The 115,343-nt window shown below is 50.9% G+C and carries 103 protein-coding genes and 2 pseudogenes (1 of these 105 running past the window's edge); 55 read left to right on the top strand and 50 right to left on the bottom strand.

Going from position 1 to position 115,343, the window contains the following annotated elements; genetic code table 11:
- The 3 genes from C7433_RS15330 to C7433_RS15315 all read right to left on the bottom strand — a co-directional run.
- Positions 1-668, bottom strand: partial view of a cell wall metabolism sensor histidine kinase WalK gene (locus C7433_RS15330; RefSeq protein WP_110268488.1) — the 5' portion only. The gene continues 520 nt to the left of window position 1, outside the view; only the first 668 of its 1,188 coding nucleotides appear in the window; the start codon lies at positions 666-668; its stop codon lies beyond the left edge, outside the window.
- Positions 665-1,357 carry a response regulator gene (locus C7433_RS15325; RefSeq protein ID WP_006121952.1) on the bottom strand — a complete coding sequence of 231 codons (693 nt, stop codon included), beginning with the start codon at positions 1,355-1,357 and terminating at the stop codon, positions 665-667. Before C7433_RS15325 ends, C7433_RS15330 begins: the two co-directional genes overlap by 4 nt.
- 639 nt (positions 1,358-1,996) lie before the next feature.
- On the bottom strand, positions 1,997-2,281 hold the full coding sequence (locus C7433_RS15315) for a hypothetical protein (protein ID WP_006121951.1): 285 nt from the start codon (positions 2,279-2,281) through the stop codon (positions 1,997-1,999).
- A 175-nt stretch (positions 2,282-2,456) separates the two neighbouring features.
- Between C7433_RS15315 and C7433_RS15310 the strand changes: the two genes are divergently transcribed.
- Positions 2,457-2,768, top strand: a complete 312-nt coding sequence (locus C7433_RS15310) for a hypothetical protein (RefSeq protein ID WP_006121950.1) — start codon at positions 2,457-2,459, stop codon at positions 2,766-2,768.
- Positions 2,769-2,775: 7 nt separating this feature from the next.
- Here the strand turns inward: C7433_RS15310 and C7433_RS15305 are convergent, their stop codons facing one another.
- Entirely contained in the window at positions 2,776-3,162 is a 387-nt protein-coding gene (locus C7433_RS15305; protein WP_039339456.1) for a VOC family protein, read from the bottom strand.
- Between the two features lie 528 nt (positions 3,163-3,690).
- Here C7433_RS15305 and arnB point away from each other — a divergent pair.
- From arnB to arnF, 7 genes are read left to right on the top strand one after another with little or no spacing between them, the layout of a single operon-like run.
- Positions 3,691-4,827 (top strand): UDP-4-amino-4-deoxy-L-arabinose aminotransferase, encoded by a 1,137-nt coding sequence (gene arnB, locus C7433_RS15300; protein WP_110268486.1) that lies wholly within the window; start codon positions 3,691-3,693, stop codon positions 4,825-4,827.
- Positions 4,828-5,808, top strand: a complete 981-nt coding sequence (gene arnC, locus C7433_RS15295) for an undecaprenyl-phosphate 4-deoxy-4-formamido-L-arabinose transferase (protein WP_033742463.1) — start codon at positions 4,828-4,830, stop codon at positions 5,806-5,808.
- On the top strand, positions 5,808-7,790 hold the full coding sequence (gene arnA / locus C7433_RS15290) for a bifunctional UDP-4-amino-4-deoxy-L-arabinose formyltransferase/UDP-glucuronic acid oxidase ArnA (protein WP_033742464.1): 1,983 nt from the start codon (positions 5,808-5,810) through the stop codon (positions 7,788-7,790). Before arnC ends, arnA begins: the two co-directional genes overlap by 1 nt.
- The gene (gene arnD / locus C7433_RS15285; RefSeq protein WP_006121945.1) at positions 7,787-8,680 is read left to right on the top strand and encodes a 4-deoxy-4-formamido-L-arabinose-phosphoundecaprenol deformylase; all 894 of its coding nucleotides are present in this window, start codon (positions 7,787-7,789) and stop codon (positions 8,678-8,680) included. The genes arnA and arnD overlap by 4 nt, the downstream gene beginning before the upstream one ends.
- Before the next feature lie 5 nt (positions 8,681-8,685).
- The gene (arnT, locus tag C7433_RS15280) at positions 8,686-10,344 is read left to right on the top strand and encodes a lipid IV(A) 4-amino-4-deoxy-L-arabinosyltransferase (protein WP_110268485.1); all 1,659 of its coding nucleotides are present in this window, start codon (positions 8,686-8,688) and stop codon (positions 10,342-10,344) included.
- A 2-nt stretch (positions 10,345-10,346) separates the two neighbouring features.
- Entirely contained in the window at positions 10,347-10,670 is a 324-nt protein-coding gene (gene arnE, locus C7433_RS15275; RefSeq protein WP_039339447.1) for a 4-amino-4-deoxy-L-arabinose-phosphoundecaprenol flippase subunit ArnE, read from the top strand.
- Positions 10,667-11,044 (top strand): 4-amino-4-deoxy-L-arabinose-phosphoundecaprenol flippase subunit ArnF, encoded by a 378-nt coding sequence (arnF, locus tag C7433_RS15270; RefSeq protein WP_039339445.1) that lies wholly within the window; start codon positions 10,667-10,669, stop codon positions 11,042-11,044. The genes arnE and arnF overlap by 4 nt, the downstream gene beginning before the upstream one ends.
- 127 nt (positions 11,045-11,171) lie before the next feature.
- Here the strand turns inward: arnF and C7433_RS15265 are convergent, their stop codons facing one another.
- A complete protein-coding gene (locus C7433_RS15265) occupies positions 11,172-13,100 on the bottom strand; it encodes a methyl-accepting chemotaxis protein (protein WP_110268484.1) in 1,929 nt (642 codons plus the stop codon).
- A gap of 587 nt (positions 13,101-13,687) precedes the next feature.
- Between C7433_RS15265 and C7433_RS15260 the strand changes: the two genes are divergently transcribed.
- The 5 genes from C7433_RS15260 to C7433_RS15240 all read left to right on the top strand — a co-directional run bounded on the left by C7433_RS15260 (position 13,688) and on the right by C7433_RS15240 (position 20,395).
- A complete protein-coding gene (locus tag C7433_RS15260) occupies positions 13,688-14,230 on the top strand; it encodes a chorismate mutase (RefSeq protein WP_110268483.1) in 543 nt (180 codons plus the stop codon).
- A gap of 537 nt (positions 14,231-14,767) precedes the next feature.
- Entirely contained in the window at positions 14,768-16,003 is a 1,236-nt protein-coding gene (locus C7433_RS15255; RefSeq protein WP_233255794.1) for a carbohydrate porin, read from the top strand.
- Positions 16,004-16,169: 166 nt separating this feature from the next.
- Positions 16,170-17,003 (top strand): BglG family transcription antiterminator LicT, encoded by an 834-nt coding sequence (gene licT, locus C7433_RS15250; RefSeq protein WP_033742480.1) that lies wholly within the window; start codon positions 16,170-16,172, stop codon positions 17,001-17,003.
- Between the two features lie 131 nt (positions 17,004-17,134).
- Entirely contained in the window at positions 17,135-18,988 is a 1,854-nt protein-coding gene (bglF, locus tag C7433_RS15245; protein WP_110268481.1) for a PTS beta-glucoside transporter subunit IIABC, read from the top strand.
- 12 nt (positions 18,989-19,000) lie between these two features.
- A complete protein-coding gene (locus C7433_RS15240; protein ID WP_110268480.1) occupies positions 19,001-20,395 on the top strand; it encodes a glycoside hydrolase family 1 protein in 1,395 nt (464 codons plus the stop codon).
- Between the two features lie 301 nt (positions 20,396-20,696).
- On the opposite strand, the gene C7433_RS15235 is transcribed toward C7433_RS15240, so the two are convergent.
- The 3 genes from C7433_RS15235 to C7433_RS15225 form a co-directional block, all read right to left on the bottom strand.
- Positions 20,697-21,482, bottom strand: a complete 786-nt coding sequence (locus C7433_RS15235) for an MBL fold metallo-hydrolase (protein WP_006121931.1) — start codon at positions 21,480-21,482, stop codon at positions 20,697-20,699.
- 92 nt (positions 21,483-21,574) lie between these two features.
- Positions 21,575-22,078, bottom strand: a complete 504-nt coding sequence (locus C7433_RS15230; RefSeq protein ID WP_110268479.1) for a GNAT family N-acetyltransferase — start codon at positions 22,076-22,078, stop codon at positions 21,575-21,577.
- Positions 22,079-22,081: 3 nt separating this feature from the next.
- Positions 22,082-22,297, bottom strand: a complete 216-nt coding sequence (locus tag C7433_RS15225) for a DUF333 domain-containing protein (protein ID WP_233255791.1) — start codon at positions 22,295-22,297, stop codon at positions 22,082-22,084.
- A 104-nt stretch (positions 22,298-22,401) separates the two neighbouring features.
- On the opposite strand from C7433_RS15225, the gene C7433_RS15220 reads away from it, so the two are divergent.
- A complete protein-coding gene (locus tag C7433_RS15220; protein ID WP_110268477.1) occupies positions 22,402-22,968 on the top strand; it encodes an NADPH-dependent FMN reductase in 567 nt (188 codons plus the stop codon).
- A 60-nt stretch (positions 22,969-23,028) separates the two neighbouring features.
- On the opposite strand, the gene C7433_RS15215 is transcribed toward C7433_RS15220, so the two are convergent.
- Both C7433_RS15215 and fliD read right to left on the bottom strand, forming a co-directional pair.
- Positions 23,029-23,964 carry a flagellin gene (locus tag C7433_RS15215; RefSeq protein WP_006121927.1) on the bottom strand — a complete coding sequence of 312 codons (936 nt, stop codon included), beginning with the start codon at positions 23,962-23,964 and terminating at the stop codon, positions 23,029-23,031.
- 691 nt (positions 23,965-24,655) lie between these two features.
- Positions 24,656-26,047 (bottom strand): flagellar filament capping protein FliD, encoded by a 1,392-nt coding sequence (gene fliD / locus C7433_RS15210; RefSeq protein WP_033742492.1) that lies wholly within the window; start codon positions 26,045-26,047, stop codon positions 24,656-24,658.
- Positions 26,048-26,881: 834 nt separating this feature from the next.
- Here fliD and C7433_RS15205 point away from each other — a divergent pair.
- Entirely contained in the window at positions 26,882-27,106 is a 225-nt protein-coding gene (locus C7433_RS15205) for a KTSC domain-containing protein (protein WP_006121926.1), read from the top strand.
- A gap of 208 nt (positions 27,107-27,314) precedes the next feature.
- Here the strand turns inward: C7433_RS15205 and C7433_RS15200 are convergent, their stop codons facing one another.
- Genes C7433_RS15200 through C7433_RS15190 form a run of 3 tightly spaced genes read right to left on the bottom strand, consistent with a single transcriptional unit; the run spans position 27,315 to position 30,061 of the window.
- A complete protein-coding gene (locus C7433_RS15200) occupies positions 27,315-28,643 on the bottom strand; it encodes an FAD-binding oxidoreductase (protein ID WP_110268476.1) in 1,329 nt (442 codons plus the stop codon).
- Positions 28,644-28,657: 14 nt separating this feature from the next.
- Positions 28,658-29,263 (bottom strand): cupin domain-containing protein, encoded by a 606-nt coding sequence (locus C7433_RS15195; protein WP_006121924.1) that lies wholly within the window; start codon positions 29,261-29,263, stop codon positions 28,658-28,660.
- Between the two features lie 45 nt (positions 29,264-29,308).
- Entirely contained in the window at positions 29,309-30,061 is a 753-nt protein-coding gene (locus tag C7433_RS15190) for an ABC transporter substrate-binding protein (protein ID WP_006121922.1), read from the bottom strand.
- Between the two features lie 230 nt (positions 30,062-30,291).
- Between C7433_RS15190 and C7433_RS15185 the strand changes: the two genes are divergently transcribed.
- Positions 30,292-30,984 carry an amino acid ABC transporter permease gene (locus tag C7433_RS15185; RefSeq protein WP_369974385.1) on the top strand — a complete coding sequence of 231 codons (693 nt, stop codon included), beginning with the start codon at positions 30,292-30,294 and terminating at the stop codon, positions 30,982-30,984.
- A gap of 1 nt (position 30,985) precedes the next feature.
- The gene (locus C7433_RS15180) at positions 30,986-31,741 is read left to right on the top strand and encodes an amino acid ABC transporter ATP-binding protein (protein ID WP_006121920.1); all 756 of its coding nucleotides are present in this window, start codon (positions 30,986-30,988) and stop codon (positions 31,739-31,741) included.
- Positions 31,742-31,882: 141 nt separating this feature from the next.
- Here the strand turns inward: C7433_RS15180 and rutR are convergent, their stop codons facing one another.
- Entirely contained in the window at positions 31,883-32,572 is a 690-nt protein-coding gene (rutR, locus tag C7433_RS15175; protein WP_058702557.1) for an HTH-type transcriptional regulator RutR, read from the bottom strand.
- Between the two features lie 380 nt (positions 32,573-32,952).
- On the opposite strand from rutR, the gene rutA reads away from it, so the two are divergent.
- The 7 genes from rutA to rutG are packed head-to-tail and all read left to right on the top strand — an operon-like array spanning position 32,953 to position 38,603.
- On the top strand, positions 32,953-34,044 hold the full coding sequence (rutA, locus tag C7433_RS15170; protein WP_110268475.1) for a pyrimidine utilization protein A: 1,092 nt from the start codon (positions 32,953-32,955) through the stop codon (positions 34,042-34,044).
- Complete coding sequence (gene rutB, locus C7433_RS15165) at positions 34,044-34,793, top strand: pyrimidine utilization protein B (RefSeq protein ID WP_006121917.1); 750 nt, start codon at positions 34,044-34,046, stop codon at positions 34,791-34,793. Before rutA ends, rutB begins: the two co-directional genes overlap by 1 nt.
- A 25-nt stretch (positions 34,794-34,818) precedes the next feature.
- Positions 34,819-35,205 carry a pyrimidine utilization protein C gene (gene rutC / locus C7433_RS15160; protein ID WP_006121916.1) on the top strand — a complete coding sequence of 129 codons (387 nt, stop codon included), beginning with the start codon at positions 34,819-34,821 and terminating at the stop codon, positions 35,203-35,205.
- A gap of 42 nt (positions 35,206-35,247) precedes the next feature.
- A complete protein-coding gene (rutD, locus tag C7433_RS15155) occupies positions 35,248-36,087 on the top strand; it encodes a pyrimidine utilization protein D (RefSeq protein ID WP_110268474.1) in 840 nt (279 codons plus the stop codon).
- A complete protein-coding gene (locus C7433_RS15150; protein WP_110268473.1) occupies positions 36,072-36,662 on the top strand; it encodes a malonic semialdehyde reductase in 591 nt (196 codons plus the stop codon). The genes rutD and C7433_RS15150 overlap by 16 nt, the downstream gene beginning before the upstream one ends.
- A gap of 29 nt (positions 36,663-36,691) precedes the next feature.
- The gene (gene rutF / locus C7433_RS15145; RefSeq protein WP_039339420.1) at positions 36,692-37,234 is read left to right on the top strand and encodes an NADH-dependent FMN reductase RutF; all 543 of its coding nucleotides are present in this window, start codon (positions 36,692-36,694) and stop codon (positions 37,232-37,234) included.
- 31 nt (positions 37,235-37,265) lie between these two features.
- On the top strand, positions 37,266-38,603 hold the full coding sequence (rutG, locus tag C7433_RS15140) for a pyrimidine utilization transport protein G (protein ID WP_110268472.1): 1,338 nt from the start codon (positions 37,266-37,268) through the stop codon (positions 38,601-38,603).
- 268 nt (positions 38,604-38,871) lie between these two features.
- Here the strand turns inward: rutG and C7433_RS15135 are convergent, their stop codons facing one another.
- The 7 genes from C7433_RS15135 to C7433_RS15105 are packed head-to-tail and all read right to left on the bottom strand — an operon-like array spanning position 38,872 to position 50,235.
- Entirely contained in the window at positions 38,872-41,067 is a 2,196-nt protein-coding gene (locus C7433_RS15135; RefSeq protein WP_110268471.1) for a glycoside hydrolase family 2 TIM barrel-domain containing protein, read from the bottom strand.
- Complete coding sequence (locus tag C7433_RS15130) at positions 41,057-43,729, bottom strand: response regulator (protein ID WP_110268470.1); 2,673 nt, start codon at positions 43,727-43,729, stop codon at positions 41,057-41,059. Before C7433_RS15130 ends, C7433_RS15135 begins: the two co-directional genes overlap by 11 nt.
- Positions 43,730-43,732: 3 nt before the next feature.
- A complete protein-coding gene (locus C7433_RS15125; protein ID WP_033742509.1) occupies positions 43,733-44,167 on the bottom strand; it encodes a globin in 435 nt (144 codons plus the stop codon).
- Entirely contained in the window at positions 44,164-45,561 is a 1,398-nt protein-coding gene (locus C7433_RS15120; protein ID WP_110268469.1) for a DUF3131 domain-containing protein, read from the bottom strand. The genes C7433_RS15125 and C7433_RS15120 overlap by 4 nt, the downstream gene beginning before the upstream one ends.
- Positions 45,546-47,048: a DUF3131 domain-containing protein gene (locus C7433_RS15115; protein ID WP_044243148.1), complete on the bottom strand. Its 1,503-nt coding sequence runs from the start codon at positions 47,046-47,048 to the stop codon at positions 45,546-45,548. The genes C7433_RS15120 and C7433_RS15115 overlap by 16 nt, the downstream gene beginning before the upstream one ends.
- A 41-nt stretch (positions 47,049-47,089) precedes the next feature.
- Positions 47,090-48,421: a DUF3131 domain-containing protein gene (locus C7433_RS15110; RefSeq protein WP_110268468.1), complete on the bottom strand. Its 1,332-nt coding sequence runs from the start codon at positions 48,419-48,421 to the stop codon at positions 47,090-47,092.
- Positions 48,418-50,235: a glycosyltransferase gene (locus tag C7433_RS15105; protein WP_033742513.1), complete on the bottom strand. Its 1,818-nt coding sequence runs from the start codon at positions 50,233-50,235 to the stop codon at positions 48,418-48,420. Before C7433_RS15105 ends, C7433_RS15110 begins: the two co-directional genes overlap by 4 nt.
- A gap of 281 nt (positions 50,236-50,516) precedes the next feature.
- On the opposite strand from C7433_RS15105, the gene opgC reads away from it, so the two are divergent.
- The 5 genes from opgC to C7433_RS15080 are packed head-to-tail and all read left to right on the top strand — an operon-like array spanning position 50,517 to position 54,623.
- A complete protein-coding gene (gene opgC, locus C7433_RS15100) occupies positions 50,517-51,734 on the top strand; it encodes an OpgC domain-containing protein (RefSeq protein WP_110268467.1) in 1,218 nt (405 codons plus the stop codon).
- 10 nt (positions 51,735-51,744) lie between these two features.
- Positions 51,745-52,644 (top strand): hypothetical protein, encoded by a 900-nt coding sequence (locus C7433_RS15095; RefSeq protein ID WP_033742517.1) that lies wholly within the window; start codon positions 51,745-51,747, stop codon positions 52,642-52,644.
- Between the two features lie 8 nt (positions 52,645-52,652).
- Complete coding sequence (locus C7433_RS15090) at positions 52,653-53,861, top strand: PP2C family protein-serine/threonine phosphatase (RefSeq protein WP_110268466.1); 1,209 nt, start codon at positions 52,653-52,655, stop codon at positions 53,859-53,861.
- On the top strand, positions 53,858-54,196 hold the full coding sequence (locus C7433_RS15085) for an STAS domain-containing protein (protein WP_033742520.1): 339 nt from the start codon (positions 53,858-53,860) through the stop codon (positions 54,194-54,196). Before C7433_RS15090 ends, C7433_RS15085 begins: the two co-directional genes overlap by 4 nt.
- 1 nt (position 54,197) lies before the next feature.
- Positions 54,198-54,623: an ATP-binding protein gene (locus tag C7433_RS15080; protein WP_110268465.1), complete on the top strand. Its 426-nt coding sequence runs from the start codon at positions 54,198-54,200 to the stop codon at positions 54,621-54,623.
- A gap of 203 nt (positions 54,624-54,826) precedes the next feature.
- Here the strand turns inward: C7433_RS15080 and C7433_RS15075 are convergent, their stop codons facing one another.
- Positions 54,827-55,087: a hypothetical protein gene (locus C7433_RS15075; protein ID WP_006121900.1), complete on the bottom strand. Its 261-nt coding sequence runs from the start codon at positions 55,085-55,087 to the stop codon at positions 54,827-54,829.
- 513 nt (positions 55,088-55,600) lie between these two features.
- Here C7433_RS15075 and C7433_RS15070 point away from each other — a divergent pair.
- Both C7433_RS15070 and C7433_RS15065 read left to right on the top strand, forming a co-directional pair.
- Positions 55,601-55,819 (top strand): type II toxin-antitoxin system CcdA family antitoxin, encoded by a 219-nt coding sequence (locus tag C7433_RS15070; protein ID WP_006121899.1) that lies wholly within the window; start codon positions 55,601-55,603, stop codon positions 55,817-55,819.
- Positions 55,820-55,821: 2 nt separating this feature from the next.
- Entirely contained in the window at positions 55,822-56,121 is a 300-nt protein-coding gene (locus C7433_RS15065; RefSeq protein WP_039339392.1) for a CcdB family protein, read from the top strand.
- A gap of 163 nt (positions 56,122-56,284) precedes the next feature.
- On the opposite strand, the gene C7433_RS15060 is transcribed toward C7433_RS15065, so the two are convergent.
- The 18 genes from C7433_RS15060 to sctW all read right to left on the bottom strand — a co-directional run bounded on the left by C7433_RS15060 (position 56,285) and on the right by sctW (position 75,498).
- Positions 56,285-56,980 carry an ROK family protein gene (locus tag C7433_RS15060; protein ID WP_054633989.1) on the bottom strand — a complete coding sequence of 232 codons (696 nt, stop codon included), beginning with the start codon at positions 56,978-56,980 and terminating at the stop codon, positions 56,285-56,287.
- A 17-nt stretch (positions 56,981-56,997) separates the two neighbouring features.
- Positions 56,998-58,368 carry a glucose-6-phosphate dehydrogenase gene (zwf, locus tag C7433_RS15055; protein WP_110268464.1) on the bottom strand — a complete coding sequence of 457 codons (1,371 nt, stop codon included), beginning with the start codon at positions 58,366-58,368 and terminating at the stop codon, positions 56,998-57,000.
- A gap of 17 nt (positions 58,369-58,385) precedes the next feature.
- The gene (gene gnd, locus C7433_RS15050; protein ID WP_039339386.1) at positions 58,386-59,390 is read right to left on the bottom strand and encodes a phosphogluconate dehydrogenase (NAD(+)-dependent, decarboxylating); all 1,005 of its coding nucleotides are present in this window, start codon (positions 59,388-59,390) and stop codon (positions 58,386-58,388) included.
- A gap of 1 nt (position 59,391) precedes the next feature.
- Entirely contained in the window at positions 59,392-61,893 is a 2,502-nt protein-coding gene (locus tag C7433_RS15045; protein WP_110268553.1) for a glucan 1,4-alpha-glucosidase, read from the bottom strand.
- Between the two features lie 1,315 nt (positions 61,894-63,208).
- Positions 63,209-63,487, bottom strand: coding sequence for a hypothetical protein (locus C7433_RS15040; RefSeq protein WP_146212564.1), 279 nt, complete (start codon positions 63,485-63,487; stop codon positions 63,209-63,211).
- 663 nt (positions 63,488-64,150) lie between these two features.
- Positions 64,151-64,633 (bottom strand): VirK family protein, encoded by a 483-nt coding sequence (locus C7433_RS15035; protein ID WP_050505021.1) that lies wholly within the window; start codon positions 64,631-64,633, stop codon positions 64,151-64,153.
- Between the two features lie 48 nt (positions 64,634-64,681).
- Complete coding sequence (locus C7433_RS15030) at positions 64,682-65,107, bottom strand: GNAT family N-acetyltransferase (RefSeq protein WP_039339383.1); 426 nt, start codon at positions 65,105-65,107, stop codon at positions 64,682-64,684.
- Between the two features lie 81 nt (positions 65,108-65,188).
- On the bottom strand, positions 65,189-66,271 hold the full coding sequence (sctU, locus tag C7433_RS15025) for a type III secretion system export apparatus subunit SctU (protein WP_110268462.1): 1,083 nt from the start codon (positions 66,269-66,271) through the stop codon (positions 65,189-65,191).
- A gap of 1 nt (position 66,272) precedes the next feature.
- Positions 66,273-67,070 (bottom strand): type III secretion system export apparatus subunit SctT, encoded by a 798-nt coding sequence (gene sctT / locus C7433_RS15020; RefSeq protein ID WP_033742534.1) that lies wholly within the window; start codon positions 67,068-67,070, stop codon positions 66,273-66,275.
- A gap of 2 nt (positions 67,071-67,072) precedes the next feature.
- Complete coding sequence (gene sctS / locus C7433_RS15015) at positions 67,073-67,333, bottom strand: type III secretion system export apparatus subunit SctS (RefSeq protein ID WP_033742539.1); 261 nt, start codon at positions 67,331-67,333, stop codon at positions 67,073-67,075.
- A gap of 9 nt (positions 67,334-67,342) precedes the next feature.
- Positions 67,343-67,996 carry a type III secretion system export apparatus subunit SctR gene (sctR, locus tag C7433_RS15010; protein ID WP_033742541.1) on the bottom strand — a complete coding sequence of 218 codons (654 nt, stop codon included), beginning with the start codon at positions 67,994-67,996 and terminating at the stop codon, positions 67,343-67,345.
- A gap of 2 nt (positions 67,997-67,998) precedes the next feature.
- Positions 67,999-69,009 carry a FliM/FliN family flagellar motor switch protein gene (locus C7433_RS15005; protein WP_110268461.1) on the bottom strand — a complete coding sequence of 337 codons (1,011 nt, stop codon included), beginning with the start codon at positions 69,007-69,009 and terminating at the stop codon, positions 67,999-68,001.
- Positions 69,009-69,482, bottom strand: a complete 474-nt coding sequence (locus C7433_RS15000; protein WP_110268460.1) for a type III secretion system HrpP C-terminal domain-containing protein — start codon at positions 69,480-69,482, stop codon at positions 69,009-69,011. The genes C7433_RS15005 and C7433_RS15000 overlap by 1 nt, the downstream gene beginning before the upstream one ends.
- Positions 69,479-69,919 carry a hypothetical protein gene (locus C7433_RS14995; protein WP_050505023.1) on the bottom strand — a complete coding sequence of 147 codons (441 nt, stop codon included), beginning with the start codon at positions 69,917-69,919 and terminating at the stop codon, positions 69,479-69,481. The genes C7433_RS15000 and C7433_RS14995 overlap by 4 nt, the downstream gene beginning before the upstream one ends.
- The gene (locus tag C7433_RS14990; protein ID WP_110268459.1) at positions 69,906-71,270 is read right to left on the bottom strand and encodes a FliI/YscN family ATPase; all 1,365 of its coding nucleotides are present in this window, start codon (positions 71,268-71,270) and stop codon (positions 69,906-69,908) included. The genes C7433_RS14995 and C7433_RS14990 overlap by 14 nt, the downstream gene beginning before the upstream one ends.
- A complete protein-coding gene (gene sctD, locus C7433_RS14985; protein ID WP_033742551.1) occupies positions 71,264-72,199 on the bottom strand; it encodes a type III secretion system inner membrane ring subunit SctD in 936 nt (311 codons plus the stop codon). The genes C7433_RS14990 and sctD overlap by 7 nt, the downstream gene beginning before the upstream one ends.
- Positions 72,178-74,331, bottom strand: coding sequence for a type III secretion system export apparatus subunit SctV (sctV, locus tag C7433_RS14980; protein ID WP_110268458.1), 2,154 nt, complete (start codon positions 74,329-74,331; stop codon positions 72,178-72,180). Before sctV ends, sctD begins: the two co-directional genes overlap by 22 nt.
- Positions 74,332-75,498 (bottom strand): type III secretion system gatekeeper subunit SctW, encoded by a 1,167-nt coding sequence (gene sctW, locus C7433_RS14975; RefSeq protein WP_110268457.1) that lies wholly within the window; start codon positions 75,496-75,498, stop codon positions 74,332-74,334.
- Between the two features lie 276 nt (positions 75,499-75,774).
- Here sctW and C7433_RS14970 point away from each other — a divergent pair, with 276 nt between their 5' ends.
- The 17 genes from C7433_RS14970 to C7433_RS14890 all read left to right on the top strand — a co-directional run bounded on the left by C7433_RS14970 (position 75,775) and on the right by C7433_RS14890 (position 93,858).
- Positions 75,775-76,323: an RNA polymerase sigma factor gene (locus C7433_RS14970; RefSeq protein ID WP_052310157.1), complete on the top strand. Its 549-nt coding sequence runs from the start codon at positions 75,775-75,777 to the stop codon at positions 76,321-76,323.
- Positions 76,324-76,466: 143 nt separating this feature from the next.
- Positions 76,467-77,924 (top strand): PAS domain S-box protein, encoded by a 1,458-nt coding sequence (locus C7433_RS14965; RefSeq protein WP_110268456.1) that lies wholly within the window; start codon positions 76,467-76,469, stop codon positions 77,922-77,924.
- A 29-nt stretch (positions 77,925-77,953) separates the two neighbouring features.
- Positions 77,954-78,595: a response regulator transcription factor gene (locus C7433_RS14960; protein WP_033742563.1), complete on the top strand. Its 642-nt coding sequence runs from the start codon at positions 77,954-77,956 to the stop codon at positions 78,593-78,595.
- Between the two features lie 351 nt (positions 78,596-78,946).
- Positions 78,947-79,918, top strand: coding sequence for a sigma 54-interacting transcriptional regulator (locus tag C7433_RS14955; protein ID WP_033742565.1), 972 nt, complete (start codon positions 78,947-78,949; stop codon positions 79,916-79,918).
- 215 nt (positions 79,919-80,133) lie between these two features.
- The gene (locus C7433_RS14950; protein WP_080752824.1) at positions 80,134-80,367 is read left to right on the top strand and encodes a hypothetical protein; all 234 of its coding nucleotides are present in this window, start codon (positions 80,134-80,136) and stop codon (positions 80,365-80,367) included.
- 62 nt (positions 80,368-80,429) lie between these two features.
- Positions 80,430-80,795: an EscI/YscI/HrpB family type III secretion system inner rod protein gene (locus C7433_RS14945; protein ID WP_033742568.1), complete on the top strand. Its 366-nt coding sequence runs from the start codon at positions 80,430-80,432 to the stop codon at positions 80,793-80,795.
- A gap of 5 nt (positions 80,796-80,800) precedes the next feature.
- Positions 80,801-81,580 carry a type III secretion system inner membrane ring lipoprotein SctJ gene (gene sctJ / locus C7433_RS14940; protein WP_033742572.1) on the top strand — a complete coding sequence of 260 codons (780 nt, stop codon included), beginning with the start codon at positions 80,801-80,803 and terminating at the stop codon, positions 81,578-81,580.
- 1 nt (position 81,581) lies between these two features.
- Positions 81,582-82,163: a type III secretion system protein gene (locus C7433_RS14935; RefSeq protein WP_233255790.1), complete on the top strand. Its 582-nt coding sequence runs from the start codon at positions 81,582-81,584 to the stop codon at positions 82,161-82,163.
- Positions 82,157-82,756, top strand: coding sequence for a type III secretion system stator protein SctL (sctL, locus tag C7433_RS14930; RefSeq protein WP_110268454.1), 600 nt, complete (start codon positions 82,157-82,159; stop codon positions 82,754-82,756). The genes C7433_RS14935 and sctL overlap by 7 nt, the downstream gene beginning before the upstream one ends.
- Before the next feature lie 75 nt (positions 82,757-82,831).
- Positions 82,832-83,056 carry a serine kinase gene (locus tag C7433_RS14925; protein ID WP_033742579.1) on the top strand — a complete coding sequence of 75 codons (225 nt, stop codon included), beginning with the start codon at positions 82,832-82,834 and terminating at the stop codon, positions 83,054-83,056.
- Positions 83,057-83,081: 25 nt separating this feature from the next.
- Positions 83,082-83,474 (top strand): type III secretion system chaperone, encoded by a 393-nt coding sequence (locus C7433_RS14920; RefSeq protein WP_226374663.1) that lies wholly within the window; start codon positions 83,082-83,084, stop codon positions 83,472-83,474.
- Positions 83,467-85,500 carry a type III secretion system outer membrane ring subunit SctC gene (gene sctC, locus C7433_RS14915; RefSeq protein ID WP_110268453.1) on the top strand — a complete coding sequence of 678 codons (2,034 nt, stop codon included), beginning with the start codon at positions 83,467-83,469 and terminating at the stop codon, positions 85,498-85,500. The genes C7433_RS14920 and sctC overlap by 8 nt, the downstream gene beginning before the upstream one ends.
- A gap of 10 nt (positions 85,501-85,510) precedes the next feature.
- On the top strand, positions 85,511-85,708 hold the full coding sequence (gene hrpT / locus C7433_RS23925; protein ID WP_071988803.1) for an HrpT family type III secretion system protein: 198 nt from the start codon (positions 85,511-85,513) through the stop codon (positions 85,706-85,708).
- Complete coding sequence (gene hrpV / locus C7433_RS14905) at positions 85,701-86,057, top strand: HrpV family type III secretion system protein (protein ID WP_033742582.1); 357 nt, start codon at positions 85,701-85,703, stop codon at positions 86,055-86,057. Before hrpT ends, hrpV begins: the two co-directional genes overlap by 8 nt.
- Before the next feature lie 288 nt (positions 86,058-86,345).
- Entirely contained in the window at positions 86,346-87,506 is a 1,161-nt protein-coding gene (locus C7433_RS14900) for a harpin HrpZ family protein (protein WP_110268452.1), read from the top strand.
- A 368-nt stretch (positions 87,507-87,874) separates the two neighbouring features.
- Positions 87,875-93,382: an AvrE-family type 3 secretion system effector gene (locus C7433_RS14895; protein ID WP_110268451.1), complete on the top strand. Its 5,508-nt coding sequence runs from the start codon at positions 87,875-87,877 to the stop codon at positions 93,380-93,382.
- Between the two features lie 56 nt (positions 93,383-93,438).
- Complete coding sequence (locus C7433_RS14890) at positions 93,439-93,858, top strand: type III secretion system chaperone (RefSeq protein WP_044243030.1); 420 nt, start codon at positions 93,439-93,441, stop codon at positions 93,856-93,858.
- A gap of 404 nt (positions 93,859-94,262) precedes the next feature.
- Here the strand turns inward: C7433_RS14890 and xopAH are convergent, their stop codons facing one another.
- Positions 94,263-95,249 (bottom strand): XopAH/AvrB family type III secretion system effector, encoded by a 987-nt coding sequence (gene xopAH, locus C7433_RS14885; RefSeq protein WP_033742588.1) that lies wholly within the window; start codon positions 95,247-95,249, stop codon positions 94,263-94,265.
- 408 nt (positions 95,250-95,657) lie between these two features.
- On the opposite strand from xopAH, the gene C7433_RS14880 reads away from it, so the two are divergent.
- Positions 95,658-95,882 carry a hypothetical protein gene (locus tag C7433_RS14880; protein WP_110268450.1) on the top strand — a complete coding sequence of 75 codons (225 nt, stop codon included), beginning with the start codon at positions 95,658-95,660 and terminating at the stop codon, positions 95,880-95,882.
- 378 nt (positions 95,883-96,260) lie between these two features.
- On the opposite strand, the gene C7433_RS14870 is transcribed toward C7433_RS14880, so the two are convergent.
- From C7433_RS14870 to C7433_RS24070, 4 genes and pseudogenes are all read right to left on the bottom strand, one after another.
- Positions 96,261-97,571 (bottom strand): cytosine permease, encoded by a 1,311-nt coding sequence (locus C7433_RS14870; protein ID WP_110268449.1) that lies wholly within the window; start codon positions 97,569-97,571, stop codon positions 96,261-96,263.
- A gap of 11 nt (positions 97,572-97,582) precedes the next feature.
- The gene (locus tag C7433_RS14865) at positions 97,583-98,221 is read right to left on the bottom strand and encodes a LuxR C-terminal-related transcriptional regulator (protein WP_226374662.1); all 639 of its coding nucleotides are present in this window, start codon (positions 98,219-98,221) and stop codon (positions 97,583-97,585) included.
- Between the two features lie 73 nt (positions 98,222-98,294).
- Entirely contained in the window at positions 98,295-98,708 is a 414-nt protein-coding gene (locus C7433_RS14860; RefSeq protein WP_033742594.1) for a GNAT family N-acetyltransferase, read from the bottom strand.
- Between the two features lie 1,353 nt (positions 98,709-100,061).
- A pseudogene (locus C7433_RS24070) lies at positions 100,062-100,345 on the bottom strand (biotin carboxylase N-terminal domain-containing protein); the annotation flags it as partial.
- A gap of 533 nt (positions 100,346-100,878) precedes the next feature.
- Here C7433_RS24070 and C7433_RS14850 point away from each other — a divergent pair.
- The 5 genes from C7433_RS14850 to C7433_RS14830 all read left to right on the top strand — a co-directional run bounded on the left by C7433_RS14850 (position 100,879) and on the right by C7433_RS14830 (position 108,138).
- A complete protein-coding gene (locus C7433_RS14850; RefSeq protein ID WP_110268448.1) occupies positions 100,879-101,568 on the top strand; it encodes a fimbria/pilus periplasmic chaperone in 690 nt (229 codons plus the stop codon).
- A 17-nt stretch (positions 101,569-101,585) separates the two neighbouring features.
- Positions 101,586-104,171: a fimbria/pilus outer membrane usher protein gene (locus tag C7433_RS14845; protein WP_110268447.1), complete on the top strand. Its 2,586-nt coding sequence runs from the start codon at positions 101,586-101,588 to the stop codon at positions 104,169-104,171.
- 62 nt (positions 104,172-104,233) lie between these two features.
- Positions 104,234-104,779, top strand: a complete 546-nt coding sequence (locus tag C7433_RS14840; protein ID WP_110268446.1) for a fimbrial protein — start codon at positions 104,234-104,236, stop codon at positions 104,777-104,779.
- A gap of 278 nt (positions 104,780-105,057) precedes the next feature.
- Complete coding sequence (locus C7433_RS14835) at positions 105,058-105,816, top strand: hypothetical protein (protein WP_110268445.1); 759 nt, start codon at positions 105,058-105,060, stop codon at positions 105,814-105,816.
- A 1,179-nt stretch (positions 105,817-106,995) separates the two neighbouring features.
- Positions 106,996-108,138: a lactonase family protein gene (locus C7433_RS14830; RefSeq protein WP_369974384.1), complete on the top strand. Its 1,143-nt coding sequence runs from the start codon at positions 106,996-106,998 to the stop codon at positions 108,136-108,138.
- Positions 108,139-108,160: 22 nt separating this feature from the next.
- Here C7433_RS14830 and C7433_RS14825 read toward each other — a convergent pair whose 3' ends face one another.
- Positions 108,161-109,063, bottom strand: coding sequence for an AraC family transcriptional regulator (locus tag C7433_RS14825; RefSeq protein ID WP_110268443.1), 903 nt, complete (start codon positions 109,061-109,063; stop codon positions 108,161-108,163).
- Positions 109,064-109,210: 147 nt separating this feature from the next.
- On the opposite strand from C7433_RS14825, the gene C7433_RS14820 reads away from it, so the two are divergent.
- Entirely contained in the window at positions 109,211-109,921 is a 711-nt protein-coding gene (locus tag C7433_RS14820; RefSeq protein WP_233255789.1) for an SDR family oxidoreductase, read from the top strand.
- 197 nt (positions 109,922-110,118) lie between these two features.
- Here C7433_RS14820 and uca read toward each other — a convergent pair whose 3' ends face one another.
- The 4 genes and pseudogenes from uca to C7433_RS14800 all read right to left on the bottom strand — a co-directional run.
- Positions 110,119-113,721: an urea carboxylase gene (uca, locus tag C7433_RS14815; RefSeq protein ID WP_110268441.1), complete on the bottom strand. Its 3,603-nt coding sequence runs from the start codon at positions 113,719-113,721 to the stop codon at positions 110,119-110,121.
- A gap of 111 nt (positions 113,722-113,832) precedes the next feature.
- Entirely contained in the window at positions 113,833-114,468 is a 636-nt protein-coding gene (locus C7433_RS14810; protein ID WP_110268440.1) for an urea amidolyase associated protein UAAP2, read from the bottom strand.
- A 10-nt stretch (positions 114,469-114,478) separates the two neighbouring features.
- The gene (locus C7433_RS14805) at positions 114,479-115,207 is read right to left on the bottom strand and encodes an urea amidolyase associated protein UAAP1 (RefSeq protein ID WP_110268439.1); all 729 of its coding nucleotides are present in this window, start codon (positions 115,205-115,207) and stop codon (positions 114,479-114,481) included.
- Positions 115,204-115,343 (bottom strand): annotated as a pseudogene (locus C7433_RS14800) (ABC transporter ATP-binding protein); the annotation flags it as partial. The gene C7433_RS14805 and the pseudogene C7433_RS14800, both read right to left, overlap by 4 nt.

Raw genomic sequence — 115,343 nt, 5'->3', positions numbered from 1 at the left:
TCATCCGTCAGGCGGCTGAGCTGCGTCAGCTGCTTCATGATCATGGAGAACTGCTGAGGTTCCGGCGCAAATACGCCGTCGACAATGCCTTGTAAGCGGCCAATGGCTGCGGTGAGTGGCGATCGTAGTTCATGAGCAATGGCAACCTGCGAAGCTTTAAGTTCGCGTTCGTAACGGGCTAACTGCTGGGTCATCAGATTAAAGTCTTCCGTAAACCGCACTAATTCCTGTGGCGCGCCGTCGACCTGACCGACCGATGTGCCGAATTTCCCCTGTGCCACATCGCGTGCCGCATTCGCCAGCTGACTAAACTGTTTCGCCAGCGGTCGGGCGAAGCGCAGCCCCATTACAATAAAGAACGGAATCACCACGGCGACCAGCACGGCGACCGTCAGCCAGTCAGCCGAGGCGATTGACGGGTCGGAAAAGCCGACGCCCCACCACTGATCGACAATCTGATGAAAGCGAGCCGGTGCCTGCTCCGGGTGTAACCGTATGCGGGAAAACTCCGCCCAGACGTCCGCAGGCATGCGAGAGTAAACCCAGAGCATTTGCAGCGCGAAACGCAGCCACATGCAAAACGCGATAAGGATGACGCTTCCCAGACCGATTATCAAAATACGGATGCAGATCCAGCGCCACATTGAGTCGTGCGTTTTTAGTTTCATGGTTGTCTGAACCTGTAACCCACACTGCGAACCGCAGGTAAAATATCTGACATGCCTGCGGCTTCCAGTTTGCGTCGCAGGTTATAAACATGGGTATCAACCACGCGCTCAAGCGCATCACTTTCAGGCAGGCAGTGTTCAAGCAAGAATAAGCGACTAAACGGGCGGGTTGGGGCGCGCATCAACGTCACCAGAATCGAAAACTCCGTTGGGGTCAGATCGAGCCGCTGAATGCCCTGTTCATTTTTTACTACCGCTGTCAGCGATTCAGTGTCGACTTCCAGGCCCGCCCAACACAATGTGCTGTCGGGGACGGTACTTTGTTGGGTGCGACGTAAAACGGCCTGAACACGTGCGACGACCTCGCCAGGATGGTAGGGTTTCACCACATAATCATCTGCACCATAGCGTAATGCGCCGATCCTGTCGGGGGCATCTCCCATCGCTGTCACCATAATCACTGGTGTATTTCCCCTGCGTCGAAGGGCCGCCAGAACTTCCGTGCCGTTCATGACGGGCAGCATCACATCAAGCAGAATGAGATCGGGCTGCCAGCGTTGCGCGTGGTCAAGTCCTGTCATTCCATCGCCAGCAATCATCACCGTGTAGCCTTCACGTTTAAGATAGGCTTCAAGTACGCCGGCTGCATCGGCATCATCTTCGATAATCAGTACACGTTTAGACTTCATTGGGGCCACTTTGACTTTTTCTCCCTCATTTCCCGTATGTGCCCGCACCGCTTTATTGGCATGTCAGCCGTGTCGTCTGCATTTAATGTGATTAAGCAAAACGATAATAACCTGAAAAAATCTGCAAGACATGGTCAGTTTAATGTCGGCTGGAGGAAGAGAAGGGAATGCGCAGGATGCCAGAGAGAGGAACAATACGCCTAATGAAAAAACGTGATGAAAAAGGGCTCAATCAGAAATAATGAACGGACATCAGACGCTTTTTCAGGTTGTTACCAAACGGCTGACCAAGCGGAGCCAGACGTTTACGTTTAAGGCATTACGGGGGTTACTCAATGTGGGGAATGTCTGCGATGCCGATGCGTTAGCGCTGGGCAGAAAACATGACACTGTCACTTTTAGGGTGAGCGTTTTGCTCAGGCAAGACTGGCATGGTGCCGGGCAGGAAGTGGTTATGGGCAGGCCAGGTGACGTTCATACAAGGCTGTCCAACTGATACGATGAAAAACCGTCCGGTTTAATAACGCCGCCGCGTAATGTCTGGCGCAAACCTGATCGGTCGCGTGATTTATCGCTTCTGTGCAAGGCCGCCCCACAGCAGCCTTCATCTTCTACGGGGCGGCCAGCATGAATCCGTATTTACCCTTTATGGCACGCGACGCGATCGTAACCGGTAAGTGCGGATTTCGCCGTCGCTTTACGCTTTCTGCTGTTAACTTTGGGCAGCCAGATTTTAAATTGCTCCGCCAGTTGCTTCGCCTGTTGTTCATCCGTGGTACGACAGATAAACAGTTTACTCTTGGTTTGATTGGTCACATCGGTGGCATAAATTTCGTAACTTCCGCCACGGTGATCGTATTCAATATCCGTGAAATGCATGTGTGGCCACAGGCCCGTTCTGACCTCAAACTTGCTCAATTCCATAATTTTTACCGTTTTTGTTTTTTGCTGTGATGAATGTCGTTCCCCTGGTCGGGCCACTAAATGTAGAACAAATTCGGATTTGTGCCAGCCGACAACATTATTTTTCACTGCCAGTCTTAATTTTTTATAAAAACAGCGTGTTACCATGACATTACGTCATTAAAAGGAGAAAACGATGATTGTCAGAACCTGGCATGGTTGTGTCCCTCAGCAGCACGCAGAGGCATTTTTTACGCATCTACAGAAGACGGGCGTGCAGCATGCAGAATCGGTACCCGGTAACACAGGCGCTTTTATTCATCAGGTTGCACAGGGAGAGTGGCAGCATTTCTTTCTGGCCACATATTGGCGGGATCTGGCGGCAGTGAAAGCGTTTGCTGGCGAGGATTACCCGGTGGCAGTTACCTATGCGGATGACGAACAGTTTGGGTTGATCTCCGATCCCTATGTCTTTCACCATCAGGTCAGCGAGGTGGTCGCGCTGTAATGTTTTTTCAGTCTAAGACCTGACAAAAACGCAGCAGGTAGCCATCTGGATCCTGAACCAGTAACGCCTGCTGGCGTTCATATTTCTCACCCGTATAGTAGGCGTTTTCGCTAAGTGGTCGGAACAAGGGCGTGCCCGTTTTCACCAGGCGCGTGTGAAGCTGCTGAATATTGGAGACTTCTATCTGGAAGTTAATACCGCGTCCCAAAGGATACTGCATCTCTGCGGTGTGCCAGCCCGCGTCATGCTGCTGTTCAATCATTAATTGCGCTTCACCATAACAGAGATAAGCGAAGTCTGGGTGAATGCGTCTTATTCTCACAGTAAACCCCAGTTCATCGACATAAAACGCAAAGGATCTGGCAAAATCAGTGACAGTCAGTTCCGGCACCATCGAATTCCAGAAGCGAGAATCAGCAGGTTCAACTGACGATGTAGTGACGCGTAATTCCTTGTTCATAAGAAAAAAATCTAAAAGTTAGAAAAGTGATCACCGTCACTTTATGAGTGCAACGCGTGTATCAAAACTCCGACTTTCCCTTAGAAAATGCTATCTGTCAACAATGTAGATACCGCCTGGCAGCATTTGCAGAATGTGCGGTAATCTCTTCATGAAACTGTCAAACATATCTGTTTATTTAATGTGATTAATCTGGTAAACCTAATAAAGATCGTGTCAATTTGTGAATTGAATGAAGCGTTTAATGTTTGGTTAAGGTTACGAGCGTATCATTTGGCATCGTTATGAAGTGAATATTTTTCTAATATTTGACTTCACGATCAGAGGTCAGTGTACTTTGCCTCTTTTCGCGGATTTTAACGGAAAAAAATGAGCATAAGATTACATTTTGGCTGTTTTCATATTTCAAACTTATCCTCTTTCTTCTGGAAAAAAGGCAAAACAGTTTAAGGACATTACTTAATGGCGTTTCTTCCGTTTTCTCGTCCTTCTTTAGGCGAGACTGAATTGTCTGCAGTGCGTGAGGTCTTTGCGTCTGGCTGGATTACGACCGGGCCGAAGTGTGCTGAACTTGAGCGTGCATTTTGCCAGTTAACCGGCAATCAACACGCTATTGCCGTCACGTCTGCTACTGCCGGTATGCACGTCATGTTAATGGCGTTGGGCATCAAAGCCGGTGATGAAGTCATCACACCTTCCCTGACCTGGGTTTCTACGTTAAATATCATCACGTTACTTGGCGCGACGCCGGTGATGATCGATGTGGATATCGATAATCTGATGGTGGCCCCTGAAGCTATCGAAGCGGCGATTACGCCGAAAACCAGGGCGATTATCCCTGTCCATTATGCGGGTGCGCCTGCGGATATGGACGCGATCTATGCTATCGGCCAACGCCATGGCATTCCGGTCATTGAAGATGCCGCGCATGCGGCCGGTACCCACTACAAAGGTAAACACGTGGGTGGCCAGGGGAATGCTATTTTTTCCTTCCATGCCATCAAAAACATGACCTGCGCAGAAGGTGGCCTGGTCGTCACCGACGACGCGGCTCTGGCCGATCGCATTCGCAGCCTGAAGTTTCATGGTCTGGGCGTCGACGCGTTTGATCGTCAAACACACGGTCGTCAGCCGCAGGCAGAAGTGATTATGCCGGGCTTTAAATACAATCTGCCGGATATCAGCGCGGCCATTGCGCTGGTTCAGCTGGAGAAGCTCCCCGAAATCAATCAGCGTCGCGCGGCGATAGCGCAACGTTACCTCGATGCCCTTAAAGATACGCCGTTTAAGCCTCTTGTTCCGCCCGCCTGGCAGCATCAGCACGCCTGGCATCTCTTCATTATTCGCGTTGATGAGCAGGCGTGCGGTATGACCCGTGATGCACTGATGCAGGCGCTGAAAGAGCAGGACATCGGCACGGGGCTGCATTTCCGTGCAGCGCATACGCACAAATATTACCGTGAGCATTATCCGCATTTATCGCTGCCTGCCACTGAGTGGAACAGCGAGCGTATTTGTTCCATTCCGTTGTTTCCCGACATGACTGACGATGACGTTGAACGCGTTATCAGCGCACTACGTGGACTGGCTGGGGTTTAAATGTTCGACGATAAAAAGATTGAAAAAGTATCGGTAGTCATCCCGGTTTACAATGAGCAGGAAAGCTTACCGGCATTGATTCAGCGTACCGATGATGCCTGTAAGAGCCTGAACCTGGACTATGAAATTCTGCTGGTCGACGACGGCAGCCAGGATGCGTCCGCGACGATGATCGCCGATGCAGCCTCACTGCCCGGCAGTCATATTGTCGCCGTTTTGCTCAACCGTAACTATGGTCAGCACTCCGCGATTATGGCGGGATTCAGCAATGTCAGCGGCGATCTCATCATCACGCTGGATGCCGATTTGCAAAACCCACCCGAAGAAATTCCCCGTCTGGTGGCCGCCGCTCAGGAAGGCTATGACGTTGTCGGTACGGTACGCCAGAATCGTCAGGACAGCTGGTTCCGTCGTCAGGCATCACGCACCATCAACCAGATGATCCAACGCGTGACCGGTAAATCGATGGGAGATTACGGTTGTATGCTGCGGGCTTATCGCCGTCACATTATCGATGCCATGCTTAACTGCCATGAGCGCAGCACGTTTATCCCGATCCTGGCTAACACCTTTGCGCGTCGTACGATTGAACTTCCGGTTACTCACGCAGAACGTGAACACGGCAGTTCGAAGTACAGCTTTATGCGCCTGATTAACCTGATGTACGACCTTGTCACCTGTCTCACAACCACACCACTACGCATGCTGAGTGTACTGGGCAGTCTGATTGCGATTGCAGGTTTTGCGTTCTCCGTGATCCTGATTCTGCTGCGGCTGTTTCTGGGCGCAGCCTGGGCTGGCGATGGTGTTTTTATGTTGTTTGCCGTCCTGTTTATCTTTATCGGCGCGCAATTTATCGGCATGGGACTGCTGGGTGAATACATTGGTCGTATCTACAACGATGTACGTGCCCGTCCACGCTATTTTATTCAACGTGTTATCAATCCTCAGAAAGACCGTTCTGTACAGGAAACCGAGTAATGAAAACTATCGTCTTCGCTTATCACGACATGGGTTGTGCGGGCATCAATGCGCTGTTGAAAGCAGGCTTCACTATCAGCGCCATCTACACCCATGCCGACACGGCGTCAGAAAATCACTTTTTTGGCTCAGTGGCGCGAATTGCGGCTGAAAATTCAATCCCGGTTTATGCTCCGGATGAGGTTAACCATCCGCTGTGGATCGATCGCATTAAATCAGCAGAACCTGATGTTATTTTCTCCTTCTACTACCGCAACCTGTTGTGTGACGACATTCTGAACTGCGCGAAGCAGGGCGCTTTTAACCTGCACGGTTCACTGCTGCCAAAATACCGCGGTCGTGCGCCATTAAACTGGGCGCTGGTGAATGGCGAAACGGAAACCGGTGTGACCTTACACCGCATGGTGAAAAAAGCCGATGCGGGTGAAATCATCGCGCAACAGCGCATCGCCATTGCTGAAGAAGACAACGCGTTAACGCTGCACCGCAAACTGGTTGACTGCGCCAGTAAGCTGCTGGAAAGCACCTTGCCCGCGATGAAACAGGGCAATATCGTCGGCAAGCCGCAAAACGAAGCGGAAGCCACGGTTGTGGGTCGCAGAACACCAGAAGATGGTCGCATCAACTGGAGCCTGCCTGCTAAGCAAATCAATAATCTGGTCCGTGCCGTTACCGATCCATGGCCGGGCGCGTTTGCGTTTGCCGGCACCACAAAGTTTGTGGTCTGGAAAGCCAAAGTTTTAACGACCGCGCACAACGCTCGTCCGGGAACCGTGCTGTCAGCCGATCCGTTTGTCGTGGCTTGTGGTGAAGGCGCGCTGGAAATCCAGACGGGGCAAACCCCGAACAGCGTTTACATGAACGGTGTTCAGCTGGCGCAACATCTGGGCATGGTAAATGGCGCACTGCTGTATTCTCAGGCTGTGGCCGCCGTGAAGCGTCGCACCCGCGTGTTGATCCTGGGTGTTAACGGCTTTATTGGTAACCATCTGACCGAGCGCCTGCTGCAGGACGACAACTTCGAAGTGTTTGGCCTGGATATTGGTTCCGACGCGATCAGCCGCTTTGTTGGTCATCCGCGCTTCCAGTTTGTTGAAGGCGATATCAGCATCCACTCAGAGTGGATCGAATACCACATTAAAAAATGTGACGTCATTCTGCCGTTGGTCGCTATCGCCACGCCGATTGAGTATACCCGCAACCCGCTGCGTGTCTTTGAGCTGGATTTTGAAGAAAACCTCAAAATTGTTCGCGACTGTGTGAAGTACGGCAAACGTATCATTTTCCCGTCAACGTCCGAAGTGTATGGGATGTGTACCGACAGCAACTTTGATGAAGACCACTCGAACCTGGTCGTCGGTCCGATTAACAAACAGCGCTGGATCTACTCGGTTTCCAAGCAGCTGTTAGACCGGGTTATCTGGGCTTACGGTGAAAAAGAAGGGCTGCGCTTCACCCTGTTCCGTCCGTTTAACTGGATGGGTCCGCGCCTGGACAACCTCAATGCCGCGCGCATCGGAAGTTCGCGTGCCATTACCCAGTTGATTTTAAACCTGGTGGAAGGTTCGCCTATCAAGCTGTTTGATGGTGGCCGTCAGAAGCGCTGCTTTACAGATATCAGTGATGGTGTTGAAGCCCTGTTCAGAATTATTGAAAACAAAAACAATAACTGCGACGGGCAGATCATTAACATCGGTAATCCAGACAACGAAGCGAGTATCAAAGAGCTGGCAGAACGTCTGCTGGAGAGCTTTGAGCGTCACCCGCTGCGTGCCAGCTTCCCGCCGTTTGCCGGTTTCCGTGAAGTGGAAAGCAGCAGCTATTATGGCAAGGGCTATCAGGATGTTGAGCACCGTAAGCCTTCGATCCGTAATGCAAAACGCCTGCTGGGCTGGACACCTGAAGTGCAAATGAATACGACCATCGATAACACTCTCGACTTCTTCCTGCGCACCGTTGAGCTTCAGGACGATAAGGCATGAGGAAAGTCGGTCTACGTGTCGATGTCGATACCTGGCGCGGGACAAAACTTGGCGTGCCCGCGCTGATTGAGGTCTTCAAAAAACACGATGTCCAGTCATCCTTTTTCTTCAGTGTCGGGCCTGACAACATGGGACGCCATTTATGGCGTCTGATGAAGCCGCGCTTTCTGTGGAAAATGCTGCGCTCACGCGCAGCATCGCTTTATGGCTGGGATATCCTGTTGGCCGGGACCGCCTGGCCAGGAAAACAGATTGGGGCAGGGATGCGCGATATTATCCGCATGACGGCCGATTACCATGAAGTTGGCCTGCACGCCTGGGATCACTTTGCCTGGCAAACGTGGGCAGGCGTCTGGAATGAAGAACAGCTTATTCAGCAGATTGCGAAAGGACGGGATGCGCTGGAGGCCATTATCGGCAAACCTGTCACCTGTTCCGCCGTGGCGGGCTGGCGCGCGGATGGTCGTGTTATTCAGGCCAAGCAAACATTTGGTTTTGCGTACAACAGCGATTGCCGCGGTACCGCGCCTTTTCGCCCACTGTTGAGAAATGGCGAGCCGGGTACGGTACAGATCCCCGTGACGTTACCCACCTGGGACGAAGTGGTCGGTCCCACGCTGAGTGCTGAACGGTTCAACGATTACATCCTGGAACAGATCCACGCCGATCAGGGCACCCCGGTGTATACCATCCATGCTGAAGTCGAAGGTATCAGTCAACTCAATGCGTTCGATACGTTGTTACAGCGTGCCCGCGAGCAGGGAATACAATTTTGCCCGCTGAGCGACCTCTTGCCTGACGACCTCGATACATTGCCTGTCGGCAAGGTTGTTCGTGGGCACATTGCTGGCCGGGAAGGCTGGTTGGGTTGTGAGAATTTAACAAGGTAAGCACCATGACTGCCACCAAAAAGACGGTACTACTGGTTTCACTTTTCGTTCTTTATTATTTACTTCCTCTGGAGTTCCGCAATCTCTGGCAGCCTGATGAAACGCGTTATGCCGAAATCAGCCGTGAAATGCTGCAAAACGGCAACTGGATTACGCCGCACTTCTTCGGTCTGCGTTATTTCGAAAAACCCATCGCCGGCTACTGGTTCAATACTGTTGGACAGGCCATTTTTGGTCACAATAACTTCGCCGTCAGGATTGGTTCGGTCTTTTCAACCCTGATGAGCGCCATCCTGATTTACTGGCTGGGTTGTCGCTTGTTTGCTCGCCGTAACGTTGCTCTCACGGCCAGCGTTATCTTTATGACCTCACTTCTGGTCTACGGTATTGGTACTTATGCCGTGCTGGATCCGATGCTGACGTTATGGATGGTTGCGGCGATGTGCAGCTACTGGTTCGCCAGCGAAGCGCAAAATGTGCGGCAACGTATCCTCCGTTATCTGATTTTGGGCTTAGCCTGCGGCATGGGCTTTATGACCAAAGGTTTCCTTGCCCTGGCGGTTCCTGTACTGGCGATCCTTCCATGGGCGATCTGGAACCAGCGTTTTCGGGAACTGGTTATTTATGGCCCACTGGCGATTGTCAGTGCGGCAGCCATCAGTGCACCCTGGGCGATTGCCATTCAGCAGCAACAACCTGATTTCTGGCATTACTTTTTCTGGGTTGAGCATATCCAACGTTTTGCCGAAGACAACGCACAGCATAAGGCACCTTTCTGGTACTACCTGCCAGTGCTGATTGCCGGCGCGCTGCCCTGGCTGGCGTTGTTACCGGGCGCACTGCGTTCAGGCTGGACCCAACGCCAGCAGTCCTCAGGTGGTGTTTATCTGTTGAGCTGGGTCGTGATCCCCTTGGTGTTTTTCAGCATTGCGAAAGGGAAACTGCCGACGTATATCCTGCCTTGCTTTGCGCCGCTGGCGCTGCTGATGGCTGACTATGCCTGGCGTAAAGTGGGTGAGAACACGCGCGTCTTTAAAGTCAACGCCTGGATCAATATCCTGTTTGGCGCGATCTGTGTGGTTACGTTGCTGGTCGTGCTGGCACCCTGGGGATTAAGCCATCGTCCGCTCTATGGCGCACATCAGCTGGTTGCACTCATTATGGCCGTGATCGCGTTTGCGGGCTGGGCTGTCGCGGGGGCTTTCAGCCTGAAATCGCCACAACGCAACTGGCTGGCCGCCGCGCTTTGCCCTTTGGCGCTGGCGCTCTGTGTCGGTTCGGCAATTCCGGAAAGCGTTGAGAATACCAAGCAACCCCAGGTCTTCATCCGCAGTATTGAAAACAGCCTGGCGAACAGCCGCTATATCTTAAGTGATAATTCCGGCGTGTCGTCAGCCATCGCCTGGACGCTGAAACGCAGCGATATCATTGCCTACAGTCAAAAGGGCGAGCTGCAGTATGGTCTTAGCTATCCCGATGCCCAGTCTGCCTATGTCAGCAGCGAGGATTTCCCGCAATGGCTTCAGGCGCACCGTAAGCAGGGCAATGTCTCGTTGCTCATGATGCTGGAACGCGGTGAAGCGACACCCACGGATTTACCGCCAGCGGATGCGGTCTATCGCAACGGTCGGATGCTGTTACTGCAATACAATGCGGCTAACTGATCGTGAGTTTATTATTGGTGCTGCTGACCAGTTTACTCACCTGCGCAGGTCAGCTCTGTCAGAAACAGGCGGCACGGCAAACAAACAGGGCTAACCTGGCCGGCTGGCTGCTGGCCAGTCTTATCATGTTAGCGCTGGGGATGGTGGCCTGGTTGCTGGTGCTGCAGCGTTTGCCGGTAAGCCTGGCCTACCCGATGCTGAGTATTAACTTTATTCTGGTTGCCCTGGCCGCACGGTTTATCTGGCGTGAAAAAATGTCGCCTCTGCAATGGGCTGGCACGGTACTGATTGTCGCAGGCGTCGCCCTGATAGGGAGCTACGCATGAAGGGTTATTTGCTGGCCTTATGCAGCGTTTTGCTGGTGACACTCGCTCAGTTAATGCTGCGCTGGGCGATGCTTCAGTTGCCCAGTTTACAGGCCGTGTTGATCCAGCATCCCGTGAACTGGCTGCCGCTGCTGATTCTGTGTGGCGGACTGACTGCTTACGCCTGTTCGATGGTGAGCTGGTTTCTGGCACTGCGCCATCTGCCGCTCAGCCGGGCCTATCCGTTGCTGAGTATCAGCTATGTACTGGTCTGGTTGATGGCAATCAGTCTGCCGCTGTTCGCTGAGCCTTTTCATACAGGCGCGATGGTCGGCGTCATGTTGGTGCTGGCAGGATTACTCTGTATGTGTATTAAGCCGCACAAAACCGACTGAAATGACCAGACCGGAACCGGCGTCGTTATAAGCAGGGCAACAAAATCAGTTCAGGATACGTGTTGCACCGCTCTTTTCAGCCAACCACAGTGACGCCGGCAACTTGCCGGCGTCACTGTTTCCGGTATCAGAACGTTTCCCAGTTGGCTTCAGTTACGCTGGACTGGCGTGCAGACACCACGACTTTAGGTGCCGCGGACGATATAGCCTGACTGGCCACCACACTTTTCTTGTTACTGGGTACCCGGAATACAGCAACCGTTTTTTCCAGCGCTTCTGCCTGCGATTCCAGTGAGCTGGCAGCGGCTGAGGACTCTTCAACCAGCGCGGCGTTTTGTTGCGTCGTGGTGTCCATCTCTGTCATCGCCTGGGCGATCTGCGATATGCCACGATTCTGCTCATCCGAGGCTGCCGCGATTTCGCTCATAATATCTTTAACCTGGGTCACCGACAGCACGATCTCGTCCATTGTCGTTCCCGCCTGATCCACCAGGGTCGAACCTTCATTGACGCGATTCAGTGAATCGCGGATCAGCGTCTCAATTTCCTTAGCCGCAACAGCGCTGCGCTGCGCCAGGTTTCTGACTTCGCCAGCGACAACGGCAAAACCACGCCCTTGTTCGCCGGCACGGGCCGCCTCCACGGCAGCGTTCAGTGCCAGAATATTCGTCTGGAAGGAAATACCGTTAATGACACTGATAATTTCGCCAATCTTACCTGAACTGGTCGTAATGCCTTGCATGGTGGTGACAACGCTTCGGATGATCTCACCGCCGCGTCCGGCATTGGCAGAAGCTTCTGTAGCGAGTTGGCTGGCGTGATGCGCGTTTTCCGCATTCTGTTTCACGGTGGAGGTTAACTCTTCCATGCTGGCCGCAGTTTGCACCACGGCGGCAGACTGTTGCTCGGTCCGGGAAGACAGATCCATATTGCCGGCAGCGATCTCTGAAGAAGCGCGAGCCACGCTGTTCACGCCGTCGCGTACATGGGTAATGATGTTTTGCAGGCTGTCGTTCATCACGCTGACGGCCTGCATCAATTGCCCCAGTTCATCACGACGAGCCGTGGACAGCGAGGCGGTCAAATCGCCTTCCGCTATGCGTTTGGCTACGCTGAGCGTTTCTTTCAACGGAACCGTAATGGAAAGCGTTATTCGCCAGGCGATCAGCAGACTAAGCAGCACACAAATCGCGGCGACAATCGCAATCTGCGTTTCCGCTTTGTGTAATGCATTTGCGGATTCGGACGCCTGGTAGTTAAAAAGCTCCGCAACGGACGTATTCAGTTTTCCGGCGGTGATGTTCAGTTGTTTCGACGCGGTTGTTTCTACCGCCACGGCTGACAGATAGTCAGTAAAGGCCTGCCTGAGCTGCGCCAAATCCGTTTTCTGCGTCGCCAGCACCGCCTGGATATCCGGGACAGACAGCGCGAGCAACTGTGCGCGCAACTGAGTAACGGTGGAAATGTTGTCGCTGATTTCACTTTTACTGGATTCGGTCGGTTTGTCGACAAAACGCTCTACATCACCGGCGATCTCTTTCAGTATCGATGCTAAGCGCAACACCTGAAGCATGGCCTCAGGCTGAGCGGGAATCGTGATACCATCAAGCCGCTGACCGACAGCCAGCAGATCATTGTTTTGAATGAGGGAGGCGGCAGCAAACGTTTTTTGCGAGGCATTATAAAAAACCTCGCGGTGCGTCTTGTAGTTTTCCAGTTCGTTTGCGGCAGTAGTAAGTGTGTTTTCGCCCTGACTGTCCCAGCTAAACGTCTTAAGTCTGTTTACCTGTGCTGTTAAATCGTTCAGCGCTTTTGCGTTAACCTGCGCATAGTGTTCGTCTTTCGTGTACTGATAAAGCAGCCGGCTGGTTCGTGCTTCACCGAGTGTGTTGACAAAATCGACAGTAATGTCCTGTTTTTGCGCATTCTCCTTAATGGTTTCAAAGCCTTTAAACGCTAACAGTGCGATGGTCAGGGTTGCAACTATCAGCACAACAAAACTGAGCCCCAGCTTTTTCCCCATTTTCATATCGGAAAACGTACGCGTAATAAACATAATTCCACCCTGATAGCCGGTAAGGGAAATAATTTGCAGCGAGAAACAGGCTTCTACTGCTTAATAAAACTTATCGACTGTCACGTTGAAAACTTTAAAGACGTTTTGAAATAAATCCTCACAAATAAGGAGATGATGCATTTTCATTGTTTTAAACGGAAAATTTAAACTTTAAGCGTCATTGATAAAGCGCATGATAATTAGCTTGCGAATAATCAGAGGCGAGTTCTGTCTGACGTTTTTTATCTTTAATGGCGATATGAGAATAAAAAGTTTACTGTTTCAAACTTCCATAAATTTATAATTTTATAATTATATTCAATGCTTTAATTAGTGAGTTGATTGATTTTCCACTGATTATCCGCTCAACTTGTTGACTAAATATTAACATTGAAGCGGCGCGGTTAGGGTGGCCATAATGATAGTGTATGTATTCTAATGATTTATGACCTTCAACCCTGAGTATGTTTATAATTTGTATTAGTTAATTACAGAGATTAACTAATGTTTCACAGACACTTCATTATTGAGAGGTGCGTTTAATATGATTAATCTTTTTCAACTATTTGGAAACAGGCTAACCAAACATGCAATATATGACCTTTCTGCTGGCCGCCCTTATTTTTAGCGGCTCCGCTGCTGCTGCGCCTGCAGCATCTCAACCTGTCTCTCTGCTCTCACGCGCACTGCATGAAAGAATGCTGCTGATGAAAGACGTCGCAGCGTTCAAAAAAGTGCATAACAAGCCGGTTGAAGACCTGACCAGGGAAAAGGATGTGCTGGCAGAAGCGCAGGAAAAATCGGCTCAGGCCGGGCTGGATCCCCAATCTGTTACCGTCTTCTTTCAGGCGTTAATGGATGCCAGCAAAGCGATTCAGTATCGCTACATGGCGGACTGGCTGGCCAAACCTCAGTCGGTCCCACCGGCTAAAGATCTGGCTGAGTTGAGAAAGCAAATCAATCAGTTAGATGAACAAATTCTGCAAGCGATTCATCAGCAACTGTCGCAGGGCAGTTTTACGAAAAGCGATTTAACCTCTCTTCATCACCAACTGGATGTGCAACATCTGAGTGGGGATGATATTAATAACGTTTTACAGGGACTTGAGCAAATTAAACTAAAGCGGTAACGTGCCGCAAGCGCACACGCGTTAAATAACGAACGACTTCTCATTATATCTGCATTGCAACATCACGCCCGTCCTGTCAGGCGGGCGATGCTGTTTTCACTTCCTGACTGTTCTGCCGGAAATCCCCTTTTGATACGCGCAGGTAATGCACTCATTCTGCTCGGCGTACGACTGTTTCTTCCGACAAAACTGCTACCTGAATCACATACGTAGCCAATACATGCTTCCTGAAAACCTTACAGATGATAAGGTTTTTGGCGACTTAATTCAGGATTGTTACTGGTCGACAGGCAAAACCTGAACGCGATATGGGATAACCCATTAAGCGTTCAGGTTTTTTTTGGCCTGAGGAACAGGCAACACCCTAACAAACTGAACATTCCCCATTTTCACATATGTATGTTTATCAGGATGTAAAGAAAGATGATAAATGCTCGCTACAAACAGTATGTACTCGCGCTTTTGCTGGTTTCACCGCTATCAGTCGGCCAGGAATGGAATGGCACGGTATTAGGTTTTGACGCTTCTCCCGCTCCCATGCTGGGCGATATGTTGGGTATTCGTAACATCCTTAATGATAACGGTTTTACCTACAATCTGGGTTATCTGAACGAAATCGGCTGGAATGCTGGCGGGGGCTACCATCAAGACCCGCATGTGGCTTATATCGATCAGTTTGCGTTGACCTTCACTCAGGATTTGGCGCGCTGGACAGGTATTCCCGATGCACGAATTGAGGGGAATATCGTCAATCGTAACCACAATGATGACCTCACCACCAGACGCGTACAGGATCCGCGAGTGAATATCAACGACCTGACGCAGGAAAGCTGGGGCGGCCAGTCCATTACCCGTTTGGGCTGGCTGACCTTTGCGCGCAGTTTTGACGATCGCCGCATCACCTGGCGAATCGGGATGATGAATAAAGTCCAGACCTTCGATCAGATCATTCCCTGTGACTTCCAGCTACTTTCCCAGTGCGGCGGCAAGTCGGCTAACGCGCTCACCTGGCATAACTGGAACGTCCACACCTGGGGCACAACGCTGTCGTATAACGTGACGCCGGCCCTCACATTAAAGGGGGGAGTGATGGAGCAGAACCCGGATGCCTCCAGCCGTCATCATGCCTGGAGCGGGTCGACGAAGGGCAGCAAAGGCATATTACTTCCGGTTGAAATTGAAGCGCGCCCGATGATCAATCATCTTCCCGGAGCGTATAACCTGGGCGTGGTATTCACCAATGCGCCACAAACGGATCTTTATCACGGAAGATCGGGTGGGGCAGGGGCAACAGACCCAGAAGGTTATACACAACGCAATCGTACCTGGTTTGTGTACGCCGGAATGAATCAGCAACTCACGCAGCATAAGGACGATTCGAATCGTGGGTTAAGTGCCTCCGCCAGCATGAGCCTTGCCGACCAGCGTACCAATTATATTCATCAGGTTTATGCCGCCTCAGTGCGCTATCGGGGACTGTTTGACGCACGACCGGAAGACTGGATGGGTCTTGGTCTCAGCTGGATTGATATGAGCACTGGCTATGCCCGAAATCAGCGCTATATGAATACACTTAGCGGGCTGAGTGATCATAACAATCCGATGTATCATCCGGTACCGGGCCATTCCCTGAACGGGGAGTTTTACTATCGCTTCCGTCCTCTGTCGTGGCTGGAGCTACAGCCGGGCATACAGTACTGGCACCAACCGGGCGGCGTATCGCGCACGCAGGATGCCTGGGTCACCACGCTGAAAACCGCGGTAACTTTCTGACCCCACAGCAAAAGTACGATATGTGTCACGTTTTTTAAGCATGATACGGATAGGTTGTAATTGAAACTGATAGAGTTCCCTCACTGGATTGTGACTGCTAAAAGCAGGCAAAACCTGATTTTCTGGCTTCTGCCGGATGTCAGGTTTTTTTGTTTCTGGGGTTCCGATGAAAATCGCCAAAATTCTTAATAACAATGTGGTGGTTGCTCTGGATGAGCGTGGGTCCGAACAGGTTGTCATGGGGCGTGGGCTGGCCTTTCAGAAGCGCGCAGGCGACACGCTGGAAACCGCACTGATTGAAAAGGTGTTTGCGCTGCAGAATGACGTGCTGGTGCGTCGGCTAGGGGAACTGCTGAGTCAGATCCCACTTGAGGTGATGACGACCTGTGACCAGATCATCAGGCTGGCAGGACAGCGGCTGGGAAAGCTGCAGGATAGTTTGTATATCACCTTAACCGACCACTGTTACTTTGCGATTGAACGGCAAAAGAAAGGGCTGGCAATTAAAAATGTGTTGCTGTGGGAAATTAAACGTCTCTATCCCAGAGAATTTGGGCTGGGTCAGGAGGCGAGGGCCATTATTGCCCGACGTCTGCATGTCGATTTGGCCGAGGATGAGGCGGGATTTATTGCTCTGCATCTGGTTACGGCCCAGTTGGACAGTGAAATGCCTGAAGTGATGCATGTCACCAGGATCATGCAGGAGATCCTGCAACTGGTGAAGTATCAACTGCACCTGGAGTACGACGAAGAGTCGCTCAGCTATCAGCGTTTCGTTACTCATCTGAAGTTTTTTGCCCAGCGAATGCTGACCCGCACGGTGGTGCAGGATGACGATGTGTCTTTGCATGCGGCGGTGAAAGACAATTACGGCATGGCCTGGAAATGCGCCGGAAAAATCGCTCAGCACCTGAATAAAAACTATCAGCGCGAGCTGACAACCGAAGAAATCATGTTTCTCACCCTCCATATTGAGCGGGTGAGAAAAGAGGGGCGTTAAGCCTCAACACGGGATTGTTACTGCATTACGCAGGCAAAACCTGAGTGCGGCCTTCTGACGAAGGACGCCCTCAGGTTTTTTTTTAATTCAACCAACAGGTGGCTACAGGCACCGGATGTAAGGAAAACGAGATGGAATACCAGGCTTTAGCGAAGGATATTCTCAGCCACGCTGGCGGAAAAGAGAACATCATCAGCCTTGTGCATTGCGCAACCCGGCTTCGTTTTAAACTGAGAGACAAGCAGAAAGCAGATGCCGAGGGGCTGAAGAACAACCCGGATGTGATTATGGTGGTAGAAAGCGGCGGCCAATTTCAGATCGTCATTGGGAACCATGTCCATGACGTCTGGCAGGCGGTGCGCAACGAGGCCGGGCTGACTGATGACGCGCCTGTCGTGGAGGAAAAGGGCGACAAGGGCACCTTATCTGGCCGCCTGATCGACATTGTCTCCGGAATTTTTACGCCATTTATCGGCGTCCTGGCGGCCTCTGGTATCCTCAAAGGGTTACTGGCGCTGGCAGTGGTCTGCGGTTGGCTCACCACGGAAAGCGGCACCTATAAAATATGGTTCGCCGCCAGCGACGCGCTGTTCTTCTTTTTTCCATTAGTGCTGGGCTACACCGCTGGGAAAAAGTTCGGCGGTAATCCTTTTATCACCATGGTCATTGGCGGCGCGCTGACCCATCCGATCATGATCGCTGCGTTCAACGCCAGCCAGCAGCCGGATGCGGTGACCGAGGCGTTTCTCGGCATTCCGGTGACCTGGTTTAACTACAGCTCGTCCGTAATCCCGATTATTCTTGCCGCGTGGGTAAGCTGCTGGCTGGAAAGACAGAGTACGAAGCTGCTGCCATCCTCGATGAAAAATTTCTTCGCGCCGCTCATTTGCCTGGGCGTGACGGTCCCCCTGACTTTCCTGGTGATTGGCCCACTGGCAACCTGGCTCAGCCAGATGCTGGCAAACGGTTATCAATGGATCTATGCACTGGCACCGTGGCTGGCGGGCGCGGCAATGGGCGCGCTCTGGCAGGTCTGCGTCATCTTTGGTCTGCACTGGGGGCTGGTACCGTTGATGATCAACAACGTGGCGGTGCTGGGCCACGACTCTATGTTGCCGATGCTGCTGCCTGCGGTCTTCGGTCAGGTGGGTGCGGCGTTAGGGGTCTTCCTGCGCACCCGCGATGCGCGTCAAAAAATGCTGGCCGGATCGTCCGTGACGGCAGGGATCTTCGGCATTACCGAACCCGCGGTCTATGGTGTCAATCTGCCGCTGCGCCGACCCTTTATCTTTGGCTGCGTGGCGGGAGCTGTCGGTGGAGCTATTGTTGGCTTCAGCGATACCCACGTTTATTCGTTTGGCTTTGCCAATATTTTTACCCTCGCCCAGATGATACCGCCGGGCGGCGTGGATGCCACGTTGTGGGGCGGCCTTTTCGGCACAATGGTGGCACTGGTCCTGAGTTGCGGTCTGACGTTGGTCGCCGGGATGCCAGCGCGCGCAACGCCTAACGGGCACGCATCAGCAGGCAAAAACACGGTGTTATCGCCGATGACCGGCACCGTTCTGGCACTTGACCAGGTGCCGGATACCACCTTCGCCAGCGGCCTGCTGGGCAGCGGTGCCGCTATCATTCCGTCTGATAACAACGTCGTTGCCCCTTTCACCGGCGTTGTTGCCTCGCTTTTTCAGACCAAACATGCCATTGGCCTGCTCAGCGACAGCGGCATTGAAGTATTGATTCACGTGGGCATCGACACCGTGAAGCTCAATGGCATCCCCTTTACCGCTCACGTGAAGGTAGGTGACAGCGTGCAGCCGGGCGATCTGCTGCTGGAGTTTGATCGTCAGGCAATTATCGATGCCGGTTACGACCTGACGACCCCGATTATTATCAGCAACAGCGACAAATATCGCGAGGTAGCGACCGTGGCGGCAACATTCGCCAATGCCGGTGTACCGCTAATCTGCGTAAGCCATCAATAACAGGAGAACATAATGAAGACTTTCCCGGATGATTTTTTATGGGGTGGGGCGTTAGCCGCCAACCAAACAGAGGGTGCTTATCTGGACGATGGAAAAGGGCTGTCAACTTCTGACGTTCAGCCACAGGGGGTTTTTGGTCCGGTGGTAGAGCGCGTCGCGGGAGACAGCAGTATCAAGGATGTGGCTATCGACTTCTATCACCGCTATCCGGAAGACATCAAACTTTTTGCTGAAATGGGTTTTAAATGCCTGCGCGTCTCGATTGCCTGGACGCGTATTTTCCCGAACGGTGATGATCAGCAGCCAAACGAGGCAGGGCTGGCTTTTTACGACAGGCTGTTTGACGAGCTGGCCGCGCACGGTATCAAGCCGCTTGTCACGCTGTCGCATTATGAAATGCCATGGGCGCTGGTAAAGCAGTACGGCGGCTGGGGAAGTCGTCAGACTATCGGTTTTTTTGAACGCTACGCCCGCACTGTGTTTGCGCGCTACAAAGAGAAGGTGAAGCTGTGGCTGACTTTCAACGAGATCAACATGTCCTTGCACGCGCCGCTGACTGGCGTTGGTCTGCCGGAAACCAGCAATAAAGGCGAAGTGTACCAGGCAATCCATCATCAACTGGTCGCCAGCGCGCTGGCGGTAAAAGCCTGTCATGACATTATTCCTGATGCCAGAATCGGCAATATGCTGTTGGGCGGCCTGGTATACCCGCTGACCTGCAAGCCAGAAGACGTGCTGGAAGCGCTACAGGAGAACCGCAGCTGGCAGTTCTTCGGTGACGTGCAGTGCCGCGGTGCCTACCCGGGCTATATGCTGCGCTTCTTCCGTGACAACGGTATTCAGATTGACATCACCGATGCCGACCGCGAGGCGCTGACATCAACGGTCGACTTTATCTCGTTCAGCTACTATATGACCGGCTGTGTCACCACCGATGAGGCGTTAAATCAGCAGGCACGGAGCAACATCCTGAGCATGGTGCCAAACCCGCATCTGGCAAGCTCCGAATGGGGCTGGCAGATAGATCCTGTCGGTCTGCGTACGCTGCTCAACGTGCTCTGGGATCGCTATCAGAAACCCCTGTTTATCGTGGAAAACGGCCTGGGTGCGAAGGATAAACCTGACGCGGACGGCGTAGTGCAGGATGACTACCGCATCAGCTACCTTAATGACCATTTAGTACAGGTGCGCGAGGCGATTGACGACGGTGTAGAGGTGATGGGCTATACCAGCTGGGGGCCCATCGATCTGGTCAGCGCCTCCAGAGCCGAGCTGTCCAAGCGCTATGGTTTTATTTATGTTGACCGCGATGACAATGGGAACGGCACGCTGGCGCGCAGCCGCAAGAAAAGCTTCTGGTGGTATAAAGAAGTTATCGCCACCAGTGGTGCATCGCTGGCACCCTGATCCCGCGCGAAAGGGTGAGTCAACTGAACTCGCCCTGACGTTCCTGTGCCGCTTCAGACCGGAACGACGATACTTATGCGGCCCGCGCGCAGGCGTTGATGACGGTGTCGTTTTTGCTGAATGCGGCCAACAGATGAATCCGTTGATAGCGCCACTGACAGAGATCGTAGCGTAGGTGATGAGGCTGTATCATCGCCGTAAGGGTGAGTCATAAAGCCTGTCTGAGGTATATCGACGAATGTAAAACGTGGGTTAAGCGGGTGATGGCGTTGGCCGCTTAACCGTCCGTCACTGCTCTGTCTTACTGCAGGCAGTCTATATATTTTTGTGCTGAGCGGTTCACCACCTGCTTCGCGTCAGACGCAATATCGCGCCCTTCAAACGCACTATAAAGTCGATCAAAGGCAAAGGGGGTCAGACGCTCGGTTATTGTCCTGATGTTGTCCGCCGGTAAAGGCAGCATGTTGGGATAACTCCACATGAAGGACACAGCATTTGCCCCCGGCGCAACCTGAATAATATCGCCAGACAACAGGATGCCTTCATTTTTTGCCCAGTGCAGTACCGTGCCGCCCGCGAAGTGGCCACCCAGCCGCAACAAACTTATGTCAGGGAGCATAGTCAGGACATCGCCATCCCATAACTGCAGATGTGGGCTGTCACGCACAATCCATTCGCTGTCGCTGGCGTGGATATACAATGGCGCATCAAATATTGCTGCCCAGTCTTGCATGTTGCTGTAATAGTGGGGATGTGAAATCGCAATTGCGTCGATACCGCCCAGCGCACGAATGATATCGACGGTGGCGGCATCAAGGTTAGGTATGCAGTCCCACAGCACGTTGCCCTGTTGTCCTTTAATCAAAAACGCGCGCTGGCCGATGGCAAAATCAGGCACAGACTGCAGGCTAAACAATCCCGTTTCAGGTTGCTGCCATTTATTGCTGTGCGCGGCATGGAGCGCTTCACTGGATGTCCATTGTTGCCCTGAAGCCGGCACGTACTGACGTTCATCTTCGCAAATTATGCAGTGGGTTGTTTCCATCTGCGAGTAGGCGGTTCCGCATGTGACACAGATCTTTGTCATCCTGTTCTCCCCCGTTAATGTCTTAGATTCATTGTAGAATCTGCATCGGAAGCAGGTTTCCTTTTGTGCTGTGCGCGGCGGTTTTGAGGTTGCTAACCCTGATGGCTATAGACAAAAAAATCTTCATCTTGCATAGCAAACTGTGCCACCGGGTACATGCCAAGGCGTTGATGGGCCTGAATTGAACGGCTGTTTTGCGCCTGAATAAATAACACAGGTGCGCCCTGATGATACTGGCACATGTGGTGATAAAGGCGTTTTAGTAATCCCTTTCCCCGTTCAGCCTCACTGATACAAACCGGGCCGTAGAGCCAACAGTGCCGCCCCGGTGGCCACGCATGAAGCATCGCGTTAATCATCTCGGGTTCGTGCTGAGTGGGAATGGCGCTAAATAATACGCCGGTAATCGCCTCATCGCGCTGGGCAACCACTGTCCTGGCACCGGCACGACGCAGCATCCCTTCAACTTTATCGGCAGGAAAATCCCCATTCAGTGTGCCGCCGCGTCCGGCCGAGTTTGCCTGAAGCAGGGCTGTAATTCCGGCCAGATCGTGCAGGGTCGCCAGTCTGATAACCGAGCGGTCAGAATTCACCACAGCTTACCCCTTCGATTCGTCACGGCGGTACAAGGTCCATTCCTCGATATGTTCACCCGAAGGCAGGATACAGTAGCCCACTTCACCCGTTGGCGTTTTTACAATATCGCTTTTTCCGCCAACGGCCAGACAATGCTGTGAGGCAGGATTGGCGAGGCCTGATGTGCGGGAGCGATGATCCGGCGCACAGCCCACGACCAAAATTGATGTTAAAACCAACAAAAATTGCCGCATAACCACTCACTTTTAATCCGTCAGAAACGCCATAGTATATTCCAGACGTGGCGTGAAAACGCACTTAGCCATCGAAAAGAGGAACGATAATGTCAGACAAGCCGTTAAAAATGGTTACCTTACTGGGCAGCCTGAGAAAAGGATCGTATAACGCGATGATTGCGCATGCGCTACCGCAACTGGCACCGCAGGGCGTGGTGGTAGAAGCGCTGCCGTCAATCCGGGATATTCCACTTTATGATGCGGATATCCAGCAGGAAGCAGGCTTTCCAGATACCGTCACGGCGCTGGCTGAACAGATCCGCCAGGCTGATGGCGTCATTATCGTGACCCCTGAATACAACTACTCCGTTCCTGGTGGATTGAAAAATGCCATCGACTGGTTGTCTCGCGTGCCCAATCAGCCTTTAGCCGGTAAGCCCGTGGCGATTCAAACGAGTTCAATGGGTGCTATCGGTGGCGCGCGCTGTCAGTATCATCTGCGGCAGATTTTGGTTTTTCTGGATGCGATGGTGTTAAACAAACCGGAATTCATGGGGGGCGTTATCCAGAATAAAGTGGATGAGCAGGCCGGAGAGGTGATTGAACAGGGTACAAGAGAGCATCTGGCTAAGCAGTTAGCGGCATTTAGCGACTTCATTCGAAAGGTGAGCTGACAAACCGCCGCTGAGTGATAAGAACCACGCCTGTAACAGGCGTGGTTCCTGAATTGGCTCTTAACGCAGTAATGACAGCATCGTCTGTGGCACCTGGTTGGCCTGCGCCAGTACCGAGGAACCTGCCTGCTGGAGGATCTGAGCACGTGACATATTCGACACTTCCGTCGCGTAGTCCGCATCCTGAATACGGCTGCGGGCAGCAGTCAGGTTGGTGACGGTGTTGTTCAGGTTGCTGATGGTGGACTCAAAACGGTTCTGAGACGCACCCAACAGGCTACGCTGACTGTCAACGGCTTTAATCGCTTTATCAATATCTGCCAGCGGTGTGCTGCCAGATGCTGTACCGCCCGATCCACCGGTAACGGCACCTTTCAGTACGTCAAAGCCGATAGCCGCGGTGCTGCGGGCTGTACCATTCACTGTCTGACCGGTTGTTGAACTGGTGTTTTGCACGTTACCAGAAGAGGCGTTACCTGCTGCGGCCAGGTCAAAACTGTCACTTGAACTGATGGTAATTCCGATCGTTTGGCCATCCTGCGCACCAACCTGGAAGTTGTAGGTGGTGCTGCCTGAACCGGTGTTCAGTACTTTGAGTCCGTTAAAGTCGGTCTGCTTGGTATCGCGGTCGATTTCCTGCATGCGCTGGTTAACTTCAGCCTGAATCGAATCGATATCCGAAGCAGAGTTGGAGCTGTTCTGCGCCTGAACGGTCAGATCGCGGACGCGCTGCAGGTTGTTGTTTATCTCATCCAGCGCACCTTCCGCTGTCTGAGACAATGAAATACCGTCGTTTGCGTTACGCGCAGCAACGGTCAGACCGTTGATGTTTGACGTAAAACGGTTAGCAATCGCTTCACCCGCGGCATCATCTTTTGCGCTGTTAATACGCAGGCCCGATGACAGACGTTCAATAGCGGTACCCAGAGAAGACTGAGACTTATCCAGGTTATTCTGAGTGATGAGCGACAGAACGTTAGTGTTAATCACTGACATGATAAATTCCTTTCTAAGGAGAACGTATGATTTACGCATTATTATTATCGAAACGAAACCACAGAACTTTAATTAAAAATCGCCAGATAAGATTAATTCGTGAATAGCAGAAGTGCCGTTTTAAGCGAAAGGAAACGCCTGCTGCATCCTTGTAAAAAAGAATTATTGCCACACATCAAATACAACCAAATTACTTAATTCCTTAACCTTAAAAACTTTTTGTTACAGCATTTAATATTAAATAGCACGGATAATTAAATATCAGAAAAAGTCCCTGATGCCAGACGGTTGCCTTATTTTCTTCCTGCTTATGCATTGATAAGAAAACCTGTATTAAATCTGTCTAAAAAAGCCCGCCAAGATATATCATTACTTGCATGTAACACTTTGAAATAATGAAAGTTATGCGAAAATTTTTTTACGTCCTGGCGCAACGTGGTCAGAGAGGATGAGCGGTATTTCATTGCAAAGCAAGTGGGCAGGGTAGCACGGCCCAATCACTGCTGCTGGTTTCACAGAAACGGGAGAAATTAATCTAAACCTGTATTACGTATGAATCAGATCTGAAAGAGAGTGGTAAAGCGTTGCCGCTATCCAGAAACAGTAAAGCAGAAAGATGAAGGGAAGATAATGACCAGACAGATATCTTTTACAAGATATCTGTCTGCAGAGTAATAAGATAAGGCGGTTATTACATTTTTGCGAATTGTGCAGCCAGATAGTTACCGGTCTGCGTCATAGAAGAAACCAGCGTACTCAGATTGGTAAATTCCGTTTTATACTGCGCCATAATCGTTGTGATTTGGTCGTTAACAGTATTGTATTGATCTGAGAGCTGCTTCAACGACGTATTAATCCCTGTTGTGGCGTTCGAAACGGTACCATTACTCGCCAGCATTTGGTTGAGATTATTCGTCACCTCTGTCGCAAAGCCGGTTGTCTTTCCATCGCCGGTCAGAAACGCTAAAACATCGGCGGGCTGATTCGTCAGCGCATTATTCAGTTTCGTACTGTCCACGGTCAGGTCACCTTTATCATCCTGTGTAATGCCCAGTTGAGACAGCTCCTGAATATTACCCGACTGAGGATCAGAAAACTGACTGCGCAGGCTGGTCTGAATATTCATTAACGTGTTATCACCGAGCAGATCGCCATTGTCAGCACTCTGCGCCTGTCCGGCTTGTACAGGCGTATAGTTTGTTTGATCGGCAATGGTTTTTTGCAGCGAATTATACGCATCCACATATGTCTGGATTGCTGTCGACATCGGCGATGTATCTGACGCGATGGATAACGTTTCCGGCGAGCCGGTATTCACTTTATTTAAATTCAGGGTTACACCTTCCGGTGCATCCGTCACAATGTTGCTGCTGCGGGTAATTGATAAACCATTCACTTTTATCTGCGCATCCTGAGCGGCAACCTGTTCTGTCATACCATTATTACTGCCACCACTGCTGTAATTGACATACTGTGCCAACGTTGAGTCGTTGGTACTGACGGTCATTTCATTCGCCGTCCCGCTGTCACGTGCGGTCAGGGACAAATAATAGGTATTGTCGTTCGCCATAATAACGCTGGCGTTTACGCTGCCCTGTTGCTGGTTAATCGCGTCACGAATAGCAGTCAGGCTTGTCTGGTTCTGGTTTAACGTCACGGTCAGCGGGGATTTCTGTCCAGGCTGGCTAATCGTGATCGTGCGGGAAGCCATGCTGCTGTCGCCAAGCTGCGCTGTTTCACTACTGGCTGATTTAGAGAGCAGTGACTGTGACGCGGCCAACTGATCCACTTCAACGGAATAGTTTCCGGCAGCGGCATTGCTGGCAAGCGTGGCGGTAAACGCCGTATTCGTACTGGTGACCTTCGTGGTCGCTATGCTTGATGCGTTTTGCAAAGCCGCAGCGGCTGTCTGCAATTTTGACATTGAACTTTGTACCACGCCCCAGGCTGTCAGTTGCGCATTGTATGACGCCTGCTGTGTGGTAATAGGGGTCAACTGCGCTTCTTCAGCTGACTGTAAATTATCATATAACGTGTTGAGGTCGAGGTTAGTACCAGCGCCAAGTGAGCTTATGCTTGCCATTTTCTTGTCCTGATGAAGTGACACCAGACATGAAGATACAACGCATTAATCAGGCATTTTTCTGATTTTGCGCGTCGTTGCAAATCGGTTTATGGTCATTTCATGACCATCAATTTTTCGTTAAGCTGGTAAAAAAATGTTAACAGCAAAACAGATTGTCATTTTTTTTAGGTCTTTTTATTGAGTGTATTCGTAAACGGACAAATTAACCCTTTGCTAATCATGAAATTAAATTGCAGTCGTGTTGGCGGTGTCGCTAAACCTGTGCACTTTGACAAGACAAGTACGGTCGTGCAGCTGAAACCTGCTGTGAATAAAACCCCCTGGCGTGACCAGAAGGAAATAGGGCGCTAACTCAAATTATTTCTTATTAAAAAATCATTAAATCCTAATCGCTGCATTTGCCTTTTATCTTTCTTTTAGCCCTAAAGTTTTTATTTTTACGGTACTGCTCACTCAACAAAAAAGAATTTTAAAAATCGTTAACGCTTACGTTTGAAATATTTATTTACATCCCCCTGGTGAGGACAAATTGAGGGGACGGTTTCAGATAAGGTAGCACAACGATCTTGTCAGACGTCGTCAACGCCTGTCAGCCGTGGTTCTGATTGGTGAAAAATCACTGCCACATTGCTCGTGTATATTAGCAGGACCAGCCTTTACTGAAGACGGGCTTGATCCGGTAAAAGCCATGTCAGCGCGCGGTGTCATCAATAACTGTTATTTGTCAGCGCATTGAAGGTTGCTCAACAATGGGGAAGTCTGTGATACATTGCCGCTCTGCCAGCGCGGCAATGATGCAGGCCTGGGCTTAACCGATACGGACTATCTTTCATGAAACGACACGATATTAACTCTTCTTTATTTCGCAGCGCAGGATTCGATCCCACTTCGGGTGTGCTCGAGCTTGAATATCGCAACGGAAGTTGCCGGCGCTGGCTGGCCGTTCCTGCCCGGGTTTACCAGGGATTTTGTGCCGCGGTGGATCCCGATAGTTTTTTCCGCGAAAGCATTGATAACCGCTACTTTTCTATGCATCACAAGCGGGATTCACAGTAACGGACACGCAGAAAAGGCCGCGCTGAGTCTGGAGAGTTGTGCGAAATCCCGCGGCCATATTCAGGTGCGGGTTGAGTAGGGCCGGGCAGGGGGTTTCACGTCGGATAAATCAGGCGGCGCTACAGCGCTAAAAACATGCCTGAGCGGGCTGTTTGTCATTCGATAACGGCCATGCGCTGTTCGCATGGCCTGTCTGTTATCAGCGCGGTTACATCATTTGCGGTTGTCGAATCGCATTACCTTTCTCGAAGCGTGAGAGCCGGTAGGGCGTCAGGTCCGTATAAACGGGCTTATTCGTTAACATCTGTGCACACATCAGTCCCGCACCGGGTCCGATGGCAAAACCGTGGCCACTAAAGCCTGAGGCAATAAACATGCCGGGGAGCTGGCTCACCTGATCAATCACCGGCACCAAATCCGGTGTGGTATCAATCCAGCCGGCCCAGGCATAATCGACTTTGATGCCCTCCAGTTCGGGGAAGACGCGAATCAACTCGGCCAGGCCATCGTGAATGATGCGCTTGTCCGGCGTGGGATCAAGCACCCGGATCTTTTCAAACGGCGAGGGCCTGTCGGGCGACCAGCTTCCAGACGCTTCAGGACCAGAAAAGAATGAACCGTTCAGGCGGATTTTCAGTTTTTTAGCGACCTTGCTGCGGAACATGGGATAAAACTTCGCAGCATAACGGATGTTCTGCGGTGCTAAATCAATCTGGCCAAGGCCCGGAACGGCAACGGTGTAACTGCCGTCCAGACGGCGGCGAAGGCAGAGATTAGGCGTGCTCAGACAGCCTTTGACGACCTCAGGAGCGGCGGTTGTTTTAAATACCGTACCCAGAATATTGGCGGCAGGGAGTTCTACGCCATATTGTCTGCAGAAACGCGAACTCCACGCACCGCCGCAGCAAATTACCCGGCTGGCTTTAACCAGTCCGCGTTCTGTCCAGACGCCAGAAACACGACCCGCGCTGATATCCAGTGCGCGCACCGCGCAATGCTGAAAAATGCTGGCTCCCAGCTTTTGCGCGCCTTTCGCAATGGCCGGTACCGCCTGCGACGGTTCTGCACGACCATCTGTCGGTGACCATACACCGCCTCGCCATGGAGTTTTGTCCCCAATGCGCTCCTGTGCTTCACGCGCGGAGAGCAACTGGCTGGTAAAGCCAATCTGTTTTGCCTGCTGTCCCCATTTTTCCCAGCGCGCCAGGTCAGCTTCATTTAGCGTGCCATAGAGGATACCGCTGCGCCTGAAGCCCAAATCCATCCCGATTTCACCACTCAGCTCATCCCAGCGCTGCAGGCTTCGCATCGCCATTGGTAACTCATGCAAATCACGGTTCTGTTGACGAACCCAGCCCCAGTTTCGGCCTGACTGTTCACCGGCAATCACACCTTTCTCAAACAGCGCAACAGAAACCCCCTGTTTCGCCAGTTCATATGCCGTTGACGTCCCCACAATCCCACCGCCTATCACAACAACATCAACAGAGGTGGGGAAGACGGAACTGTCACTGACGCTATCGACCTTAATTCGCATGGGTTAACCTTGTTTCAAATATGATGTCGGGGCGGAATATGCATAATCCACAACACGCGGGCTTCAGTGTCGCTGTCGTTAAAAATGTTATGCGGAAGATGACTTTTAAACTGAAAACTGTCGCCCGCTTCGATGAAGGTCGCCTCACCATTCACCTCCAGCGTGAGACGGCCTTCCATAACTACACCTGCTTTTTCACCAATGCCTGTCAGCATTTCTTCCGAACGCGTGCGGGGAGGGATGCTGATATACATAAACTGAATATCATGTTCGCCAGAAGGCGATAACATCGCCTTGGTTATGCCCTGCCTGCCAACTTCAAAATGTGGCCGCTCACGCCAGCGCCGGACATAATGTTCAGCACCGGGTCGCATCTCTTCATTTTGTTCAAGAAAAGCGGTCAGTGGAACATTCAGGACCACGCGAAGTTGCTCAAGCACCCGTACCGTGGGGTTAGCCAGATTGCGCTCAATCTGGCTGATGGCTCCCGCCGACACATTAGCCTGTTCCGCCAGTGCCTTGATGGTCATATTGCGCGACTTGCGTATCTGCTTTAGCCGTAAGCCAATCGTCATCTCGACGGCACTCAGATCCTCTGAGTGCATTAACGCTGTTTTCATCACCATGTTCCTTAAGGTTGCGTGCCTCCGTGCATCAACACGCGATTAAGGCATTCCCCACTTCGCTTTGATTTTTTGCAATGTGCCGTCGGCCTTCATTGCCGTCAGGGCAGTATTAATATCGGCAAGTAGCTTATCGTTCCCTTTTTTCACGCCAAAGGCCATAGGTGCGATATGCTCAGGCTTGTAACCGTCCACCACATGCATACCTTTGTACGCGCCAGATTTTTCCTGGTATTTCATAATCGGGTAATCGTTCATCCCCGCAGCGATACGGCCCAGGGACAGATCGCGCATCATATCTGCCGGACTGTCATACACTTTCACCTCTTTCGCGATACCGCTCTTAATCAGCGCCTGCGTATAATCGGTGCCCGCCATGGTGCCGACGATGTCGCCTTTCAGATCCTGCTGCGAGCGATAGACTTTTTTATTGTCATCACGCACGACCAGCCCCGGTCCAAACGCAGTGACTGGCTGCGAGAACGCAATACGTTTTTCGCGCTCTGGCGTGGGTGTCATCCCGGCCACAATCATATCGATTTTGCCCGCAATTACAGACTGAATCAGCGTCGAGAAAGGCACCGCGGTAAAGTTGATGTCAAGCTTCTGACGTTTGGCCACTTCCGCGGCCACGTCCGGCATGAAGCCTTCAATTTTACCGGTTTTGGTATCCAGAAACGTGGTAGGCGCGCTGGAAGGCGGAGAACCTGCCGTCAGTGGCGCTGCCTGTGCACTGCAAGTGAGGCCAAGGGCAACAGAGAATAAAGCCATGGTAACGTGCGACCGAAGAGACATCACTTACTCCTGATTGACATGTGAACAATTAATTTCACTATAATGAAATTAAATTCCTGCCTGTCAATCTTTTCTTTTCTAAAAATGTTGCGCCTCACAAATTAACATAAAACCCTTTGATTTCCCCAGTCAGTGGGCTTTCAATGCACTTTATTACACTAATAAGTTAATGCTATGACGTCATCAGATGAAAAGTTTGACAGTATTTACTGATAAACATATTCATTTAAATGAATTTGAAGCATGACACTCAACACCGGCGGGAGCGCATAATGGACTGGAGCAGCATTCATGTTTACCTTCCCTTTCTTTTGCAAGGGGCTGAAATGACGATTTATATCACGCTACTGTCCTTGCTCATCAGTACGCCGCTGGGGTTGATCTTCGCTGCCGCAAAAATGTGTCCTTTTAAAATCATTTCCTGGCCCGTCAGCGTCATCATTAATATCACTCGCGCACTGCCGATGATTGTGGTGCTGTTCTACATCTATTTCGTTTTTCCCGATATCGGCATTACCCTGACATCCTTTCAGGCCAGCGTCATCGGTATCGCGTTTTGCTTTTCAACCTTCCTGGCCGAGATTTTTCGTTCCGGTATTGAATCGGTGGATCGTGGTCAGCTTGAGGCGGCGCGCTCTATGGGCATGAGCTTCTTTAAAGCGATGCGACGCGTCATTCTGCCTCAGGCTTTTCATGTCGCACTGCCGCCATACAGCAATACCCTGGTCATGATGCTGAAAGACTCAGCGCTGGCGTCAACGATCGCGGTTACCGAAATGACCCGCCAGGGCCAGCTTCTGGCGGCTTCAACCTTTGATAACACCACTGTGTATACGCTGGTGGCGTTGCTCTACCTGACGTTATGCATGCCGTTGCTGGCTTTTACCAGGCACCTTGAAAATCGCCAGAAAAAAGGAGCATGAGATGATTGAAATTCTTGATGTCCATAAGCGCTTTGGTGCAGTTGAAGTGCTGAAAGGGGTGAGTTTTCGTGTCGAAGAGGGCGAAGTGGTGTGCCTGGTCGGGCCTTCAGGCTCCGGGAAATCGACGGTGCTGCGCTGTATCAACGGGCTGGAAACCTATGAAAGCGGCACCATCCGCGTGCTTGATCAGCATGTTGACAGTAAAAGCAAACGTATCAATGCGCTGCGTCGCCAGATCGGTATGGTTTTTCAACGCTTTAATCTGTTTCCTCACCGTAGCGTGCTGGAAAACGTGATGGAAGGGCCGATTTACGTCAATGGCGAGACACGCAGTAAAGCCGAAAAGATGGCCAAAGAGCTGCTGGAAAGAGTAGGGCTGGGCGACAAAGTTTCCGCCTGGCCGTCGCAGCTTTCCGGTGGTCAGCAGCAGCGCGTAGCGATTGCCCGCACGCTGGCCCTGCAGCCGAAAGCCATTCTTTTTGATGAGCCGACATCCGCGCTGGACCCAGAACTGGTCGGCGAAGTGCTGCAGGTTATGCGCAACCTGGCCCAGCAGGGAATGACCATGATCGTGGTCACGCATGAGATGCAGTTTGCAAGAGAGGTCGCCGATCGCGTGTGTTTTCTGCACAGCGGACAGATTGTAGAGCAGGGGCATGCGGATGAGGTGCTGCTGCGGCCTCAGGAAGCGCGCACGCAGGATTTCCTGCGCCGCGTACTGGGCAACACAGGCGTACAGAGTCTGATGAATACCTAATTCAAACGACCCGTTTGATCGGGCTTCGCTAGCCATTCAGCTGAGATGAGCGGCCCTGCCTGTCACCCGACGCTGCGTCGAGCAATATTTCTGGCAACCTTTCGCCTGAGGCGTCGGTACAAACGCCCCCGCACAGGCGGATTAAGCCCGCATCTGAATGCCTTCAGTAATAATGTGCTGAAGGTTTTTTACCGTCTGGTCGAAAAAGGCCGGATCGCTGAGCGTTTTACCGGTGATTGCCTCAACCTGCACGCTAAAATCGGCGTAATGCTGCGTCGTTGCCCAGAGCATAAAAATCAACTGCATTGGATCGACGGGGGCAATGCGCTCATCTTTAATCCAGCCCCGAATGACATCGCATTTCTCTTCTACCAGGGTTTTCAGGCTGCCCCCCAGCTCCTGTTTCAGCAACGGCGCGCCCTGAACCATCTCCAGGCAAAAAAGTCGCGAAGCCTGCGGATGATCGCGGGACACACAGAGTTTCAGGCGAATATATTCTCTTATGGCTTCCAGTGGATGCTGATCGGGCTGTAAGGCCTTTAACGGTGCCAGCCAGATATCCAGCAGTCCTTTCAGCACATCAATATAGAGCGCTTCTTTTGTCGGGAAGTAATAAAAGAGGTTGGTTTTCGAGACGTCAGCCCGTTCTGCAACCTGCTCCAGCCGGGTGCCGTGAAAGCCATAGAGTGAAAAAAATTCCAGTGCGGCGGTCATGATAGCGCCACGTTTGGCAGCAACCGCCCGCGAGCGTCGCGTTGTGGTTTTGGAACCTGGGCTAACGGATTTTTGCTCTCCGGCGGCAGCGTGCGGGTGTTCGACCAATGGCTTCACAACATCTCCTGAGACAAACAGCAAGGCGTGAATCATAACAAATGGGGGCAGGGGCGACCATCGCAACGCTCATTATTCACGCGCTCTTAAATCAACAGTTGAGCGATTTGCACCCTTTTTGCTCAATCTTGCCTGTTATCTGTGCAGTTATTTTTGAACAATGGGTCCGAAACGGACCGTTTGCTCCAGTTATCTTCTATTCAAACTTTCAACCCTATGAAAAGGTTATTTATTTTAAAACTGGCACCCGCTTTGCAAAGACTCTTGCGTCTGGAGATTTCAGCACGGTGCAATTCGGAACCCGCAGGACGCACTCAAGCCGCGCAGAGATTTTCGTAAGCCCTTGTATTGGTACTTATTACTTTTAATCGAGGTGAGCGATGAAAATCGGTGTCTTTATTCCTATCGGCAACAACGGTTGGTTAATTTCAGAAACTGCACCGCAGTACAAACCGACCTTCGACCTGAACAAAACCATCGTGCAAAAAGCGGAGCACTACCATTTCGATTTTGCGCTTTCCATGATTAAACTGCGCGGCTTCGGTGGTAAAACCGAATTTTGGGAACACAATATGGAGTCGTTCACGCTGATGGCCGGACTGGCCGCCGTGACCTCTCGCATCCAACTTTACGCCACGGCCGCTACGCTGGTGATGCCGCCGGCGATCGTCGCGCGCATGGCCGCCACCATTGATTCCATCTCTAACGGCCGTTTCGGTGTCAACGTTGTCACCGGCTGGCAAAAACCCGAGTACGAGCAAATGGGCATGTGGCCGGGCGATGACTATTTTACCCGCCGCTATGATTACCTGACCGAATACGTGAGCGTGCTGCGCGATCTGTGGGGCACCGGCCACTGCACGCTCGACGGCGAATTCTTCAAAATGGACGACTGCCGCGTCAGTCCCCGCCCGCAAAGCGAGATGAAAGTGATCTGCGCCGGGCAAAGTGATGCAGGCATGGCGTTTTCTGCCAGACATGCCGACTTTAATTTCTGCTTCGGCAAGGGCGTCAATACACCAACGGCCTTCGCGCCAACCGCCGCCCGCATGAAAAAAGCGGCAGAGGCTGAAAACCGCGACGTATCTTCTTATGTGCTGTTCATGGTCATCGCCGATGAAACCGATGAGGCCGCGCGCGCCAAATGGGAGCTGTATAAAGCCGGGGCTGACGCCGAGGCGCTCGCGTGGCTGACCGATCAGAGCAGCAAGGACACCCAATCCGGCAGCGATACCAATGTCCGTCAGATGGCGGATCCCACCTCAGCGGTCAACATCAATATGGGCACACTGGTCGGCTCCTGGGCCAGCGTCGCCAGAATGCTCGATGAAATCGACACCGTGCCCGGCGCTGGCGGCGTCCTGCTGACCTTTGACGACTTCGTTGGGGGCATCGAAAACTTTGGCCGCTACATTCAGCCATTAATGAAAACCCGCCAGCACATCGGCATTGCGCAGAAAGAGGTCGCATAATGAACGTTGTTGAGAATCCGTCAGTGGTCCGCCGCGAACCCCACAATACCGGCGAGGAAACGGTCCTCACAGCCCGTCCTGAAGCCATCGCTTTTACCCCGCAGCAAACTGCGCTGATTGTCGTGGATATGCAAAATGCCTATGCGTCACAGGGCGGTTACCTGGATCTGGCGGGCTTTGATGTCTCTGCCACCGCGCCGGTGATCGCCAATATTAAAGTGGCGATTGCCGCCGCACGCGCGGCGGGCATCAAAGTGATTTTCTTCCAGAACGGCTGGGATAATCAGTATGTCGAAGCCGGCGGTGCGGGGTCGCCGAACTTCCATAAATCCAATGCGCTAAAAACCATGCGCAAACGCCCGGAGCTGATGGGCAAACTGCTGGCAAAAGGCGACTGGGATTACGATCTGGTCGATGAGCTTCAGCCGCAGCCGGGCGATATTGTGCTGCCCAAACCCCGTTACAGCGGTTTCTTTAATACCCAGCTCGACAGTCTGCTGCGCAGCTATGGCATTCATCATCTGGTGTTTACCGGCATCGCCACGAATGTCTGCGTGGAATCCACCCTGCGCGATGGCTTTTTCCTGGAATATTTTGGCGTCGTACTGGAAGACGCGACGCACCAGGCCGGCCCGGAATTCGCACAGAAAGCCGCGATTTATAACATTGAAACCTTTTTTGGCTGGGTCTCTAACGTGCGTCAGTTCTGTGACGCTGTAGGCTACAAAACTGAACAACACGCGGCCTGACCGCTTTTACAAAGGACAATCAACGATGCCTAAAAGCGCCATTATTCCCGCTGGCAGTGGAGTGCCACTGGCACCTTTTGTTCCGGGCACGCTCGCCGATGGCGTGGTGTACGTTTCCGGGACGCTGCCGTTTGATAAAGACAACAACGTGGTGCACGTTGGCGATGCCGCGGCACAAACCCGTCACGTTCTGGAGATCATCAAAAACGTGATTGAAACCGCAGGCGGCACAATGGAGGACGTCACCATGAATTCCATCTTTATCACCGACTGGGCCAATTACGGGGCAATCAATCAGGTCTACGCCGAGTATTTTCCCGGTGAAAAACCCGCGCGTTTCTGTATTCAGTGCGGGCTGGTGAAGCCGGATGCCCTGATTGAGATCGCAACGATTGCCCACATCGGTAAGTAATCTGTTTACCGGCATCTGTTCTGATAACCCTTAGGAAACAGCATGTATTACAAGGTATTAGGTAAAGATAATGCCGATGCAGACACGGTCGTGCTCTCTTCAGGGCTGGGCGGTTCCGGCAGTTTCTGGCAGCCGCAACTGCCTGTACTGACACAGTATTTTCGCGTCGTGATTTATGACCAGCACGGCACCGGCCTGAGTCAGGGCACCGTTCCGGCCGGTTACCGCATGGAGGATATGGCCGATGAGCTGGCGGGCATGCTCAACGGGCTGGATATCCGCCGCTGCCATCTGGTCGGTCACGCACTCGGCGGCATCGTTGGCCTGCATCTTGCACTGCGTTATCCGGCCTTACTGCAAAGTCTGGTGGTCATCAACGGATGGGCAACGCTCGACAGCCAGACGCGTCGCTGCTTTGAGGTCCGTCAGAACCTGCTGCTTAACAGCGGGGTGGATGCGTATGTTCAGGCGCAGCCCCTGTTTCTGTATCCGGGCGACTGGCTTTCTGAGCATGAGGCGTTATTACAGGAAGAGCGCCAGCATCAGGTGGCGCATTTTCAGGGAATGGAAAACCTGCTGCATCGCTTACAGGCGCTGATGACGTCTGACCTGGCCGCCTCGCTCGACGGGGTGATCGCACCGACGCTGGCGCTGAGCTGTAAAGACGATTTGCTGGTGCCCTGGCAGCGCTCGGCCGATCTCGCTGCCCGTCTTCCTCTGGGGGAGCACCAGCAAATGCAGTATGGCGGTCACGCCATGAGTGTGACCGACCCCGATACGTTTAACCCGATTTTACTGGACTGGCTGCGGCGGCATGCTTTTCATGCAGCTGACATCGTGTCCGAGCCCTTTTCAACGGAGATATCATGGTCGAAGCCTTAACCGCCAGCGCCCTGGCAACCCTGTTCACCGACGCCCGCACCCATAACGGCTGGCTGGATAAACCGGTGACCCATGAACAGCTGGAAACGATTTACGCGCTGGCGCGCATGGGGCCAACATCTGCAAACTGCAGCCCGGTGCGCATTGTGTTTATCCAGAGCCAGGCGGCCAAAGAGAAACTGGCACCGGCGCTGTCCAGCGGCAATCTGAAGAAAACCCTGACTGCACCGGTGACGGCGATCATTGCCTGGGATCCTGCATTTTATGAATTACTGCCCGAACTGTTTCCCTCCGGCGATGCGCGTTCGTGGTTCACCTCCAGCCCGCAGCTGGCGCACGATACGGCATTTCGCAACAGCAGTCTGCAGGCAGCCTATCTGATTATGGCCTGCCGCTCACTCGGACTGGACACCGGACCGATGTCTGGTTTCGACAATGCGAAAGTGGATGAAACCTTCCTGGCGCAGACGGGCTGGAAATCCAACTTTCTCATCAACATCGGTTACGGCGACAGCAGCAAACTGTATCCGCGCGCACCGCGTCTTGACTTTGACCGCGCCTGCCGCGTGCTGTAAGCACCCTGTTTCATTATGAGGACACGAGCATGCAATCCACTCTGAACGCCACACAGCCCGCAACCGCTGCTAAACAGGCTGCCGTTGAAAAGCAAGAGTTCCGCGATGCGATGGCGCACCTGGGTTCCGCCGTCAACATCATCACCACAGACGGGGCAGGTGGACGGGCCGGTTTTACCGCCTCTGCGGTATGCAGCGTGACCGATACGCCACCGACGTTGCTGGTATGTCTGAACCGCGCGGCCTCTGTCCATGCGGCGTTTACGCAAAACCAGGTGCTGTGCGTTAACACGCTCTCAGACGGACATGCGTCGCTGTCCAATCTGTTCGGCGGAAAGACACCGATGGATGCGCGTTTCGCGGCCGCTGACTGGGCCAGCCTTGCCACCGGATCGCCGATCCTCACCGATGCGCTGGTGTCGTTTGACTGCAACATTACGCAGATCACCAGCGTCGGCACCCACGATATTTTGTTTTGTGAAGTCGTTGCTATTCAGCGCAACGACAACGGCCATGGACTGGTGTATTTCGACCGGCGCTATCACCCACTGATGCGTCAGACAGCCTGTTAACTCACTCCTCTCAACTTAGTAAGGGTCGTGCATGGCAAATACCTGGTTTCCGCAATGGCGTAAAAGAGAAGGCAATCTGGAGGGCGTCGTCATCGCGCCGGATGAACGGCTGCCGTCAGGCACGACGATCATTATGGGATTGCAACATACGGTAGCGATGTTTGGCGCCACGGTCCTCATGCCCTTACTGATGGGCTTTGACGCTAATATGGCTATCCTGATGTCGGGGATCGGTACCTTACTGTTCTTCCTGGTGGTAGGCGGTCGCGTACCAAGTTACCTCGGGTCCAGTGCCGCCTTCGTCGGACTGGTTATCGCGATAACCGGCTACAGTGGTCAGGGTGCGAATCCCAATATCGGTGTGGCCCTTGGCGGGATTATTGCCTGCGGCCTGCTCTATATGGTGATCGGTTTTATCGTAATGGCGGTTGGCACGCGGTGGATTGAACGTCTGATGCCGCCCGTCGTGACCGGTGCCGTGGTCATGGCGATTGGGCTAAACCTCGCGCCGATTGCGATTCACAGCGTCTCCGCCTCCTCGTTTGACAGCTGGATGGCCGTCATGACCGTGCTTTGCATCGGTTCGGTAGCCGTATTCACCCGCGGTCTGGTGCAGCGCCTGTTGCTGTTACTGGGGCTGGTGGCCGCTTATCTGATTTATATGGTCATCACCAACGGCCTTGGACTGGGCACGCCAGTGGATTTTAGCGCGGTCGCTCAGGCACCCTGGTTTGGCGCACCAACCGTTACGACGCCGGTATTCAGCGCGCATGCCATGCTGATGATCGCGCCGGTCGCAGTAATCCTTGTCGCAGAAAACCTCGGCCATATTAAAGCGGTGGCCGGTATGACCGGTAAAAACCTTGATCCCTACATGGGCCGCGCGTTTGTCGGTGATGGCCTGGCGACGATGCTGTCCGCCTCCGCAGGCGGAACAGGCGTGACAACCTATGCAGAAAACATAGGTGTTATGGCTGTCACCAAAATTTACTCCACGCTGATTTTCGTCGCCGCGGCGGTCATTGCCATTGTGCTGGGCTTCTCACCTAAATTTGGCGCACTGATCCACACCATTCCCGGCCCGGTGCTCGGCGGCGCATCCATTGTAGTATTTGGGCTGATTGCCGTGGCAGGTGCCCGCATCTGGGTACAAAACCACGTCGACCTGGGGCTGAACGGCAACCTTATCATGGTCGCGGTCACGCTGGTTTTAGGCGCAGGCAATTTTACCCTGACGCTCGGCAGCTTCAGCATGGGCGGGATCGGCACTGCGACCTTCGGGGCGATTTTGCTGAATGCATTTTTGAGCCGAAGCAAAATGGCAAGCGCACAGCCAGGGGTGAAGACGGAGACGGTGGTGAAGGAATAAACCGGGATCTTTTCCTCAGCCGGAGAAGCAGGAAGGGCGGAGCGGGCCGGAACGACAACCGGGTGTTTTTTACGCACCCGTAAAGCATCATGCAGGAGATGCGCGGCTTACAGACAATGGGGTCGCCGCGGTAAAGCGCCTGCTTGCCATCGCGCAGGCAACAAAGAGGCTAAGCCAGTGAAACAGGGCTGTGCTCCGTACACGGTAGCATCAGCCCAACTCCATAAAAGGTTTTCGCAAAAAACCGTGGGTTTTCAGGTAACTTACCTTAGTCGTCACGTTGAATGCTTTCCTCATGGACATTACAGCCCACCGTTTTCCCGTTTTGATTCTCAATGCGATAACGGATCTCAACGTTATGAAAATTTTGAGGCGTAACCGTTATTTCCTTCACCATCTGACCTGAATCAGGCGGCAGCGTCAGCGTTTCGCTCCCTTTGGCAAGCACCTCTCCCTTTTGGGATACCTGCCACTTCAGTTGACATGCAGTACAGGCATTCCAGGTATCATTAATTGCCCAGAGCCGCACCATCGCCTCGCTTCCCTTACGCCATGTGGCGGTAACGGGTTCGATAGAGGGGAGAACAGGCTGATAGGCTGTTTGCAAGGCGTAATAACCCGCCTTTGGCTGGCGCAGATAATCCACCACGCCCCAGTTAATTGAAGGCCAGGTTTCAACAAACATGAAATGGAAGAGGGCCGTCACCGGTTGATAACGCTGTCGTCGATAGCTCTCTACAGCCAGGGAGACCAGTTTTGCCTGGTAGCGTTGCGTATTGGCTATCATCTCCTGAATATTCGAACCGCGCGAAATCCCGGCAAACTTAAATGTCTGTAAAGGCTGGAAATTATGATACTTCCAGAACGTCCATCCCGGATCGTCCGCAGCAGTCGTCTTTGGCCATAACAAGCTGGCAGGGATAATCGTTTTCAGCGTTGAGAGTTGAGGTAGCGCCTGCGCACCAAACTCTGTCACCACTGCGGTTTTAGCCGGGGCAAGCAGATCGCGCGGCGTACCAAAATACCATCCTGCCCAGTAGTGTTCTTCCACGGCGGAAAAACGGTGCACAATACGGGAGGTATCTTCAGCCAGCGTATCCGCGACCTTCTGCGTCAGCGTGCGGTTCAGTGTCTTATTCCAGTCGGGGAACCGCTTTTCCATCCAGGGCGAATTCCACGGCGGCTCGTTGTGCCCGCCCCAGACGATAATGGCCGGGGAGTTACCAAACTGCTCGACCATCTCACGGGTCTGACGTACTGCATTGTCCGTAAATGCCGCGCTGTCATTGTATCCCCATTGCAGCGGTACATCCTGCCAGATCATCAGCCCCATTTCATCGGCGACATCGTAAAGCGGACGGCCGGCTACGTGTCCGTGGACGCGAATGGCGTTGGCATTCATCGCCTGTACCAGCGCAAAATCCCGACGATACTTTTCCCGTGTCATGGTTCCTAACCACGGTGAACCGATATAATTGCTTCCCTTTATAAAGAGTCGCCTGTCATTAATCAGCCAGCCTTTGTTATCGGGTTGCTCTTCCAGTTTGCGTAACCCTGTTCGGGTGATCCTGGTATCCATCAGCCCCTGGCTGTCACGCAGTGAGGCGCGAACACGGTACAGATTTGGCTTGCCGGTGCCGACCGGCCACCATAACTTTGCTCCCTTCATGGGCAGAGTTATGCGCAAGGACTGTTGCTCACCCGTCGCGTGATTCAGCGTGATCGGAAAATCGTGCTGAAAAGTCTGGCCGTTAAAGTTATCGGGTACCGCTGTCAGGCGCACTGTAGCAGGTCCGGCAGTGGTGGCCCGGTAACGAATTTCCGCCGATAATGCCGGGTTTTCCAGTCCTTCACGCCAGTCCGGACGCAGGATCACTTCATCAATCGTTACACCACGGCTCATATGCAGCTTCACCGGTGCCCAGATACCGCCAGAGTTCGCATCCTGTCCCTGTAAAGACCATGCACCGCCAGGTCGGGTGTCATGCTGATTAAGCACCCCTTTTATAAGCGTTTTATGTAACGGCCACACTTTTTGGGGATCTTCATAGGGACTGTCGACCCGGATGGCGAGCTGGTTATGACGACGCAGGGTGCTGCTGACATCTACAGCAAAACGCTGGAAATAGCCTTCGTGGTGGGTCAATGGCTTTCCATTAAGCGTCACATCAGCAAAGTAATCGATACCGTCGAAAACGAGCGTGGCCATGGTACCGGGTTCGGATTCAGGAAGATCAAACTCATGTCGATACCACAATGCTCCCTGATGATCGTAACCCGCGCTATACCAGTTAGCCGGAACCTTTAACCTGCGCCAGTCACTGGCAGGCACGTCCGCGCCCCTGAAGGTGCGGTCGTTCGCATCATGGACTCGCCAGTTTCCCGCAAGTGACCAGGTGACCGGTAGATCCATTGCCTGCGCTTGTGGGAGGCAGATGAGCAAAAGAAGAAGGTTACGGATCATGGCTGTCCTCCTGTTTCCTGTGTTGTAGCCAGGACGTGATGCGACGGAATTCCTCGTTCAGGTCGTTTTGCAGGGACTTGAGCGCATGTTGTTCCAGCGATGAGGCCTGACTCTCAAGGTATTGCAGTAACTGCGCCAGGCGGGTGAAATCGAGTGTGACGGCTTCACCGCGAAGTTTATGTGCTGCCCGACGTAACGTCTCACGATCATTGTTTTCCATTGCCTTGCGCAGCGTCTCGGTGGTTTCTTCGATTGCTTCCCTGAACAGCGACAACAATTCCTCAACCAGAGCAGGGTCATCGGCGCACTGTTTAAGCAGTCGGGCCTCATCAGGTAAACCTTCCTGATCACGCGTATATATGCGGGTAATTTCGTCATGAAGCGCATCCTGACTGACAGGCTTGGCGAGATAGCCATCGAACCCCATTGCCAGACAGCGCTCTCTGTCGCCCTGCATAGCATGCGCGGTCATCACGATGGCTGGCTGACGGGGACGGCCAAGCAATACTTCCTCTTGTCGTAACAGCTGGATCGCCTTTTCTCCATCCATTTCCGGCATCTGCAGATCAATAAAGAGAATGTCCCAGCGTTCTGCTCGCCAGCGGTCAAGTGCAGCCTGTCCATCGCCAACCACTTCACAGTGATGTCCCAGGCGTTCAAGCAAACGTCTGGCGACTTTCTGATTCACCAGATTATCTTCAGCCAGCAACACACGCAGTCCCTGCGAGGTGTTCGGTGAAACGGTAGAAGGCTGCGCCGGCTCGACAATCGGCACAGGTTTAAGGGCGCTTGCAATTGCCTGATGCAACTCGTGCTGGGCGACGGGTTTGTGCAAATAGTGGGATATGCCGATTCGTTTGAGCATTTTGGGGTCAAAATGGCGGCTCATTGAGCTAAGCATAATAATCTTGCTCTGGGCCGTCTGTGGCAAAACCGATAACTCAAGGCCCAACGAAATGCCATCCATGTCCGGCATTTGCGCATCGATGAGGATCAGTGGCCAGAATACCTCTCCGGCGGCAAGCTGTAAGGCCTTACTGGCATTATCCACACACGTCGGGTTCAGTCCCATCTGACGGAGCATGGTATCCACTAACCGCAGGTTAGTGCTGTTATCATCCACGACCAGCACGCATTCGCCATTAAACCGAACGCCAGATGCGCGTTCTGTAAGCGGCGAGTGTTGCCCCTCCAGCGGTAGCGTAAACGTAAATTCGCTCCCAACGCCGGGCTTACTCTCCACCTCCAGATTTCCCCCCATCAGGGCGACCAGCCGGGCGGAAATGGTTAGCCCCAGCCCTGTTCCACCATAACGCCGCGTCGTAGAACTGTCTGCCTGGCTGAACGCTTCAAAGATGGCCTGTTGTTTCTCTGCAGGTATGCCAATACCACTGTCGCGAATACGAAAACGCCAGTGGCCTTCACTGGCCGCGGGCTCTATCGCCAGCAGGACTTCGCCGTGATGGGTAAATTTAAGCGCGTTGCCTAGCAGGTTTGTGAGGATTTGACGCAGTCGGGGGCCGTCCACCTTCAGAACGTCCGGGACTGCAGGCGCAATATCCACCAGAAGCTCTATCCCTTTTTCACTGGCGGCAGGCATATGTGGGCGAATCAACGACTGAATAAAGGGCCGGATTTCCAGCAACTCTTCGTCCATGATGACCTTGCCCGACTCAATGCGCGAGAAATCCAGAATGTCATTAATAATATGTAGCAACGACTGGGCCGAACTCATGACCAGCGAAAGGTACTCACGCTGCTCAGGGCTCAGTGGGGTGTCCAGACAGAGCTGTGTCATCCCGAGGATACCGTTCATCGGTGTCCGAATTTCATGACTCATATTAGCCAGAAACGCACTTTTGGCTTCATTGGCTTCGCGGGCGACGCGGGCGGCATCAATTGCAAGCAGTTCTGCTTCCTTCCGGCGGGTAATATCCTGCAACGTACCAATCACCCTTTCGGCTTCCTGCTGAATGGTTAAGGTCACCACCTGCCCGGAGAGCAGCATCCATCGCCAGCCTTCCGTCTGATGCAGGACGCGGATTTCACATTCAAATACAGGCCGGTGATCCTGTTTCGATGACATCATCGCCTGTCGCAGCGATGCGCGGTCCTCTTCATGCACCAGATTGAGCAAAAAACGCAGCGGATAACGCCATTGCGAGCGTGACTGCCCCACCATTGCCAGCAATGTATCATTTACCTGCAGGCTGTCATGAGAGACGTGCCAGTCCCAGATGCCGATCCGGATTGACTCGGCCGTCAGTAAAAAATCATTGTGCAGCAGATGACGTGAGCGCTGTGCTTCATCAAGCTCGGTGACATCCGTATGCAGACTGACAATGCCTCCTTCAGGAAGGCGTTGATGCTGAACATAAAGACGGCGTTTTCCGGATTGCCTGACTTCGCAATGGTTATCCTGACGACAATTACGGAGGGTGGCGTCCCGTAGCGTCTGACGACGACTGGAGTCGATGTAATAACCCGCTTCAATAAATTTTTCTACCAGCGTTTCGAGAGACGCGCCAGCCTCCAGCCACGGTGCAATCACCGGATAAAAGAGCGAAACTTTATCGTTCCACACCAGCAGGCGTTCGGCCCGATCGTAAATCATGATCGCACAAGGCAGCGCATCAGGCTCAAAACGGGATGAAGTTCCCATCGCTTATTCTCCCCCGGGCTGATAGTGCAGTTCGGCTTGCCGTCGCAGATATTCCAGGCCGGGCGCTATCGCCATCGCCCACGCCGTGAGGATCTCCTCATCGCAGAGAGGATCCCGTTCACGTACAGTGCGCAGCATGGCTTCCCGCCAGAAGGCGAAAAAGCGTGGCGGCAGGCGCAGACCATCCTGGGTTTGCCTGCGCGCCAGTTGCTCAAGAAAGTCCGGAACAAAAAGGGCACCATCGACGGTGAGCATGGCAAAGAAACTTTTATAGATCATCTGTCGACCTTCTTCGCTCGGGCGACGGGCGAAGTGTTGCTCCGTCTCTGGCGATCGGTGAATAAAAGCCTCGTAAAACGCCAGGAAAAAGTCTTTTTTGTTCGTCTCTGACAAGACACGGCTCACGCTGGCCTCAAAGAGATCACGATAAAATTTCATGGTGCTGACCTCCCTTTTCTTTCACCCGGCAGACACAGGCCGGGAGGATTGAATTCGTCTGCCAGACGGTGAATGAAGTAGCTGTTATCAGTATCAAAATGATTATCAAATAACGGCCCGCCGTTATGTTTGTAGAAGAGCGACTCAAGGACCATGGCATTAGTGGATAGCGTGATCATCGGGTTGATATCCCCCGTCGCTTCAACACGGCCCTCAAACCAGCCGCGTTGTGGACTGTTAAGGTGCTTCGTTACTGCCATAAGCACATCGGTATAGTCGTTTTTCCACAGCGTCCAGAGGATAAAAACCGCCTTCGTAGACACCTGTGACAGCTGGCGGTAATCGCGGCCATCATCGCCCAACGTGTTCCAGGCGTAACCATTTCCCCATACGGTGTCCTCAAGATGCCAGGGCGCATGTGACAGCGAAAAATCGGCTCGCGCAGTCAGGAGCTTGTCACGCTCCCAGCGCGACTTCTGACTGAGCCAGATGCCTTCCGCTCGCGTACGCATTAATTTTTGGACATCGGGTGGCACGCCAGGAGGCTGCCATCCGAACTCCAGCCCGGGCAACATGGCAGGTAACGTAGTGAGTAATGACGGTTGCCAGGTCGTACGCGGATCGCGCGCGTCAACGCTAAGGCTGCGCTGATAAACAATGACGTTTCTTGCGGGCGGCGTGAATGCTTTACCTGCCGGGAATCCCCATAGCCGAAAAGCACTGGCGGCATATTCGCTTTCACCCAGACGGAGTTCTTCACGCACGACAGGTTGGCCGTTCTGCACTGAGGCGGACCATAATTCCCCCTCGTTATTGATAACGGAGCAGAAATTCCAGCGCAGGATTATTTTGTCCAGATACTCACGATAGTGCGGTGCACGTTCGGCGGTAAGCCGTAAAGCGAGCATCAGCCTTGCCATATCTTTTGCCGACCAGCCGCTGCTGATGGATTTGCCTGTGTAATCTATGGGCATCGCCGTCTGGCTCGAATAGAGCCTGCCGGGTGTACGAGTAGTGGTCAACGCAAGGCGATTGAGCGTACCAAGCAGGCGGCTTATCCGGGCATCAAACTCATCTTCCGGCACCAGACCCAACTCCCTGGCGGACAGAAGCGCGATTAACGTATCCCCCATCTGCCAGAGCGTGACGCGCGGCTGTTTATCGCTGCCATTGACCAGGCCGGTTTGCGGCTGCGTATTATTCTGGAAATAGCGCCATGCAACGGCCGCCCACTCGCGTTCCTGCGGCGTCAGGCTATCAATGCGAGCGGAGGTATGCCAGCCGCCTTTCGTCAGCCAGCGCCATCCCGCGCCTTCGCGACTGAACAACGCCAGTGCGATCACCAGTACGATGATTCCCGCTGCGACCAGCCTGTATATCAGGGTTTTAAGCATTGCGCAGTCACCGGCGGCAATTTAATGGGCTCGTCCGTCTTGCAGGATGCACACTGACACGCCTGGCAGGCAGGTTTGGTGCGCTGCGCCGTCCCGGTCTGCTCGCACCAGCTTCTGTTGGCGGCCGTGTCGCTCAGGAAGGGGCGATTGCGTCGGGTATTATTTTCTTCAAATTGATCGAGAAGCTTCTGGTTCCAGAGCGAGGGGGCGAACTGACTATTTTTGGGATTGTCGCTATTAAACTGCAACAGTTTGCCTTCTTTTTTAAATAACAACGCTTCAAGCATGATGCCGTTATTGTTGGCGGTGAACTCCTTAATGGGGCCATCGCCGTTTTCATATAAACCCTCATAGTAGCCTTTGCCTTCCTCATTAGCGTTTTCAATGGCATTCAGCAATCTGTCGGTATAGGGCGAGCTCCAGAGCACCCACATACCGAGTGCGGCTTTAAGTGATACGGCCGCACTATTTGGTACAAACTGTCCTTTATCCGTAATCGTGTTCCAGTTATAGCCATCACTAAATATGGTGTCATAAACAAAGTAGGGAGCTTTATCGAGCTGGTGCTCAGAGCGCGCGGTCAGAATGCCGGTGATTGCATAGCGGTTTTCCTGCGCCTGATAAACCCGATCGGCAAAATTTTTCATCCACGGATGGGAATAATTGCGTGGGCTGTTATCTCTGTCGGTCGCTTTATCAAAACCAAACTCCAGACCATACAGAAGATAGGACTCAGTCACGACATAGTTATGCTGTGACGTATCTCGCGGGTCGCGCGAGTCATAAGGCACCAGCACACAGTAAATTTCTGCCAGCTCATAAGGCTGTGGCCGGCTGGCCTGGCAGGTATTGAATCCCCAGAGCTGGAAACCCGCAGCGCTGTATTCCTCATAGCCCAGTCGACCTTCCTGAACATATTTAGGCTGGCCATTTTCCAGATAAGCACCGTACAGGGTGCCACAGGGATCAACGGCATGGCTGAAGTCCCAGCCAAGCACGACATTATCGATACCGTTGCTGTATTCCGGATAACGCTCTTTAATCACTTTAAGCCATACCAGCATTCTGCCGATATCCAGCGCCGAAAAACCGATCTCTCCAGGTTGGTTTCGGTAGTCCACTTTTTGTCCGCTGATCGTGTTATAGGCTTTATTGGGCAATTCATTTCTGAACAGCACCAGCGTGTTCAGGGTCGCGAGAAATTTCAACATACGTCGATCAAACTCGGCTTTATCAATAATGCCTAACTCACGCGCCGCCGTCAGAGCAGCCAGATAAGACGCGCTGTCCCACATTGTCGTGGAAGGATATTTGTTGACTGCGTTCACCAGCCCAGTACTGGGCTGGTAGTTAGCGACAAAATATTGCCAGGCATTTTTGGCAATGGTCATTTCACGTGGTGTCAGCTCACCACTTCGGGGAGTAAATTCTGATGCCGGTAGTCCCGGCGCTGCCTGCGCTGTCGCCAGCGCGAGCCAGCATGCCATGAGCCCGGTTAATACGGGGAAAAAAAGGATACATTTCCGCTTCATGGCGTAGCTCCTGCTGAAGACGTAAGAGAAGGGGGCGCGCTAAGGCAGGCCAGACAAAGCATCTGTCCCTGAACGATATAGGCGAGGCTCTCCAGGACCACGGCATTGGTATCTGCATCAATAACCGTGTTGATGCTGCCGTCCAGATTTAGTCCGCGCTGCCAGCCTTTGCCGGGCACCTGTAAAGGTTGTACCTGCTGGCGCAGCGCCTCACTCCAGCGGTTTCGAAACAGGGCATACCATGCAAAGGCAGAACGTGTGGAAGTGATGGCCGTTTGTTCGGGTGCCTCATCACGCAGATCACGATTTTGGACAGGCTGCCGGTCTGGCAGATCGTTGGCATAATCTGGTGCGGGTTCGGCATAATCGGTACTGATGGGCGGTTTACTGACGCGTAGGCTGTGACGGCGCTGCTGAATTTGCATAATGCGCCAGGTGATCTCCGCGCTTTGCGCATCAAAACCCATTTCAAGTCCGGTCAACAGGTAAGGCAGGCTGATCAGTGAGGGCTGCCGTCCCCAGGGCGTGCGTAATCCTTCGTCAGGCACCATGATGCCATCGATATCAATCATTTGCTGACGCTCTGGTGGGTTCGTCACCGCCAGTCCGGCAACGCTGTCGATAAGGCGAAGCGTATGACTGGCATACAGGCGATAGCCAAAACTGTTTTTGGGTTCATCTGTTGCCAGCGCCCACTGGTGTAACGCTACCGCAGCCTGACTGGCCGAGTTCTTTACAATCAGCGCACCGACGTTCCACTGTTTAAACAGGTCGCGCACGGCGGTTGCATGTTGGGGATAACGCCACACTAACGTTTGCAGGGCGTTAAGCAGGCGTCCCATACCGATTGCGGAAGACTCCTGTTTTCCCAGCAGCTTCAGAGTATCTGCATGATAATAGGCCGCTGGCAGACCGTCAGGCGTGAGCGGGATTTGGCTAAGCGTCAGCAGTGCAGCAGCAATCCGCTCATCAAACTCGTCGGTTGTCAGGACATTAAGTTGCTTTGCGGCTGTGACAGCAAACAGATAACTACCAATGCTCCACAGGCTGAGCCAGGGTTCACCGTCGTTCGCGTTTGCCAGACCATTTGGCTGTGTATTATTGACATAATATTGCCAGGCCACCCGTGCCCAAATTGCCTCTTCAAAGGTCAACTCTCGTGGGGTCGGCAGGGGAGGGAAATCCTCACTTAACGCGACCCCCGTACTGCTTTCTACGCGTGTTGGCATTTGTTTTTCTACCCAGACGACAATAGCAAACCCAATCAGAAACCCGAGCAGGATGGTGAGATAACTTCGGGCAGAAAGTAGCGCATCTCTCGTCCTCATTGACTCGTCTCCTTCTCGTCGGCGGGCGTCCAGATTGCGGCTAAAATCAAGGGCAACATGGCGGCTATGTTGACGGCCCCCCAGAAGATGTTGATGACATAGCCTGAAGGATCATCGACCTGACCGCGTGCAACCTGAATCCCTCCCCATATAAGCCCGGCAAGGGTCAGTACCACAACGGCGATTTGCGGTTTGACGAGATACAGAAAACGGCCTGTCTGTCTTTCCTTTGGCGTAACGTGAAATTTTATCTGCTCACCACGAAGTACCGTGCCCAACGCGCGCAGGTTCATAGAGAAAAAAGAAAGATATGAGGCCCTGCCGTCCCAGGCAGAGATCCCCCATGTCCCGAACATAAATGCGAGTTCCGACACAATGAAAAAAGGCAAAAAATGCAGGTAAAAGGGCGTTGACCAGGCCGATACGGGCGGAATGCCGGTGAACAGGTAGATTATGGGTGAAAAGAGAAAAACGGTGTTCCAGATGCAGGCCAGATACGACCAGAAAGTGGTGCCATACATAAGCGTTTGCGGCAAAGAAAGCCTGAAGCGGCGGCGACTGAAAATATTGTCATGAAACAGGATGTCCAGCGAACCCGCAGCATATTTAAAACGCTGAATCATCCATGTCAGCATATCCTGGGGAGACAACATCTTGGATTCAACACGCGGGTGCATGACAGAGCGCCAGCGCCGGCCCGCATCGCCGTGAAGCAGGATGGACGTATAAATGTCTTCTGAGACGTGAAACTTATAGGGTGTGAGTTCTGTGTCAAACGCAACGTGAGGGCGCATGGCGTCACGCAATGCTTCACGCGTGGCAGCATCATGAATGTCGCGCGTGTGACGATCAATTTCTTCTTCCACCGTCCAGACATAGCTCCGCAAGGCTGCCTGCATCACCGCTTCTCGTCGATGTACAGAAGCCGCACCGCAGCAAAATGCCGCATTTGCCCAGTTACGCCGACGTAAAATCACGTCGTAAAACATGCGTGGATCGTTAAAAAACGGATCTCGCCCAATCGTGACCGGCCCGACAAATTTCTGTGTCAGCCAGCCAAGACCATATCCCACCTTGCCCGCTTTTCGTTGCAGCCAGTTTGACAGGTTTTCCCCTTCAGGGAGATCGTAAAACCATTGAGGTGTCTGGACCCACGCCACATCTGGATCGCGAAAATAGCCCAATGTGTGGCTGAGCAACGTGGGGAAGACTCTCGTATCAGCATCGCAAATAACCAGGAAATCACCCTCCGTGTTTTCCAGCCCGTTACGGAGGTTTCCGGCCTTGTAGCCAATATTGGTCTGACGGGTAATGTAGTTGACGCCTTCCTCATCGCATACCGCTTTCATTTCCGGACGCCGGCCATCGTCGAGCACGTGTATTTGATAGTGAAGCGGGAAGGGGTATTGCATTTTCAGAGCGTCACGAACAGACAGCCTGACGAGTTCAACGTCTTCAGAATAGGTCGCGATAAACAGATCGACTTTGAGCGGTCTTTTCTCAACCTGTTCCTCTGCAAGCAGGCAATCGTTAATTTGCTCTGGGGGACGGTTTGGCAGCGGGTCTTCTTCTTTCCAGAGATTGATCGTAAATAATATCGTTCCAATCCAGGCAAACGTTTCTGCCAATACCAACGGAATCGAATACCACAGCGCGTAAATATTAAGCGAGGCGGTCCAGCGCCAGTAAATATAATTTGCGCCGAGAATTAACGCGGCGACCGCTAAAACCTGCCAGGTCAGTATCACCCAGGTCGGTGTGCTGAGGGGCTCCGGTGGTTTGCGATTTTCAAAACGGGAAAAGTAAAAATCCATAGCAAAGGATATCCTGATTCCGCAACAGGGATGAAATAAAGCCATCCTGCAGGCAGCGCTCAGCCTGCCCGAGAAAATAACGTCTAATAAAACAAAAATTAAAACAAGTGTAGATAGCACAAAAAAAAGTGTCCAGAAAACTAAAAAATTATGAAGCGAGATCTGTTTTTTCGTTATTAGTCCCGGCTTATCCTCATTGCACCTAATTACTTGCCATAAAGCCCGCCTTAGGCTATCAAATATTTAACCAGATGTTTTTCAGTCAGGAATAAAACCTCATCATGAGCCAAGTCGTGCAAGCGGTGAAGCAGAAATCATTCTGCAAATCAGCCACATGGCGCTATAGCGCAGCGGGAAGCCGCGATTTAAGAATTGATTTCATGCGCGGCATTGCATTGGTGATGATGGTTGTAGCCCATACAGAAATAATGTCCCTGTTCAACATATTCACCTGGGAGAGATTCGGTTTAGTAACCGGAGCGGAAGGGTTTGTTATTTTATCCGGTTTTATGCTAGGTATGCTTAGTCGTGCCAGACTGCAAAAGGTGGTTTGGCTTACAGTGTCCTGGGGACTTTATCTTCGTGCATGGAAGATATACCGGGTAAATATCCTTATCATCCTGTCATTTTTGCTGTTAGGGTATTTGCCTTTTATCAATGTTTTTGAGATGACGCATTTTACCGATCGCTTTTCAGGCACCCACTGGTCACTCTATCCGGTCACACCACAAATAAAAGAGACCTGGTTTAACATTGTTTTCTATTTACAAATCGGCCCTCATCAGACGCAAATCCTTGGCCTCTATATCTGCCTCCTGCTGGTCAGTCCGTTTTATTTAGCCATGCTGCAAAAGGGAAAAGTTTACGGGTTATTGGGTCTTTCGTTACTGATCTACTGCTACTGGCAACGCTGGCCTGTACGCGTGACAACGGCGGAGTTCGAATTCGCTTTTCCGCTGTTAGCCTGGCAATTCATTTTTGTACTGGGGATGTGCAGTGGCTGGTATAAAGACGAACTGCTCTCTTTTGCACATACACCGCCGGGCAAATTGACCGTGGCGGCACTTGTCGTAGTGGCGTTAGTTATGGGGTTTGTTGCACAAAATCATACCAACCCTTTTATGCCGTCCGATCTGTTGATGCACATCATTCCTGCTGCAGATTTTGATACGTTCTACCATACGTGGGCGGCAAAAAATGGGCTGGGTCCCGTCAGGGTCGTCAACGATATCTGCCTGATGGTAACGGTCTATCTGCTTCTGACATGGTGCTGGCAGCCGGTATATCGCTTTGCAGGCTGGTTTCTTATTCCACTGGGCCAGCACTCGCTTTATACCTTTATTTTGCATGTCTATGTTGTGCTCGCAGTCAGCCAGTTTGTGTCGTTTGATTTATGGCGTCACGCATGGTTAGAAAACACGCTTATTCATGCGGCTGCGCTGGGCACGCTGTGGCTGATGGCAAAATATAACGTTGCTGCACGCTGGATACCTAACTAAGGAAGGGCAGATGAATAAGAAATATCTCTTGATCTGCGCGTTATTCAGTGCCGCGACGGAAAGTGGGGCGGCACAAACGGACGATACATTACCGTTGCGGGATAAGAACGATGAGCCGATACAGGCGGGCGTGTACACCAGTCGCTGGGGACGACTTTTTTCTGGTAATGAGAAAGCATTTTCTGGTGCCCTGAGTTTTAGTTCGGGTTTGAAAGAGCAGTGGATGACTATCCCTAACCGCAAAGACAGCGCGGAACAGAAGAAAAAAATCAATCAAACCGTAAATCTGAGCCTGCAGTATTCCCCTTATAGTTTCTGGTTTGCCAATATCACATCACGTTTGCCTGTCAGCGATACCAGCCGTTATACGGCAGACTATCGCTACAGTTTTGGTTACGATGACTGGCACGCGAATACGCTCAGTCTGGTTTACAGCAATTATGGTGATAACCACTTCTGGACCTCGGGTGGTCGTCGGCATACCTATTTTGAGCAGGGAGCCATTACGCTGGCCTATAAATTCTCCTTGCCGAAGCCGGTCGAAAATGCGCTGTTGATTAATAAAGGCGACGCTATCATTTGCCAGGCAGGCTACAGCTGGGTCCCCCGCTATTACGACTTAAGCAGCAACGATATTCGCCAAAATAAAAACGTCTTGTTAGGCGGATGCGGTTATACGTTTAAACAACATTTCTTCGTGCGTGTAACGGCATTTTGGTTTCCGGATAAGAGTCAGCAGCAACCGTGGAACGGTGATTACAGTTATAGCTTCGGCTACGCAGGCTACACACCAGGATCGTTTTCAATACAGTATGCGAACTATTCCGGAACGCGTTATCCCGGCCATCAGAGCGGTAGTGGAAAATTTCGTGAAGGCACGATCAGCCTGATCTGGTTCTTACCGATTTAGGGGGCATCATGTCGATACCGCACGTTCTGATCGTGGAGGATTCACTGGTTTATCGTCGCCTGTTATCACGCATGCTGACCCAGTGGGGCTATCGGGTTAGCGAGGCTGAAAATGGCATAGTCGCGCTGACCATCCTTGAAACTCAACCGGTGAGCATGGTGATTAGCGACTGGGAAATGCCGGAGATGGACGGTCTGACGCTTTGCCGGGAGATACGTGGTCGTCAGCTTGGCCACTATATCTATTTCATTCTGCTCACGGCACGCGAAAATCCTAACGATCTGACGCAGGGGTTTGATGCTGGTGTGGATGATTTTCTGAGCAAACCTGTCGAGCAATCCGAACTGCGGGCACGGTTGCATGCCGGCACGCGCATTCTGTCTCTGGAGGCGACGTTAGCCGCACGTAATACTCATCTCAGTGAGGCGCTGCGTCAAATTGAGCAGGACCTTGAAGTCGCCGCACGGATTCAACACTCCGTCCTCCCGGCACATCAGCAGTGTTACGGTGACTACTTTTCCGACTGGCTGTTTTTACCGTCCGCCTGGGTTTCAGGCGATATTTTTAACGTTTTTCCGCTTGATAATCATCTGGGTTTTTATTGCGTGGATGTATCAGGTCATGGCGTCGGTGCAGCGATGATGTCGCTCGCCGTCGCCCGGCAGTTTCTTCACGGCAGGACGGTAGAGCGTTTTCTTTTAGATGGCGACAAGGGTGTCGTTTCCCCGGCGGAGGTCGTGCGCATTCTGAATGAACGCTTTTGTAGTGATGAGGCGGAAATTGTCAGTTACTTCACCCTGATTTATGGCGTGATCAACCTGACTAGTGGCGAAGGACGGTTATGTCAGGCCGGGCATCCTACGCCTTTCATTGTAACGCCCCACGGGCAAATCAGAACGGTCGGCGAGGGTGGCGCACCGGTGGGCTTAATGCCCCATCTCTCCTGGACCGACGTCTCCTTTACCCTTGCGCCAGGTGAACGACTCTGTCTGTTCAGTGACGGCATTACTGAGTGCGAAAACCTGGCCGGAGAGCAGTTTGGTCAGGAACGTCTGCAGACATGCATACAGGACAGCATTGCACAGGCACCTGATGACCTTCTGCAACAACTCGGCCAACATCTCATCCGTTGGCGCAGTGGTGAAAACACAGAACAACATGCGATGGCCGATGATGTATCGCTTTTAATCATTGAGCATCAAGGAGAAAACTTATGAACATGGGTACAGAACGGCAGCCTGAAGTGAACATCCTTACACCCGCAGTGCGCAGGCTGGACGCATCGGTAGCCGCAGCCTTTAAAGAAGCGGTTTCGCGGGAAATTGGTGAGGATAAAAAGGCCCTCATTGTGGATTTTAGCAAAATTGACTTTATCGATAGCAGTGGACTGGGAACACTGGTTTCGTTGCTTAAGTTAATGAATGGAAAAGGGGAAATGACATTATGTGCATTGAATGCCAATATCCAGAAGATGTTCACACTCACCAGAATGGATCGCATTTTCCGGATCTGTCCGGACCGCTCCGCGGCACTTGCGCAGTTAAATAAGTGAGATGTCAGTGAACAGCGATATTACGCTTCCCGCTACGCTGACCTCGCTCGCTCGCCTGGCAGAATGGCTTGCGGAAAAGATGGAAGCGTTACCCGTCAATGATGAGTGGCGGTTCTCACTCGATCTCGCTGCGTGTGAGACAGCAACCAATATCATTCGTCATGCGCTAAATGAAGACAGTCACCGCCGGTTTACAGTGGAATTTATTGCGTCAGACATCAGCATTACGCTTCGCTTTATGGACGAGGGGAGTGTATTTCCCGCTGAACGCCTCCAGGCGGCACGTTGTGATGCTTTTTCTGACCAGACAATAACCCAGGAAAGCGGCAGAGGGCTGAAATTGATTTTGTGGTATGTGGATAAATTCCGGATCGAATACTCGGCGGGCAAAAATATTACTTTGTTGGAAAAGTCGTTGGTATGTTAGTGCCGCATGCCGGGTTATGAGCGAATGTACTGGACTGATAAGCTGTTGCGCCGGGCGAACGCGGTGTTACCCTACGTATGTCCATGCTGCTAACAACAGACTCAACGACACGTTCTGAGCGGCATACGCACTCAACCTATGGCATCGCAGTTCTGTGATATTTTTTTGGACAGGCACTTATGCACCTGTCACACGGCGCCCACTTAGTCGTCAGTATGCGGTGGAACCGGCAGACCTAGCGCGCTTACCAGTTCATCGATACTGAGAGGAACGTCAAACCATTTGTCGTTCGACAGAACGACGCGGCAACCTTTTGAAAATTCTTCTTCACGGACCCATGCAATAAGCTCTTTCTGGATCATCCATGTTTTATTATTTCTGTCTCTGAGGGTCACCAGGTTAGTGGGTGAGCAGGAAACGCCGGTGGTTGTTTCTGAGGTGTGATATATGCTGGTGTCTAACATGCGGTGCTCCAGTCAAATGGCTAGCTTGAAACTTTTTTATTGTGTATGAGTAACCACGGCAGACGGACCATCAGGACGAGCTTTTTGCCGTCCCTCCGCTCTTGCCGCACAACGAGAGTTAAACCTGCACTTACATTAATCCGCTTCCTGCATTCGCCTTCCTTCCTGTCGCTGAAAGGTTTCAACAGAAAGCTATCCGCATCAGAAACGCGGACAAATGGTCAGCTAGTATATCGTCACCGTTTCGTTTTTCTTCACGGCTATCTGCTTTGGCCCGTGCAAGACGGTAAACAAAGTGGCCACTCATTCAGAAAGAGCCTGTTATCTGAGCAGACATTTTTCTCTGGGCCAGTGTGATTGTACATTCTGGGTTATAGGCAGTCTGACAAGCTGAACAACGCTTTTCGGGCGGGTCAAACCAGGCGCATCGTGAAAGCAGAATGCACCTAAAAATCGTTCCTTGCTGGTGTGTATCAGCAGTGTATACTTGTAACTCACACTTCGGAGGTGTACATGAAATACAGAACTAACGTCACCATTGATAAAGAAGCCTACGAGATATTTTCATCTGCGGGCTTAAACCTTTCTAAAATGGTTAACGAGCTTGTCACTACTGAGGCTCGCAGAATCCGGGCTGAACGCTGGAAAGAAGAAAACCGTGAAAGCATGAAAGCCTTCTCTGACTTTGTGGGAGAAGAGGGATCGCTTTCTGATATGTACAGGAACTGGTAGGGATGCAATTTGACGTTTACTCACACAAGAATGGTAAAAAATATCCTTATCTTGTTGAAGTACAAAGCTACCTGATAGACACGCCAGGCCGTTTAATGGTTGCCCCCCTTGCTCTTCCGGGCGAGTTCGTGGGTTCAGGTGAACTTTATCCTGAGGTACTGGTTAACGGCAGCAAGTACCGCGTTGTGACAACCGACATTGCATCTGTCCCGGTGAAAGCGTTAGGGGATAAAGTGGGTGATGTCAGTCAGTATGAAGCAACAATAAAAAACGCCATTTTCAGGCTTTTTTGGGGTTTCTGACAGGTTTTCTTAACCCACCGATGCCGGTTACCGGCAATGACGGGTCGGCCAGCCATGAATGTCGCATTCGCTGGCGGTTTTCGTTAGTCTGCCGCGAATAAACGTTCACGGCAGTAAACCTAAAACACAGCAACGCTATTCTGGCCTTCTTAAATGGCAGGAATCACGTGATCAAGTTTGGGTCGTTCCAGAGACGAAACCCACCTTCGAATGCCAGCGTGTTGTCGCCTTTCCTGCAGTTGGGCGGAAGTGAATCGAGTTCACCTACGTTTCCGCCGCCTAAGACGACGTACTCAGGCTGTAACGCGGCGGTCAGCATCTCCACTACATCAAAAACACGCTCTTGCCATTTTTTGTTGCCCTTTTTTATCCGATAGGCTTCACCCACATAATGTTCATAGCTATTGCCCTTGCGATAAGGTAAGTGAGCAATCTCCATGGGCTGAGCGACATTCTCAACGATCATCGCAGCACCTAATCCCGTGCCAAGACCGAGAAAGAGCATGCGTCCGCCCTGATAGGAACCCAGCGCCTGCATCAGGGCGTCGTTGACGATACGAACAGGGCAACCGAATGCGCCCGCATAGTCAAATCCCACCCAGCCCTCACCGAGGTTGGCGGGTTCCCGAAGCGGTTTGTTGTGCGCGACCGGACCGGGATATCCCATTGCAATCACATCGTAGGTCATGCCTTCAGCCAGGCTCTTAACCACAGCAACCATTTCAGCCGCAGACATTGTCTTTCCACTGTCCGCCTTCTTTTTCACCCCGCCAGCGCTGGAGAGGATTTTTACATGGCTTCCGCCGATGTCGATGGCCAGAACGATTTGATCTTTTTTCTTTTTAGGTTGCCGCGTCATTGATAGTGCTCCATAACTCAATCGGGATCGACCCAGCCGCCGGGGGGCGCAAAGTCTGCCATCGTATCCGGCCCCCAGGTTCCGGGCTTGTAGGAAAGGGGGACGGTTTTCTTATCCAGTACTGGCTCAACGATCTTCCAGGCCAGTTCCGCCGCGTCTTGTCGGGTAAAAAGCTGACGATCGCCAGCCATCGCATCGCCTATCAGCCGCTCATAGGGCGCCATATCGCCAATGCCATCGTCAAGCGCCGTTAGCTCAACGGCTTCACCTCGCATCTTTTCGCCAGCCGCCTTGCGTCGCGCCCCAATGCCGATCGTAATATCCGGACCAAGGCGAAAGCGGATATAGTTAGCGGCCTCGTTGGCAATGTCATCGAAAAGTGTAACGGGTGGTCGCCGGAAGCGCACGATCACTTCCGTCGCATGCGCAGGCAGATTTTTGCCGGCACGGATAAAAAAGGGAACACCACTCCAGCGCCATGTCGCAATCCGGAAACGAACCGCAGCGAACGTCTCTGTAGAAGAGGAAGGGTTGACACCGGGTTCATCGGTATAGCCTGCAAACTGACCACGAACCACATCCTCGTCCGACAGGGGAGGAATGGCCTTCAGCACCTGGACTTTCTCATCAACCAGATCGTCGGACGCGCCGGAGGCGGGAGGTTCCATTGTCAGCAACAGAAGCACATTCACCAGGTGATTTTGGATCACATCGCGGAGGCAGCCAACTTCGTCATAAAATTTGCCGCGTCCTTTAATACCAAAGTCCTCGGCCATAGTAATCTGAACGCTTTCGATATGATCGCGATTCCATATTGGTTCGAGGAAGCTGTTGGCAAAGCGAAAGTAAAGGAGATTCTGGATGGCTTCCTTCCCTAAAAAGTGATCGATACGGAAAATCGCGTCCTCATCGAAAACGTTGTGAAGCACGTTGTTCAGCTGTTTTGCCGACGCGAGATCGCGGCCGAACGGCTTTTCCACCATCAGGCGGGCGCCTTTCGCGATACGCGCCTCTTGCAGACCTGTGACGACCGTTTCAAACAGCGACGGGGGTATAGCCAGGTAATAGAGCGGGTGATGATGGTCCCCCAGCGCATCGCGCAATCCATCGAATGTTGACTGAATGCGATAATCGCCGGAAACATAGGACAGCCTGTCCGCCAGCGCAGCAAAGACTGCCTCATCGAACTCATCGACGTGTTTTTCAACCGACTCTTTTGCACGCGCAATCAACTGGTCGCGCGTCCAGTCTTCAAACGCCACACCGATAATGGGCGTATTGAGCGTGTTACGCTTCACCATTGCATAGAGTGAAGGGAAGATCATTTTATAGGCAAGATCGCCCGTGACACCGAACACTACCAGTACCTCTGAACGTTGCTGTACCATCGCTGTGTCCCTCCGCTTTAGCGGTTTTTTTCCAGATGGCCACCGAAGGCGTGCCGCATGGCTGAAAGAACTTTTTCAGCAAACAGAGCTTCACCACGAGAAGAGAAACGCCCGAAGAGAGCAGACGCGAGAACCGGCGCGGGAACGCCCGTTTCCACCGCTGTCTGCAGTGTCCAGCGGCCTTCACCGGAATCTGACACACGACCATCATAGTTTTTAAGGTGCGGGTCCTGCTTCAACGCCTCGGCGGTCAAATCCAGCAGCCAGGAACCGATAACCGAGCCATGTCGCCATACCTCCGCAACGGCGGGAAGATTGATGTCAAAACGGTAATATTCAGGATGGGACAGAGGCGCGGTTTCCGCATCTGCCTCCCGTTCGCCGTTTCCGGCATTGGCGGCTTTCAGTATATTCAGGCCTTCGGCATAGGCGGCCATCACACCATATTCAATGCCATTATGTACCATCTTGACGAAGTGTCCGGCGCCCGCCGGCCCACAATGAAGATAGCCTCTCGGCGCTGTGCCTACGACCGCATCTTCCTCAATGTGCTGACCGGCACCAGGCGCGAGCGACGCAAAAATCGGATCCAGACGCTTCACAGCCGCCTGCGGGCCACCGATCATAAGGGAATAGCCACGTTCCAGGCCCCACACGCCACCCGATGTACCGACGTCGATATAGTCGATCCCAAGGGGGGAAAATTCTCCAGAGAGATCGATCGCTTCACGATAAAAGGAGTTGCCCCCGTCAATGATGGCGTCGCCTTTATTCAGCTTTGATGCGAAATCCCGCGCAATCTTCGGTGTGATCGCGGCAGGCAGCATGAGCCAGACCGCGCGCGGCGCCGCCAGTTTAGCAATAAGATCGGCTGGCGACGACGCGCCGGTTGCCCCCTCTTTAACCAGTGCGTCAACGTTATCGGCGTTCACGTCGAAGACCACGCAATCATGGCCCTGTTTAAGAAGACGACGAACCATGTTTGCGCCCATACGGCCGAGTCCTACCATTCCAATCTGCATATCATTCCTCTCTGTCAATGCGCATTTGATTTTCCGGTTCATTCACAACCTGAACGGTGAAGTCGGTGTGTTCCCAGTTTTCAACATCAGGCCAGTAGAAGGTGAAGACAACGCGGGTTCCTGCGTCCTCATGCTGTAAAGGCAGGTCCACATAGTATGTGCCAAGTCCGGAAGGGATCGCCGGACTGTCAGAGACGGTCGCCCAGTTATCTGTGCTCCAGTGCACCAGTGCGTTTGCTTCCGTTTCCAGCCTCAGTTGCTTCCCGACAGGAACAGAAGACAGGCGGTTGTTAAAGCGCCATATGCGCAAGTGCGATGCGGTTTTATTCCGGATATAGCGCTCGACGCCCTGCGGTGGCATATCGAAGACCGCGCCATCGCGGAGCGACCGCACGAGTTTAATATGCTCGGAATGCGCCCAGACAAGTGGCATGGCGCTCCCGGCTGGCTGGCCGAAGAACAGCTCCCTTTCAGGAATATCGGGCCCGTCCCAGGTCTGTTCCGGTAACAACCCGCCCGGACCTGCCGACTTCTCCAGCGTGGATAAGAGCGCCTCCGCGACCTCGCGCCTGCCCGCTGCCAGCTCGTAATGCGCGCGTTCGCCCGCCAGCAAGGGCCAGGGACGTCCCTGGCCAATACCATCGAACGGCGCGCCGTCTTCGTGCTCACCATAGCCATCGCCGGTATACCGATACCATAGTGGCCCCTGAGGGAGTTCGACACGCAGACTGTGGTCGATTGCTTTTACCGTATCCACGATGTGCGGGTCGTCGGCGGCGCGCAGACCAAAACGCACCAATGCCAGAGCATCCGGACTCAGCACATCGGTGGTTGACAGAATCGCCCGATCCGGCGTCTGGTTGCGGATCTCGGTTTCGCCGGATGCGCTTGCTTCATCCGTTGCGCCGGGGGGAGCGATGCGGACGTAGTGACCGGCAATACCAACCGATGCGCAAAAATCGGGCTCTCCGGCAAAGGTCCATTTTTCAATCTGCTCATTCCAGCAGTCGGCGGTTTCGCGCAGATGGTTTGCAGCCACCTCATCGCCGTCTAGCGAAAGCAGGTCCGCGGCGGCAAGAAGGGCGGAGACTTCGACCGCCAGGGTAAACGGGCTGTAGCCCGCGTCTTCTTCCCAACGATCCTCGCCGGTCGCCGGGCCGTTGGTCAAAATATAGCGGGCCGCACCGCGCAGCATGGGCATAATGTGTTTCAGCGCTTTTTTATCGAGATGACCAAGTCGGTGCAGCATATCGGCTAGCAGAACAGGGAAGGCACACTCATCCATCTGGATACCTGACCAGTATGGTTTTCCATCGAGCCACAGGTTCTGTGGCCAGCGCCCGGAGGGCTCCTGAACGCGTCGGAGATAATCCAGTATGGCGAGTGCTTCGTTGGCATCGCCAGCTGCCAGGAATCCCCCAGCCGTTTCGACCAGGTCACGCGGCCAGACCAGATGATAGCCTCCCAGATCGTCATCGCCCCTCGAAAACCCCCACGGAATCGTCAGGCTCGCGACAACGGCACCGGGGCAATCGGCTGCTTTATGCGAGGCCAGAACTGCGGTTGACACCCGGTATGTATTCACACCGTTCCGCTCGGGTTGATCGAGTGGAATGAGCGTGTTCTGCCATGCTTGCCAGTTACTGATGTAGTGCTTGCGGGCTTTGCCAAAGCCTGCTTTCAGACTGGCGGTTGCCGCCGCTGCGGCTTCGGATTCCGTCTGGCCGAACCCGATTGCCAGCGTGGCTTCACGGCAGGCACTTGTGAATGCCAGCTCACCGGCAAGGGCGACATTGCCATCGTCCGCGCGCTGATACGAGTTCGCGATGCGCCCGTATTTTTTCAGCTGTTGCCAGCCGTCTGACGTGCCGACAAAGCCCACGCTCATTGCCGTCCAGGGTATATCGCAGACGAGCGCTAAGTAACGAGAGCGACCCGTGGCGAAAAGCACGGGCCTGTCTTCAAATTCACTGATCCATGCGGTGTTCATTTGCCCGGCGTTCACCAGATGGGGAGCGAGCAGGGCGGTGATCTTGTAATCCGCAACATCCCCCTTTAGCGCGGTGAAACGGATGCGTTGCAGGACACAGTCACGGGCAGGATCGGTGATGATATCTTTTTCGAGCCGGTAGCGACCATCCCGGGCCGTGTTAACGATCGAAAAGGCCGGAATGCCTGGCGAGACCGTATGGGTTTCTGTCGAACAATCGCGCTTTTCTTCTGAAAAATAACCTTCAGGGGCGGTGATGATGAACCCGAAATCGCGGGTGCAGGCGCTGTCAACGCGCGGATAATAAATTTCGTTGAGAATGCCGTGGCTTAAGGTGAACCAGACGCGGGAATCAGGTGAAAGGGCGGTGCCAATTCCGCTCTTGGCACTCGATGTCCAGCGGGCTTCACTCCCTGGCTTTCCCGGCGCTACGTCAATGATGGCGCGTTGTTGTTGGGCGTCCTCGCTTGCGCACGTTTGCAACGGTAGGGCGTCGCTGTCAGAATTTGACATATTCAGAATACCTTGGCTGTGTGCAGAAAAAATCTTAACCACGAAGATGCGGATAACATCCTGACTTATCGCGGGCAAGAGTGAAAAATTTCTATACCAAAGCAACTTGGTTAAACTTAAAATCTTATGATTTTAGTATCGAACCTAATAGGGTTATAGCCGCTGTAACATTTCCGGTCAACTCTCTGAAAAGTTTCAATACACTTGAAAGTGTAAAAAATAAAATTTTTTTAGCGGTTAAGGATAACGGCTGAGTTAATTATTATCCGGGCATGACGCTCTGGGGCCAACTGCATGGCAAACAACCAGTTTTTTTATTTGACGGCTTTTGCCAGGATATGGCTCCGGGAGAACGTTATACGGACATGACAGAATCTTTACGGGAGGATGGCTTGCTGTGTGCCTGTACAACCCCGACCTCAGTTTGCGTGGTGTTTTTATTTCGCTGAAGTTTGAGAATAACTGCGTAATCGCTTCCACATCAAATCCAGAGGCTGGAAATGTATTTTCACGCTCAGCATTCAGAGCGATTAAGAATGCGCAGCTTCAACATTGCAGAGACAGAATTTCGTGCATGAGCGTTGATGCCAGCTGCTAAATGATGCATCCTGACGTCAATATCATTCAGATCCACTAAGCGGGAAAGCCTGAAGCAATAATCGGGGAGGCAATGCATTCGGAACAGGGGAATAACGAATCACAAGAGCAGGGGAAATGCTGACTTGTGGCATCGTTAATCGTATACCTTACTATTAACCTATTTTGTACCAGAATCAGATGCTCCTTTAAAACATCAGCGTTATTCACCAAATTAATATTTTGGAAGGTTCAACAATTTTAACCTTTAAAAATTTAGCACTCAATAATGTTAATGCATACGACGAATAATATTGGCCTCTTAATTTTCACACTTTTAACGTACTCGAATTTGGTGGAACGCATGATGCACTTGCCTGTATATCACGCGTACACGGCGTGGGAAATTTTTACGACCTCCGCATATTTAAATCCCGTCCATGCCAATGCAATACCTGGTGTGACGCCTTACTCTTTATCCGAGCGCTCCCGCTTTGGCTGCCCGCTTATAGCAGAGATATTGTTAGCGAGATCAATTACAAAAAAGTTGTAAATTAATGATTAATCAGAGTAAGTCAAAATTATCACGTCCGTCTCTGTCGATGCTTTCCTGCCTGCTGGGAATGACTCAGTATTTTTAACGAATCTGCGCTGTTAAGAATGAAAAAACCGCCTAAAGGCGATTTTTTTATTTTAGTCCGGAGTCTGCAGGCACAATTCACCGCCGGTTTTTAATCACTTACGATGCATCATCTGTGATGTCGTCATGTGGGCACGGGCCTAACTCGTCGCAGGCAGAGTTGACGCGCTGGCCACTCGCCAGGGTTGGCTCTTTGGCCAGAATCATGTTTTCGTTACCGTGCGCAGTATGCTTCAGCTGTGAAACCGCACCGTTGTGGACAGGCTGTGTAGATGCTGAAGGGGTTTCAGCCAGTGCTGCGCCCTGGTTTAACAAAAACGCAGTGAGAGCGAATGCTGTTGTCTTCAGTACCGATTTTGTTGAGAGCATGTTCATCATTTATCCTTAGTGATTACGTTCTGTTGTGGAAAGTATTATGTGAGTCGTTAGTCTCTGTGTCTGAGTTCCAGCAAACTGAAATTATATTTCCGGTATATCGGTTTTATGACGGACTCATAAAATCAGATTTTTCCTGTCCGGCCGGGCCATATCCTGAATCAGGCTGTTGTTAAAGTAAGATGGGAAAGAACGAATCAGTTAACGGGGATGCAGCGCTGAACGGTACGCTTTCACGGCGGCGGATGTCTGCTCTGTGCCAGCAGCGGACGTTGCTAAACTCATGATCTGCGTTGATCTGGTGGAGCCATGCGCATTCGCCCAGGCGGCGCACATCTGCGTCACGCTGAGCATCATATATGTTCAGAAAAGGCCTCACTGTCGCCGGAAGCGACGGCACCTTCTCTGTCCGGGCAGGCTGTTACGAGTTGTACAGTCCAGGGACAGCACTACGTGAATTCTGACAATAAAGCTCGGCAGTAAAAGAATTGATGACTGACAGGGGGAGAGGGGGCCCGCCGCTAAATGTGTAGACTCCACCTTATAGTGCAGGCCCCGTTAGCTCATATTACGCTGTAAAACCTGTTATTTATTTCTGATTGTTTAATTGCAAGGAAATAAAAACCCGCCAATAAATACCAGTAGGGCAGTTAAGCCGAAAAACCGTTAGTCCTGATCGTGAGAATAGAACACGATCCCTTTATTAATGGCACACTCGTATTGAGCGGGATTGCCGTAGGGCTTCCAGTCTGGCAAAGTAAACGTCCGCATGGAGAATCCTATGGTGTTTTCATCCTTTGAACGGTAGCGCAAAAACTGCACTTGCGGTTTATCTTTATTATTTACCGTTTGGTGCATATCTGAGAAAGCCAGAGAACCGTCAGGTCTGATCAGGTATGACGTAATCTTCATACCGCCTCTCATGGTACCTTTGATATTGTTTTCCCGATCGAAACACTGCGTTAAATCGATAGACAAATTAATGTCTTTTCCTTTCATTAACGCCTGGTTAATCTCAGAAACCGTATTGAGCGTACTGGCAAAAGCAGACTGGGAAAAGATGCATAAAAAAGTAGCCAATATGGCGAATTTACTGGCATACAGTCTGTACTTTCTGTCTGATGAAGCAGATTGCTTAGAGAGCAACATTTTCTTTCTCCATTATTAAAAACATTTTATAACATCACTGAGTAATAATTAAACCGCACATTCTAACTGTTTAATTAAAAAGTGCTGGCGATGATGATGGGGAATTTGCTCGATCGTCATTTGCAACAGGTAGCCTTGTTTCTCATAGAATTCACGCGCCTGAAAACTGAATGTATCAACGAAAACGCCTTTACAACCACGTGCTAATGCTTCCTGTTCTGCAGCGTGCAGCATCCTCGCGCCAAGCCCTGTTTTTCGACGTGATTCGTCGACCCACAGAAAGTGTATATGCATCCAGTTACCCCATGTAATAGCGACTAAGCCAGCCACTTTGTTGCCATCATCATCATTAATGAAAAGAGCAATGTCTTTTTTTTCATCAGGATCAACATACCGGGAATTAAACGCCATCAATTTCTTATGTATTTCAGCCACATCGTCAGGATGAGGAGTAGCTGTTATTATCATCTTCACGTACCCTGTTCCTTGTTAACAGCAATCTGCTCTACCTCAGCATTAAAACGTGTAAGTGGCGAGATGTGGCATTAAGTTCCATTATTCTGGCTCCAGTTCGATCACATCCTCGTCAGACGGGTCATCCAGTTCACGCAACACACGATAAACTCTCGCGACGGCCTGCAAAGTATGCCTGGGGATGAGTTGCCCCTCCTGGGATTGATAAAGCGTTCTGGCCAGCCAAATGAAGCGAATCACGGGAATTTTAGCCTGTTGTGCCCGGACAATCAGCGTTTTAGCATCACTGTCCTCGCCTTTGCATATGATACGTGGTAACGGCGTTAACTCAGGACGATAGTAGAGCGCAACAGCATAATGGGTAGGGTTGACCAGAAGCAGGTCAGCCTTTTCAAGCGGCTCTCGCTTCACAGCCTGTACAGGCGCGTTCAGCAACTCTTGTGCAACAGCATGACGATGTCCTTTCATATGAGGGTCACCTTCGGACTGCTTATGTTCATCACGTATGTCCTGATGACTCATACGCTGTTGCTTAAGGAAATAATACTTCTGCAGGCCAAAGTCCAGGAGGGTCATTATCAATAAGGTGAACAGTGTCTGGCGTGAAACGCGGGTGAGCAGAACCTCCACCGCAGGCCAAAAGCTGTTCAGGTCACCATAAGCAAGACGGGAAAGAGACTCAAGATCGGTACTCAGCACTAAAATAAAAATAGTGCATATTGCTGCAGCTTTTAGCACGCTACTAAGCATGTCGGTGAGTTTCTTCACAGAAAACATCTGCCTGAACTGATTCACAGGATTCAGGCGATTAAAATCAGGCTTGAGGGCTTCTGTTGCAAACAAAGGCCCATATTGTATCCAACCGCCGATAATACGAAGTAACGCAGCCACTGCCACAGTAATACCAAAAAATGTTGAAACAATAAGCAAAGCACTACCAGCAAGCTCGCTGAGAACCTGCTCAAAAGGCTGGTTCAGGCGCATAAGCGGCAACATCATAAGAGCCTGAAGCTTCTGCATGCCAACATCATCCAGCGCCATTACGGTTTCAACCACGCCTGCACAAATGAGAAGCTTCGGAACGTCCTGGCTTTGGGGAACCTGGCCTTTACGGCGCGCATCCTGAAGTTTTTTTGCCGTAGGTTTTTCCGTTTTTTCAGACATGTCACTGTCCCCCCAATAAGCCTTTTATCAGTTTGCTGAGATCGCGTAACAGGTACAGTCGTTCCTCTCCCAGCGTGCTTAACGTTGGGATATAAAGTACAAAAAACAGCAGACCGAGGAGGCATTTTGCGGGAACCGACAGAACAAAAGCCTGTAGCTGAGGGCTATACAGACTGAGAATCGCAATACTGAAATCCATCATGAGTAGTAGTGCCACCAGCGGACCAGCATAAATAATAATATGACTGAACGTGTCAGTCAGCAGAGCCAGATATTGCTCAAATCCATTATGATTCGGAAATGGCAACCACTGCATTACCGGCCACACAGAATAGCTGTCCCAAATAATCTGAGTGACGCCACTCAATCCAGTGGTAAGAATGAGAAACAGTATGAGTGTCTGTTGAAGCAGAAGACCCAGCGGTGTCACGTCACTACCGAGTGCCGGATTCAATTGTCCCCCAATGAGGGCGCCACGCTGGTTATCGAACAGAGCACCGACTGACTGAAATAACCAGAAGGGCATGCTGATCACCAATCCCAGCAGAATTCCAATCACCCCCTCTTTAAGGATAAGCGCAATAAGTTGCGGCCAGCCTGGCATTTGTAATGCCAGTTGTGCCTGTAAACCCAAAGTCGGGACGATTGCCAGCGCTAATACCACCCCGCTACGTACAATCCCTTTAAGGATATTGAAAGAAAATACCGGCACCAGGATCAGACAGGGATATAAACGTGCGGCACTCAGCGCCAGGGCGAAAAGATATTCATAGAGTACGTGGATGACAGTGTTCGCCATGATTAAGCGCCAGTTTGAGGAATCATGGCCATAGCCTGCTGGGCCAGCTCCAGCAACTCAACTCCAATCCAGCGACCACTCAATGCCAGTGCAATGCCTACCGCTACGAGTTTGATCGCGAACGGCAGGGTCTGGTCCTGAAGTTGCATGACGGCCTGAAGCAGAGAAACCAACACGCCAACAATGACGGCAACCAGCAATGGCGGAGCAGAAAGCAGAACCACAAGTAACATCGCCTGTTTAAAGAGATTCATTATTTCCATGCTTGCACCTCAAAGATAACTATAAAACAGGCCATCCAGCAGGCGTGTCCAGCCATTGATAAGCACAAAGAGCAACATTTTTAAGGGCAGGGAAAGTGTCATCGGGGCCACCATCTGCATCCCCAGCGCCAGTAAAACATTTGAAACAATGAGGTCGATAACAATAAACGGGATATAGATTAAGAAACCAATCTTGAATCCAGCTTGTAATTCCGACAAAACGAAAGCCGGTATGACAAGTAACAGGTTGTCTTTACTGATATTTTCTGACATGGACTTCGGCCACATCCTGACACTGTTTTCCTGCAAGTGAATCAAAATGTCGGGATCGGTGTTATGCGTCATAAATTTCTGTAACGGTGTTACGCCATTGGTGATGCTGGTTCTCAGGTTGTCCACATTCGAGAAATCTGCGGGCGCCTGACTGAACTGCTGCTGCATCTGATTAAAAACGGGAGCCATAACAAACAGCGTTGCCGCCAGTGCAATGCCGTAAAGGGCCATGTTGGGTGGAACCTGCTGGACCCCAATAGCATTACGTGTGATCAACAGCACCATAGAGATTTTTAAAAAGCAGGTACAGACGATCATCAGGATAGGTATGAGTGACAGCGCGCCCAGAAAAAGAGCAAAGGTCATGGGATCGAATTGTTCAGTACTCATACTCATACCTGCTGTAATGTCAGCAGGAGACGGGTGAGCTGTAATCCAAGTTGCCCTTCCACATCCACAAGTTCACCCTGAGCGATTAATGTCTCGCCGTAATATAAATCAGCTTCGCCAGGCGTCATGTTATCAAGCGTCAACACGCTGCCTGGCTGGAGGTGTTGCAGTTCTCCTAAAGTAAGGCGTGTCCGGCCACATCGGACTTCCAGCGACAATGGCAGCATGGCTAACGAGACATGATCATCCGATGCAAGATGTTCCCGTTTGGAAACAGCGTCAGAGCCTTCAGTTTCATAGGGGTTCAAAGCGGTTCTCTCCAGATGAGTAATCACAAAGTGATGAGGCAACTGCAGTGTCCCCACCAGCTCATATCCAGCAATGTTGACGTAGCCTTTTCCATCCGGGCTAAAATAGTTAACGGGGGGAACAAGCACATCGCCTTCCTGAAGCGCATGTAGCTGTGAGGTATGCAGAGTGATGCGGCCAAGCACTAACGGCCTGACGTAAGTCAGCGTGTCTGGCAGCGTATATCGTTGAGGTTGCCAACCGGGTTGCCTGAGCCAGTGTGCCAGGCTCGTATGGCTGAGATAAAGTCTGCCTTCCACACGACGCTCTCCGAGCCTGACAATAAGCCTCGTGCTTAACACATCCTTTTCAGCTCTGTCGCAGCGTTTTATTTCACCAAACAAGTTCGCCAGTTCTGGGCTGAGGTATTGATTAAATAATATCAATTCCCACTCACAGGCAGGCGACTGCACATCCTGATCGGTAAAAGGTGACAGCGACAACATATTAAGCAGCGGTATGCCGTCACCCAGGGAAAAGTTTCCCAGTGCACAAGACCAGTGAGTCAGGGCGATCGGAGAGGAGAGGTGCCCGGGCAAAAGAGACAGTGCTCCGACTTCATCACCTAACGTGAAAGGAAATGAATATTTGCACGCCAGTTGATTCTGTGACTGCATACTGGCCCGGCTCACCAGTGGGAAATGTCGTCGCGTTATCTTGCCCATCAGAGGCTACCCTGTTCAATTCTGAGACGGACAGGTGCACCAAAAGACTGACTCAACTGGCGGCGACACTGTCTTTCACGACGCTGCCAGTGATCCCAGACGCGAGGCGAAAAGCGCAGCGCAATATCCCATCCGGCCGGCTGGCAACGGGCGAGCCTGACGTCAACTTCGCCTGCTTCAGGCAGCATAAGGGTAAAAGCACAGTCTTCGTTAGCATGGTCAGCGATGTGTTCAAGTAACGCCTGATGAAGGCTGTCCCAGTCCGGCGAGGGCGATGCATCCGGCGGCTGATCCTTAACGGGCTCGTACGAAGTTGTGCTGGCCAAAAACAGTGAACCTAATGTGGCCAGCGATTCTTTGCTCTCGTGCTTGCGCAAGAAAGACGCGGATGTGGACTTACTTGCGCGCTCATCAAGCCGATGCTGAGGTTTATGGGACGGTAACCGGTCTGGATAACCCGATGGCTCTCTCATGCATCCTCCAGGTGTTCAGCTAAATATTCCAGTTTTTCGAGATCTTTTTGCCGTTCGCGCGTGTGTTGAGACGCTTGCGTCAGTTCATGAGCCACCTGTTGACAGCGTTGCTCTGACTGCTGACAGCTCTGCTGCTGCCGACACATGGTCTCCAGAGCCGTACGCTCTGCGTTAACCTGTGCCGTGAGCGTTTGCCGGCACGATTGCTTACGCAAGCCTTCACGCTGTCGTTGATAGTGCAACTGAGCTTGCTGAAGGTGCTGTTCTTCAACGTGTTGCTGTGACTCAGCCTCAGTCAGATTATTTTGCAGCTGTCGTTGTACGCGCTGGGCACGTATGAAACGCTGGCGGCGTAGGGGAATCAATGTCTCCAGGGCCATTTGTAGGCTTTCAAATGGGTTTTCCTGAGCAAGTTCATCGTCTTCATTCTGGCGCATGGGCACTGACCTCATTAAGTTGAGAGAGGATGTGTTCAAAAGGCTCAGGAGTGCGCATTGTCTGGCGCAGAAAATGGTTGATGGTGTCGTTCGCATTAACGGCAGCATCCGTCAGGATGTCGTGACCGGGTTGATATTCCCCTAACCGAATCAGCACTTCTACCTGCTTGTAGGCGGCTATGAGGCTACGGATATTCCCCGCCTGCTTGAGGTGAACCTGATCTACCACGTTACTCATGGTCCGGCTCAGGCTGGCCAGAATGTCGATAGCAGGGTAATGGTTACGCTCGGCCAGACGGCGACTGAGCACAATGTGTCCATCAATCAGTGAACGAACTTCATCGGCTACCGGATCGCCCATAGAGTCCTGTTCGATCAAGACCGAATACAGCGCGGTGATCGCTCCCTTCCGGGTCTGTCCGGCGCGTTCTACTAAGCGCGGCAGAAGCGTATATACAGAAGGCGGCAACCCGCCACGTCCCGGCGGTTCGCCTAAGGCGAGACCTATTTCACGTTGGGCACGGGCAAAGCGGGTTAAAGAGTCGATGATGAGCAGCACGCTTTTGCCCTCAGCACGAAACGCCTCGGCAATGGCAGTGGCTGTAAACGCGGCCCTGGCGCGCTCCATACTGCTTCGGTCTGAAGTGGCGCATAGCAAAATGGTACGTTTGCGTAGGGTATCGTCCAGCTCATGATCGAGAAATTCGCGCAACTCTCGACCACGTTCGCCAATCAAACCGAAGACGATAACATCACAGGGTGAATTTCTTGCCAGTTCTGCCAGCAGCGTCGTTTTACCACAACCCGCTCCGGCGAAAACGCCAACACGCTGGCCCTTGCCTATCGTCAAAAGACCATCAATCGCCCGCAGTCCGGTTGGCAAAACGGTATCAATTCGCGGTCGCTCTGTAGGAGGAGGTGCATCATTCAGGACGGGTACGGTAATGCACTGAAGGCCCGGCTCAGCGAAGGCGCTGTAGCCGCCAGGTTCCAGTGCGCGCCCAAAACCATCGAGTACACTCCCCATAAGCCGTTCACTCACGCAGATGCTGTGAGGGAGATAAAGGGGTGTGATAAGGGCACCCTGAGATATGCCGTCTAAAGCGCCGAGTGCAGAAAGCAAAATGTGTTCTGCACTAAAACCTACAATCTCGGACAACACAGCGTCACCCTCACTGCGCTGGATGAGGCACAAATCACCAATACGTGCGCCCGGCAGGCTGCATTCGATAAGAATCCCATTGATGCCGGTGACTCTTCCATAACGTCTGATGGGCTTATAACGGGCAAGCCGCTGTTGGTGATACAGCGACCACTGTTTCAAATCCTGGCTTAAGGTATCCATTACCATTTCACCCGGATATTTTCGCGCCCTGCAAACTCAATGCTGTCGCTGTTAATTGCCACCAGACGTAACTGGTCTACTTCATCGCCTATAAATATACGCTGACCACTGTCAGTGACGATGTTGGCGTGAGCACCGCTGGTAATTTGCACAATATTGAACGGCAGCTTAACGCTAGCGGCACCCACATGGTTATGAATCGGTAACCGTACGTCATAATGGCGATAAAGCGTTTTCAGCATGCGTTGTAATCGCTGATTTTCTTCATCGGTGACCCCGCCTGACAGGGTTACGCTTTGATTATCTGAAGTGAGAGAAACGTGTTTATTAAGCCCGCGGTCGAGCAACATGCTGGCAATAATCTGGCGCGTCCGGGGTACGCTCGTTAGCGAGGGTTTACCTGGAGCAGGTGGCGCGGAGGGCGAGGCAATGCTGGTATTCAGCATCCAGGTCCCTAACATCATAACCAGCAGCAACGTCAGGCCCATGTAAGACAGTTTCGCCCAAAATGGCAATGGGCTCTTCTTCGCCGAAAGGTGTTCTGAGACGGGTTGAACTGAGGCTGAAGCCTCAACCAAAGTTGGTTCACTATCGTGGGCTGACTCCGCGTCATGCAGCAGTTCAGCCTCATCCTCCGGCCAGGGCGTCGCTGCGTCAACGATGCTCAACCAGATATGCCCGACGGCAAAAGCTGTGCCAGGTTGCAGATTGCTCAGCGCTTCGCAGCGCTGCCCTTCGTTATCTTTCACTGGCCCGTCAGAGGCTTTGACTTCCCATCCCTGCGGGGTTTTTACCAGCTGACAGTGGCGATCCTTTATTCCCGGATCATAAAGGGCCAAATCGGCATGTTCATCAGCACCAATCCACCATTTATCGCCACTTAGCGGCAATGCAGCACCGCGGTGCAAGCCTGTCAGTACGCGTAATTCATGCATGATTCATCTTCCTGCAGCGTAGGCGGTGATAGCTGTAAATCGATCCGCCCCAACACATTGATTGCAACATTACTGGTCAATTCGGCGAAGGAGATAACCGGCACCGCATGGAACTCATCTTTCAGCAGCGCGCGAAGAGGGCTCCGTAAATCCTGGGCGACAAGAATTAACGCCTGTGGCGTGTCATAAGGAGGGAAGGCATTGCGCATTTGATGCAGTAAACTGATGCCGTAATCCTGCGCCAGCGAGAAAAAGGTTTCATTCTGTGCCTGACGTAAAGAATCACGGAGGAGCTCTTCGGTTTCCGGAGTCAGTAACCAGACATTTAGCCCATTCGGTTGCAGATACTGGTGGCAGATATGCTCTTTCAATGCAATACGGACAAGATCGGTGAGCGCCGCACTGTCTCGTTCATGTTGTCCATGTTCAACAAGTGTTTCCGCAATAGTGCGGACTGAGCGCAGCGGAATACGCTCGGAGGCCAGTCGCTGTAATACGGACGCAAAGCGGGAAAGCGGCATAATACGTTGCAATTCTTGAGCCAGCTCGGGTTGTTCGCTTTCCAGCCAGGTAAGAATGGATTTACTCTCCTGCAAACCAATAAACTGCGCGCAGCTCTGGTGAATAGCCTGCTCCATGCGCAGCATAATGAGCTGCCCGGCTGCCCAGTAGCGCATTTCGTCCTTTTGCAGGAGTGGGTGGTCAGGTGACAGCCAGCAATAGTGAGCTTCGTTCCGGTCTGCAATACCCGGCTTGAGTTGAATATCAGCTTCATCATGGTCCTCACCGTGCGAGGCATCCACATCACTTTTCCTGACAGCCACGAATGGAATGCCAAAGGTTGCAGTCACCAGAGGAATTTCATAAACACAGAAGCGAAACTCATCCTCAGCCAGCCTGGGCGAAAACTCGATATCGAAACCGGGAAGCGTGAAGCCAAAACGGTATACCAGGCGATTACGAAGACGACGTATTTCCCGTATCAGCGTTGTGGCAGCCTCACCACCCTGATGAACCTGGCTAAACTGCAGCAGAAAAGCGCGGGTTGGGTTGAAACGCCTGAGATCCTGGTAGCCATTTTCTTCTGGTGCCAGCTGCTGCAAATGGAGCTGGTCGGCCTCCTGTCGTATTCTGTTATGTTTACTGCGCCATAACTGAAAAAGACCGCTGCCCAGGGCGAGTAAGCTGATGATGATGAAGACGGCGGTGGGCATACCGGGCAACAGCGCAAAGCCGAGCATGCCTGCGGCAGACATAATCCAGGCCTTAGGCTGGCTTGTTAACTGTTCGGCGATTTCCCGGCCGATGTTGGCATCGACTTGCTGACCATCAGCGGAAACCCGGGTAATAATCATCCCGGCTGTCAGTGAAATGAGAAGCGCGGGGATCTGTGCGATCAAACCATCACCAATGGTCAATACAGAATAGATATGAATTGCTGCACTGGCGTCCATACCATTTTGCAGAACACCAATGGCGAACCCGCCAAGCATGTTGATAAAGACAATGACCAGGCCTGCTATGGCGTCACCTTTTACAAACTTCATTGCGCCGTCCATCGCGCCGAATAGCTGACTCTCTTTAGCCAGATTCTCTCGTCGCTGACGTGCCTGATGGGCTTCTATGAGTCCTGCGCGGAGGTCGCTGTCAATTGACATCTGCTTACCCGGCATCGCATCCAGAGTGAAGCGCGCAGCCACTTCTGCCACGCGCTCTGAACCCTTGGTTATCACCAGAAAATTCACTACGGTCAGAATCAAAAAGATCACCAGACCTACTGCCAGATTGCCGCCCACTACAAAATTTCCAAACGCTTCAACAATGTGTCCTGCATCCTGTTGCAACAGGATTTGACGCGTCGTTGAGATGGACAGCGCCAGACGAAACATCGTTGTTAAGAGCAGTACTGAAGGAAACGTTGAGAAAGCCAGTGGTTTTGGCAGATACATTGCCAAAACAATAAGTAGAGAAGATATGCATATATTGAGTGCGATCAGCACATCAATCAGACTGGTTGGCAGAGGAATTATCATCATGAACACGATCGACATGACGATCGTGGCACCTACGACTTCCGAGCGTTGCATCGCACTAATGGCGAGACGATTTAACCAGACAAACAACGAACTCATTTACCCTGCCGTCCTGGATTGTTTGAGCTCCGCACGCGGCTCAGCAGCTGCATATTCACCGATCATTGTGCGTAACAGATTTAACGCCAGGTGGCGGTTTTTATTTCTGTCCTCACGCCACACTCCCATAGGCAAATGGCTGAGTAGGGGAACCAATCCACTGAGAAACAAAACCTGATGTTGAGGATGCTGGCCGGCTACATCGCGCGTTAAGTTTTGTAAATCACGCAAATAGGCACCATTGCCACTCAGGTTAAGCAAACGACGGGTGAGATCCAGGGGAGTAATGCCGACACCGGGCAACTTACTGGTCAGTCGCGAAATTAAAGCTTTGCTTGCTGTAAGCGTCTGGCTGATATGACTGGCGTCCTGCAGGCTAACCATGATTTTTTGTAGCGCGCGTTTCGGTATGGAAGAGCTACGCGCTGCTATATCATCTGAAAGTGCTCGCTGTAGGGTACGCAGACCCTGGATGAAATTAACGCTGCCGAAACGGTTGAGCAGCGCATCCAGCATTGCATTACCCGATTGCAGGTGAACAATCGTCTCATAGTAAAGGTGACGCAACGCTTGCTTCTGCAGCGGATCGGTACTGAAGCTGGCAATGGCGTGCGCAGTATTTAAACCTGCGTTGACTTCAGCTCCCTTCTTTTCATGCAGTTGTTCGATGCTGTGCCGCGATCGCTCAACTATCAACGTATTCTGTGTCTGCTGCCCCTTTATCATCGTATGTCTTAACAAAACGTCACAAAGGGCTGGATCCTTTCCAGCGACATCCAGCAGAGCATCTAAGTCAGGCGCAGGCGATCGCTGGAGCAACGTCTGCATTTTTTGATTCTGCGTTTCCAGCTGAGCATGCTGTGGGTGCTCAAGCAACTTCATTAACTCGTAGAGTTTTTCAATACGTTCAATATGTTGAGTTGATTTGCTACCAGGTTGCGCGACGACTTTTCGCTGGTTAAGCGCTTTGTTTTTACGCTCTACATGTTCAGCAAACGTCATTGAGACCTCTTCCATAGCGTCTTCAAGCGGTGAGGCGGGCACTCTTGATGATGCGCCGCTTACCGAAGACGCTGCACTCACAACGGGTACCGATGCCTCTTCAACCACGGTATTGGGAGACAAATGCGCCGATTGAACGCCGGGCACAGCGGGAGCAATTTTCATCCTGGCGAACCTCATACAGGGAAGCTGATGCAGATATGTGGCGTGTTTTATGCTCCGGTTCCCAATAAATTTTCCCAGGCAACAGAGTTAATTACAGAAGATTGCAATGAGTTGCAGATTTAGCTGGAGCTTACGGCAAAAAGTTGCGAAAAAATGAAGGGAAATGAAATTTAAATCTTTAAATTTCAAATGCTTAACAAAATAAAATCGCTGGCACAGACTTTGCTATCGCCATTAAGCCAAACGGCAAAAATGGATTAAGATACGGAGCGTATTATGTCAGAAATGAACCTGCACCCTACTGAGTCATTACACGTTAACCCTCCATCCCCACATAATATTGATTGGGAGAAAATTTTTCGTGAACATGGACGCCGCGTTTATAACTTCATTCGAAAGCGTGTTGCGCATCGAGAAGATGCGGAAGATTTAGTTCAAATGACCTGGCTGGAAGTCATTCGTAACCGTGATAAGTTTGCGGGGGCCTCGCGACCCGAGACGTGGGTATTCGGTATTGCCCTGAACCTTATTCGTAATCATTTCCGTTCGCAGTCTTCCCGTCCCCACTATGATGAATTAGAAGAGGATGTTGTTCTGAATCAGGAGGATGATCCTAGCCACATCATAGAGCATCAACGCATTCTCGGCTCTACGCTCCAGTCTATTGCCCTGCTGCCCAAAGAAACACGTAAGCTGCTCAGTATGTTAGTAGAGGAAGACGGCAGTTATCAGAATATTGCTAAGAGTCTAAACATCCCTGTTGGCACAGTACGTTCGCGTTTGTCACGGACGCGTGTGTCACTAAAGCAGTCAGTCTTTTATTGAAGCTGAACGGGGTAAAACAAACCGGAAACAGTCTGTAATGAGATGTGTGTTTAATCCACTGTTAGGACACTTCTCAATATTACGACTTGAGCTTGTGAATCTGCGCCCAGACCGGTTAACAATGTTTACTTCAAGGAGGCGAGATGCAGTATTTGGACAGACGATTACATAGCAGTGATACGCCAATCAAACTTCTTGAGTTCGCCATGAACATGCTAAGGGACGCCGTATACCTGATTGACAGTGATACCTGTTTTTTTTATGTCAATGACGAAGCGTGCAGAATGCTTGGCTACAGCAATGCAGAATTGCTCAATATGCGCGTTTCAGATATTGATCCCGAATGGGATTTCGATGACGTCATGGATATGTGGAAACGCGTACGAGAGCAAAATGGCGGCAGGCCATTCACCTTTGAGACCTTTCACAAAAGCTCACAGGGCGAGATGATAGCGGTTGAGATTAGTGCGAATCCATTTGTTTACGAAGAGAAAAGCTACAGTATGTGCGTGGTAAAAGATATAAGAGAGCGTAAGCAACTAGAGCAGGTAGCTTATGCTCGGGAACAGGAGTTTCGGGTATTAGTTGAGAACTCACCGGATATGGTGGTTCGATTCTCGCCCGATTTAAAATGCCAATACGCCAATCCTGCTGCATTGCGTCACCTGCGGTTATCTTTTGAAGAGCTTCGCGGACGCACTTTGCGTGAGATTCAGGGGGATTTATCCTGTGTGAGGCACATTGAACGCCTTCTTAAAGAAGTGGTAAACAGGAAAATTGAAGCTGAAGGGGAACTTGTAGAGTCGGACAGTTCACTTACTAGCGGAACCATGATTATTCATACCCGCTGTGTGCCGGAGTTTAATCAAAATGGCAATCTGACCTCAGTTATGTTGGTCGGACGTGATATCACGGCCATTCATTACGCTGAAAAAAAGTTAGAAGATTCACATATGCGCTTGCGTTTGTTAACAAGGCAGCGAGAAATATCACGTGAAGAGGAGCGAAAACGTATAGCGCGTGAAATCCACGATGAGCTGGGGCAGCACCTTACGTCGCTGAGAATGGGTATTTCGATGCTTCGCATCCAGTTCAGCAAAGATAACCCTTTGCTACATGAGCGAATAGTTCATCTGATGGGGCTTACTGATAAAACGATTCAGGTAGTGCGTAATGTCGCTACCCGCCTCAGGCCAAATGTGCTGAACATGGGTCTGACGCCCGCGCTAGAGTGGCTTCGCGATGAGTTCATTAATCGCCATATTGGTTGTCAGTGCCAGCTGATCGCGCCAGAAAATGAGGTAAGACTGAATGATGAGCAAGTTACAGCCGCATTTCGTGTCGCGCAGGAGTCTTTAACCAATATCTCTCGTCACGCCCAGGCGAACGAGGTTCTCATAGAGGTTATCCGGAAGCCTCATCTGGTCGTGTTAACAGTGAGTGATAACGGCCGTGGCTTTGATTGCAATCAGAGCAAAGATAACGCGTTTGGTCTTATGGGGATGAAAGAACGTGGTCGCATGATCGGAGGCAAAGTAGAAGTCAAAAGTCAGCCTGCCAATGGAACCCGTGTGACTTTGACCATTCCTTTAATACCCTGACGAATAATAGTAAAGATTTGGATAACAATATGGATAACACGATTCGAATAATGATTGTGGATGACCACGTCATCATGCGCGAAGGACTAAAGCAAATTTTTTCGTTAGACGAACGTCTGGTGGTAGTGAGCGAAGCAGGAAACGGTACACAGGTCATGGAAGGTTTGCGTAATGAGCAGGTCGATCTTTTACTGTTAGATATGTGTATGCCTGGACTGTGCGGAGAAGAGCTGATCAGCCGCATTCACTCGCTATACCCTCAACTGCCAATCCTTATCCTGACGATGTACAGTGAGCCACAGATCGCACGACGGGTACTTAAATGTGGCGCGCTGGGTTACATCACGAAAGATAACGATCCTGAAACCCTGCTGGCTGCCATTCATCGCGTAGCGCGCGGACAGCGTTTTATTGACCAAATGCTCGCCGAGCAAATTGTCTTTAATGAAAATATGAGTGCGAATGAAGGACTTCATCAACAGCTTACTGCGCGAGAAATGCAAATTATGCTGAAGCTGGCCAGAGGAGAAGGAGTTAACAGTATCGCAGAAGCTCTGGCAATCAGTAACAAAACCGTCAGTACGCATAAAGCCCGCCTGATGGAAAAAATGATGTTTAAGACCAATGCTGACATTGTTAAATACGCGATAAGTCATCATTTAATCTCTTAGGATTGCTCTTAATTTACAAATTAATGCTACCCACCGTTATTACTTAATCATTTCAACAGGTTACAAAAAAAGCTTTTTAAACAGCACGTTATGCCTAAAAAATTTATGTAACCGTTTTCATTTCACGCAGGGTTAGTCAGGAAATCCTTACAATCCTCCATCAATTCCTTACCCGATATCAGCATATGACGATGGTTTATCTGTGCTGACATGGTATTTCTTATGCCCCTGTAAGCACTTCGTAAACATAAGAATAGTGATTGTAATTAAATGTAATTCAGCTATTGGCTTTAAGTATGTTGTTAACTGCGATGATGTCAGATGCAAGGGATAAGTGAGGGGCAACTTTTTATGAATATTGAAAATAATGAGCACTCATTCCGACCACATCCGGAATTGGGAGAGCATATCTCATTCACGAAAGAGCAACCTGTCGATATCCACGATTCATTAGCTTCACTCATTGAAACTGTAGCACCGCTGGAAATAGATCTTGTTCTGGAAGGTGAAACCGGAACGGGAAAAGATACTCTGGCACGTAAGATCCACCGACTTTCAGGATGCTCAGGCAGACTGGTAGCGGTTAACTGTGCAGCCATTCCGGAAACGCTGGCTGAGAGTGAACTTTTTGGCGTCAACAATGGAGCTTACACCGGTGCTGTGCAAGCCAGAGCGGGTTACATCGAAGAAGCAAATAACGGCATTCTGTTTCTCGACGAGATCGATAGCATGCCATTATCCCTGCAGGCCAAATTACTGCGAGTACTCGAAAACCGTGGCATAGAGCGCCTTGGCGGTACCCGGTTTATCCCGGTAAATATGCGCGTCATTGTAGCGACGCAGAAGCCGCTACTGACGCTGGTTGAGCAGGGCACTTTCCGCCGCGATCTTTATTTTCGGCTAAATACTGTCTCGATTCAGCTACAGCCTCTGCGATCACAGGTTGAAATTATTATCCCCCTGTTTCGTCACTTCATTGCTAAGGCGGCCACAACGATGCAATGCACGCCGCCGGAAATCACGCAGGAACTTTGTGAATATTTACTTAGTTACAGCTGGCCGGGAAATATTCGTGAACTTAAAACGGCGGCTAAACGCTTTACGCTGGGATTACCCCCCCTTAACGTTCCCCGGAACGCCGAACGGCAAGGGCCACAGTTGAAGGAGATACTGCGTCGCATTGAAAAAAGCCTGATTCACGACTGCCTGGTCCGCCATGGGCACAGCATTGATGAAGCCGCCATGGAGTTAGGTATGCCGCTACGCACGCTTTATCACCGTATCAAATTACTCAACGTGACAACGCAACGCATCATTGTCTGATAGTCAGCTTCTTGCCGATACGTTTTTCCAGCCCGGCAAGAAGCTTAATATCTGTTCTGCCTTTATACCTGCCTGACGGCGTAGCTGACTACCTGATTAATCCGGGCGTATTAAAAAAATCTCATTAAAGGGAACCGCAATAAAAGACTCACCACTAAAAGCATGAACATTATGTGATGTTCTGAGAATAAACCTAATTAACTGGAGAGAAAATTATGAGCGGTCTTCTTACCGGACTTATGGGACTTGGTGGTCCACTGTCGAGTGCCACCAGTTTTGCTTCAAAAACCCTGGAAGGTGCCATGAGCGATTCTATGACAGAGTCTGCGGTTGCCCAGGCAGCTAAAATGAAAATGGATACTCAGAACTCCATTCTGGATGGAAAAATGGACTCTGCGACCAAAGAAATCAACTCCGGTCATAATGCGGCAAAAGCCATTCAGTTCTGATTATTAAAACGGGCGTCAGCTTTAAAGCTGCGCCCGTTTCTTCCCAGAGATAAGGACGAACAATGAAAATTAATACCGGCACATCCTCTTCATTGGTCATGAATTCTGAAAATAATGACGTCAGTCTGGCGGACACCAGCATTGCAGATGCTTCATGGTTTAGAACAGCGTTGCAGGCGCCTGCGAAGAAAGCTGATGTTCCGGATAATCATTCATGGATAAACAAACTTACTGATCTGACGCAAGCGGCAAGCAAGGAATCTCAGCAGGCCGACAGGGCTCTCGCTAAAGCCTCACGCAGCATTGACTCAAAAAGCGTCATGGATGCTAACCGCACCTTATCATCTTACTATCTTGAAAGCCTCCTCAATGCAAAACTGATTGGTAAGAGTGTCCAGAGTCTAGAAAAACTGACGAATCTCCAATAATTCGCATGGTTAAATTTCCTCTCAAATCATTGATTTTAATGTCAGTGTTGCTGTTGTTCGGTTGCAATGATCAGGTAGAACTCAATCATGGTCTTACGGAAAACGATGCCAATGAAGTCGCAGCGGAACTGGGTCGTTACCACATCAAGGCTGAAAAACACACGAACAAAGATGGCATCACTGTAATGGTGGATACTGCAGACCTGAACCGTGCCGTGCATATTCTGGACGCTGCAGGTTTACCACGACCCACGCGCACCAATCTGGGCGAAGTTTTTCAGAAAAATGGCGTTATCTCTACGCCGCTTGAGGAACGTGCCCGCTACATTTACGCACTGTCGCAGGAAGTAGAATCGACACTGAGTCAAATTGACGGCGTGATTGTGGCCAGGGTGCATGTGGTGCTTCCGGAACGCGTTGCGCCGGGCGAACCGATCTTACCCGCCAGTGCGGCGGTATTTATTAAGTATCGCCCTGAACTCGATCCTGATGTCATTGAACCACGTATACGTCAAATGGTAGCCAGCAGCCTACCCGGGCTGGCTGGGCGGCCCGGAAAAGATCTGGCTATTGTTTTTGTCCCGGCGGGAACGTATCAGGATAAGCCATCGGAAGTCTCTTTCGGCCCTTTTACCGTAACGCCTCAGCGGGCGACACAGTTAACCTGGTTGAGTGGCACTATTGGTACATTGATTCTGTTGGCCGTGGCTGCATCTGTAGGCTTACCCTACTGGCGGCGCTATCACCAACGTAAAAAAACAGAGTCGGACGAAAAGGGTGAGTGATATGTCTTTTTCAGACGATGCGCGTTTGCGGTGGCTACGGTGGTGGTGCATCGACAGCTGGTTAACCGCCGATAAAAGTTGGCGCTATGCGGCATTTTATGACCTGGATGAGGCGCGTCTTAGTGCCCTGGCAAGGACCCACCACAAGCAAATCTGCCAGCAGTTGAAGCTAGGTAATAAAGTCGCACCGGTCGATGCTGAAATTTTGGCATGGCTGGAACTGACGATGTCGCAGCGGCAGCTGGCAATGTTACTTGCTGCAGAAGTATGTTGGCGGGATTGCGCGCTCGCATTGCTCGAACCAACACAACAACGTTGGTGTCGTCGCATTGCTCAGGGACTGCGCCCTGGACTCTGGCTTACTCAAGCCACAGACTTACCCGCCAGTTGCCCAGATCTTACGAGCTTATGGTTATTGCGTCTACGCGCTGGCCCGGAATGCTGGCAGCGCCTGCGCCTGGCCTTTAATGCTGAGCGTGTAAATCAGATGGAAAAACTGCACCACATTGAAACCTTTCCCGAACGCTTACGACCGCTCTGGCAGGCCGTTCTCTGGTATGCAAGGCAGGAATGCCCATGTTGATACGCAGACATATTGATTTGGTGAATGGCAAAGATGATCTCGCACCAGTGATCTCCCGGCATCAGCTCGCCGTGCAGGTGCAGGCCAGGACAATCATTCAGGAGGCCCATCAGCGAGCAGAAAAAATAATATCGGCCGCAGAACAGGAAGCGGAAGCTTCTTCACTGTTGGTTCGGCAGCGTGCAGAGGAAGCGTTCTGGGAGCGGGCAGACACGATGTTCATGCACTGGCAAAAGCAGCAACAGCAGTGGGAGTCAGACGTGCTCTCTGTGATGGACGTCGTACTGGAACAGGCCCTGGAACAGTTGCTGACGGAAGTCCCTGAATCACAGCGCCTCCAGGGACTGCTGCGACAATTGTTGCTTGAAAAAACGCAGACAGATAAGGCTACGCTGTGCTGCCATCCCTCTCAACAGGCGTCCATTGCGACAATGCTGGAAAATTATTCACACCTGAACTGGCAACTGCAGCCAGAAGAGTCCCTTCCGCCAGACAGCCTGAAACTTGTTACACCACAGGGTGAATTATACCTCGACTGGCAGCTGGCTTCGCAGCAATTAAAACCTTGTCCGGTAGAACAACAAGCGCCTTAAAAAGCTATTTTTCAAGGAACCGTTTTGCACTTTCTGCCACTCAATGACAGGAACATCCAAAATGAGAGGGTATGTATGTCATCACTGAGTTCGATTCAGCGGCGTTTAGACAATCAGTTTGAACGTGCGAAAAACCAGCTTGACGAAGCCACCATGAATGCCAGTGAGGGATATAGTCAAGCTGACAGTTTTGCCTTTTTTGAAGCCAGCATGGGCCTTTCCAGTGCCAGTTGGGCAGCCACGCAAGAATTGACCGTCAAACATGGTTTAATCAAAGCCCTCATCAACGAGATCAACTAAATTGCAGCACTGGGTGCGATCTTTTTTGACTAACCCCGCCGAAGACCATCAATGCAAGGTCGATGATGGTCTTCTCTGGTTACAGCAACGGGGAGGGAAGCTTTTTGCGCTTGCTGAGTTAACAAATAAAGTACCGCTGGATGAAATGTTTCTGGCGCAAGCATTGCGCCTCTCAGCCCCTGCACTGCGTCATTACGGACGGGATTCGGCCGCATTAGCCTTGCAAAATAACAGTCTGGTCTTAATTTTGCGTCTCCATGAGGCTCACTCAGAAAAAATAGCTAAACAACTGGAATCTCTGCTTAATCAACGAGATGTCTGGCAGAGTTTGCTACAAAAACTGCAAAAAAAAGCAATAACCCATTGTTCCGTGCCATTACACAGCATGGCTTTTTTATCAAGGGGAGATCATGGTTAACGAACCTCAATCGCGCTGGCGAGTTATATGCGCGGTCTTAGTGCTGTGCACCACGTTTCGGTTATGTGCTCAGACGCCGTCTGACTGGAAAGACCAGTCTTACGCCTATTCCGCCGATCACACTATGTTATCCACTTTACTTCAAGATTTTGCTGACGGGCATGGAGTTGATTTGCAGTTGGGGAATATCGAAGACACGGAAGTCAATGGCAAGATGCGCGCCGACAGCGCAAGCGCTTTCCTGGACCGGTTAGCCCTGGAGCACCGTTTTCAATGGTTCGTTTACAATAATACTCTCTACATTAGCCCACAAGATGAACAAAGCTCTGAGCGGCTCGAAATTTCCCCGGATGCCGCGCCTGATATTAAACAGGCCTTAAGTGGTATTGGCCTGCTCGATCCCCGATTCGGTTGGGGTGAGCTACCTGATGATGGGGTGGTACTGGTGACAGGTCCGCCACAATACCTGTCTTTGGTTAAACGTTTCAGCGAACAGCGACAGAAAAAAGAGGATCGGCGGAAGGTGATGACCTTTCCCCTTAAGTATGCTTCGGTTGCGGACAGGACTATTCATTACCGGGATCAAACGCTGGTCATTCCCGGTGTCGCCACAATGCTTAATGAGTTGATGAACGGTAAGCGTGCCGCGCCGGTAAGCGCCAGCGGGGCTGAGGGGACGATAGGGGGAGCGGATAACGCTGCAATGATGCAAAACACCCAGTCATTACTGGCTCGTCTCTCTAATCACGCGAACAACACTAACCGACCGGGTGACAGAGATAATAACAGCGTTGACGATCTCAGTGGCCGCATTTCTGCAGACGTAAGGAATAATGCATTACTTATCAGGGATGATGATAAGCGTCGTGAAGAATACGCGCAGCTTATTAACAAGATCGATATACCGCAAAATTTGGTAGAAATTGATGCAGTCATCATTGATATCGATCGTACCGCCCTTAATCGACTGGAAGCAAACTGGCAGGCAACGTTAGGTGGCGTAACTGGCGGTACATCACTAATGTCAGGCAGCGGTACGCTTTTCGTCAGTGATTTTAAACGTTTTTTTGCCGATATTAAGGCTCTGGAAGGAGAAGGTACCGCATCGATTGTCGCCAACCCGTCGGTGCTGACACTTGAAAATCAGCCAGCTGTCATTGATTTCAGCCAGACCGCTTACATTACTGCAACAGGTGAACGCGTTGCGGATATTCAGCCAGTCACGGCAGGCACCAGTCTTCAGGTCACGCCGCGTGCAGTAGGCCATCAGGACCATGCCAGTATTCAGTTAGTGATTGATATTGAAGATGGGCACGTTGAAACCAACAACGACGGCCAGGCAACCGGCGTTAAACGCGGTACGGTTAGCACCCAGGCATTAATAAGCGAAAATCGCGCCCTAGTGTTAGGTGGATTCCATGTCGAAGAAAGTGGTGAACGTGACCGCCGGATTCCTTTGCTGGGAGATATTCCGTGGTTAGGGAGGCTTTTCACGTCAACACGGCATGAAATTTCTCAGCGTGAGCGATTGTTTATTCTTACCCCGCGTCTGATCGGTGATCAAACAGATCCCACACGCTATGTCTCCGCAGATAACCGTCAGCAGTTAAGTGACGCCATGGCGCGAGTCGAACGTCGTCACAGTAACGTTAACCTGCAGGATATGGTGGAAAATGCCCTGCGCGATCTGGCTGAACGACAAACTCCCGCAGGTTTTAAAGCAGAAGCATCGGGGGAACGTTTAAACGATATTTGCCAGTCCACCCCGGGCTTACTTTTTGATAACGCGCGCGGGCAGTGGTACAGCAGCGACAGCGGGAGTTTACGACTGAGCGTTGGTGTGGTCCGCAATATCACGCATAACACACTGCGCTTTAACGAAGCCAGTTGCGCAGGCAAACGGACACTGGCGGTGGCTGTCTGGCCGCACAGTTCCCTGGCACCGGGTGAATCGGCAGAAGTTTACATGGCCCTACAACCACATCGTAATATTGCTGTGACACGAGAATCGCTGATAAATCATTAAGGCTAAATATATGCTTAAATCTTCTGCTTACCTTCTTCTGGTGGCCGCATTTTTACTTGCTGGCTGCGCTTCGCGGCAGGATAAAGGGTTGTCCTGTACATCCTCAGACTGTCGTCCACAGTCCAGCCCACATCAGTTGGTTATCTGGTGGCAACCCGATTTACGCAACAACGCTGCGGACTATACTCAGGTCTCGGTAAATGAATGAAACTTGCCCTCAGGTTAACTCACTTTCTGCTGTGCTAGACGTGCTCAAACTTCAACAAAACTGCCGCTGGACAGTGCTTCAGGGGGTAGAACTTGTTGTATTGTGCGGTACTCATGGACGTGAATTGATGCTTAACCTGTATCCCCCTTTTCAGGCTCCCGGAATTTTTCAGCGATTGCTGCGCCGCCGCGCGCAGCACCCGGATTACTATGATGGCTGTTATCTCTGTTTGAACAGTGAGAACATACTTTCTTGCTGGTATCAGTTAAGGGAAGAGGGCGCTGATGACAAGCATCAGATTGCACAACTTTTTCAGCTAGCCGGCATCGAAACTGAAGTCTGGATCTGAGTAAGTTTCATCTTTTATGATCTTCCACCTACCTCTGCTAACCCACTACGCTTTGTATTTACAGCTTTTTTCCACATCGCTGTGCCGCTTTTATTTGCAAATTTCGTTCTTCTGACCCAAACGAAAGTCACGCCCTGTAAACGTCAAATTCCCCCATCACGTGTGATTATTTTCATTTCAGACAGGAACCAGCACCGCGATAGCGGCACTTAATAAAAGCTTTGCCCGGACACTCACATAGCGCTCCGTATGCAAAGTAATCATCACTTATTCAAAGAGGAAGAGGACATGAGTATGAATACGAGTCCGCTGGGCACATCTGCGCTACAAGTTACTTTGGGTGGCAATAATGGTTTGATGGGAACGGATTTACGTACCGACGGATTGGGATTACTTTCCCAGCCAGGGCTGGGCGAGGGGAAAGGTCACAATGAAAGCATCGATCTGCTTGCAGCTGCCCTCACTGGCATGATGATGATGATGAGCATGATGGGCGGCGGCGGCCTTAGCAGCCTTTTTGGTTCAGGCACTGGGATGGGAAGCGGCCTGGGGAACTCACCTTTCGGTGGTTCAGGCTCGGCACCCGGGAACACGCTGAGTGGAACATCGGGTGGTTCACCTGGAGGTACTACGGGGGTTGGTTCGTCGCTGGGACTTGATCCGACCCAGACGGGTGATGATTCTCTGTCAGGCGCTGGCCAAACATCCGGTATGAGTCCGATGGAACAGTTGATGAAAATATTCGCCGATATTACGCAAAGCCTGTTTGGCGATCAGGATGGCGCATCGGGAGGCAACGCAGGGCGTCAACCTTCTCAGGATGAGCAAAATGCATATAAAAAAGGTGTTACGGATGCCCTGACTGCCTTTATGGGAGGAGGCCTGAGCCAGGTTGCTGAAAACGGATCCGAAGGTGGACTGGATGGAGGCATGGGGCTTGGTGGCGGTAATGGACTGGGCGGAAAAGGGTTACAGGATCTGAGTGGTCCTGCTGACTTTCAGCAGTTGGGTAATGCGATCGGTACCGGTGTCGGTATGAAAGCGGGCATTGAGGCCCTGAACAATATTGGTACACACAGCGATAGCAGTACTCGCTCTTTTATTAACAAAGAGGATCGCGCGCTGGCCAGGGAAGTGGGACAGTTTATGGATCAATATCCCGAAACTTTTGGCAAACCCCAGTACCAAAAAAACGCAGATTCGGCAGTAAAGACCGATACGAAATCCTGGGCTGAAGCACTGAGTCAACCAGACGATGACGGTATGACGCCTGCCAGCATGGAGCAATTTAATAAAGCCAAAGGCATCATCAAAAGCGCTATGGCTGGCGATAATGGCAACATCAACCTTCAGGCACGTGGCGCAGGCGGATCATCAATGGGTATTGATGCCACCCTGACGGGAGATGCCATAAACAATATGGCACTGACCAGACTGAGTGCGGCATAAAGCACCATAAGGCAGGCAGGGAGTTTCTGCCTGCCCATTTTACGGACCTGCAATAAATCCTGGCTCCGCGAAAGTCTTTCCGGGTAGATAAATCATGTTACTTCACGATTTGCCCGGTGCCCCTTGCCAGCAATGATTCCCCCCTCGGACCGCTAATCATCATTCTCACGCATTCCTTATTTCATCGTTATAAGAACACGCGCCATAAATATCATTTCACTATAGGGAAAAAATTTTGCGTACACGTTCTGAAATACTGTTCATCCTTCGCTTGAGGCTTTATTCAACAAAGTGGAACTGTCCACGCAAACTCACCACATAAAGATAATTAATGTTTTTTTGCGAAGACCTGATGGCGAGGGCGGATTATGAGACTGAATTTGCACGCAACAGAAAAGAAAACAACCGTTCAGAATGTCGAAAATCCTAATAATTCTACAATCCCGCCACTGCAACAGGGAAGCAGCAGCAGCGCCCCTCAGGCGTCAGGCGGAACGCTAGCCAGCGAGGGTAAAAACATTGCCAGTATGCCCGCTATTCGTCAGCATTTATCCGCTGATGGTGAAAATGGTGCTGCCCGGCAAAAAAATAAAAGCTTCAGTTTAAAAAATTTTCTCGGATTTAAAAAAACAACAAAGGCCCCTGCCCAACCCACAAACCCTGGCTCAAATGTTCCGGAAAGCAGTCGGATTCGGAGACCCACGCTGGGTGACTTTTTGGCACAACCAGAGCAGGACGGTGAGATTCAAGCCCCCCATCCTTCAGCCGCTTCCCCGCGCCTGACCCGTTCTCCCGGTGTAAGACGTCACAGCGTGGAAGACATGCGCGATAAGCCTGTCGCAAAGGCAGACCCACGTGAAACGTCTGCCATCGATATTAAGCATCAACTGAACAATTTCAATCAGATGCGTCAAAACATCTTGAACAAAACGAGACCATTTTCTCAGGGAGCTACCACATCATCAGTCATGGACGCGAGAGCGCCTTTACCTGCCATTCCATCCACAACATCAGAAATAACGGAAGAGGTTGATGCAACTCAGCCCGAACAACAGCTTCCGCAGCGGCATCTTGATGCTCGAGAAAATCCTTCACGAATACTAAAAACAGGCCGGGATGTGACAAGCCTTCACCGCTTCCGGCCTACATTACCCGCTATTGCAGAAAATACCGCGGAAGCTGAGGCAAACCGAAGAATACAGCCGCTTCAGACTCCACCACCTCTGGAAAATACACCGGTCAGCCCGCTTAGCCTGACGCTGGATAAAGGTAAATTACGGCTTGCTGACAGTAATCCCACTGCAATGAATACGCTTTTGGAACAAACCTTAGGCAAGGAGGGGCAACACTATGTTGCACACACAGCCAGCGCAGAGGGCAACCATCATATGCTGCTGGATGAACAAGGGCACTTGTTTGACCTCAAAAGTCATGAGGGTGGTTACAGCGTTTTTCATAACAGCCTGCCCTCAACGGTAAAAATGCAGTTGTCCAAAAACAGTGATGAACCGATTAAACTGGTAAATGATAATGGAAAATTAATCCTGGACAGGGGAGCTGAAGGTCAGAAAGTATTGCATCTCAATCCTCCCGGCGACATCCACCATGCTTACCTCAGCGGTATCTGGCGACATTCTGTAGCAGGGGAGATGAACCAGGAAAACCAATGGGTCCGCATTCATGATGACAAAATCCATTATTTAAATAATGAAGTCGGAGTGTGGCAAACGTCGGATAAAACGCCGTATAGCCAGCTTTCCGTTCAGGGGGATGGCAAACTCTACGCCGTACGGGATAGCCGGGCACTTCACAATCTTTCCGATAATCACGTATCAGAAAGGTTTGTCGACAAGATTAAGTCATTTGCTGTCAGTGAGCACGGGGAAGTCGCTGTTCTGACTGATACAGAAAGCCCCCACCATATTTGTCTGATGCCTTCGGCAAATGCGGTTTCCAGTGAGCGTATAGCGTTCAGTCTTCATCTGGCTGACACCATGCAAATGCTTCAGCGTGGTGAGCCACATCTTGAAACCCAGTCGATCGCGCTAAAGGACGGCAGGCTTTTTGCTGCCGACAGCGAAGGGAAATTATACTGCGGCGAGCTATCACAGATTAAAGATGGCGAGTTGCCCATGAATCCCATGTCGCAAAATGTTCTTAAGCAACATTTTGGCCACGATCACCGTATTGAAGGTTTTTTTACTGATGACAACGGACAGGTCAATGCGCTGGTAAAAGATAACTTCCGACAGATGCATGCTTGCCCACTGGCTGACGACAATCAGTTTCATGCAGGCTGGAATTTGAGTGATGCGCTGATCATAAACAATCAGCTCGGGCTGAATAATATTAATCCTGCACCTCATGAAATCGTTAATCTGGGGCATGAAGGCAGTCTGACGCTGCAGGATGGCAAAGTGCACTATTTTGATCAGCTTACCAGGGGCTGGACAGAAGCAGAGGCGGGCTGTCAGCAGTTAAAAAAAGGACTCGACGGTGGCGCATATATTCTGAAAGAGGGTGAAGTCAAGCGCCTGAATATTAATCAGTCAACCTCATCCATTAGCCAGGGCAGAGATAATTTCTTCGCATTGCCTCATGTTCGCAATAAACCGGAACCGGGAACGGCACTTCATGGGTTGGATAAAACGGATAAAGCGCAGGCTATCGCTGTTGTTGGCGTGAATAATTATCTTGCCTTATCTGAAAAAGGCGATATCCGGTCTTTTCAAATAAAACCAGGCGCTCAGCAATTAGCACGTCCCGCGCGAACCCTGAGTCAGGAAGGGCTGAACGGCACTCTTAAAGATATTCATCTCGATAAAAAGCAGAATTTGTATGCAGTGACCCGCGAAGGAGAGATATTTCGCCAGGCACGTGAACACTGGCAGCAGGGTGAGTCAGGGAGAGGTTGGCAAAAACTGACAATGCCACCAGGTGAGAGCGGAATAGATCGTATCGAAACTGACGCTCATTTTCATCCTGTTGCAGTACTTCTCGACGGCAGCCGTTACCAGTTAAGAGGTGAAACATGGCATTCTCAAAACGCATCTGAACCCACGCAATTAGAAACCGGTCTGCGCGATTCACAGCGTGTATTTGCAAGACTCAATCAGGATATGAAAGGTGGGCTAATTCCGGGGACCGGACTAACAATACAGGCTTCAGCGCAGCTTGCCGGCCAGACAGGGAGGGAAAACCGACAAATAAAGAGTAAATTCGCTGAAAGGGTGCGTGCTTATATATTTAATCCTACCATGGCTACACCGCGTCCTCTGAAAAATATTGCATACAATCTTCAACACAGATGGCAAGGACGGCGAGGCCTGAGTGCCGTCTATGAAATGCAAGGCGCGCTGATTAAGCAACTGGAATCTCAAAATGTACGAAACAAGGGTGCGCAAACGGATTTGCAAAGCAAACTGGACGCACTGGACTTTGGGGAGCAGGGTGCGACGTTACTTAAAAACATAAAGCAATTCCGTGAAGAACTTGAAAACAGCGCAACACAAGCAGCAATATTGCTAGGAAAGCATCAAGGCGTACTGACCAGCAACGGTCAAATCAATGAAAAATTCAAACCTCCGATCAGTAAAGCGGCAATACAAAGCTTTAACGTTAACCGCTCTGGCAGGGATTTAAGTAAAGGTCTGGAACAAGCCGTTCGTGCTGCCTCTCCGTCCCCTCAAAGTAAATTGCAAAAATTGCTAAGCCATTTTGTCACGTCAGGTCTCAATATGAGCCACCAGAAAGGTGATATACCGTTGGGACGCCACCGAGATCCTAATGATGAGAACGCACTGACAAAATCCCGGCTTATTCTGGATGTCGTTACCCTTGGTGAGTTGCACGAGTTTGTAGATAAGGCAGCACTGATATCGGGGCATAATCCCGACCCCAGCCAGATAGCCCAGCTACATCAACAGTTTGAGGCCCTGCGTGAAAACCAGTACGAAGCAAACCCGGTAAAACAGTTTACCGACATGGGCTTTACCCATAATGCCGCACTGGAGGCGAATTACGACGCGGTAAAAGCTTTTATCAACGCGTTTCGAAAAGAGCATCATGGCGTAAACCTGACCACTCGCACCGTACTGGAAACCCAAGGAAACGCCAGCCTGGAAAAGAAATTGAAGGATACGCTTCTGTCCCTGAACGCGGGTGAAAGTATGAGTTTCAGTCGTGCATACAGTGGTGGCCTCAGTACGGCCTTTGTTCCCACTATAAAAAAAATACCGGTACCGATTGTACCCGGCGCGGGCATCACTCTGGATCGGGCTTATAATCTCACGTTTGGTCGTACTGATGGCGGACTCGATGTCAGCTTTGCCCGCGACGGCGGAGTGACAGGAAGCCTCTCTGTTTCTACAGGACATGATTTATTACCTTATATGACCGGCACCCAAACCACCGCCGAAAACGCCAGTGACTGGCTGAGCAAAAAACATAAAATCAGCCCGGATTTTCGTATCGGTGCCACCCTGAGTAGCAACATGCAGCGCACGCTACAAAACAGCCTCAATTTTAAACTCACAGAAGATGAGCTTCCCTCATTTCTGAATGGGATGATTCAGGGCACATTGACCCCAGTAGATCTGATGAAAAAAGGGATTGAGCATCAGATGAAACAGGGGAGCAAACTGGTCTTTAACATAGATGTTTCGGCCGCGTCAGATCTCCGTGCCGGTATCAATATCACCGCCGACGGTAGCAAACCCGATACCGCCACCTTCCGTGCATCTACAGGATTGAGCGCCTCAGCCAATCTTGTTTCAGCCAGAAGCGAGCGCAGTACAACAGTCGGCCAGCTTGGGAATACGGTTTCGGCCAGTGACAACCGGCCTACATTTTTCAATTCTGCTAATATAGGTGCCAACCTTACGTTAAGTGCGGGCGTCGCTCATGATTTTATCCGCGGTGCCAGCGTCAGTCAGGATGGAACAACAAAACCAGAAAAAAAATCTGGAACCTTCCCTGCATTTATGTCAGTTAATGTTTCAGCAGCGCTGGCTTTGGATAATCGCACGACACAAAGCATCAGCGTTGAAATGAAACATGCTGATCCCGTCTCTCAAAACGATATCGACGAGTTAATTTCAACGTTAGGTAAGCATTTTAAAGACAGTATGAGTACTACATTACTTTCATCTCTTAAAAATCAAGAAAATCCCGATCCGGCTGAGCAACTGAAAAGCCTTGATCGACATTTCAGCTATAATAATGTCGTTGGCGATGACCGTTATGAAGCAGTGCGAAGTCTGAAACAATTAGTTCAGCGCCAACGGGCAGCAGAAAGTAATATGATGGAATTAGGTTCAGCCAAACATACCACGCAATACACCAACCTCTCTCGTTTAGATGAAAACGGCATTTTCGATATTTTACATCATCATTTCAATGCAGCATTACCGCCGACCAGCGCAACCCGTATTAGTAATATGATGGCTAACAACCCTTTACTTAAGGCGCTTATCCAAAAGTTGCAAAGTTCACCATTCACCAGCGCAAGCGTTTCGATGGAGCTCAAAGATGGCCTGCGTGACCAAACGGAAAAAGCCATTCTGGACGGTAAGGTGGGACGTGAAGAACTTGCGCTGCTCTTCCAGGATCGTAATAACTTACGCATCCGTTCAATCAGTGTCAGTCAGAGTGTTAGTAAAAGCGAGGGTTTTAATATGCCCGCATTGCTACTCGGGGCTAGCAACAGTGCAGGTCTAAGTATGGGACGTAATATTGGCACCATTAATTTCAAATATGGGCAAGATCAAGACACACCCAGGCGCTTTACCCTGGAAGGCGAAATTGCTAAAGCAAATCCAGACGTAGCCTCTGCTTTGTCTGAGCTTAAAAAAGAAGGGTTTGAAATGAAAAGCTGACATTATGATTAATTCATCAGTCACTACAGGTTATTACAATATTCAGGAGTAAATTAATGACACCTTCTCAAAAAAAAGTTGAAGCATTATTACAGCAATTTGCCACGAGCTGCAATACAACGTTGCACCTTAAAGAAGGTGTATGCGCATTGTATAACACGCAGGGACATGAAGCCGCAGTGCTGGAGGTTCCAGACCAAAGTGACTGCCTGCTTTTTCATTGCCAGTTAATCAACGCTGAACATCAGGCCGGACAGAACTTTTATGCGCTTTTACTGCAGTTGAATTTTGAAATGTCTGCTATGCGAGGCTGTTGGCTGGCGATAGATGAAAATCATATAGTGCGTTTATGTTTTCAGCAAACGATAAGTCAGATTGATGAGACCAGTTTTGGTAACCTTATAACAGGTTTTATTACACAAGCTGAAGAGGTGCGTGAGTTCATCACACACATTACTGAGCACGACGTGGCTTGAATTATAATACGTAACAACATCAAAGCCTCTTAGATACAACTTAGTTAGTCAAAAAAGTGTTATAAAATAAATCGCCCTCATAAATTACAAAATTTAACATTAAGCTAAGTCGCCATGAGGCCGTAACAATGCGCAGTTTGGCGATTTTTTATTAACGTGTAGAGGAGGGCGCTTATCTGCATCACGCGACAATGGTAAATTACTCAAGAAATAAATTTATGAGCAATGTATAGTCAACTTATTTTAGCGAAACTACAGATTATCCAAAAAGAGTCAAGCTGGCCCAGCCGGACCAGCGTAAAGGAAGGAAAAATTATTTTATAAAACGCCGGGTTTATTATGACTTATGACAGATTAGCAGGACTAAATAAATAAGTCATGAGAAGTATTTTCGATAAATATCATTATGGTTTTTCAAAAAAACTTTCATACTTTCTCATGAAATCTTTAAGCTGCATGGTCATTGCTTCCAGGTCCGGCACAATACCATGTTTCATAGGTCCTAAATCCATGCCTCTTGCCTGGGCAATAGAACGAACACATAATTCAGTTTTCGCTGCACTTCCACGCTTGTCTGGCATGGCATGCGCCATCCACCAATGCATTTCTGCCAGCGTGTTTAATGCTTTGGAATCAGGTTCTCTTGCATCGATAGCTTTTCTGTACAGATCTTCAACATGTTGCATGATTAGCGGTACATGTTCAGCACTTGTATGAAACATTTGATTCGGCTCTCCAATATCATCGAACCCTCGCTGGCGTATACTTAAATAAGGTTCTTGCATTCGATCTGCATTCTTATCTGTACTGACTGTAACCTGTGTAAGGGGAATTTTTTCACCATTTATTTTCCCTATAATTTGAAGGGATTTAGTTGGCGGAAGAGAATATTGAGAAGGGCTGGTTTCTAAATCATTTCGGTCAGCTAACTTCCGGGCTACATAAGCGTACTGTTCAGCTAAAGGCGTTCCATAAACTTTATAAGTATTGGGATCACGTTCCTCCCGAAAAACATGTGCGTTTTCGGAAGCCATGTTTGCTCTCCATTCACGGGCCTTACCCCAAAGCTCATGGAAGTTTGTCACTGAGCCCTCAGCAATTTCCGAACCCAATTCTCTGGTTTTATTGTAAAAAGATTGTCCATATGCCATTTGGTGAGGTGAATCATCTCTGTTAAACCTTTGATCCGGCCAACGTGCCACACCGACCAGAGACTGCTGATAAGGTACCAACCTGCTAGGTTGTGGTCCTTTTAGCTCGCCATATCTAGGGGAATGTCCCTGACGCCTGACCGCAGAAGATGATGATGCCCCAAAATTGTCTGGAGAATTTAATGTGTAAGAACGAAAACTATCAGACGTGATGGAGTTTTTGGAAGATACGCAACCCATATCAATGATACCTCTTATTTTCCCTGGGGATGGATGGTAAAAGCCACTTTAACTAACGTTAAACCTTTTGTGAGTGGGAGTTAGGGGTCCACCAGTTCCACTAAATATGTGGGTGCTTTAGTATCAATACAGCTTTCGCTACAGGCGCAGCGACCAGATATACGCTTCTGAAAAACGAGAAGCAGGAGGATTGTGAAGACAGGGCGACTTACAGGACTGGTAATAGGCAGATAATTACATAAAAGCTACATCATTTAACATAACTATGATTATGCGCACTTTACTGTAGTGGCTAAGTTTAGATGTCTGCCTCTGGCTGTATTGAGATGTCCGCATTGACGTCCTTTTACCAAGGCTTCCGGGCTGAGGATAAACCTGATGACGGCTTAGGGTTCGGCGTGCTTTACCATGAATGAAGTTAACCGCATCAAGATCGTGCATGACGTTATTGATGGCCGACTTACCACCTTGCTTGCATCACAACGACTCGGCCTGACGGTTCACCACTGCCGGCGTCTGCCTGTTCGTTATAGCGAGTCCGGGCCGCTGGCAATGGCGAATCGCCGCCGTGGCTTGCGCAATCGCCAGCTTGTGCAAGGCCTTGCTGTACTGGTTCCCGGCATCATTCGATGACAATAGTTGAGCCGTTTTATATTTTGAAGAGCTGGATTTATATGCTGATGAGCCTTACCGACCAGCTGACCTGCTCCCTGAAAATGAATACATGGCCTGTTTCGGCTACAACCACCTCACCGGCATGCAGGTCGGCAATCATGCGCTGGAGTTCAGCGCGGTCGCTGAGGCCTTTTCTTTATAAACGCCGTCAACATAACCATCCCTGCCCCGGGCATCTTCAAAAATGCTGTTCTGCAGCGTCAGCTCTTCCTCGTCAGTACTGACGCGTAATGATCACGGGGTAAAGAAAGCGGCCAGGAAGGCCGCTGAAGCGTGGCTGAATGTACCCGCCTTAAACAGCGCAGATTAGTCTGTGTCAGGGCATGTTTACGGCTGTCAGATTCCGGATATGCTTTCACTGTCCCGTGACGTCATTTGTCCTTTGATAAAATTCAGTACGAGGTACATCAGGCAGCCAGCAATGATTGAGTTCAGCGCCGGTACGCCGTAGGTGACGTAATAACCCGCTACCGCGCCCAACAGGCTGGCGATGATCGCATTCCAGCCGAAGTTTTTCGTCTGCGCTTCGTCGGGTAAGGCGTTCCTGCGCCGGCTTTCGTCCAGTACCTTCCTGTCACTTTTCAGAATGAAATAGTCAACCATCATGACTCCGATGACTGGCGGGAACAGGACACCCAGCAGGTTAAGAAAGTCGACGAAACGGTCAAGAATGCCCATTACCGACATCGTAGTGCCGGCAAGGCCGATGAAAAGCGTGATAACCACGTACGGGATTTTTTTCCCCGTAAAAGCTTCAATCGCGTTGGCCACGCCAAGCGAGGACGAATACAGGTTGATGTCGTTGATCCTCATCGTCGAAAACACCACGACGACCAGCCCAATGCCGCCGGTGACCTGACTCATAATGGTCACCACGTCTGCAGTATTTAATATCACGGAAATGATCACTGCCAGCCCGTTGATAATGTATTCTCCCGCAAAGATGGTCAGAACCGTCATGAGCATGACCTGCCGGCCGTTGCTGTAATAGCGTGTCAGATCTGGCGTTATCAGGCTGGCCACGATACTGCCTCCCACCACAAGCGTAATGGCATCACTGATGGAAAGACCTTTTCCTGCTTCAGACAGCGCCGAAAGCGCCCCCATGTCCTGACCTTTCAGCAGAACGGTAGAGATGTACAGAACGCTGATGGCGAACGCCGGGACCGCTATGCGGGCGGCAAAGCGTAGCGCTCTGAAACCGAAAGCCACGATAAGCGTCAGGGTAAGACCTGAAAGCGCAGCTGCCCAGTGGAATCCGAGTTTCTGGCCAAGGGCATGATCCAGCGAACTGGCAAAGACGGAATTCTGTATGCCAAACCAGCCCAGGAGACTGACGGCGATAAGCAGACTGACCAGCACGGAACCTCCCCGGCCAAAACCGCACCAGCGAGCCAGCAGGCTGCCGGAGATGCCTTCCCGCATACCGGCGTAACCCAGCCCAAACGTTGCGACAAAGAAAATCAGGCTGCCGGCGGTGATGGCGATGAAGGCGTGTGCATAGCTCATTGAGTGACCAAGGGTGGCCCCCAACATGAACTGGTCCAGCGCAGTCAGCATCCCCATGTGAACCAGTGCCACGCCCCAGAACGGCAGGCGGGCTGCGGCCGGAACCCTTTCAACAGAATAATTTTCATGCAAGCTCATAAGTGCTCCGGTCAGATAAATTTTATGCCTTTATTAATGGCAAATTCAGGCAGGTAATTCTGCAGGTTTTTATGTAAGCAGAATTCATAGAGCGCAGAAACTGAATTAACTCCTGTCTTTCTGTATATATTTTGCATTTTGTTATTAATGGTCTTTGTGGATAATCCGAGTTGGTTTGCGACCTCTTTCTGACTCAGGTTTTTCATCAGATAAAAAATCATATCCATTTCCGAACGAGTGAATACAGACTGGTCGGACGCTGTATGCAGGACGCCCGGTTTTTTATCACTGATACATACGTACGGGGAAAGGACCCTTATTTTTCTGGCATTCCACAGTGTCCCCATACAGACACCGTTCGCATCCCTGAAGGGTATTTTCTCACTGATATAAGGGTAGAGTTCTTTTCGGCCAAACCAGAAGTCGGTCTCTATCACGCTGACGCCTTTTCCTTCTGATTCCGCCTTTCTGTCATGTTCAATAAACCCTTCCGCCTGCTCCGCCCACGTTGTGGGAAATTCGCAGTCAAGTTTACCCTCAAGATCGAAAGCCGCCGGTGTGCAGGTGTACATGCGGGCGGCTTTGTTCATAAAAAGATGTCTGGACTGGCAGTCTTTAATTCCCCACGGTTCATCCAGTTTTTCGATCATTTTGATCATGATGGACAGTGTGTTCGCGCAGACTCTCTTATACTGCATACATACCTCTGCTTTCGCAGGTATGCTACGTAAATTCTTTTGCCAGGTAGTGACGTCTGAACTTATGTGCATAGCCTGAGAGTGATCCATACTCTTTGTAACCGAGCTTTTCATAGAACGACCTGGCCTGAAAATCGAACGTGTCCACTGTGGCCATGTGGCAGTTTCGGTTTCTGGCCTCTGCTTCAGCAGCTGACATCAATTCTTTTCCATATCCCTTACCTCTGATACGTTCAGCGATCCATAAATACTGAATTTCAAGAGTCCCCCACCATGTCTGAGCGATCAGACCTCCAGCTACGTTGCCATCATCGTCTGTGCAGTAAAGCAGAAACGGTTCGATTTCAACGGGATGGAATGTGGCGTTGTGGCTCCAGAGTCCATCAGTGATAACGTTTTTTTCCTGGTGGGAAGGATTGGTAATAAGTGTGATCTTCAAAGTACGTTCCTTGCGGCTTGCAGATGTATAAAGCAGATTACTCTCTGTGGAATAAGAATCCTTATACACAAGTCATTGCATCTGTCAATGGGGTGAATAACCCCATTTACTCCATTGCGGTGTGGTGTATCCTACGTAAATGAAACAACAGACCGGAAGATGCTTAATTCCCTTTTATTTTCTGCAAGGGTATATAAATAAAAAACAGACTGCAAGAAATTTAAAATGGCATTGTTTTTGTAGTATATTTCTGGCGCATGATGGGTCTGGATTAGGGCATTCAGCCATGTGATTTTTACATAATATAAACAACACCAGGGAACGCTATTTTTTCTCGTTTATATTCACTAAGATTTTTTATAAATTCAACGTTCTGAGCTGTCTTAACAAAATTACCAGGTTCCATAATAAAAACTCTATACCTGACAATCTGTTGAGTGACTTTTGAAACTCGCCGTATTTTTTATATCAGGACGAATTAATCAGTAACATGATTTACGAACTCAGGAAAACGTATCGCAGTTAAAGTGATCATGAAGTCACGATGACTGCTAACGAATACGTAAATTATGAATCGCTTACAACATTTTTCCTGAGCAGACTGTGCAGCAGGCCACTCATCTTTGCATGCTGGTCTTCTATCACATTACGAGAGAGAGAGTCTCGCTAAATAACTTAGGTTTTCTCAAGATAAGGTTAAAGAAGCCATCAATTCCGTGCAGAAAAAGCTGGGTGTAAACTCCCGGAAAATACTGAGAGCATCTGTCACCCGCCGCGCACTATTGAAGCTTTCCCTGAATGTGTCTGACGAAAAACCGCACACGTAATCCCACCGGCCGTTCTGGCCATTATATCACCCTCTCCTGCCGCCTTTGTCTGTACAGGCACCATACTGTATTCAGGAAGAGTTACTACGTCACATGATATTGCAGCGAAAGACAGGCTGGAGCGGTATAAATCAATATTGATCTCGCAGCCTCAGGCGTTGTGTTGTCTGTAAAGAGCAAATGAATAAACCCTTATCCCGATGGAAGCAGAACTGCAGCAGTCAGAGGTACTGCGGGTTTATTTTCATTAGCGCCTCGACCGTTAGCGCCAGATTTCCCTGACTCTGCCAAAGAGCGCCGATCCGGTTTACCTGAAAGAGGATAAGCCTGAAGGAAACTGATGACAGGTCAGCTGGTGGCCGGAGTGCGTTCCCGACCGTCAGGTTGCCCGCGTCACTATCAGCGGTATCTTCACAAAAGCGTCAGGATGATAATTCCGGCTGAACGTGAGGGCGCAGGCGTTGTACACAACTGAAGAACTCAATAACCCCTGTTTCTACGGAGGCAGCCCGAACCTGAACGCAGGTGAACTTTTCAGCCTCACCAGATAACTGGCTGTACTGGTGACGCGGCAGACCTCGGCGACATCGACGAGTAATTCGCTGCCTTCCAGCAATGCATATCTTCGGCTTTCGCCAGAGCACGGGCTGTGAGCCTCAGGCCAAAGGTTCGCAACTGCTGCGGCGTTGGGCCGATAAAAATCCGCCCTGCGGACTCACAGGCTTCCGCAAGCGCGGCATTTTCAGAGAGAAAACCGTAACCCGGGTGAATTGCCTGCGCGCGACTTTGCTGCGCTGCGGTGATAATTTTCAGATCGGTGTAAGCAATAATTATGTAAATGCAAAAAATGAATCAGTCTACCTAACTGGAATTTCTGATAGCGCACAGGCTCATAACCACCACCTCTTTCCTGTTTAATCAGCAATATCAAAAAAGTCGGCTATTCATGGACAGCACATTCACAAAGATCAATGCTATCTAATCTTTTGATAAAAGAATTCATCTTCTTTAACAGGTTACAGGTGGGCGCACAGACTTCTTTTGTAAAGAACAGCAAATATCCACATTAATTCCGGAGACCTTTTTTAAGTTAACAATTGATTTAAATCAAACAACGGAATTGTTTTTAGTAAAAAACAAAAGATTAATTAAAAAAATCATTTCAGCATAAAAAGAAAACTTCAGATTTATTCAGATCTCATATTTAACAAAATAAAAAAGAAAATGGTAGAGTTATCCTTCACATCATGACTTACCCAGGTCTAATAAACTAAGAGGCCGATATCAATTTATGAAGTCATGTAGTTGCCGCATCAGGGTTTTTTGAGGTTAAATTGTAGATCATGTCAAAAATACGAAGTGTTATAGCTGTATTTGCGTTTTTTTTAGTTTTCCTTAATCACGCCATTGCTGATGGTGGTATTACTATAGAAGGAACAAGACTTGTTTATCCAATGGATGATAAACAACTGACTTTCACTATATCTAACACATCATCCAAAGATTCTTTTTTGGTACAGTCCTGGGTTGAAAATCAGGCAGGTATGAAAGTCAAGGATTTGATTGTAGTCCCTCCCCTTTATCTGAGTGGTCCTGAGGATGAGAACATTCTCAGGCTCATTCTTATGAATCATAATCTGCCGGAAGACAGAGAGTCTCTTTACTACTTCATTGCGAAAGGTATTCCTTCAATCGGAAAAAAAACTGATGATGAGAATAATGTCCGTATCGCCATAGCAAGCCGCATTAAATTATTTGTGCGTCCGTCAGGGTTAAGCCCCTCTCCTGAGAAAGCACCGGCAAAGTTAAGTTTCATGAAAAGTAATAACAGCATAGTTGTAAAAAATCCAACACCTTATTACCTGACCATGGTCAATATTAAATACGGCTCACAAAATATCGAAAGCATGATGGTTAAACCTTTTTCAGAGCAATTATTAACATCAGGGGATACAAGCTCATCTCTGATTATTTACTCAACCATTAATGACTATGGTGCGAACACTCTCCCAATTCATGCCAAAGTGCTATAACAAAAAAAGCAATAAAAATGGAAAGAACATCTTTTTTTGTGAAAAGTATTTTTATATTGACCATAATTTTAAACCCTAAAATTAGTTTTGCCCGACTTAATTTTGATCCAGCTATGATTTCAGACAATGTCAATAATGTAGCTGATTTATCTGTGTTCTCTACCCCGGGCAGACAATTACCTGGAAATTATAATGTTGACGTGTATTTAAATGGTTCATTCATTGAAAAGAAGAACATTTATTTTACTTCCATACATTATATGAATATAAAAACAAAAAGCGTAAGAGATGATACCGGTTTAATGGCTTGTCTCAGGCCGGATTTTTTTCAAAGTATCGGCTTGAACTTTAACACGTTTACTAAGATAAATAATACGTCCCGAACGAAATGTTTTAATCCGGGAGAATATATAGACTCTGCGTATACACGATTCAGCTTCTCCAAAATGAGGCTGGACATTAATATCCCACAAGCATATTTAATTTTGAAAAACAATGAATCAACGAATGAAACTGAATGGGACAACGGCATAAACGCGGTTTTTTTGAGCTGGCAATATTCAGGAAATAAAAACAGTACCGTATACGGAAATGCCTTTAACGATTATATGAACTTAAATACTGGCATAAACACAGGCGCGTGGCGTTTACGCGATAACAGTATACTAACTCGATATAGGAGCAACGGTAAGCGAGAGCATAGTTGGGAACATCTGAATACTTATTTAATGCGGCCTATCGTTCCATGGAAGAGTAACCTCGTCATAGGTAATACACAGTCGAATGGAAACATATTTGAATCTTTTTCATTCAGTGGTTTTAAAATAGGGACTGATTTAGCAATGTATTCCGACACGATGCAGGGCTTCGCGCCGGTAATCAGAGGTGTCGCTGCCAGTAATGCCGAAGTGTATGTTCGTCAAAACGGTAATCTTATCTACAGCACGGCAGTGCCTGCAGGGGCATTCTCTATTACTGATCTGGCTTCCGTCAGCAACAGTGGTGACCTCAGGGTTACGATTGTAGAAACTAATGGTACAAAGACACATTTTGTTGTGCCTTATTCTTCTGTACCGGTTTTACAACGAGAAGGACGTGTTGTTTATACGCTGGCAGCCGGGAAAGTCAGAGATACTAACAACTTATATGATCCGCTTAACTTTGCGCATGGAACTTTTCAGTGGGGTGTAACGGATGATACAACCATTTATGGTGGCACGCAGCTAGCAAACCGTTATCAGGCGGCTGCAATCGGTGCAGGTTTAAATGCTGGCCTTCTCGGTGCCATATCAGCCGATGTTACCCGGGCAGAGAGTCTTTTAGCTGATGAATCGAAGCATAGTGGTGCTTCATGGAGATTGATGTATGCAAGATCTCTGTCATCGGTAGGGACAACATTCCAGTTAATGGCAAACCGATTTTCTACCAGGGGTTATTACACGCTATCTGAAGCGGCTTTGAAAAAAATGAACGGATGGGCCAGTGATGATCTTTCAAACCGCATTAATCCTAATAACGATAAAGTAAACTGGGGTGATTATTACAACCTCTATCAAGCTAAAAAAAATCTTATACAGGCTAATATAACACAACGACTCGGGGAAGTAGGCTCGCTGTATCTGACAGCAAGTCGGCAGACATATTGGAGTGGCATGACACCGACCACTTCTTTTCAAGTCGGATTCAACAGTTCATTCTGGAAGGTTAATTATCAAGTCTCCGCAGGGTATAGTAAATACAGCGATCAGCCTTATGCTGATAAGAGTATATACCTCTCTTTTTCACTTCCACTTGATAACTGGTTATCCAATAGAGGTATGCTGAGTAATAGTTACCTGGCATACAATATTAACAGCGGTAACGGCAGTACCTCTAATCAAATGCAGCTCAGCGGAAGTGCTCTGGAAAACAATAATTTAAACTGGGGTGTTAGTCAGGTTTATAACCAGCGGGAGGGTAACTCCGGCGACGCTGCCATTGATTATTTGGGTACCTATGGCGGTATTTCACTGGGTTACGGTCAGAGTAAGAATTACAGCCAGTTAAGATATGGAGCTACAGGAAGCGTGGTACTTTCGTCATATGGTCTGACGTTTGGTCAGCAGCTGAGTAAAACTAATATTCTCATTAAAGCACCTGAAGCATCGTATATACCTGTAACTGATAGTCCGGGAGTGAGAACTGACTGGCGTGGTTATACAATCAAAAATAATGCTTCAGATTATCGTCGAAATCGTGTCGCTCTTAATGTCGGCTCGCTTGATCAGTTTACTGAAATTAAAGAGCCCGTCAAATACGTTACTCCTACCGAAGGTGCGATAGTGCTTGCCGGTTTTAACGTTCGTAAAGGGCATCAAGCTCTTTTAAACCTGATTTATCAGGATAAACCTTTACCTTTTGGTGCCGGTGTTTCTGTCTCTGACGATGATAAAGCCGGAATTATTGATGAAAATGGAGAGGTATATCTTACCGGTTTAAAGGAGAAAGGATTGCTTAGGGCTAAATGGGGAAATCATACAGGCGAACAATGTACTGCCCGTTATGACTTTTCAAAAATAAAACAGGATAAAAGCATTATTCAAATGTCTCTGGTGTGTAAGTGAAATATGAACTATTGCAAACATTCTTATTTCAAATTTTAAATGAAAACTATTGAGGATCTAAAATGCCTTCAACCAAAAAGTTCAGTGCTGCTTTCTTGATGAATATCATAATTGCATGCGCAGCTACTGATGTTTATGCGGCAACTGATACTGCAAAAATTAATGTAACAGCAACGGTTGTTGACAATACCTGTACGCCCGGATGGAGTGCTTCTGGAATCAATGTATCTTTAGGCCGGGCATCTCTTAGAGATTTTACGGGCACAGATAAACCAGGTGCGACAAAACCATTTCATCTGGATTTAGAAGGCTGTGGCGCTGGTGCTAAATCAGTTACTGTGACTGCAGATGGAACCCCTGACGGAACCAATCAGACACTTTTTGCAAATAGTACCCGTTCAGGAGCTGCAGGGGTAGCACTCGGTCTGTACGGTGGTAGCACACAAACAACCCAGCTTTTGCCCAACGGTAGCAGCTCTGTTGATTATGCGATAGTGGATAGCAAAGTGAGAATGGATTTTACCGCAAAGTTAATCCAGACGTCTGCCACCGCACCCACGGCTGGTGACTTTAGCAGTATTGTCACGCTCAACGTTGCGTACAACTAATTAGCAAAGCTGCCCGTACCGGGTAGCTTTTATTTCACTTACTGAAAATGACTGGCGAATGTCGTTTATTCTTAACGGCATCGCCCTTCAATGAGTAAATACACAAAATGAATAATACGCTGACTTTTAGCTTTTTCCTTAAATTTTTTTTGGGGGCGAGATGCAAATTCATAGTTTTCTGTATCATACCTGTGCTTGTCTGTTCTCTACATCCCCGGTCTGTTTTTGCAGATTCCGTCAGCGGCAGTTTTACCTGCACGTCAGGTAAGGTATGCAGAATGCAGTTACAGTCTGTTTATAATGGCCATAGCATTGAGCCTGCATACGATTATGATATTACAGGATGGAAAAGTGACGATGCTCAGGTTGATAATGATTCTGTCATTGCCAATGTTACATATACTTATAGTGATGGTACGTCTTCATACGCAAATAATATAAAAATCCCTCTCAACCATGAAAAGAACCGTTATTTCCCCTCAAACCGCCCTGATTCAAATAAAAAGGTAGAGAAGTTAGTAGACACTGTATACGCCACATTCAAAAATGAATCCTCTGAGACTAAAACGATAAGCATAAATATTGATCACCGATATGGAGAAAACTCCGACAGGTTTACCTACACAGTCAATGTATTGCCCCCACCGCCTGTGTGCACGACATCTGTCAGTAACCCGAATCTGGATATGGGGACCTTTACCACTTCTCAACTCGCCGCTCTTTCTCCTGGTCAGTCGACTGGTGTCAGTAAAAGTGTGAAAGTTATTTCACAGTGCTCTTACAGTGCTGGTATTAATATTATCCTTAGCACCAATAAGGTAACATCTGGCGGGTATCTCGTTGCTGGCGGAGGTTTGAATTTCCTTACAGATATTGATGGAAAAAAAACAGTTTTCGGCTCTGATGGTAAAATATCATTTTCAGTTAATTCCGCCAGTCATGTTTTTGATTTGGGTTTCACAGGTGTCCGTTCCGACGATAAACCTACTGCGGGAAATTTTAATAACATTATTACCATCACCACAACACCTTTATAGCGTTAAGATCAAATTTTATATTAATTTCACTCTGCTCGCCTTATCGCGAGCAATTTTTAATATGTCTGCCTGAATGAATGCGGATATAAAAAGAGGACGAATTCGGCTTAGATTATTAATTAAAAGAGTTTAGCATATGAATGATATGATACCCGATGCGAGTCACTTATGCGGTAATTGACCAGACAGATTTTATCGCTTTTCCCGCCCCCTGTATTTGGGCAATTTTCGAGGTTTTCTCTGAGTCAGCCTGTTGTATGGCAACTTCCGCCGTTACCACAGCTCAAGGACAGAGTGTCAGGGCGATGCCCTCCTCCCCACTTTTCATTTTCTCTTTTACCGACAGAGAGTTAGCTTCATCTTGTTTACAGGAAACCGTCCAGAGCCCCACTTTTTATTTCCGGACGACCGGGTTATTCTTCGCACACAGGAGAAAAGCCTGAAAGCGGACCCGGTGAGGATCGATATATCCCCGCCGAAAAGCTTTTACAGATGCGCGAAAATACATTGCACCATTACAGAGAATGGCAATTAATTATTCGCCTCGAAGCACCGCAGGTTTCTTTTTAATTCACCATGATAAAATAACCACGCTATATCATGTTTCTGACATTGAATTCGGTTTTACTTAAGATAATAAAGTTTTCAGGCTGCACAGAAGTGATCTGCGGTGTTCGCATCTGTATCAAACACCAGACCTGAACCTGAATCGTTAATAATGATGAGTCAGGAAGAGTCTGCGTCAGCAAAAGCCTTTTTATTCAAGCCTTTATCCCCAAACAGCTTTCTGCCCATTCCCCTCCTGTGACATCCCCCATCCCCAGCCAAAACATTTCCGCTTACTACCGGAAAAACACTCTCTGTATCCCATCAGAGCTTGCTGATAATTTATCCAGACTCTGGCTTTACATTCCCAATACAAACGCTTAACGGACACCTTCAGAAAACCGCAGCCAGGCATGCGTGCCACGCAGAGGCGCTTCTGACAGGCCGAAAAGCGACACGACAAAGTGGATGGATACTCTCCGCCACACTTTTCTGGCAATCGTTTCGACGTGAAGGCAAAGCGCGCATCACTGAAACGCTGCGTTCTGCCCTTTTACTCACGGCGCAGTCACTGCATTGATGAACGGGCAACCGTTATATTCGCTTAATGACACTGGTAAATAGGGAAAAATTATGAATAAAACGATTCTGACAGCCGCCGCCGTTGCAAGCGTTACGGCCTTCGTGCCGTTTATGGCTCAGGCATCTTACGCGTATGTGGGAACCTATAATCCTGATGGCGAAGGGGTTTATCGATTCACGATCAATGCGCAGGGTGAACTGTCGGGAAAAACGTTGGTGAGTCAACTGCCCAATCAGGCGCAGATGGTCGCGTCAGCCGATGGTAAACATCTCTATGTGGCCAGTGAGACCGAAAAAGGCAGCGTTACCGCTTATCAGATTGACCCGGACGGCTCGCTCACGGCATTAAATCAGGTTGACACCCAAGGTAAGGGGCCGGTTTATCTGTCTATGACACCCGATCAGCGTTACCTGATGGTCGCCAATTATGTCAGCGGTAGTATCACAGTGTTTGCGGTGACGTCAGAGGGCAGGCTGAGTGAGGCTGTCGATCATCATCAGGACAGTGGCCCGGCAGGCGCAGGCAAACCCGCGGCGGCACCGGAGGGCAGTTTTGCTATTAGCGATCACAACGGTCCGCATGCACATATGGTCGCCAGCGATCCTACGGGCCAGTTTGTGTACTCGACGGATCTGGGACTGGATCGCATTTACCAGTATCACCTGAATAAAGACGGTACGCTCACGCCCGGTAAACCCGCATGGATAAATGCCTCGTCAGCAGGAGCAGGCCCGCGCCATTTCGTCTTTAGCGCCGACGGTCGTGCGCTCTGGTTAGTCAATGAAGAAGCCTCGACACTCACGCATTACCTTATTAATCCGCATACCGGTGCCTTGCAGGAAAAGGCCACGGTTTCTACGCTGCCTGCCGGTTATAAAGGCACCAGTTTTGCAGCCGGGTTAGTTATTGATAAGGCCGGGAAAAATCTTTACGTGGCCAACCGTCTGCATGACAGCATTGCGCACTTTGAGGTCAATGCTAACGGCACACTGACGTATAAGGATGATGTGTGGACGCGCGGTGATTACCCCAGAACGCTGACGTTATCCCCCGATGACAGCATGATTTACGTAATGAATCAGCGTAGCGATAACATCACCAGCTTCAGAGTGGACAAAGCGAGCGGTGCCATCACCTTTACCGGAAACTACGTTGCCGTAGGCGCGCCCTCTCAAATGGTTATTGTGCCCTGATGCATTATTCGGGTGCGGGTCATCAAAGCGACCTCACCTGCTGAAACGCGCCTACCCCACGATGATCTCTGGCGTCCCGCGCGGGCGGGATGCCAAACAGACGACTATATTCGCGGGTAAACTGCGTCAAACTGTCATAACCCACCGTCGACGCAACGGCAGCGACGTTACCGGGCTGACGAAAGAGCAGATTACGCGCAGCATAAAGCCGCAGATGCTTTTGATACTGCAACGGAGAAAATCCGGTGCTGGCTTTAAAACGACGATGAAATACCGAGATACTCATGTTGGTCATATGCGCCAGTTGTTCAATGCGCACCGGCGAAGCATAGTGCGTTTTCAACCAGCTCACCGCACTGCGGATGGATGAAAAATAACCGCTTGTGTCAGCAGCCTGACGCAACAGCGCCCCCTGGGGGCCACGCAACAGGCGGTAAACAATTTCACGCTCCGTTAAGGGCGCCATCACAGCAATATCTTCGGGATGATGAATCAGACGCACCAGTCGCAACCAGGCATCCAGTAATGTTGCATCTGCATCCTCAACAGCAAACCCCGGTCCGTCCGGTGGTTCACTCACTGCGGGTGACACATGCAGTAATGCTCTTATCACGGCAAGATCGAATGTCAGGCGCACTGCCAGATAAGGCGCTGTATCGCTGGCACCCACAATCTTACCGCTTGCTGGCAGATCGACAGACGAGATAAAGGCCTGACCGGCAGTATAGCGAAAGAGACGCGATCCAATCTGCAGCTGCTTCTCACCCTGCAGGATCAGGCTAATAAAGGGCGGATAAACCTCGGGCGGAAGAGTAAGAGGTTGCGTGACCCAGTAGATGTCCAGTCGTGGGATGGCCGAACGCGCGTTTGCATCCACAGGCCAGTCCTGCACGCTCTCGCGCAGGGCGTCTAATGCCGTTGTCATAAGCTCAGTCTTACGCAGAATTAAGCAGAAACAGGCAAATAATAAGCAGAATTCAGGCCGCGCGGCAATGATGTGCGCACTAAAATCAGTGCGGAGAGTGCCGCAACCGGAGCGAGAAAAGCGATGAATATTAAAGGGGCAGTAATCATGATAACCGGCGCATCGTCGGGCATTGGTGCAGCAACCGCCCGGGCGGCTGCACAATCTGGCGCGCAGGTGGTACTTATCGCGCGACGTAAAGAACGCATTAGCGCGCTGGCGCAAACGTTGGGAAACGCCATAGCGATAGCCTGTGATGTGACGCGTCATGATGAGATTGCCAACGCCGTTCAGACCACGCTTAGCCATTTTGGGCGCGTTGACGCGTTAATCAACAATGCGGGGCAAGGGCTGCATGGTGCCATTGACACGATCGGCAGTGAGGACTTCATGGCACTGCTGGACGTAAATCTGGTTGCGCCACTCAGGATGATGCAGGCGGTCCTACCCGCGATGCGTCAGCAAGGACGCGGCAGCATTGTTAATGTCAGCTCAGGTGCAACGCTGGCAACCTATCCAGGCTCTGCGGCCTATACCAGCGCGAAAGCCGGACTGAATATGCTTTCACGTGTTGCCCGTCTGGAGCTGGCTTCTGAGGAGATCACGGTATCGACTTTCTATCCCTTTGTGACCGCGACAGAATTTTACCAGTCCGTTAAATCAGGCCGTGAGCAGGCCAGCGCGCAGGAAAAAGAGATTGCCGCCTTCGCGCATTCACCTGAAAAAGTTGCTGAAAGTCTGTTAATGCTACTTGAGAGCGGGGATGCCGAGCAGGATCTGGTGCCGGAAGCTTATGGTGGCAGCGTCCGCGACGCGTAAAAGGCCGGGAATACGCATCACCTTTACAGCCGTTTTTGTTTAGCAAACAGCGCGCCGATAACATGCCAGAGCGCATGGCTTTCGGCGCGCAGGTGCACGAGCCATACCTGCTTCGCGCCCCTGCCAGACGGAGATCACCAACGAGCGTGATCAGCCCCGGCGGTAACCGCTATCCGGGGCCCGAAACCGCTCCCGCTTCAGACGTTCTCTTCCCTTATCACCGCAACCCGCTGTCCCGCGCGCACAGCACTGCCTGGCTGCATGTTTATCTGCTGAATGATGCCGTCGCACGGCGCCAGCAGCGGAATCTCCATTTTCATGGATTCCAGCACGACCAGCACATCCCCCGCACGCACGCGACTTCCCGCCGTGGTTTGCACCTGCCAGAGATTGCCGGAAACCGGGCTTTCGACGCCCTGTTCGCCCTGCTGTAATGACCTATCGCCGCCCTCTTCCACCACGCTTTCCTGGCTGTCGAAATGAGCCTGACCGCTGGCGATCCAGCGATCGCGTTCCGCATTAAACGCCTTTTGCTGATGGTCACGAAACGCCGCGATGCTCTGCGCCTCCTGAGCAAGAAACTGCTGATAATCGCTTAACCGCAGCGTGCTGTGCTCAATGCGCAGCGGATAGCGTCCCAGTGGAAAATCGCGGCGGATTTGCATCAGTTCCCCGGCGGATACGGGGTAAAAACGCAGTTGATCGAAGAAGCGCAGTAGCCAGGGTTTTCCGGCAAAATCGGTGACGTCGCGATAGCGGTTCCACATCTGAAGCGTGCGGCCCACAAACTGATAGCCACCGGGCCCTTCCATACCGTAAACGCACAGGTAAGCCCCACCGATACCGACCGAATTTTCTGCCGTCCAGGTGCGCGCCGGATTATATTTTGTGGTGACAAGACGATGGCGCGGATCCAGCGGTGTCGCTACCGGCGCGCCAAGATAGACATCGCCCAGCCCCATAACCAGGTAGCTGGCTTCAAATACCGTTTTCCAGACCGCCTGCTCGTCAGGCTGATCGTTAATCCGACGAATAAACTCCAGGTTGCTGGGGCACCACGGCGCATCAGGACGTACCGTGGTCATGTATTTTTCAATCGCCTGACGGCAGGCGGGATCGTCCCAGGAAAGCGGCAGATGCACCACGCGCGTCGGCACCTGCAGATCATCATGCATACAAACTGTGAGCCACTCGCCGCGCACCCATGCCAGCAGCGCGTCATGGGTGAGAATTTCAGGCTGAAAATGGATTTGCAGCGAACGGATCCCCGGCGTGATATCAATCACCCCGTCTTTTGCATGCGCTTCCAGCGCCTGCATCAGGGCATGAATGCGAAAACGCAGAACCAGGTCCAGTTCCGGCTCCCCGGCTTCGAGGAGCAGATGCGTATCGCCCGAAAGCCGCGCCACCAGGCGCTTATCGGCCTCGCCGCAGGTCATAACAATCGGCGAGGTCAGCGGCGCAGGTTGCCAGGCCGTCTCCTGCGCGCAGAGCGTTGCCAGCGCCTGGCGTTGCTCCCGGGCCAGCTGACGCGCGGTGGGCAAATCCACTGCGGTAAAGCGCACGTTATCACCGGCTTTCAGTTGCCCCAGCTGCCAGAGGTCGGCTTCTATGACCGTGACCGGACAAACGAAGCCCCCCAGACTGGGTCCATCCGGGCCCAAAATTACCGGCATATCGCCGGTAAAATCAACCGCGCCAATAGCGTAGGGGTTATCGTGAATATTCGACGGGTGCAGTCCGGCTTCGCCGCCGCTGTCGCGGCTCCAGTCAGGCTTAGGTCCAATCAGACGAACGCCCGTGCGGCTGGAGTTGAAATGCACTTCCCAGTCCGTGGCAAAAAAGGTGGCGATATAATCCGGCGTAAAGAACTCCGGCGCGCCATGGGGGCCATAAATCACCCGCAAGGTGCGGACCTGGGGAAGATTCGTACGCAAAGCCAGAGGAAGTTTCGTGCCCGCCTGGGCCGTCTGCGGTGCCAGGTGCAGGATATCACCGCTGCGCAGGGCGCGTCCGGCATGACCACCAAACTGGCCGAGCGTAAAGGTGCTTTTGCTGCCTAAATACGTTGGCACCTGAATACCGCCGCTCAGGCAAAGATAGCTTCGCACGCCCGCACCGTTTACGGCACCCAGCTTTAGCGTTGCCCCGGCGGATATCGTAAACACACAATCCATCGGCACGGGCTGGCCATCCAGGGTAGCGCTCAGCGATGCACCGCAAATCACCGCCTCAATGGCGGTGTTAAATTTCAGGGTGGGTCCGGTGAGGGTGATTTCCAGCGCGGCTTCGCCCTCCTCATTCCCCAGCAGCCGGTTGCCTGAACGCAGGGCGCGATCATCCATCGGCCCGGATGGCGGTACGCCGACTGCCCAGTACCCCAGACGGCCCGGGTAATCCTGAACGCTGGTTTGCGTACCGGCACTCAGCACCTCAACTGTCGCCGCCTGATAACACAGTTGCTCCAGACAACGGGTCCAGGGTTCTCCGTGGACAAAGGGCGCAAACGCCAGGATTTGCTGCAGATAGAGGCGATTGGTTTCAACACCGTACAAACGCGTCTCCCCTAGCGCCTGCGAAAGCGTGGCAATGGCCTCATCGCGGCTGGGCCGCCAGGCGATCATTTTTGCCAGTAGCGGATCAAAAAACGGCGGCACTTCACAGCCGGCTTCGACCCAGTGATCAATGCGCAGGCTGGCATTCTCGGTTTCGGGAAAGGCTACCTCCGTGAGCAGTCCGGGGGAAGGCTGAAACTGCCGTCCCGGATCTTCCGCATAAACCCGTGCCTGAACAGCATGGCCCTGTGGCTGAAGCCCCGCGGCCAGCTCGCGCAGCGGCGGCAAGGTGCCCGCCGCCAGTTCAATCATCCATTTCACCAGGTCAACACCCCAGACCTGTTCCGTTACGCCATGCTCTACCTGAAGGCGGGTATTGACCTCCAGGAAGTAAAACTGGCGGGCGACGCTGTCATAAACAAACTCCACTGTGCCCGCACTGCGATAGTTTACCGCTTTACCCAGCGCAACCGCCGCCTCGCACAGCGCCTGCGCCATTCCTTCGGGCAGATTGGGCGCGGGGGTTTCTTCGATGACCTTTTGATTACGCCGCTGCACCGAGCAGTCACGCACGCCCAGCGCGATAACCTCACCCAGTCCGTCGCCGAAAATCTGTACCTCAAGGTGGCTCGCCCGCTCGATATAGTTTTCGAGAAACACGCCGGCGTCGCTGAAGTTGTTTTGCCCCAGCCGCTGTACCGTATCGAATGCGTCGGCCAGCTCGTGCGCATCGCGGCAAACGCGCATGCCAATTCCGCCGCCGCCCGCGGTGCTTTTCAGCATCACCGGATAACCGACTGTCCCGGCGACACGGCAGGCTTCGGCGGCATCGGCCAGTAATTCGCTGCCTTCCAGTAAGGGCACACCTTCGGCTTTCGCCAGGGCCCGGGCCGTGTGCTTCAGGCCAAAGGTTCGCAACTGCTGCGGCGTTGGACCGACAAAAATCAGTCCTGCGGCCTCACAGGCTTCCGCGAACGCGGCATTTTCAGAGAGAAAACCGTAGCCCGGATGAATGGCCTGTGCGCCACTTTGCTGCGCTGCGGCGATAATTTTTTTGGCGACCAGATAGGTTTGCGCCGCCGGGCCGTCGCCAAGGCTTAACGCTTCATCCGCGTCGCGGATATGCAGGCTACCGAGATCGGCTTCGGCGTACACAGCCACGCCCTTCACCTGCATGGCACGCAGGGTGCGCAAAATGCGGCAGGCAATCGCGCCACGGTTGGCAATCAGTAAGGTATCAAACATAAGCGGAACTCTCAGGGAAGCGGGCCGTCCCGCACAAAGTCGATATGTCCCCTGGGGCCGTCCCCGGGGCTGATGTTGTTCAGGCGCGCGTAACGCTCAGCCGCGCCGGACTCAGTTCCACACCAGTACCTCGGCGGGTGTAGGGTTCCAGCCGTTGCAGGGGTTGTTTAACTGCGGACAGTTAGAGATTAAAACCACCGCATTACACTCAGCACGCAGTTCAACGTATTTACCGGCCGCAGAGATGCCGTCCTCAAAGGTCAGTCCCCCTTGCGGGGTAACAGGGACATTCATAAAAAAGTTGATGTTGGCACCGATATCGCGTTTATGCAGACGGCCATCGTGCAGGCAGGCACAGAGAAAATTATCCCGGCAGCTGTGCATATAGCGCTTGTCATGGGCATAGCGCACAGTGTTACTTTCCTGCGCACAAGCCCCGCCCAACGTATCGTGACGGCCGCAGGTATCGGCGATAATAGTCAGCAACGGATTGCCCAGATTGGAATAGAGTACGCTGCCGGTGGTCAGGTAAGCCTTACCCTGACGGCGTAGCGTACGTTGAGGATCGTAACGTTCACGCGGGTTATCCGCGTTGTAAAACAGCGTATCGATCGCCTGATTCCCTTCCAAATCGAGCAGACGCAGTGTTTGCCCTTTTTTAACCTCAAACAGCCAGGGTTCTCCCGCCGGGATCACGTGACGGTACACGGCATCTTCAGGACGGCGGTCGCTGGAAATCATGGTCATCACTGCCTCCTTACAGGGCAAAAAGTAGGGTATTGCGAATCGCGCGCTGGTTTTCATCGCGGATAAACAACGCTTCGGTAGCGGCCTGTTCGTCATCCGCCTGATACCAGCTCAGCTGAATGGGGCGCGGGGCATAGTCCGGGGCAGGATCCATCGGATGCGGCAGCGCGGTCAAAACGATCAGGACGTCCATAGGGGCAAACAACTCAACAAAATCCCCCGCGCGACTGTTCGCTGTGATGAAGTGGAAGCGGCCATCTTCATCTACAGTAACTTTGCTGAAGAAGTTAACGACCATGAGCAGATCTTCCAGACCCAAATCCCATTTGCCCATTTCGACCAACAGATTATCGACGCCGTTACGATGGAAGCCATTCCGCAGCTCCTGATAGCGCCCCGTGCCATATTTTTCGTGCGTTTCTGCCGCGTTCAGTACGCCACCAAACGGGTCGTGCCAGCCACAGCTGTCCGCCACGATTCCGGCGAGTACTCGGCCCATATCGGAGTAGAAACAGTGCCCGGTGGTGAGCCGGGCAGTATGCTGACCCTTTAGCGTATCCGGCAGATTCAGGCGTTCACTTTTTTCGTGAGGATTGAGCATCATCATGCTGACGTTAGCGCCGCCGTCGAGATCGGTCAGGCGCAGGATCTGTCCTTTACGCAGAATGAGTGAGGTATGCGCCCCGCCGGGAAGCCGCTCTTCGCGCAGGCTGGGAGCCGAGTGAAAACGTGCGGTCATTGCTGTCTCCTTAATGCATAAACGTTGTCTTTACTGTCTGCCATTATCTGTGCCATTCGCGCCTCATTAAGCGGAATGTCGTAAGTAATACGTGCGCCCCAGGCATCAGGGGCCTGGGGATCGTGACGGACTTTGT

This window comes from Pantoea sp. PNA 03-3 (assembly GCF_003201175.1).
Lineage (GTDB): Bacteria > Pseudomonadota > Gammaproteobacteria > Enterobacterales > Enterobacteriaceae > Pantoea > Pantoea stewartii.
The sequence above is the reverse complement of the archived record's forward strand: the minus strand, read 5'-3'. Positions and strand labels throughout refer to the sequence as shown.

Bases quoted from the DNA above. Each gene is read 5' to 3' on its own strand.
- C7433_RS15325 (WP_006121952.1), bottom strand. From the start codon at position 1,357: ATGAAGTCTAAACGTGTACTGATTATCGAAGATGATGCCGATGCAGCC.
- C7433_RS15315 (WP_006121951.1), bottom strand. From the start codon at position 2,281: ATGGAATTGAGCAAGTTTGAGGTCAGAACGGGCCTGTGGCCACACATG.
- C7433_RS15310 (WP_006121950.1), top strand. From the start codon at position 2,457: ATGATTGTCAGAACCTGGCATGGTTGTGTCCCTCAGCAGCACGCAGAG.
- C7433_RS15305 (WP_039339456.1), bottom strand. From the start codon at position 3,162: ATGGTGCCGGAACTGACTGTCACTGATTTTGCCAGATCCTTTGCGTTT.
- arnB (WP_110268486.1), top strand. From the start codon at position 3,691: ATGGCGTTTCTTCCGTTTTCTCGTCCTTCTTTAGGCGAGACTGAATTG.
- arnC (WP_033742463.1), top strand. From the start codon at position 4,828: ATGTTCGACGATAAAAAGATTGAAAAAGTATCGGTAGTCATCCCGGTT.
- arnA (WP_033742464.1), top strand. From the start codon at position 5,808: ATGAAAACTATCGTCTTCGCTTATCACGACATGGGTTGTGCGGGCATC.
- arnD (WP_006121945.1), top strand. From the start codon at position 7,787: ATGAGGAAAGTCGGTCTACGTGTCGATGTCGATACCTGGCGCGGGACA.
- arnT (WP_110268485.1), top strand. From the start codon at position 8,686: ATGACTGCCACCAAAAAGACGGTACTACTGGTTTCACTTTTCGTTCTT.
- arnF (WP_039339445.1), top strand. From the start codon at position 10,667: ATGAAGGGTTATTTGCTGGCCTTATGCAGCGTTTTGCTGGTGACACTC.
- C7433_RS15265 (WP_110268484.1), bottom strand. From the start codon at position 13,100: ATGTTTATTACGCGTACGTTTTCCGATATGAAAATGGGGAAAAAGCTG.
- C7433_RS15260 (WP_110268483.1), top strand. From the start codon at position 13,688: ATGCAATATATGACCTTTCTGCTGGCCGCCCTTATTTTTAGCGGCTCC.
- C7433_RS15255 (WP_233255794.1), top strand. From the start codon at position 14,768: ATGCTGGGCGATATGTTGGGTATTCGTAACATCCTTAATGATAACGGT.
- licT (WP_033742480.1), top strand. From the start codon at position 16,170: ATGAAAATCGCCAAAATTCTTAATAACAATGTGGTGGTTGCTCTGGAT.
- bglF (WP_110268481.1), top strand. From the start codon at position 17,135: ATGGAATACCAGGCTTTAGCGAAGGATATTCTCAGCCACGCTGGCGGA.
- C7433_RS15240 (WP_110268480.1), top strand. From the start codon at position 19,001: ATGAAGACTTTCCCGGATGATTTTTTATGGGGTGGGGCGTTAGCCGCC.
- C7433_RS15235 (WP_006121931.1), bottom strand. From the start codon at position 21,482: ATGACAAAGATCTGTGTCACATGCGGAACCGCCTACTCGCAGATGGAA.
- C7433_RS15220 (WP_110268477.1), top strand. From the start codon at position 22,402: ATGTCAGACAAGCCGTTAAAAATGGTTACCTTACTGGGCAGCCTGAGA.
- C7433_RS15215 (WP_006121927.1), bottom strand. From the start codon at position 23,964: ATGTCAGTGATTAACACTAACGTTCTGTCGCTCATCACTCAGAATAAC.
- fliD (WP_033742492.1), bottom strand. From the start codon at position 26,047: ATGGCAAGCATAAGCTCACTTGGCGCTGGTACTAACCTCGACCTCAAC.
- C7433_RS15205 (WP_006121926.1), top strand. From the start codon at position 26,882: ATGAAACGACACGATATTAACTCTTCTTTATTTCGCAGCGCAGGATTC.
- C7433_RS15200 (WP_110268476.1), bottom strand. From the start codon at position 28,643: ATGCGAATTAAGGTCGATAGCGTCAGTGACAGTTCCGTCTTCCCCACC.
- C7433_RS15195 (WP_006121924.1), bottom strand. From the start codon at position 29,263: ATGAAAACAGCGTTAATGCACTCAGAGGATCTGAGTGCCGTCGAGATG.
- C7433_RS15190 (WP_006121922.1), bottom strand. From the start codon at position 30,061: ATGTCTCTTCGGTCGCACGTTACCATGGCTTTATTCTCTGTTGCCCTT.
- C7433_RS15185 (WP_369974385.1), top strand. From the start codon at position 30,292: ATGAATTTGAAGCATGACACTCAACACCGGCGGGAGCGCATAATGGAC.
- C7433_RS15180 (WP_006121920.1), top strand. From the start codon at position 30,986: ATGATTGAAATTCTTGATGTCCATAAGCGCTTTGGTGCAGTTGAAGTG.
- rutA (WP_110268475.1), top strand. From the start codon at position 32,953: ATGAAAATCGGTGTCTTTATTCCTATCGGCAACAACGGTTGGTTAATT.
- rutB (WP_006121917.1), top strand. From the start codon at position 34,044: ATGAACGTTGTTGAGAATCCGTCAGTGGTCCGCCGCGAACCCCACAAT.
- rutC (WP_006121916.1), top strand. From the start codon at position 34,819: ATGCCTAAAAGCGCCATTATTCCCGCTGGCAGTGGAGTGCCACTGGCA.
- rutD (WP_110268474.1), top strand. From the start codon at position 35,248: ATGTATTACAAGGTATTAGGTAAAGATAATGCCGATGCAGACACGGTC.
- C7433_RS15150 (WP_110268473.1), top strand. From the start codon at position 36,072: ATGGTCGAAGCCTTAACCGCCAGCGCCCTGGCAACCCTGTTCACCGAC.
- rutF (WP_039339420.1), top strand. From the start codon at position 36,692: ATGCAATCCACTCTGAACGCCACACAGCCCGCAACCGCTGCTAAACAG.
- rutG (WP_110268472.1), top strand. From the start codon at position 37,266: ATGGCAAATACCTGGTTTCCGCAATGGCGTAAAAGAGAAGGCAATCTG.
- C7433_RS15135 (WP_110268471.1), bottom strand. From the start codon at position 41,067: ATGATCCGTAACCTTCTTCTTTTGCTCATCTGCCTCCCACAAGCGCAG.
- C7433_RS15130 (WP_110268470.1), bottom strand. From the start codon at position 43,729: ATGGGAACTTCATCCCGTTTTGAGCCTGATGCGCTGCCTTGTGCGATC.
- C7433_RS15125 (WP_033742509.1), bottom strand. From the start codon at position 44,167: ATGAAATTTTATCGTGATCTCTTTGAGGCCAGCGTGAGCCGTGTCTTG.
- C7433_RS15120 (WP_110268469.1), bottom strand. From the start codon at position 45,561: ATGCTTAAAACCCTGATATACAGGCTGGTCGCAGCGGGAATCATCGTA.
- C7433_RS15115 (WP_044243148.1), bottom strand. From the start codon at position 47,048: ATGGCATGCTGGCTCGCGCTGGCGACAGCGCAGGCAGCGCCGGGACTA.
- C7433_RS15110 (WP_110268468.1), bottom strand. From the start codon at position 48,421: ATGAGGACGAGAGATGCGCTACTTTCTGCCCGAAGTTATCTCACCATC.
- C7433_RS15105 (WP_033742513.1), bottom strand. From the start codon at position 50,235: ATGGATTTTTACTTTTCCCGTTTTGAAAATCGCAAACCACCGGAGCCC.
- opgC (WP_110268467.1), top strand. From the start codon at position 50,517: ATGAGCCAAGTCGTGCAAGCGGTGAAGCAGAAATCATTCTGCAAATCA.
- C7433_RS15095 (WP_033742517.1), top strand. From the start codon at position 51,745: ATGAATAAGAAATATCTCTTGATCTGCGCGTTATTCAGTGCCGCGACG.
- C7433_RS15090 (WP_110268466.1), top strand. From the start codon at position 52,653: ATGTCGATACCGCACGTTCTGATCGTGGAGGATTCACTGGTTTATCGT.
- C7433_RS15085 (WP_033742520.1), top strand. From the start codon at position 53,858: ATGAACATGGGTACAGAACGGCAGCCTGAAGTGAACATCCTTACACCC.
- C7433_RS15080 (WP_110268465.1), top strand. From the start codon at position 54,198: ATGTCAGTGAACAGCGATATTACGCTTCCCGCTACGCTGACCTCGCTC.
- C7433_RS15075 (WP_006121900.1), bottom strand. From the start codon at position 55,087: ATGTTAGACACCAGCATATATCACACCTCAGAAACAACCACCGGCGTT.
- C7433_RS15070 (WP_006121899.1), top strand. From the start codon at position 55,601: ATGAAATACAGAACTAACGTCACCATTGATAAAGAAGCCTACGAGATA.
- C7433_RS15065 (WP_039339392.1), top strand. From the start codon at position 55,822: ATGCAATTTGACGTTTACTCACACAAGAATGGTAAAAAATATCCTTAT.
- C7433_RS15060 (WP_054633989.1), bottom strand. From the start codon at position 56,980: ATGACGCGGCAACCTAAAAAGAAAAAAGATCAAATCGTTCTGGCCATC.
- zwf (WP_110268464.1), bottom strand. From the start codon at position 58,368: ATGGTACAGCAACGTTCAGAGGTACTGGTAGTGTTCGGTGTCACGGGC.
- gnd (WP_039339386.1), bottom strand. From the start codon at position 59,390: ATGCAGATTGGAATGGTAGGACTCGGCCGTATGGGCGCAAACATGGTT.
- C7433_RS15045 (WP_110268553.1), bottom strand. From the start codon at position 61,893: ATGTCAAATTCTGACAGCGACGCCCTACCGTTGCAAACGTGCGCAAGC.
- C7433_RS15040 (WP_146212564.1), bottom strand. From the start codon at position 63,487: ATGATGAACATGCTCTCAACAAAATCGGTACTGAAGACAACAGCATTC.
- C7433_RS15035 (WP_050505021.1), bottom strand. From the start codon at position 64,633: ATGTTGCTCTCTAAGCAATCTGCTTCATCAGACAGAAAGTACAGACTG.
- sctU (WP_110268462.1), bottom strand. From the start codon at position 66,271: ATGTCTGAAAAAACGGAAAAACCTACGGCAAAAAAACTTCAGGATGCG.
- sctT (WP_033742534.1), bottom strand. From the start codon at position 67,070: ATGGCGAACACTGTCATCCACGTACTCTATGAATATCTTTTCGCCCTG.
- sctS (WP_033742539.1), bottom strand. From the start codon at position 67,333: ATGGAAATAATGAATCTCTTTAAACAGGCGATGTTACTTGTGGTTCTG.
- sctR (WP_033742541.1), bottom strand. From the start codon at position 67,996: ATGAGTACTGAACAATTCGATCCCATGACCTTTGCTCTTTTTCTGGGC.
- C7433_RS15005 (WP_110268461.1), bottom strand. From the start codon at position 69,009: ATGGGCAAGATAACGCGACGACATTTCCCACTGGTGAGCCGGGCCAGT.
- C7433_RS15000 (WP_110268460.1), bottom strand. From the start codon at position 69,482: ATGAGAGAGCCATCGGGTTATCCAGACCGGTTACCGTCCCATAAACCT.
- C7433_RS14995 (WP_050505023.1), bottom strand. From the start codon at position 69,919: ATGCGCCAGAATGAAGACGATGAACTTGCTCAGGAAAACCCATTTGAA.
- C7433_RS14990 (WP_110268459.1), bottom strand. From the start codon at position 71,270: ATGGTAATGGATACCTTAAGCCAGGATTTGAAACAGTGGTCGCTGTAT.
- sctD (WP_033742551.1), bottom strand. From the start codon at position 72,199: ATGCATGAATTACGCGTACTGACAGGCTTGCACCGCGGTGCTGCATTG.
- sctV (WP_110268458.1), bottom strand. From the start codon at position 74,331: ATGAGTTCGTTGTTTGTCTGGTTAAATCGTCTCGCCATTAGTGCGATG.
- sctW (WP_110268457.1), bottom strand. From the start codon at position 75,498: ATGAAAATTGCTCCCGCTGTGCCCGGCGTTCAATCGGCGCATTTGTCT.
- C7433_RS14970 (WP_052310157.1), top strand. From the start codon at position 75,775: ATGTCAGAAATGAACCTGCACCCTACTGAGTCATTACACGTTAACCCT.
- C7433_RS14965 (WP_110268456.1), top strand. From the start codon at position 76,467: ATGCAGTATTTGGACAGACGATTACATAGCAGTGATACGCCAATCAAA.
- C7433_RS14960 (WP_033742563.1), top strand. From the start codon at position 77,954: ATGGATAACACGATTCGAATAATGATTGTGGATGACCACGTCATCATG.
- C7433_RS14955 (WP_033742565.1), top strand. From the start codon at position 78,947: ATGAATATTGAAAATAATGAGCACTCATTCCGACCACATCCGGAATTG.
- C7433_RS14950 (WP_080752824.1), top strand. From the start codon at position 80,134: ATGAGCGGTCTTCTTACCGGACTTATGGGACTTGGTGGTCCACTGTCG.
- C7433_RS14945 (WP_033742568.1), top strand. From the start codon at position 80,430: ATGAAAATTAATACCGGCACATCCTCTTCATTGGTCATGAATTCTGAA.
- sctJ (WP_033742572.1), top strand. From the start codon at position 80,801: ATGGTTAAATTTCCTCTCAAATCATTGATTTTAATGTCAGTGTTGCTG.
- C7433_RS14935 (WP_233255790.1), top strand. From the start codon at position 81,582: ATGTCTTTTTCAGACGATGCGCGTTTGCGGTGGCTACGGTGGTGGTGC.
- sctL (WP_110268454.1), top strand. From the start codon at position 82,157: ATGTTGATACGCAGACATATTGATTTGGTGAATGGCAAAGATGATCTC.
- C7433_RS14925 (WP_033742579.1), top strand. From the start codon at position 82,832: ATGTCATCACTGAGTTCGATTCAGCGGCGTTTAGACAATCAGTTTGAA.
- sctC (WP_110268453.1), top strand. From the start codon at position 83,467: ATGGTTAACGAACCTCAATCGCGCTGGCGAGTTATATGCGCGGTCTTA.
- hrpT (WP_071988803.1), top strand. From the start codon at position 85,511: ATGCTTAAATCTTCTGCTTACCTTCTTCTGGTGGCCGCATTTTTACTT.
- hrpV (WP_033742582.1), top strand. From the start codon at position 85,701: ATGAATGAAACTTGCCCTCAGGTTAACTCACTTTCTGCTGTGCTAGAC.
- C7433_RS14900 (WP_110268452.1), top strand. From the start codon at position 86,346: ATGAGTATGAATACGAGTCCGCTGGGCACATCTGCGCTACAAGTTACT.
- C7433_RS14895 (WP_110268451.1), top strand. From the start codon at position 87,875: ATGAGACTGAATTTGCACGCAACAGAAAAGAAAACAACCGTTCAGAAT.
- C7433_RS14890 (WP_044243030.1), top strand. From the start codon at position 93,439: ATGACACCTTCTCAAAAAAAAGTTGAAGCATTATTACAGCAATTTGCC.
- xopAH (WP_033742588.1), bottom strand. From the start codon at position 95,249: ATGGGTTGCGTATCTTCCAAAAACTCCATCACGTCTGATAGTTTTCGT.
- C7433_RS14880 (WP_110268450.1), top strand. From the start codon at position 95,658: ATGAATGAAGTTAACCGCATCAAGATCGTGCATGACGTTATTGATGGC.
- C7433_RS14870 (WP_110268449.1), bottom strand. From the start codon at position 97,571: ATGAGCTTGCATGAAAATTATTCTGTTGAAAGGGTTCCGGCCGCAGCC.
- C7433_RS14865 (WP_226374662.1), bottom strand. From the start codon at position 98,221: ATGATCGAAAAACTGGATGAACCGTGGGGAATTAAAGACTGCCAGTCC.
- C7433_RS14850 (WP_110268448.1), top strand. From the start codon at position 100,879: ATGTCAAAAATACGAAGTGTTATAGCTGTATTTGCGTTTTTTTTAGTT.
- C7433_RS14845 (WP_110268447.1), top strand. From the start codon at position 101,586: ATGGAAAGAACATCTTTTTTTGTGAAAAGTATTTTTATATTGACCATA.
- C7433_RS14840 (WP_110268446.1), top strand. From the start codon at position 104,234: ATGCCTTCAACCAAAAAGTTCAGTGCTGCTTTCTTGATGAATATCATA.
- C7433_RS14835 (WP_110268445.1), top strand. From the start codon at position 105,058: ATGCAGTTACAGTCTGTTTATAATGGCCATAGCATTGAGCCTGCATAC.
- C7433_RS14830 (WP_369974384.1), top strand. From the start codon at position 106,996: ATGAATAAAACGATTCTGACAGCCGCCGCCGTTGCAAGCGTTACGGCC.
- C7433_RS14825 (WP_110268443.1), bottom strand. From the start codon at position 109,063: ATGACAACGGCATTAGACGCCCTGCGCGAGAGCGTGCAGGACTGGCCT.
- C7433_RS14820 (WP_233255789.1), top strand. From the start codon at position 109,211: ATGATAACCGGCGCATCGTCGGGCATTGGTGCAGCAACCGCCCGGGCG.
- uca (WP_110268441.1), bottom strand. From the start codon at position 113,721: ATGTTTGATACCTTACTGATTGCCAACCGTGGCGCGATTGCCTGCCGC.
- C7433_RS14810 (WP_110268440.1), bottom strand. From the start codon at position 114,468: ATGACCATGATTTCCAGCGACCGCCGTCCTGAAGATGCCGTGTACCGT.
- C7433_RS14805 (WP_110268439.1), bottom strand. From the start codon at position 115,207: ATGACCGCACGTTTTCACTCGGCTCCCAGCCTGCGCGAAGAGCGGCTT.